This is a genomic window from Ruegeria sp. CH8 (assembly GCF_056536985.1).
In genome coordinates this window covers 1-110,406 of sequence record NZ_JBQFQR010000015.1, presented here as the reverse complement: position 1 = coordinate 110,406, position 110,406 = coordinate 1, and the positions used below count along the sequence as shown (strand labels likewise).

Sequence of the window (110,406 nt, the reverse complement as noted above, 5' to 3'; positions counted from 1 at the left end):
GTTCGAGGCCGCGAGCCAGCGCTACTTTGGTATCTCAGCGGCCGAGGTGTCTCCATCGCAAGCGGCGATGCTGGCGGGTTTGCTGGTTGCACCTACACGCTATGCTCCCACGAATAATCTGCAGCGCTCGCAGGACCGGGCGCAGTTGGTGGTGGGCTTGATGGAGGCTCAGGGCTATCTGACGGCGTCGCAGGCAAGTAATGCCCGCAGCAACCCGGCGCAGTTGTCCGAAGCGGCTGCAGCGCGGGCTGGCGGTTATTTTGCCGATTGGGTGATCACCGAGCTGCCCAGCTATTTTGGCACCGATACCACGGATGACGTGGTGATCCGCACCACGCTGGACCAGCGCCTGCAGAAATCGGCGGAAGAGGCGCTGAAGTACATCTTTCAGGAAAAGGTGCGCGAAGGCTCCAAGGCGCAGGCCGCGATTGTCGTGATGTCGGCTGACGGGGCGGTGCGGGCCATGGTCGGCGGGCGCAAGACACGTGTGTCGGGCGCGTTCAACCGCGCCACACAGGCGTTGCGGCAGACGGGATCGTCCTTCAAACCCTTCGTCTATGCCACAGCGCTGGAGCTTGGCCATTCACCGTTGGATACGGTGGTGGATGAGCCCTATTGCGTCAACATTCCCGGATCGGGCCAGTGGTGCCCCAAGAACTATACCCACAAGTTTTACGGGCGGGTGACGCTGGCGGATGCGCTGAAGAACTCGCTGAACATCCCTGCCGTGAAAGTGGCCGAATTTGTCGGGCTGGACAATGTACGCACGGTGGCCAGCGAGTTTGGTATCGAAAGTAACCTCGCCGAAGGCCCTGCATTGGCGCTGGGCGCATCGGAAAGTACGCTGATCGAGATGACCGGGGCTTATGCGGGTATCCTGAACGGTGGCTCGGCTGTGGAGCCTTATGGCCTGTCCGAACTGAAACTGCTGGGCGATGAAACTCCGGTGATCGTGACAAGCTCGGGCATTGGTGAGCGGGTGATCAACGACAAGGCCGCCAAGCAACTGACCTGGATGATGGAACGTGTGGTGTCCGAGGGCACGGGCGGGCGCGCCAAGCTGCCGGGATGGCAGGTGGCGGGCAAGACCGGCACCACTCAGGCGGCGCGGGATGCGTGGTTTATTGGTTTTACCGCGGATTACGTAACGGGTGTCTGGATGGGGTATGATGACAACACGCCGCTGTCTGGCGTCACCGGCGGTGGCTTGCCTGCGGAGATTTGGAAAGAAACAATGCTGCGTGTGACCGAGGGGATGACGCCCACGCCATTGCCGATGCTTGCCCCCGATCCGCCGGTTCAGACGGCGCAGCCGCGGCAACAGCGCCAAAGACAGCAGACCGGTCTGGACAAGGCGATCAACAACCTGCTGAACAATATCTTCGGAAATTAAGGCCACAAAAAAAGGCGGTGCACCGGGCACCGCCTTTTACTTTGGAATGTCAGACCTGATCAGAGGCTTTCGTCCAGAGCCGCCAGAATCGCGTCACCCATTTCGGTGGTCGAGACCGGCTGAACCCCTTCTTCGGCCAGCAGGTCGCCGGTGCGGACGCCATCTGCCAGAACCTTTTCAATCGCGGCTTCCAGACGGTCGGCCTCGGCGCCCTGATCAAAGCTGTAGCGCAGCGCCATGGCGAAGCTGAGGATACAGGCGATCGGGTTTGCCTTGCCCTGACCGGCGATATCCGGGGCAGAGCCGTGAACCGGTTCGTACATCGCCTTGGGGCGACCATTGGCCATCGGGGCACCCAGGCTGGCCGACGGCAACATGCCCAGCGAACCGGTCAGCATTGCGGCACAGTCCGACAGGATGTCGCCGAACAGGTTATCGGTGACGATAACGTCGAACTGCTTGGGTGCGCGCACCAGCTGCATCGCGCCGTTGTCGGCATACATGTGGGTCACTTCAACCTCGGGGTAATCCTGAGCGACACGGTCCACGACCTCGCGCCACAGGATACCGGCCTCCATCACGTTGGCCTTTTCCATCGAGCACAGTTTTTTGTTCCGGCGCATCGCCAGTTCAAAGGCCGAACGCGCCGCGCGTTCGATCTCGGACTCGGTGTAACGCTGGGTGTTGATGCCAACGCGTTCGTTGCCTTCTTCGAAAATGCCACGCGGTTCACCGAAATAAACGCCCGAAGTCAGTTCGCGCACGATCATGATGTCCAGACCGGCAACGATATCCTTTTTCAGCGACGAGAAATCGGCCAGCGCGTCAAAGCACTGGGCCGGGCGCAGGTTCGAATACAGGTCCATTTCCTTGCGCAGGCGCAGCAGGCCGCGCTCTGGCTTTACGCTGAAGTCCAGATCGTCGTATTTCGGGCCACCCACGGCGCCCAGCAGGACCGCGTCGACTTCTTGCGCCTTGGCCATGGTTTCATCCGACAGGGGCTTGCCATGCGCGTCATAGGCGGCACCGCCGACCAAGTCTTCGCTCACGTCAAAGTGAAGGCCACGCTTTTCGCCGAACCAATCGATTACGCGGCGCACTTCGGCCATAACTTCGGGGCCAATTCCGTCTCCGGGCAGGATGAGGAGCGAAGGGTTGGACATGAAGGGTCTCCTTGCGTTTCGTCGCAATCGCCCTAGCGTCTGAGCGGCATCGGGTCAATGAGACGAACCCGTCAAATCACGAGGAAAACACATGTTGATACCGGGAAATCCCGCTCCTGCGCTCAAAATCGAAACTGTGGGTGGCGGAAACTTTGATCTGGACGCCGACAAGGGTGAAAACGGGACGTTGGTGATTCAGTATCGCGGACTGCACTGCCCAATCTGCATCAAGCAGATGACCGAGGTCGAAGAAACGCTGGATGACTTTGCCGCGCTGGGCGTTGAAGTGATCATGATCACCACTGACACCGGCGAACGTGCAGCGGAAACTGCCCAGAAAGCTGGGGTATCGCGCCTGCGTGTCGGTCACAGCCTGCCATTGGCTTCCGCGCGAGAGGATTGGGGCCTGAACATCTCGACCAAGCGCGAAGGCAGCGCCGAACCGGACCTGTTCGCCGAACCCGGCCATTTTTACATCGTGCCTGACCGGACGCTTTATTATGCATGGCAACAGACAACGCCATTTGGCCGTCCGGCAATGTCAGATATCGCGGGGGGTCTGAAATTCACGCTGGGCAACAATTACCCTGCGCGTGGCACCTATACCGGGCTACTATAGAGCCTAAAGAGCAGCTTTCAGGCCTTCGGCCAACAAATCCCAGACCCGGCGGATGCGCGGGGTCTGACGCATCGCTTGAGGGGCCGCCAGCCAAACGGGAAGGGGCTCAATCTCGACATCCAAGTCCAACACTTCGACATCCGGGTCAGCCTCGGCTACCTGAATCTGTGAAAATCCGATGCCGCACCCTGCCCGGATCAACTGCCAATAGGCACTTTGAAGATCGCACCTTGTGGCAAAGCTGTCTTTGCTTGCAGGCCATCCCCGTTTCTGCATCCTGTTGATAATGTGTTCATTGGCGTCAAAGCCGACCAGATCGTGATCGAACAGGTCCTCGGGTCGCTGCGGACGACCGGCGCGATCAAGATAAGTCTGCGCGGCGCAGAAGCAAAGGTTCACATCCCCCAGATAGCGCGAGATGATATCCATCTGCGCGGGGCGGTACATGCGCACCGCGATATCAGCCTCGCGGTACAGCAGGTTCTCGGTGGCGTCCGTTGCGACCAGTTCAAGCTGGATTGCCGGTTCCAACGCGCGAATCTGCGCGAGTATCGGAGGCAGCAGATGATGTGACGCAAAGACCGAAGCCGTGATGCGTACCGAGCCTTCCAGTTGCTGAGACTGACCCGCCGCCGCCAGACTGAATGAGGTCATGGCCGAGTGCATCTGCTGCGCCATCGGCAAGAGTTGTGTGCCCACTTCGCTTAGTTTGAGGCCACGCGCGTGGCGGTCAAACAGGGAGACGCCCAGTTCATCCTCGAGCGCGTGAATCTGGCGGCCCAGCGTTGGCTGGCTGCGATCCAGCTGCCGGGCCGCAGCCGACAGTGACCCGGTTTCGGCTACTGCGAGAAAACTCTGAATCAGGGACCAATCGGCGTGGGTGAGAGATTTATCCATTCAGAAATGAATACACGTTCTGACTGCTCGGGCAATTCCCCAGGTGAACTGAATGGATCAGTTTGTTGGCTGGGCTGGTGAGGTTACATCGACCCAGACCAGCCGGTGTCTGCTGGCTTGCTCGGCTGTTGTGCGCAGAGGCGTATCCGGTGCGGGCCAGAACACACCCGATCCCGTGACTTGCAGGTCGGCTGAAGGCAACACGTAATCCACCCGCATTTCACCCACGGCTTTCCACTCCACGGTGGTCAGTGCGCCCGACACGTCAGTAGGACGGGGGTCTTGCAGGCGGGGATCCGATAACAGTTCCCGGATCGCTTCCCTGCGTCCCTCGCCGCGTTCGGGATCCAGATTGGCATCCCCGGCGATCACAAACGGGCCGTCTGGTCTGTGCCCTGTCTTACCGTCCAGAACAGAGGACCAGAAGCGGATTTCGTCGCGGTTACGCAGCCCATTGCGATCTTCGGGGCCGTCGAACACCGGCGGGGCGGCATGGAACGTCATCAGGTCCAGTACGCCGATGGGCGTGTCCACTGGTACGATCCAATGAGCCACGGCGGATAAACGCTGGATGCTCTGCGCCTCTTCCGAAGGGAAAGGGCCGTCGTCCGTGACTGGCAACTGCGCGCCGGGCAGGTCGCGCCACAGCAGGTCGGTGAAGTCCTGTACGCCATCAAGTTGAATCGGATATCGCGACAGTACCGCAAGCCCGCCCTGGCCGGTGAACCTGCCCCAGCCTTGGGCATCCGCTGGGCCATGCGTCCGTCCGTCCCCGTTCAGATCCAAAGAGGTTTCGAGCCCCGCATTGGGCTGCGCGGCAAAGTGATAGGGGTAATTCAAACCTTGGGCGCGCAGCTGATCTGTCAACGCGGTCAGGGCCTTAGCGGTCAGGTCCCAGTCGATACCCTGAAGGGTCACGATATCCGGGTGCGCGGCCACCAGCACGTCGACAACAGCCTGTACCTGCGCGTCGCCGCGTCTTATGTCGCGCAGCAGCAGGCCCGGCCCGTCGCGGCTGAGTTCAGTGTTATAAGAGGCGATACGTACCACCTGCGCCTGTGCCATTACCGGCACCAGCAGCAGCAGTAGGGCGCGGATCATGCAGCTTGCGTGGACTCGGTCGTAGAATAAGCGCGGCGCTTTTCAACGATCAGATTGGCGATACGCAGAGTAGCCATGCCGCGCATGATCATACTGGCAGGCAGGAAGGCCCAGGCGCTCATGGTCCAGATCAGAGTCTGAGGGTTGCTCAGCGAGATCGGGCTGGCATAGTCAGTTAAAATTTTGATCAGGGCTGGGATCAGAAAGGGCAGCAGCACCCCGATCGAGATGTTCAGCCGTCCGTCCCGTTGCAGACGGGTAACGACGTCTCCGCCCTTGGTGGGGTCGAACAGCGGTAGATTGGTCCAGACGTTGAACGCACCGTTGGCCGTCGGCCAGCCACGCAGCTTTACCGCATAGGCAAAGCTGGCGATGGTCACCAGCGCCGCGACATAAGCCACGCTGGCCGCAATTCGCACAAGTTCTACCAGTGATGGGCCGGCATCTGCGGGCAGCATCAACACAACCAACCGGACCGGGGAATATGGAAAGTCGACCACATTGGCGACACCAAGACCCAACGCGTAGAAAGTCGAGGTCAGACCGGTGGGCAGGTAAGCGTTTTTGCAGATCAGTGTCAAGAACGTGACCATCGTCATCAGCCCGACAAACCGCAGTCGGTTCACAGGCGGTGCGTCGCGAAACTCGATAAAGCTGGGAAAGGCTGAGTTGTATTCGGCAAAGGTCAAAAAGAATGCGAGAATGGCGAGAAAGACAACAATCTCGGTGCCATTCGTTGACGATACGGGCAAGTACAACGCGGGGGTCAGCACCATAAGTGCGACCAATATTCCCCGAATCGCCGCCCCTGTTGTGCGCGCAATCACTATCCGAACCCTTTCAAACTGGATTAGCCGATTCTTCGCCGACCTCAATTCCAACTTGTGCCTGCCGCGAGTGTTGCAGCAGATGCCATTATCACCAACGTTTTACTTGGTGGGTTGCCTGTTGCCACCAACATTGGCGATAAGCGGCATTTCGCTCAAGCCATGGCGCAGAAAACACGTCATTTCGGGCAAAATGATGGCGCAACTGGTGCGCGAATGCATCATTTTGGACGCAAATCCGGCGTGTGTATCAATATGACACCTACATGTTGTGTTTTTTTGAATTGCAACCCCAAAAATGCGAGCGGGGCCGCCTTGGCGACCCCGTAAAGTTGTGCCTTCACAGATTCGTCAACAGAATCACACCCACGGACGGGCCTGGCTGGCGTGATCCTCGAACTTGTCGATGTGATGGTCTTTTTCCATGGTCAGGCCGATATCGTCCAGACCGTTCAGCAGGCAGTGCTTGCGGTGCGGGTCGATGTCGAATTCGATCACGACGCCATCCGAAGTTGTGATCTGCTGATCTTCCAGATGCACGGTCATGCGGGCGTTTTCACCCTTATGCGCGTCATCCATAAGGACTGCGTGATGCTCTTCTGCAACCACGATCGGCAGGATGCCGTTCTTGAAGCAGTTGTTGAAGAAGATGTCGGCAAAGCTGGTTGAGATTACAACCTTGATGCCGAAATCCTTGATCGCCCATGGCGCGTGTTCGCGCGAAGAGCCGCAGCCGAAATTGTCGCCGGCCACCAAAATCTCGGTTTGGCGATAGGCGGGCTTGTTCAGGACGAACTCTTCGTTCTCCTGCCCGTCATCGTGATAGCGCATCTCATCAAACAGCACGACGCCAAGGCCGGACCGTTTGATGGTCTTCAGGTGCACTTTCGGGATGATCATATCGGTGTCGATATTGATCAGCGGCATTGGGGCGGCCACCCCGTGGACTTTTTCAAACTTTTCCATGTCTACACTCCTGCGGGGTAGGGCCGCGCCCGTGCCTCGCGTTTAAGCTTCTTTCGTTTCGTCTTTGGGTGCGTTCCTGACGAAGAACGCCATGAAGACCAGTCCGAACCCGTTGAACAGCATCTCAATGCCAAGGAAGATCCCCAGAATGCTGAGCAGTGCCTGAGGTTCGCTTCCTACATAGGTCCAGATGATCCCTGCGAGGATGATCGACAAGATGCCCGAGATCATCGTGGGCCAGAAAAACTGCGTTCCGCGCATCTGGAACGACAGAAAGACCCGCGCGATGCCGCCTGCCATGAACAGGATCAGCATCACCGTCGCAAGGGTCAGGGTTCCCTGCAGCGGGTGATCCAGAAAGGACCAACCCAGAAACAGCATCACCACACCCATGATGAGTGAAAGAATCTTGTTGCCGGTTCCTTCGACGGTGAAGCCGCCGACAACTTGCAATGCGCCCGCGATCAGCAGCAACACCCCGGTTACCACCGTCACCGCAATCGATGCTGCAATGGCATTGCCCAGCGCAAAGACGCCAAATGCTATCGACAGCAGCCCCAGCAGGAGCCATTTGATCCAGTCACTCATGTCTTCAATCCCTCAAATATCTAGATATGAGGGGACCTTACATCAATTCACGGACGTCTGTCAGCCGTCCTGTGATTGCCGCTGCGGCAGCCATTGCGGGGCTCAGCAGGTGGGTGCGTCCACCGCGGCCCTGACGGCCTTCGAAGTTGCGGTTCGAGGTCGCGGCACAGCGCTCGCCCGGCTGCAGCTGGTCGGGGTTCATCGCCAGACACATCGAGCATCCCGCCAGACGCCATTCGAAACCGGCCTCTTTGAAGATGTCCGCCAGACCTTCTTCTTCTGCCTGAGCGCGAACCAGTCCCGAACCGGGCACGACCATGGCGCGCATACCGTCCTTGATCTTTTTGCCCTTCAGGATTTCGGCGGCGGCGCGCAAGTCTTCGATACGGCCGTTGGTGCACGAGCCAATAAAGACGGTGTCGATTTCTACATCGCTCAGTTTCTGACCGGCTTCCAGGCCCATATATTCAATTGAACGACGGGCCGCTTCGACCTTGCCGCCTTCGAAATCCTCAGGCTGAGGCACTGTAGCGGTGATCGGCAGCACGTCTTCGGGGCTGGTGCCCCAGGTCACGACCGGCGCGATATCTTCGCCGCGCAGAGTGATGACCTTGTCGAAATGCGCGCCTTCATCGGTGAAGAGCGTTTTCCACCAGTCCATTGCCGCTTCCCACTGTGCGCCTTTCGGGGCGTGTGGGCGGCCTTTGACATATTCATAAGTGGTCTCGTCCGGCGCGATCAGACCCGCGCGGGCGCCGCCTTCGATCGCCATGTTGCAGACAGTCATACGGCCTTCCATCGACAGAGCGCGGATCGCTTCGCCGCAATACTCGATAACATAGCCGGTGCCGCCGGCGGTGCCGGTCTCACCGATAACGGCCAGAGTGATATCCTTGGCGGTCACGCCCGGCTGCAGTTTGCCGGTGATTTCCACCTTCATATTCTTGGATTTCTTCTGGATCAGGGTCTGAGTGGCCAGAACATGCTCAACCTCAGATGTACCAATGCCATGGGCCAAGGCACCAAACGCGCCGTGGGTGGCGGTGTGGCTGTCGCCGCAAACAACGGTCATGCCGGGCAGGGTCCAGCCTTGCTCGGGACCAACGATGTGTACGATGCCCTGACGGACGTCATGCACCGGGTAGTAATGAATGCCGAAATCCTTGGCGTTCTTGTCCAGCGCTTCGACCTGAATGCGCGATTCCGGGTTTTCGATCCCGTGCACACGGTCTGCTGTGGTCGGAACGTTATGGTCCGGTACAGCGATGGTCTTTTCCGGTGCGCGCACCTTGCGGCCCGCCATGCGCAGGCCTTCGAACGCCTGCGGGCTGGTCACTTCGTGAACCAAGTGGCGGTCGATATACAGCAGACAGGTGCCATCATCGGCTTCGTGGGCGACATGGGCATCCCAGATCTTGTCATAGAGTGTTTTGGGGGACATTGGTCCTCTCCCGTATGTAATGAGAAATAGCTGGCGAGGTGGCTTAGGCCGCGGATAGGCGGGCCAGAACCGTGCGGGCAGCCCCAAAGAACCGTTCACGCAAACGCGCGCGGTCTTCCAGATTTTGCTGTTGGGCCACATTGAGTCTCATGCGCACCAGATATATCGGGGTTTGCCGTCAATCAAGGTTCAATCCGGCACCGGGCTTGCATCATCAAGCAACGCTGTCCAAGCTGGGGTCATGAACCAGGACCTGATCCCCAGCTCGCTGTCGGACCTCTATGACAACATGGTCGCGGGCTTTTCCGTGCAATTTGAAAACCTTGTCGAACTGATCGTCACACCGGGCTGGCGCCAACATCAGCTGGTTATCATTCTGGGTCTGTGGGTGTTGGCCTATGTCCTGAAACTGACAACGCAAGGCCGGTGGGAGGCCTGGGCCCGTGCTCGCGAAGGGTGGCCGAAATGGCGGTTGCGGGTTCTGGTACAGCTGATGCAGCGCCTGACGCTGGTCTATTTCGTGGTAATGTCTTGGGCGCTGTATCTGTTGATGCAGCAGATCACATGGCCCTCGCGCAGTTACATTATCGGGGTTGTGGCGACTTTGGCGCTGGCGTGGCTGGCGATTGCGCTGGTGGCGCGGCTGGTGCGCAACCGGACCCTGCGGCGCATCTTCAAATGGGCCATGTGGGTCTATGCAACGCTTGTGGCGCTGAACCTGACCGATGACGTGGCCGAGTTTCTGGACGGCGTGGCGATTTCCATCGGTGATCTGCACATCTCGGCGCTGGGGATTCTCAAGGCGGTTCTGCTGATCGGTATCCTGCTGACACTGGCCCGCGTCGGCACCCGCGCCGCCGAGCGGGGGTTGATGCGCAATGACGACATCACCCCGTCGATGCAGGTGCTGCTGGCCAAGGGCATTCAGGTGCTGCTGTATGGCGCGGTCTTTCTGGCTGCCATCCGTACGCTTGGGTTCGATCTGACCGGGATTGCGCTGCTGTCGGGTGCGATTGGTGTGGGGATCGGCTTTGGTCTGCAAAAGGTAGTGTCGAACCTGATCTCAGGGATCATCATTCTGATGGACCGGTCGATCAAACCCGGTGACGTGATCTCTCTGGGCGATACGTTCGGTTGGATCAACGCGCTGGGCGCGCGTTATGTCTCGGTGGTTACAAGGGACGGGCGGGAATACCTGATCCCAAACGAGGATCTGATCACCAACCAGGTGGTGAATTGGTCGCATTCGGATAAATTCGTGCGGCTGGATCTGGAGTTCGGCACCAGTTACGATGATGATCCGCACAAGGTGCGGGCAACGGCGATCAAAGCGGTCAAAACCGTAACGCGAGTGCTAAGTGGTGGCGGCCATGAGCCGGTCTGTCACATCACCGGATTCGGCGATAGCAGTGTGGATTATGTCCTGCGCTTCTGGATCAGCGATCCGACCAAAGGGCTGACCAACATTCGGGGCAATGTTTACCTTGCCCTGTGGGATGCCTTTAAGGCCGAAAACATCTCAATCCCCTTCCCTCAGCGCGAAGTTCGGCTGCTTCCCGACAGCGCAGACGCGCAACAGGTCGCCAAAGAGTGACCGCTCGTACGCCCGGCCCGGCGGCCTTTCATTGAAATGTTGCATTCCCCTTGTTACCTTAATAATACCCCGGCGCCGGGGTTTTGGCGGCGCGCAGCAAAGGAGGACTATGTCCTGTCTCTACATACCCAGGCGGGTTTGCCCGCCGATGACGGAGCCGGTGTAATGGCTCACTCTCAGTCAATCAGCGACAAGCTGCTTGAACGCATCCTTTCTTCACTTTCCGATGACAAGGCCGAAGACGTCGTGCAGATCAACCTGCAAGGTAAGTCTTCTGTTGCGGATCACATGGTGATTGCCTCGGGTCGGTCGACCCGTCAGGTCGCTGCCATGGCGGAAAAGCTGACGGATCGCATCAAGCAGGAATTCGGTTTCACCTCGAAGGTCGAAGGCAAGGATGCCGGCGACTGGGTGTTGATCGATACGGGCGACGTAATCGTCCATATCTTCCGCCCCGAAGTGCGTGAATTCTACCAGCTGGAAAAGATGTGGCTGCCTCAGGGCGGCAGCGCCTCGGCCAACTGAGGCGCCATCCCGACCTGTATTGAGAGGTCGGAGGCGAGAGAGATATGCGTATCAGCATAGTTGCGGTCGGGCGATTGCGTGCCGGACCGGAGAAGACCCTGCTTGACGATTACCTGACCCGATTTGACCGGACCGGCCGTAGCTTGGGCCTTGGTCCTGCGCGGGTGATCGAGGTCGAAGACAAGAAAAACGCTGGCATGGGGGCCGAGGGTGCGCTGCTGCGCAAGGCGGTGCCCAAGGGTGCGGTGATCTGCACGCTGGATGAGCGTGGGCGGGTGATGTCTTCGCCGGACTTTGCCAAGAAACTGGGCAGCTGGCGTGATGCCGGGCGGCAGGACTTGGCACTGATCATTGGCGGAGCCGATGGAATAGACCCTAATCTGCGGGCCGAGGCCGATTTTTCCATCTCATTCGGATCGATGGTCTGGCCCCATATGCTGGTCCGTGTGATGCTGGCCGAGCAACTTTACCGGGCCGCAACCATCCTGTCGGGCGGCCCCTATCACCGGGTTTGACATGGCGCAGCTTCTGATCGTTTACCATTCCCGCACCGGCGGGGCTCGGCAGATGGCCGAAGCGGCGGCTGAGGCCGCGCGAGATGAGGCCGCGACTATCCTGAAACCCGCCGATCAGGCCGGACCTGACGATCTGCTGGTCGCCGATGGTTATATCTTCTGCGCGCCCGAGAACCTGGCCGCGATTTCGGGTCTAATGAAAGAGTTTTTTGACCGTTGCTACTATCCGGTGCTGGGCAGGATCGAGGGACGCCCCTATGCCCAGATGGTCTGTGCCGGGTCTGATGGGGAAAACGCGGCCCGCCAGATGGCCCGGATCGCCACAGGCTGGCGGTTGAAAGAGGTGCAGCCGCCGCTGATCCTCTGCACCCACGCGCAGACGCCCGAGGCTATTCTGGCTGAAAAGACCATCCCCGACGATCAGCTTGATCAATGCCGAGAAATCGGTGCCGCTTTGGCTGTGGGGCTAAGCCTTGGTGTGTTCTGAGCTTCAGTTCAGATCAACAACCGTGGTGCCTTCGTTCCAGCCATCCACATTGCACCTCGCTTGAACCTGCACTTGCGTGGCGCCCTCGGGGATCGCCACACCACTGAGTGAGCGGGTAAAGGGCTGCTCGGTCTCATGCGGATGGTGCAAGACGCGCATCCCCAGCTCATTGCCGTCCATGTCCAAAACACGCCACCCGTCGGCGTAGTGGTCCCAACCGGTGTCCGGATGTCGGATCGTCACGTCGAATCGCCATGAATCGCCACCCTGACGGGCTGAGACATTCTCGATCACGGCAGGATCGGCAAAGGCGGGTGCGGCCAATACGGCGCTTAGAATCAGGTATCGCATAAGGCGACCATACGGGGGGATGCGCGGCGGCGTCATCACGACTCTGTGTTGGGCGGCAGGGTTAACAGCACCGACCGGGAATGGGATGCGAATTCGCGCCGGTAGAGAACGCCCAGTGTGATGAGGGTCCCGAGTATCAGGGCCAGCGGCCCTAATATCCACGCCAACGAAGCCAGCGCGAAATAGGTGGCGCGCAGGCCGCGATTGAAACTGCGCGCGGCGGTGACGCAAATCTCGGCCGCTTGCGCCGCGCGGGGATAGGCTTGTGGGTCCTCGGGGTCGTTCGGGACCGCGGCCATCAGCACCGCGCAATAGCCAAACAACCGATGCGCCCAGACGTATTTCAGGAATGCGTTGGCCAGAAACAGGATCACCACCAGAATCTTGATCTCCCACACCAGCGCCGGAGCGCTGCCGATAGCCAGGTCGCTGGCGACGCCCGCCAACCGTTCGGTGTTTCCCAACAGCGCCAGCCCGCCCCCGATGGCGATCATAGTGGTTGAGGCAAAGAACGTGCTGCCCTGCCGCATCGCTGCCACGACTTGCGCGTCGAACATCCGGGGCTGCCGCGTGACCATCTCGTGCATCCAGCCGCGCCGGAAGTCGTCCATCATCATGGCGACCGATTGTCTGTTCGGCGCCGGATGCTCAATCCGCCAGCCGATCCACTGCCACGCGCCCAGCAACAGCAGCACGGCGGCATAATCCAGTGTTGAAAACAAAAGGGCGCGGTCGATCCATGTCATGTCGGCGACAGTAGGGCCAGAGATAGGAACTTGCCAGATGGGTAAATTGGTAATATTATTTTACCAAACGGAGGATCAGCGATGGAAATGCCCCGGCCAAACCCCGAAATCATGGCGCGCAAGCAGTCTGTTCTGTCGCGCCTGTTGCAGGTGTTGCCTGCGGATGCAGTGATCTATGATCCGGCTGAGACCCGCGCCTATGAATGTGACGCGCTGACCGCCTATCGCTGCCCGCCGATGCTGGCGGTGCTGCCGTCGAATACGCAAGAGGTTTCGGACGTGCTGCGCATCTGCCATGAGGAAGGCGTGCCGGTGGTGCCGCGCGGCTCGGGCACATCGCTGGCGGGCGGGGCGCTGCCCACGGCGGATTGCGTCATTCTGGGTGTTGCCCGGATGAACGAGGTTCTGGAATCCGATTACGATAACCGCTTCATCCGCGTTCAGACCGGCCGTACCAACCTGAGCGTGACCGGTGCGGTCGAGGAAGAGGACTTTTTCTACGCGCCCGATCCGTCCTCGCAACTGGCCTGCGCGATAGCGGGGAATATCGCGATGAACTCAGGCGGGGCGCATTGCCTGAAATACGGCGTGACCACCAACAATCTGCTGGGCGTCAAGATGGTCCTGATGGATGGCAGTGTGGTCGAGATCGGCGGCGCGCATCTGGATGCGGGCGGCTTGGATTTGCTGGGGGTCATTTGTGGCTCAGAAGGGCAGTTGGGCGTGGTGACTGAGGCCACGCTGCGTATTCTACGCAAACCTGAAGGCGCTCGGCCGGTTCTGATGGGCTTCGATGACAATGAGGTCGCGGGGCAATGCGTGTCCGACATCATCAAATCAGGCATCCTGCCGGTTGCGATCGAGTTCATGGACACGCTCTGCATCAGGGCTTGCGAGAACTTCGCCCATGCAGGCTATCCCGATTGCCACGCGCTGCTGATTGTCGAGGTTGAAGGCTCCGAGGCCGAGATCGACGATCAACTGTCGAAAATCATCGAGATCGCCAAGCGTCACAATCCGGTGGAACTGCGCGAAAGCCAGTCGCCAGAGGAAAGCGCCAAGATTTGGCTGGGGCGCAAATCGGCTTTTGGCGCGATGGGGCAAATGAACGATTACATGTGTCTGGACGGCACGATCCCGGTGTCCTCTCTGCCAGAAGTCCTGCGCCGGATTGGTGAGTTGAGCGAAGAATACGGCCTGCCAGTGGGCAACGTGTTCCATGCCGGAGACGGCAATATGCACCCGTTGATCCTGTTTGATGCCAACAAACCCGGTGATCTGGAGAAGTGTGAGGCGTTCGGCGCCGATATCCTGAAACTTTGCGTCGATGTGGGCGGTTGCCTGACTGGTGAGCATGGCGTGGGTATCGAAAAGCGCGATCTCATGTCCCATCAATATGCGCCTGCGGACCTTGAGGCACAGATGGCCGTGAAGGATGTGTTCGATCCCAAATGGCTGCTGAATCCTGCAAAGGTGTTTCCTTTGGATGCGTCCGAATCCCGTCGGGATGTACCGGTTGCTGCGGAATAACAGGCTCTAACAAAGAAGATTTGCGATGAAACCTGAGACAGAGGCCGAACTGGCCGAGATTGTGGCCGGGCTGACAGAACCAGTGCGTATTGTCGGCGGCGGCACGCGTGGAGTGGGCGGGCCGGAGGCCACGCTTGAGACCTCGGGGCTGAGCGGGATTACCCTCTATGAGCCCGGCGCGTTGACCCTGGTGGCGCAGGCAGGCACGCCCGTGGCCGAAATTGAGGCCGCTTTGGAGGCCGAAGGGCAGCAACTGGCGTTTGAACCGATGGATCATCGCGGGCTGCTGGGTACCAGCGGGACGCCTTCCATTGGCGGGGTTGTGGCCGCCAATATCTCGGGTCCGCGCCGTATTCAGGCCGGGGCCTGTCGCGACTTCCTGCTGGGTGTGCGCTATGTCGATGGTATGGGTCAGGTCATTAAGAATGGCGGTCGGGTGATGAAAAACGTGACCGGCTATGATCTGGTCAAGCTGATGGCCGGGTCATGGGGCGCGCTTGGGGTTCTGACCGAGGTATCGCTGAAGGTGTTGCCCAAGCCCGAAGCCGTTGCGACCCTTGCTGTTCAGGTCGCGGATGCCGAGGAAGCGGTTCAGGCCTTGTCCACCGCGCTGAAATCTCCGTTCGAGGTCAGCGGGGCCGCGTTTGACCCGCAGGTCGGGCGGGCGTTGTTGCGGGTTGAGGGGTTTTCGGATTCGGTCGCTTACCGGGCAGAACAGCTGAAAACCACGCTATCGGGATTTGGTGAGATTACCGAGGTCTCGGAACCCACTGAGTTGTGGCGGGGTCTGCGTGATGTCAGGCCATTTCACGGGCAGGAAGGTGATGTCTGGCGGATTTCGGTCAAGCCCACCGATGCGCCGGATATCGTGACCCGGCTTGAGACGGATCAGACCCTGTTGGATTGGGGTGGAGGTCTGATCTGGGCGCGCGTTCCCGAAGGCACCGATCTGCGCGCTCGGCTGGGCGGGTTCAACGGACATGCGACGCTGGTGCGCGGGGATGCGGAAACTGCTGATGCCTTGGGTCGGTTTCAGCCTGAATCCGGGGGAGTACAGGCTCTAACGCAGGGGTTACGGCAGCGTTTCGATCCGCGCGGTGTCTTTAATCCGGGGTTGATGGGGTAAGTCGATGCAGACGACATTCACGGAAAAGCAGCTGCAAGATCCGGCAATACAACGTTCTAATGAAATCCTGCGCAGTTGTGTGCATTGCGGGTTCTGTACCGCCACCTGCCCGACCTATCAGGTGCTGGGGGATGAGCTCGACAGCCCGCGCGGGCGCATCTATTTGATCAAGGACATGCTGGAAAACGAACGTGTGCCGGATGAGAAAACCGTCAAGCATATCGACCGCTGCCTGTCCTGTCTGGCCTGTATGACAACCTGCCCCTCGGGCGTGCACTACATGCATCTGGTCGACCACGCGCGGGAATATATCGAGGCCAACTACAAACGCCCCTTCACCGATCGCGCCTTGCGCTGGGTACTGGCGCAGATTCTGCCTTATCCAATGCGGTTCCGTTGGGCGCTGATCGGGGCAAAGCTGGGCCGCCCGTTCCGGTTCCTGATGCCTGATGCAAGGCTGCGGGCGATGCTGGACATGGCACCGAAACATATCCCTCCGGTCAGTCGCAATGACGACCCGCAGAGTTTTGCGCCCAAGGAGCCACGTACCAAGCGCGTGGCGCTGATGACAGGCTGTGCGCAAAAGGCGCTGAACACCGATATCAACGACGCGACGATCCGCCTGCTCACCCGGTTGGGGTGCGAAGTTGTAGTGGCTGAGGGCGCCGGGTGTTGTGGCGCGCTGACCCATCACATGGGTAAGGTGCAGGACAGTCACAAAGCGGCTGAGGCCAATATCAGAGCCTGGGTGGCAGAGATGAATGGCGAGAGCCTGGACGCCATCGTCATCAACACCTCGGGCTGCGGCACCACCGTGAAGGACTATGGCCATATGTTCCGGAACGATCCGCTGGCCGAAGATGCGGCAAGGGTGTCGGGCATTGCCATGGATATCAGCGAGTTGCTGATGCAGCTCAGCCTGCCTGAAGCCGCGAAAAAGGACATGGTCGTCGCCTATCACGCAGCCTGTTCTCTACAGCACGGGCAAAAAATCAAAACCTATCCGAAGGACTTGCTGAAAAGGGCAGGTTTCACCGTGTTAGATCCTGTAGACAGCCATCTGTGCTGCGGCAGCGCGGGGACATACAACCTGATGCAGCCTGAAATCTCAGGCCAGTTGAAGCAGCGCAAGGTCAGAACACTTGAGGCCAAGAAACCCGATGTGATCGCTGCGGGCAATATCGGATGCATGATGCAGATCGGGTCTGGCACAGATATTCCCGTTCTGCACACTGTTGAGCTGTTGGATTGGGCGACCGGCGGCCCCGAACCGAGGGCCCTGCAAACCGGCCGCACGCCAGAGGTTCCGATCCTCAGGTAAGCGCGGATGATGCAGCGGTGCATCAGGTTTCGCGGGAAAGCGTAGCCGACGCAACCGCCCTATTTTCGCCCCACCAGGGCCGTAGGAAGGTAAGCTGACAGCAACGTCGGAGAACCGTTTGCGAAATTGGATCAAGGCAATCGCGCTGGCACTGATGCCGATGGCCGCCGTGGCGCAGGACAGTGGGCTGAAAAGCCTGGACACCACCGATGCCGGGCGGGCGTGGATGGCTGTGGGACGTCTGAACATCAACGGCATGGGCTTCTGCACAGGCACTTTGATTTCGCCAACATTGGTTCTGACCGCAGCCCATTGCCTGTTTGATAAGGCGACAGGTAAACGGATCGATCTTTCCGAGGTCGAGTTTCTTGCGGCCTGGCGTTTGGGGCGTGCTTCGGCCTATAGAGCCGCCCGGCAAGCAGTGATTCATCCAGACTATCTGTACAACAGAAATACTCCGACGGCGCGGATAGGTAGTGACATCGCCCTGATCGAACTGTGGCAGCCCATTCGCAACACTACCGTAATTCCCTTTGAAACCGGTGATCGCCCGCGCAGGGGGGCCGAAGTGGGCGTGGTTTCCTATGCACAGGACCGGTCCGAGGCACCGGCGCTGCAAGAGGTCTGTTCGGTCATGACCCGTCAGTCCGATGTTCTGGTTATGTCTTGCGACGTCGAGTACGGCTCATCTGGTGCGCCAGTCTTCTCCTTTGATGGAGACCGCCCACGTATCGTGTCCGTGGTGGCCGCCAAGGCTGAATTTAACGGTCAACGCGTCGCTGTGGGTACAACGGTAGAGGGATCTCTGAACCTGTTGCACGCGGAATTGCTTGCCGGTCGCGGATTCCGCGCCGCTACGCCCACAGGCACAACCCAAAGGAATATTGGTGCGAGATTCATTAAGCCATGAACAAAGTTTTAGTGTGTGCCCTTTTGTGTTTATCGGTTTTTGCAACCCAATCTCACGCGCAAGCCAAGAAACGCAAACTGACGGACCGCGAGGATCTGTACGGCTGGGAAGCCATCGGCCGTCTGGACACAGGTAAGCAAGGATTCTGCACAGCAACCTTAATTGCGCAGGATTTGGTTCTGACCGCTGCCCATTGTGCGATCGATAATAAAACGGGCAGGCCTTATGAGCCTGAAGACGTGACGTTCCGGGCCGGGCTGAGCAACGGTAAATCGCTGGCAGATCGCAGGGTCGCTCAGATCGCGATTCACCCCGAATACCTCAAACACCCCGAGCTTTCGGCCGCTGGGGTCCGAGCGGATGTCGCCCTGATGCGGCTTGAACAGCCCATTCCCTATTCCGTGGCCAATCCCTTTGCCCTGCACAGCGGGCGCGTGGCCGGGAACGAGGTCAGCATCGCCTCATACGGGCGTGGCCGGTCCGAAGCGATAACCCGGGAACGGTCCTGTCGCATTCTGGATCGGCGGCAGGGGCTGATCACCTTTAACTGTGACATTACCTTTGGTTCGTCTGGCTCTGCCTTGCTGGCCCGGAATGGTCCGCGTTGGCAGATATTGTCGGTTGTTTCTGCCGTTGGAACCAATGGGCGGCAGAAGGTTGGATTCGGCATGGAACTTGCTGGAATCGTTGCCGATCTCAAGGCTGATCTGCGTCGTGATGCGCCAAAACCCAAGGCTTCGATCCGACGGCTACAGGTGGGGTCGGGCAAGTCCAGTTCAGGTGCGAAATTCATCTCCTCTGGCGGGTCTTGAACTCGGTCAAAACGCTCCCCATGTGATTTGTACCGGGTCGCCGCAAACGGGGCCCGGTATACTGAACCGCCCGTCCGAACGGAGGGCAAAACACAGATCGCTCAGACATGAGGATATGACACATGCGTACTTTTGATTTTGCACCGCTGCACCGCGCCACCATTGGTTTCGACCAGATCGCCGACATGATGGACCGCGTTTTGACCAACGACGTGGCTCAGCCCAGCTACCCGCCATATAACATCGAAAAAACCGATGCCGACACCTATCGCATCTCGGTCGCTGTCGCCGGTTTTGCCGAGGATGACCTGTCGGTTGAAGTGAAGGAAAACGCGCTGATCGTCGCCGGTAAGAAAGCCGCCGAAGACAAGGATCGCAGCTACCTGCACCGTGGCATCGCCACCCGCGCGTTCGAGCGCCGCTTTGCGCTGGCCGACCACGTGCGCGTTACCGGAGCCAGCCATGAAAATGGCATGCTGAACATCGACCTGAAGCGCGAAGTGCCTGAGGCCCTGAAACCGCGCCGGATCGAAATTTCTTCGGCCAAGGCCATTGAAAAGGACGTGGTCGACGCCAAAGCTGTGAACTAAGGCCGTTGACCTTTCGGCGATGGTCCCGCCTCTCGGGATTATCGCAGATTGCACGCCCCGCGCACCTCCAGGCGCGGGGCGTTGTTTATTAGTATGTGAGTGTTCGCTTTGAACAACACAGCCGAAGTTTCAGATGCAAAAAAGACGTTCACGTTGTCTTACGGCTCAGGCGCGCGACCTACTCGAATTACTCCTTCATCGACGTCTCGAACGAAGTACTGCACCAAATTTCCGCTTGGACCAAACAGCAATGCCTTGTCCCCAAAAAGGCCGGAACCGCCAAATCTGGCTGTGACAGTTCTAGTTTCAGGTCCGGGAATATCCTTTGCTTCGGTGCGCAGCCCACCTGCTTTGCAGCTGACATATGTGATCAGCGCCCGACCGGACGAGTCGACGGGGATATCCATCTTTGTCGGTGTTGCAAACGATCTGTCAAATTCGGGTCCGCGTACCGTGCATTTTGCGGCAATTTCTACGCCGTTGACCTCCGCACTGAATGCAAGCGCGCGAGTGTTGACCGCAGCTGGTGGTGACGCGGCATCTACAGGTTTTGCCTCAGGAGAAGTTGGAACCGATGTGGTATTGCACGCGGCCAGTGCAAGGCAGCCAACAACAAAAAGAGAACGCATTATTTTATCCCGTTTCCAATGCTTTAGGGATGATCAAAATTGATGTGGTCCCGGAGTTCAAGGTCGATTTTCACTTGAATTGGAAACCGCTCCAAAACCAAAATGACCCCGCGCTATTTCAGCGCGGGGTCAACCTTGCGAAGGGGGTGAAACTTAGTTCCCAGCCGTCACCGACCCGATGGACCAGAACATGGTCTCGCCCGAGGCATCGTCGACGCCGTCATTGTCGGTCATCACAAACGCCTCGCCCGAGGGCAGGATGGCCAGACCTTCGATCTTGTCCAGAACGTAACCGCCGGTCGAGGTCAGGTCGGGCAGCAGGTCGCGGACCTCTTGCTTGCTGACCACGGGCAGCGGGCCGCCCAGCGGCGCCGGGGTCATCTCGGACAGCGGGATGCGATAGACCTTCTTGGTCACGGCCCGGTGGTCATGCTGGTTGTCGCGCTCGATGACATAGACATGATCCCCGAAGGCCACGATTTCCGACAGTCCAACCCAGCCGGTGTCCGGATTCGCCTTGGGATAGTGCACGGCACCCCATTCCTTGGTGTCCAGATTGTAGGCGACCAGTTTCACATGGTTCTTGGGGTCGTCCTTCCATTCGCGCTGAACGGCCATCCACAGGGTGTTGCCGACCTTGGTGATGCCCTCAAAGCCAAAACGCTTTTCGACGGCCGTCAGTTCCGGCGGCAGGCCGATTTCACCCTTGCGGTCTTTGATCAGGCCATCGGCCGAGACATGGTAGATCGCGTGCGGGATAACGCGGTCGGTGCGGCCTTCGGAGGCGACGTAGAAGCCACCCTCGCCGTCTAGCGTTATGCCCTCAAGGTCCAGCTTCTGCGCCGGGTTGCCGTCTTGGCGGTGGACGCGGATCACGTCCACGATGCGGGCGGGGGTTTGGCGGGGGTCGATCTTGAAGATCGAGGGCTGGAAGCCGTAGAAACTGTCATTGACCGCGTAGATCATGCCGTCTTCGTCAGCGACCAGACCGGACAGAGCACCCCAACCAATCAGCTCATCCGCGCCTTCCGACGTCAGATGCGGGTAGGCGGCGGGGGCGTCCTGATGTTCGAAGATGGATACATGCGCACGCGGGCCGCCATCTTCGATCAGGTCTTTTTCGTTGGCCGACACCAGCAGGTTGCGCTCGGGGATCGCCACATAGCCTTCCGGCCCAACGCCTGAGGGCAACAGTTGCTTCAGCACCGGGTTGGCCGGATCGGTGGCGTCATAGACACCCACGACCGAAGCGCGCTCAGCCCCCACAAAGATCATGGGTGTGCCGCCAAAGGTGGCTGCGGTCACGCTTTCCGGCTCGACCCCTTTGCTGTCCGAGCGTTTGTCGGGGTAGTGGCCTATCTGGATGATCGCCTTCTCGAAATCGGTGCCGTTCTCGTAAACAACGGTGCCGTCCTTGTAGAAGATCGTCCAACCACGTGAGCCGCCTTCATAGTCGCCTTCGTTGGCGGTGGCGAAGTGGTTGTCATCGATCCATTTCACCGCGTCGGGCTCGCGCAGGCGGCTCGGCTGGCTTTCGGTGAAGATCAGCGCACCGCGCTCATCCGTAGCGTCGATGCCTTCCAGATCAACTGCACCTGCCGAGAAATGGCTGATCACAGTGCCGTCCTTGTCGACAACCGCGATGTGGTTGTTTTCTTGCAAGGTGATGACGGTTTCGCCCAGACCGTTGATGTCTACGAACTCGGGTTCGGGGTCGGTTGGTGCGACTTCGGCCAGACCGGTCAGCGAGGCCATGGTCATGCCCGCGCAATCCAGCGCGCCATCTTTCAGCGGCACCAGAGCCAACGACCCTGCGGGCAGTTGCGGGATGATGCCGTCATTCAGGTCTTCATCACGCTCGTTCTCGATCGCCACAGCGACAAAGCTGCCATCGGGTGCAATGGCAACGCTGTCGGGCTGGCCGCCCAGATCACAGGCACCGGTTTCTGCCTTACCCGCGATATCGACCGAGATCAGCTTGCCCGAGGGTGCGGTGTAGCTTTCGGACGTGTTAACGCCTACGAAAGCCGTCGTACCAACGATCCCAACCGAGGTCGGCTCGCCACCCACCTCCATCGCGCCCAAAGGCGACGGGTTCGCAGGATCAGTTATGTCGACCATACCGATCACACCCAGCGGGCTGTCGGTGTAAACCAGCGTCATACCATCCGCGGTGGCCGCGATGATCTCGGGCGAGGTTTCGCGGGTGGTATCAGCCCCATCGGCCATGTTTTTGACGACCGGGAAGGACGCAATTCGGTTGAAATTCATCTCTGCCACAGCCTGACCGGCGGTCAGGGCAAGGGCAGATGTCAGGCAAACAAAGCGCAATGACATCGGTAGGTATCCCCCTTTACTTGGATGTCAGAGGGATGACCGCCGTTCATTGCGCTTTTGTGACGGTTAGGATTCAGTTTGGTGACAAGCCCATTAAAGATGACCACCGCACAAAGGCGATGGCCAGGCCGGATCAGACCGACATGCAGATGTATTTCATCTCCAGATAGTCTTCCATGCCGTGATGGCTGCCTTCGCGACCCAAGCCGGATTGTTTGACTCCGCCGAACGGCCCAAGCTCGGTCGAGATGATGCCTGTGTTCACACCGACGATTCCATATTCCAGCGCCTCGGCCACTTTGTACACGCGGCTCAGGTCCTTGGCGTAGAAATACGAGGCCAGACCAAAGATCGTGTCGTTCGCCATGGCAATCACGTCATCTTCGTCCTCGAATTTGAACAGCGGAGCCAGCGGGCCAAAGGTTTCGTCCTGCGCCACCATCATGTCCTGAGTCACACCGGTCACGATGGTCGGCTGAAAGAAAGTCCCGCCCAGATCATGCGGAAGACCGCCAGTTAGAACCGAACCACCCTTGTCGGTGACATCCTTGATATGCTCTTCGACCTTGGCGACCGCATCGGCGTTAATCAGCGGACCGGTGGTCGTGCCGTCGGTAAGGCCATCACCGACTTTCAACGCTTCGACAGCAGCTTTAAGTTTGGCGGCGAATGCGTCGTACACTCCGGCCTGAACGTAGATGCGGTTGGCGCAGACGCAGGTCTGGCCGTTGTTGCGGAACTTGCACAGCATCGCGCCTTCGACGGCCGCATCCAGATCGGCGTCGTCGAACACGATGAAGGGCGCGTTGCCACCCAGTTCCATCGAGCATTTCATCACCTGATCAGCGGCCTGGCGCAGCAGGATGCGCCCCACCTCGGTCGAGCCGGTAAAGGTCAGTTTGCGAACGCCGGGGTTTTCGCAGAACTCCTTGCCCACTTCGCTGGCCCGCGATGAGGGAACGACGTTGAAGACGCCTGCCGGGATTCCCGCCTTCTCGGCCAGTGCTGCCAGAACCAGAGCAGAGAGCGGCGTTTCAGCAGCGGGGCGTGCAACAAAAGAACAACCGGCGGCCAGAGCGGGCCCGGCCTTGCGGGTGATCATGGCATTTGGGAAGTTCCACGGCGTGATTGAGGCCGCCACACCGATGGGCTGTTTCAGGACGGTAATCCGCTTGTCGCGTTGGTGACCGGGAATGGTCTCGCCATAGACCCGCTTGGCCTCTTCACCAAAGAACTCGATGAAGGACGCGCCATAGCCAATCTCGCCAATTGCCTCTGCTAGTGGCTTGCCTTGCTCTGCGGTCAGGATCTTGCCCAGATCCTCGGCGTTTTCCATCATCAGGTCGAACCAGCGCCGCAGGATTGCCGCGCGTTCCTTACCAGTCAGCTTGGCCCATTCTTTTTGCGCGGCCTCTGCCTGTGCAATGGCCCCCGCCACCTGCGCGCGGCTCAGGTCGGCGACCTCGGCCACAACATCGCCCCGGGCCGGGTTAGTCACGGCAAAGGTGCCGTTGTCACCGTCCACCCACTGGCCGCCGATATAGGCTTTGGTCACCAGCAGATCGGGGTTTTTCAGAATCGATTTCAGGTCGGTTGTTGCATCCAGCATGGGTCAGCCTCCGGCAGGAATTTGGTTCACGCGCACCCAATCAGGTGAGGTTTGTAATGTCTATGTCCACTGTGCCTCGCGGATCAATCCAGATTTGATCAAAAGTACCCTGTGCACCTTTTCAAAAGTTCCACGTCTGGTTGAATGAACGCGCTTTCTTTTTCGTGATGAGTTTGCGAAAGTCTGCGTGATTTTTAGACCCAAGGGGATGTAAATGAGCGTAACATTCCCTATCTTATTGGGTAATTGAACAAAAAGGGGATAGTGCAGATGTCGAACCATCAATTTGACGCCTTGATCGAAGAAACACAGGCAAAAGTACAGGCAAGCCAGTCGCAGATCGAAAACCTGACCTCGCAGATTGAGGCCGCGCGCACCAAGATCGGCACCGCCGAGGCAGATATCGACATCGAAAACGCCACGCTTGAGGACGTGCACGCCCATACCGAGGTGATGAATGCCAACATCGCCGAGCTGATCATGGGGCTGGACGACGTCACCAATGCGTTTTCCAAGGATTTCGACGAGATGCGCTCGAAAACCGGGTGGGAGTCGTTTGTTGGCATCTTCTCACGCGGGAAATCGGAATCGATGCGGCAGGAGCGGATGCGCACTGCCAATATCGACGACAAGCTGCAGGACCTGATCGCCAAATCCGACGTGATTGTGAAACTGTTGCAAGGCCAGCTGTCCGTTCTGGAAGAACAGCGCGTAAAGGTCGAGGACAACCTGACCGGCACTTTGGACGACCGCGAGGCCACCGTGGCTGAACTGGAATCGTTGCGTGCCGAGATTCAAGGCATGGACCCGACGATCATCACTTTGGAAAACAAGATCAGCGTCGAACAGGACGCCGCCGCGCGGACCCAGCTGGAAACTGAACTGGCCGAGCTGAACAAGCAATACAATGCCAAGGTTCAGGAAGAACAGGTCAAGCTGGCCAAGTCACAGACGCTGGAGCGTTACATCGAAAAGGGCAAAACCTGGGTCGACTCATTGCAGAACCAGGCGGCGACGCAGATGGTGCTGATCAACAAGCTGCAGACAGACACGCAACAGCGCGTGGTGCTGTATGACGCCCTGACCAAGTCGCTGAAAACCGCGCAGCAACAGGACGTGGCCCACCGCATCAACGAGATCGGCGTACAGACCGACCAAGAGGCGCAGACGGCAATGGCCGCCATCGGCACCGCGACCAACCAGAAAATGGCCGACATGCTTGAAGCGCATGAGGACCACATGGTCTTTGCCCGCGATGTGCTGGAGAAAAAGGCCAAGGCGGATGAACGCTTTGCCCGCCGGTTTGCCTCGATTGTCGAGAAGCACGATAAGAATTTGTATGGGGGTTGAACCAGACGGCGGACTGCAACGTGGCAAAAGACGTAGTTTTTCTGCTCCTAAAGATGCTGACGATATGCGCGTGCCTAGCGGCAGCGATGCTTGTTGTATTTTTCGTATCCCAAAGGTTTTTGGGTGAGTTCGAATTCTTGTTCCTCTTGGTGAACCTAGTTGTAGGGCTCGGTAGTTTTTGCGCCCTTCTTTATTCGATGGGGATGCTAAAAGAAAAAATGCAGAGGATAGAAAAGAAACATCGCCTGTGGCTCTTCGATGGGTTCGGAAACCGCAAATGACCGACCCCACCCAAGACCATGTCGGCCTGACCGACACCTTCGCCTCGCGCCGCTATTTCCGCAAATTTGAGGTGATCACCGTCCACCTCCTGCGCGTGGCCGCGACGATGGAGGCGGAGGGCGCGATCAGCAAGCAAGAGGTGCGGATCGTGTCGCGCTACCTCTCGGGGCTGCTCTACACCTTCCGCGCGCTCAGCATGAAATACCTGCTGGTCGGGCGCGATACGGGGCGGTTCTTTGGCAGCCTCGCGATGGACAAGCGCGACAGCGGGTTTCCGGTGGCGGCTGAGCTGCTGACCATGGCGAATGACGCGCAGCAGGCGCAGGTGCATCTGGCGAATATGCCCTCGGAAGACGATCTGAAAACCGACATGGTGCGGACGATCATTGGCGATCAGGAAATCCCGACCAAACTTCAATTCGCGCTGTCCCAAAGGCTATATTACGAGGAATTGCTGAAAGGTCAGCTGTTCTGGGCTCGCAACGATCCCGAATGCCACTGGACCGGGAATGAGGGCGAGCGTCGCAAGTTCCTGATCCATTGGGCGGTCTATGACAGCCAGATCAACCTGCCCGTCATCTACTTGATGCAGTTGGAGGACAGCGGCAAGACGGCCCTGCCCAAAGACCAGCGCCGCTGGCCCGAGGTGCAGGCGCATCTGATGGCGCAGTCCTTGGGCGGATTGAAACTGGTGACCATCGCCAAAGGCTTCGATCAGGATTTTGACGACCTGCACCCCAAACACCTGCGCCGCATACATGTGGGTCCGATGTATTCCTCGGCCTATACCGAGCAATCCGGCCCCTTGCGGCAAGTGTTGGAGGATGCGCAGGCCCCTGAGGGGCAGGATTGGGCACTTGCCTGGACCACGGAAGAACTGGAAAGCGAAGAGGTGATCGAAGAACGCGCCGGGTGGTTCTCGACTGTCGAGCGCGAGGTCTTTGCGTTGGACCCGTTCGGTGGGCAGGGGGCCGAAACCGGCGCCACCCGCACGCAACGGTCGATCATCCTGCCGCAGCGCCCGTTTCAGGTGCTGGCCGAACGCAACCCGCCGGGCTTTGCGGATGTACGCAAGTTCGTCGTCAGCAAGTCCGGGCAGGTGTTGAGGTATTGAGGTTTTCGCCTTCCCTAACGGCCCCTTTCAGGGCCTGTCGGGCCATGAGACGAGAGTATTTTTGAAAAGACGAAGCAAGGGCGGTTGTTCAGATGAGTTTGACGTCAGATCAGATGGAATTGCGCGAGGCGGATATTCGCAAACATTATCCGGCAGCGACTGCTTTGCTGAATGGGTTCGAACACGCGCCGCGGATTGCCAAACCCGTTGAGGCCGCTGTTGAACGATCTCCGGGCGTGTCGACAGGACGCCGGTTTCGGTCGACCACACCGGGGCTGGTGACACGACGCACCGTGCGCGCGGATGGCGTGCATTTGGTCGATCGGATTGAGGCGTCGGATGATGGGGATGCGTTGGTTTCTCCGCCGCAAGCCACGACGCAGCAAGCCATACGCCGCGCCATTGCCATCGCTTTGTCCGTAGCGGAAGCTTATGCGGAGCAAACCCCTTTGGCCGATCTGAAACGTGCGAATTTGGCCGGAGACCTACCCGCCGCGCGTAAAACCGAGTTTTCGGAATTGCTGACGGCCGAGGCTCTGATCACCTCTCACACGTTCGGTAACGCGTTGGCCTATCTGATGTCCTCGCATCTGGGCGAAACCACGGTCGACATCGGCGAGATCGAAGAGGTTCTGACCGACAACGGCCAACTCGCCCTGCACGGCGCGCTGTGGGAGCTGGACCAAACGCTCGCCAAACACGCCCCCGATGACGCCCACCTGATCGCCGCCACCAGCGCCTATGCCGAGCAACTGATGGAAAAAGCAGCCCTGCGCGCCCAATCCGCGGGCCATCTGGCCCCGTTCCAGAACGCCGCCTGGCATATCGAGGCCGATGACCTGACCATCAGGGGTTTTGAGCCGGCCTCCAAGGCCAAATCCACCACCCTGACTATGACGTTCAAGAAGCCGAACGAAGTGGTGGGCAATCATATCGCCAAGTATCAGGCGATGAAGCTGGCCAAGATGCTGATGGCCTATGACTTCGACCGTCGTCTGAACCCGTTCGCCGAGCTTGGCGGGTTCATCTTTACCTTCATGGGCGACGGCAAGCCGGGCACCGGCAAGACCACTCTGATCCAGATGATGGCCGGGCTGATCAACGACTATTGCCAGAACGCGGGCTATCCGTTCCGCTATCAGAACCTCAGCACCGACAATATCGACAGCTATCAGGGTAAATCCGGCCAGAACGCCAAGGCCTTTATCAGCACGATCATCGACCCTTCGGTTATCGGCTTTGGCACCATCGACGATATCGATCAGCTTGCGGGCAAGCGCGGCGACCGGCAATCGTCAGCCGGTCAGCTGGAAATCACCGCCGTGTTGATGGAGAGCTTTGCCGGCGCCAACACCGTCGTGCGCGGCAACTGCACCTTTGGCATGTTCTCGAACTACCCCGAGAATGTGGACGACGCCCTGCGTCAGCGGGCGGGAGCGCGGTTCCTGGTGGACGGCCCGCAAACGCGGGAGGATTACATCGACATTCTGCACCTGCTGATGGGCCGCAACCACGACATCCCCTTGGGCGAACACGAGGCTTATGCCGCGCAGGAAATCAAAAAGGCGGTCGCCGCCAGTTTCGAAAGCCATTCCCGCCCGCATGAAGACGCTCTGCTGCAGGTCTATGACCGCGTTTCAGGCGATATCGGCCAGATGGATACCATCGCCAAGCTGGGCACCTACCTCAAGGCGATTCAACAGGCGGATGAGCGGTTCACCGGCCGCGCGATCAAGAACATCACCGACGCGGTCAAGGTCCGTGCGATGGATTTCGAACTGCCCGACGAGTGGATGGAGAACCCCGACCTGTTCCTGTTCCGCGACTACGACACCAAGAAGGCCATGATCGAGGACCTGCGCCAGCCGATCACGGTGGAAATGGTGATGCAAGAGATCAACCGCTACGCCGACAGCGAGTTCCGCTATGCCGACAAGAGCGACGAGGTTGCCATCGAAAACGCGGTGCGTGAGATGGGACGGATGGAAGAGGCTAAGCGGCGGTATCTGGAGGGGCAGGGGTGACGTTTCTGGAGTCGATATCCTCACTGAATACTTGGATTACCGAACACAAGGAACTAGTCACAGTGATTGGAATACCGTTGCTAACCTGGTTGGTAACTACGATCACGGCCAAATCAGCAGAACGTCGCTCTGCTGCCGAAAGGCGAGCGGCGACCCAAGAAGCTGCGAAAGATCGAGCCGAAGAACGAAATTTACGGCGAGCATTGAAAATCTCCGAGTACAGGAGGGCTTGGATTGAAAGCCTACGAAAAGAGTTTGTTGAAGTCTTATTAGTGGCAAACGCCAGTAGAAATAGAAAAGCCGAACTGGTGGTCGAATTTGATAAAAGATTTCAAATGATTACTTTGATGGTGAACCTGAATGACGAGGACCTAGAACCAATTTTTCAAGAAATGTATAATTTGATTGGAGCTATAAAAAGCGATCAAAATTATAATCCGACCGACCTTTCTACGATGATGCAGTTATTCCTGAAAAAAGAATGGGAAAAACTAAAATCTGAAATTGAGGAGGCGACAGTAAAATGATCCGCCTCATCGAAAAAGGACTGATGTTCGGCAATCTCGTCCACATCTCCAGCCCGGCTCTGGTCGAGCGGTATAACCGCGCGCTGCAGCATCTGGCGGGCAAAACCACGGCGCTGACGGATTTCCATGTCGATATCTCGGGCTTTTCGCCGGAAGTGGGGATTGAGTTGGAGGATGAACTCTACCTCAACCCCAACGGGGTCAACCGGCAGTTCATCCTGCTGACGACCGAACAGAAACGCGCGCCTCTGCTGAACGTCAAATTCTCGACCTCGCGTGATATCCTGCGCGAATTCATCGAGATGAATGAGGCGCAGCTTTTTGCCCTGACCGCCACCGATGCGGTGGCCGGAGAGCTGGTGAACTCGGTCTTCAAGCTCACCACACCGCGCGACCTGCTGAACCTGCGCAAGATCGAGATCGAGGCCGACACGGTCGGTGGCACCCTGCGCAAGGCCGAGCAACTGGCGGGCATGGTCGAACGGTTCAAGACCGAAGAGGACGCCTGGTTCGATGATGTACTGATCGCAAAAATGATCGAAACCGCCAAGGAAACCGGCGACGTCACCCGCAACCCCGTCCACCTGCGCCACACCGCGTTTGAACAGCGCAACTTCTGGACGGCGCATTTCGGCGGACTCTACCTGTTTCCCGATCTGGATTATCCGGCGGCGATTTGCATGGGCGAACTGCCTGATGACATGCCGATCAAGCATGTTTTCGATCCTTCGCAAAAGCACCGGATTGCGGCCTTCCTGAACGACAATAATCTGGTCGAGACAATCATTGAGGCGCGTGGGGTGAACTCCACCGCTGTTCTGCAGCAAAAGATGGATTTTCTGACCGTTCACGCCGCCGCCGACGCAGGGGTTGACCTGACCGGGCTGGACCGTAGCGACATGCGGCGTCTGGCGCGAAACCACGCCGACCGTCTGCCCGAGGCGTTTCACGGCCTAGCCCAATTGTTGCGCTGGGCCAGCGATGGTGGGCCTTGGCCGCGCATCACCTCGGATCATCCGGCCTATTTTTATACGCTGCGGGCGGCTGATACACCCAACCGCGATCTGGTCAATATGCTGCTGGCGGAACTGGCCCCGCTGGACCCACGTCAGATGTTCATCTGCCATAAGGAATTGTTCTACAGCACCTATTCCACTTGGCCCGAGACCAAAAAAGCCTATGTTGCCGACTTCCTCGCGCGCGAGTATCAGGTGGACAAGGCCGGTGCCCGCGCCGCGCTGTTTGGCCATGAACCGGACATGAGCGGTAATGATCGGGTCAGCGATGACATCATCGCACGCGTTGGCCCGTGGGGCGCCGTTGGGAGAGGATAAATGTTTGTCGCGCTAAGGTTTTTGATTCCACTGCTGATTTTCCTGACGATCCTCTATGTCGGCGTATCGCTCTATTCCCGCTGGGTGCGACGCGGTAAACTGATCGCACATTGGGAGAAAAAGGGACTGACCGGCGATCGAGATGCCTTTGTTCGGCGCGGGTTGGAAAAATATGACGGATCATTTCGCCGCAAGCTGATCCTCGGGATTTACGTGGTGCCGCTGGGGCTGATCGCGATCCTGATTTACGTTTCGAATTTCATGTGAGGGTTTCGCCAATGCGTTACATCAAATGGGCCATCATCATCCTGTTCTGGGGGACGATTGCAGCGGTGCTGAACTATACACTGCCTCAGCATGACGTAGTGCGGATCTCGGACACGTATGAAAAACGGATCGATCCGGGTGAGAACAGCATCTTCTGGTCTGTGCAGGACGTTGGCAGTGATGCGACCACTCCGAACCGGGACGTGTTCTTCATCCAGACGCGCAAGAAGAACGGCAAGGTCATGGTCTACCGGAACGAAGACACTGGCTGGGGCTGGCCGCCCTATTTCAAGCTGAATTCCTCGAACCTGCAGGCTGAGGCCGCGGACCTTAAATCGACCACCGAAAGCCCGCGATGGGTCGTCGTGCGCCACTATGGCTGGCGTAGCGAATTCCTGTCGATCTTTCCAAACGCTGTGAAAATCTGGCAGGTCGACGATCCGGACATCCGGATCATACCGTGGTTCAACATTATCTTCCTGACCGTCTTCTTTGCACTGATCTGGGCCATATGGGTACGCTGGCGCCGGTTCCGCGAGGCCCGCGTCGATCCGATGCTCGAGAATGTGGAAGACGGGCTTTACGCCGCTGGCGATGCAATCGAAGAAAAAAGCAGCCGGTTCAAGCAATGGCTGAACAGTTGGAAATCCAAGTGACGGCGGGGATCACCTGATCCCGCCATCACCCCGGCAACCATGTAACTATCGCACGACGAATTCCGCGTGCAGTGCCCCGGCCGCTTTGATCGTTTTCAGAATGTCGATCATATCGCGGGGCGACACGCCAAGCGCGTTTAGACCCGCCACAACCTCGGAAAGAGTGGCCGCTTCGGGAATTTCCGCCAGTCCGGTACCTTCCTCCTCCTCGATGCCAGCAAAGGTGCGGGGGACGACAACAGTCTCGCCGCGGGCAAACGGGTTGGGTTGGACCGCGATTGGCGATTCCTCGACCGTCAGGGTCAGGTTGCCTTGGGATACCGCAACGCGCGAAATTCGCACCTCTTGCCCCATGACGATGGTGCCCGAGCGTTGATCGACGACCACGCGGGCCTTGGTTTCCGGCTCGACCAGAATATTCTCGATCCGGCCCAGCGCGTGCGCCGTCGAAGTTGCCCGCGTCGCGGCGATGTTAAGCTCAACCGTCCCGGAATCTCGCATGATTGCCACTGCCCGATTGAATTCGGAGTTGATCGCAACCTCAATGCGGTTGGCGGTGGTGAAATCGGGCTCGCGCAGGGCCAACCGCATTTGCGTCAGTGTCGAGAGGTCGAAGTCGATTTCACGCTCCACCCGCGCACCCGATGGGATCACGCCCGAGGTCGGAACCCCCTGCACGACCGAAGCAGCCTCGCCCTCGGTCACGGCGCCACCGGCCAGAACCGTGCCCTGCGCCACCGCATAAATCTGCCCGTCTGCCGCATTCAGCGGTGTCATGATCAGGGTGCCGCCCAGAAGGCTTTTTGAATCACCGATCGCCGATACCGTGACGTCGATCTGTCCGCCGACCCGGGCAAAAGGCGGCAGGCTGGCGGTCACCAACACGGCCGCCACGTTCTTGGGGCGAAAATCCTCTCCGTTCACGTTGACGCCCAGCCGTTCGAGGATGTTGGACATGATCTCTTCGGTGAAGGGCGAATTGCGCAGCCCGTCACCAGTGCCGTTCAGACCGACAACCAGGCCATGACCCACCAGATCATTGCCCCGCACCCCGTCGAAATCCACAAGGTCCTTCAGGCGGATCGCACCGGCTGAGGAGATCCCGGGCAGCATCATCAATAGGAAAGCAAGAAGTTTCATCTCAGGAAATTCACCAGCGACGGGTTCGCGTTGCGAACGGTGACGGAATACAGGCTTTCCAACTGAAACTGCACGGTTTGCAATTGCGCGGCGGTTTCATATGGGTCCGCTGCAATCAGTTTATTCCGGCTGTATTCCAGGCTGGTCTGCGACGCACTGTTGCGCGTGGCGGCCTGTTCGATCCGCGCCTCGGCCGACCCCACCTGCGCGCGCAGGTTGACGATATCATTCTGGGTATTGGCCAGATCGACGCCCAGTTGCGTGAACAACGCCGTGCGCTGATTACGCGGCAGGTTGAGCCTGTCATCCGACACCAGCGCCGCGACGGCAATATCCCGCAGCGCATCCTTGATCGCAGGGTCCGTCGCCGTGATCGGAATACGAACACTTTCATTCTCGGAAATTTGCATAGCGGCCAAGGTGGTGTCTGATCCTTGATAGATCACTGCGTCAAACCCCGCCGGGTCGTTGAACCAATCCTCTGCCGCCTGTCGGATATCCGACACTGTGGCGTGCCCGGTCAGTTCAACCTCCAGAGCAGTCAGCAGCGTGTCAGTTGAGGGCAAGGGAGAGACATCCGTGGCGACGCCGGAAAACAGGCTACGCCCACCCGCCCGAGTGTTCAGCGCAGACATGATCGTGTCTAACTCGTTGCGCGCCTGCACGGACGCGTTTTCGTGGCTGACCGCCTGGTTCGATGTGCCAAAAGACAGCAGGGACGCGGTGAATTCGCTGACTGAGCCATCAATCGTCGTCAGGCTCAGCTGCATGGCGTCCGTGAACAACCCGGCCTCGGCCGTGGATACCCGATAGGCGTCCAGCCGCGACAGGCTGCGGTCCAGATCCAGCAGGTGCGAGTAATCGCCATCCAGTCGCCCGGATACATCCTGAACCTTGCCAGTGGACATCTCATAGGACAGGGTTTCGATCTGGGTTTTCAGCTCGGCCGAGCGGGTCTTCAATGTCATGCCCCGCGCCAGATCACCAATAGACGTCAAATTCATCATCACAACCTCAACAGCGTATTCATCAATTCATCCACCACCGAAATGACCCGGGCATTGGCGGCATAGGCCTGCTCGATCTGCATCAGGCGCTGAAGTTCCTGATCCGTGTCGACGCCGTCTTCGGCCTCGATCCGGGCCATTTCCAGCTGGGCGCTGTTGGCGAAGGTCAGGCGCTGGCTGGCCGCGTGGGCGTTGGCGCCAGCTTTGGACGAAAGCGCCTCGGTCATATCCGAGGCGCGCATGGCACCGGTGCCAAAGGGTGACCCCGCAACCGGACGCGCATCGCTGAGAATGGCACCAAAGGCCTGCAGCTGTGTTGCATCACCCGGATCGCCGGGGACTGCTGCGCCCAGTCCGTCACGCAGCCGCCAGCTGTCGCCGCCATTGTCGGGATCGACAATCGTGTTCAGACTAATGCGCGAGGCCAGCCCCGCCGGAGCCGTCACATCGAACCGGTTACCGGCGTCGGTGAACAGGCCCGTATCGGCGGGCAGCGCGGAGGGGTCCAGACCGGGGGTTTCGAACCGTTCGATCAGGTCCCGGGCGACCGAGTCCAGATTGGCCTGTGCTTCAACCGCCAGCTCATCGCGGATCTGGAACTGCGCCATCAACGCACCGCCGCGAATCTGAGCGGTGCCTCCACCGGTGCGCACCGGATTGCCGTTCATCTCCAACCCCGACAGCAGGCCGTTGCCGACCGTCATATGGGGTTTGGTGTCTCCGGTGGTTGTAAAGGAAAACTGCGTCGCTGTGCCTTCCAGCAGGATCAGGCCGCCGTAGGAATACAGCGACACCTGATCGTTCGCCCGTGGCACCGCGTTGACCGGCACCAATTCGTTGACCTGATCGATCAGCACCTGCCGTTGATCCAGCAAGGCCCCGATGTCACCGCCCGAATGCTTGACCGACGGAATTCTGGCGTTCAGCTTCTCGATATCCTTGAGGGTCTGGTTCAGTCTGTCCACCTGCTTGCCAATGGTTCGATCCGCGTCCGAGCGCAGCTGCCGCACGCCTTCGGAGGCGGAATTGATCCGGTTGGCCAGATCGCGCCCAGTGCGGGCGACCTGATCCAGACGCTCGGACGAGTCGGGCAGGCTGGCTGCCGTAATCAGGTTGCTGTCGAAATCGGCCAACCGGGTGGCCGGTGATGACAGATGGTCAGCCGCACCGATGAAACTTTCGACCCCGGCGTGAAAGCTGGACACGGCGGTTTGATACGCCAGATCTGCATCGGTGGCGCGGCGATTGGCGGTCAGGACCGGATCCTGGTTGCGCACCACGCCGACGGTTCGCACACCATGGCCCGAGATCGTATTTGTCTTCAGCTCCAGCGACCGGCGGGCAAAGCCGGGGGTCAGCGCGTTGGCAATATTGTCCGACACAACCGACGTGCCCCGACCCGCGGCCGTCAAACCGCTTACTGCGTTGTTGAATGCCGTCGTCATATTCATCGGACAGCCCCCCTTTCCGGGTTAAAACCCAAATCAGCGTTTGATGTTGGTGGTTTCCTGCAGCATCTCGTCGACGGTCTGGATCACCGTGGCGCTCGAGGAATAGGCGCGTTGGGTTTGAATCAGCGAGGTCAGCTCGGTCGCGATGTCGGTGGTCGATTCCTCGCGCGCGAAGGAGACAAGGTCTCCGGTCGGCCCTTCGCCTGCATTCCACAGGAAGAAGGTGCCGCTTGCGCGGGACGGCGCATAGGTTTGGCTGTCCAGCGCGGTCAACCCGTTGGGATTGGGCACATCCGCCAGAGGGATTTGGAACATGCGGCGGCTGATACCGGTATCATAAAACGCATAAACATAGCCGTTTTCATCGACCTGAACGCTGGTCATAGTACCCACGGCCGAGCCGTCGCGCGTGATCGAAACCGGCGCGAAGGTGTCGGACAGCTGCGTGATGCCGTCCGCGTCGCCGATCTGGCCGATATTGACCTCCATCGGGCCACCGGCGACGTTTACCACAAGGCTGCCGGTGGTCGGATCGTAGGCCCCGCCGGATACGGTTGTGACATTTGCCAGCGTGCCGCCAGCGGTCCGGCTGTCGGTGAAGGTCAGGGTATATTCCCCGATCACCGCCCCGCCCGAGGCCGAATCGCGCAGGATCATGGTCCATTCATTGCTGCTGCCGACGGCAGGCACGGTTGGTACCAGCTCGATGTCGACGCTTTCGGATTTGCCCAGGTTGTCGAAATACTCAACAGACAGGGGTTGAGTGTCACCCGGCACGCCGACATCGGTCGCCGTGGCCGGCAGGTTCATGCGCAGGTTCATTGCCGTGGTCGGCGCGCCGGACAGTTGATTGACGCTCAGCTGAATGGGTTCCAGCGCTGCTGGGGTGTCCCGCGGCACTGCCGGAATCGACCCGTCAGGATTTGCACGCCAGCCCAACAGGACAAGGCCGGATTCGGTGACCAGATACCCTTCCTCATTGGTGCGGAACGATCCGGTCGTGGTCAGCTGCATCTCATTCGATCCGCCCGCGATTTGCGAGCTTGGGCGCACCGGCAACATGCCCCGACCCCGCACGGCCAGATCGGTCGAGTTGTTGGTGGTCACCAGCGATCCGCGCTGATCGATCAGACGCTGACTGGTGGTTCTGACCCCACCCGCCGAATAACTGCCGCCCTGGCCCGACGTGACCATCGAATGAAAATCCGTCTCGACCCGCTTGTAGCCGAAGGTCGAGGAGTTCGCGATGTTGTCCGAAATGGTGGCCAGCCGGTTGGCGTTGGCCTTCAATGAGGCCACACCGGCATTCAGCGAGGAGGAAATCGTCATTGGCACGCCCTTCTGTTGCGTCAATCTTTGATGCAACAGCTAACGCACTGCCCCTTAACAGCGCGCTAACAGGTAAAATGCGGTCTATCCTTTGATCGTCAGGTCTCGCGCAGGAAAATGATCTCGATCCTGTTGTTACGCACGGCCATCGGGTTTTCATCTGACAATTCCCGGTCGGCGTGACCGGTCACGCGATCCAGTCGCGACGTCGCAAACCCCTTATCTTCAAGCAGTTGCCGCACCACCTGTGCGCGTGAGGTCGAGATATCCCAGGATGGATCTCGCGCCAGAACCACCGGCGAGGCGCGAACGTGGCCTTCGACCGCAACGTCATTGGTCACCAGATCCGAAGAACGTGTCACGAGCAGTGCCAGCGCTCGCATCATCGGGGTCGGTTCATCTGTGCCCGATTCGAACAGCGGCTGATCCTCGGTATCGAACAACTCGACCACCAGACCCTTGTCGGTGACGCGCGTGACGATGTGTTTCAGCACCTTGTCCGAAACCATGCTTTCCCCGGTATGCCCCAATAGTTCTGCCTCGAGCGTCGAGAAATCGTCGGACACTTCCTTGTCGCCATCCGGGTTCACCCCGATCGACCCGCGCGCTTGCCGGGCGACTGTGGGATGCCGTTTGGCCGCCCCCGAGCCATCCATCACCATGGTCTTTTCGGAAAACATGTTGTTGCCGCCAAAGGCTCCGTCACCGCCACCCGAGACCGGATTCACCGGAATCGTCGGCGAGAAGTAATCCGCCAGCCCTTTGCGTTGTTTCTCGGTCGTTGCGTTCAGCAGCCACATCAACATGAAGAACGCCATCATGGCCGTGACAAAGTCGGCATATGCGACCTTCCACGCGCCACCGTGGTGGCCATCGCCACCTGACACACGTTTCTTCTTGATGATGATTGGCGCCGCATTGGATTGCGCACCCATCTCCACCACCTTTTTTATCACCCGACTACAGAGGTAGCCGGGCAGGTCTTAAGGTGGGCTTAACACTTAAAACTGTCCGGACTTCTCTAGCGCGGCACGGTGGCGTTGGCCCGCCGCAGGATCAGTTGCAAGTGGTTGAAGCTGTTCTTGATGCCGTCTGGCTCAGCCTTGCCAAAGAAAACGTCCAGTTCCTCGTGCACGCGCACGGCCTGATCAAGCTAGCGGGTCCGCGCCCTCGGTATAAAGCCCCGCTTTGATCATCACCTCTGACTGCTCATAACAGCCGACCAGTTTGCGGATATCCGAGATCATCTGGTTTTCTCCCGGCGTCACCGCGCCCGGCAGGCTGCGCGAGACCGAGCGGCTGAGGTCGATGGCCGGGAACCGCCCGCGCTCGGCAATGTCGCGGCTGAGTACGATGTGCCCGTCCAACACGCCGCGCAAGATATCGGCGACGGGTTCGTCCATATCCGACCCGGCGACCAGAACGCTGAACACGGCGGTTATGTCGCCCTGATCTGCGGTGCCCGGACCGGCGCGTTCGCAGAGCCCGGCAATCAGCGGCGTGACCGACGGGGGAAAGCCGCGCAGCGACGGCGCTTCTCCCATCGCAACGGCGATCTCGCGATGCGCCTCGGCAAAGCGGGTCACCGAATCGGCTAGAAACAGCACGTTCAGCCCTTGGTCGCGCAGATACTCCGCCACCGACATCGCCGACCACGCGCAGCGTCTGCGTGCCAATGCCGACTGGTCGGACGTCGCCGCCACAACGACCGCGCGTTTCATCCCCTCGGCGCCCAGAGCTTGTTCGACAAATTCGTTCACTTCGCGCCCGCGTTCGCCCACCAGAGCGACCACGACCGCATCCGCCTGCATCGATTTCGCCAGCGTCGCCAGAAGGGTGGATTTGCCCACACCCGACCCAGCGAACAGACCGATCCGCTGACCCTGCACCACCGGCAGCATGGTGTTGAGCATGGCCAGCCCTGTCTCCATCCGCGCGCCCAGCGGTTTGCGGTTCACGGCCGGGGGCGGTGCCCGCATGATGTCCTGTTCCTGCGTGCCCGACAGCAAAGGCTTCCCGTCCAGCGGTTTGCCGAACGGATCAACCACCCGCCCGAGCCAGTGCATGCCCGGCGCAAAGGCAGGTGTCTGATCCAGAATCACCCGGTCGCCCAGGCAGACCCCATCCGGCGCGGCGATCGGCATCATGTGAATCACGTCCGATTCGACATGCAGCACTTCGCCCGGCAGATCCGGCCCGCTGCGCCGCCGCAGGGTCAGGTGATCGCCGATCCGCGCCTGCCCCTCAAGCCCTTGTATTTCAATGACCCCACGCGCCACGCCGGACACGCGGCCCATATGGCGCAAGGCGGACAGGCGGTCGAATTCGCATTTCAGAAGCATCGGATCGAGATCGGACATCGTGGGTTCTCCAACGGGTTTCTGAAAACGCTTTCTAAAGGAATCGGGGTTAAGCCTTGATTGAAATTGATCGAGGGAGAAGCCCCGATGTTCTATGACCTGAACGTCTTTAAGACAGCACACGCAATGGCTACCCATGCCGGGCAACGGCAGGCCGTCATCGCGCGCAACATGGCCAATGCGGATACGCCGGGTTACCAGCCCCGCGATATCGAGGCCTTTCAAAAAGCATTCGAAAACTCGGCCCGTGAGGTCGCCATGACCGCCACGCGGGCCGGTCACCTGAATGGTGCCTCTGGTCCGCAGCCCTGGACCGAATATGAGGTAGCGCCCTCGGGCGACCCCAACGGCAACGGCGTGTCCGTTGAGGAAGAGATGTTCAAAGCGGTCGAGGTCAAGCGTCAGCATGACCGGGCGCTGACCATCTACAAATCCTCGATGAACATCCTGCGCAGCAGCATTGGCCGGTCGTAAGGAGCGCCGCACATGAGTGATTTTTCCCATTCCCTCGCCGCCTCGACCAGCGCCCTGCGCGCAATCATCGCGCCTGCGGCACGTGTCCGAGAATATTTCGAACGCCGACACGCCGGGCTATCGTCGCAAGACCGTGCCGTTTGAGACGGTGCAGAAAGACGGGCGCGAATTGGTGGAGGCCGGGCGCGTCAAGCTGGACCGCCGTGGCGGGACACGTATCTATGACCCCGGCCACCCGATGGCGGATGAAACCGGTCACTATCGTGGCTCGAATGTCGATCTGATGATCGAGATCGCCGACGCCCGTGAAGCGCAGCGCAGCTACGAAGCCAATCTCAAGATGTTCGACCAGACACGCCAGATGTCGTCGAGCCTGATGGAACTCCTCAGAAGATAAAAGGACACCAGAATGGATATCCGATCCCTGACCGCAGCCCAGAACTATGCCGTTGCGCGCCCGGCCACGCAGGCCGATCCAAATCACGCCGGACCGGCGCAAGGGCTGCGCAACACGTTTCAGGACTTTGCCGCGACGCTAAAACAGAGCGAGCAAGTTTCTCAGGCCGCCATGACCGGACAGGCTGACCCACACGCGCTGGTTCAGGCGTTGGCGCAGACCGAATTGGCGGTGGAAACGGCCGTGGTCGTGCGCGACAAGGTGGTCGAGGCCTATCAGGAAATCCTGCGGATGCCGGTCTGACGAAATGCTCAGCGAAGGTCTCTTCTATGACATCGTGCGTCAGGCGCTGTGGGTCGCGGTGATCACCTCGGTCCCGATCCTGGCGGTGGCGCTGGTGTCCGGCCTGATCGTCGGCCTGTTCCAGGCGCTGACCTCGGTGCAGGAGATGACGCTGACCTTCGTGCCCAAGCTGATCGCCATCGTCATCGTGTTCTGGATTTCGATGGGCTTCATGACCCAGACGCTGGTGACGTTCTTCACCACAACCCTCATCCCACTGATTGCAGGAGGCCACTGATGGATACCGCCTATGTCACCTTGTCCCGCCAGTCCGGACTGATGAATGAAATGCGGCTGGTGGCGAACAATATCGCCAATGCCAACACCACCGGATACCGTGCGCAGGGTTTGGTGTTTTCCGAATTCGTCCGTGACATGCTGGGCAACCCCTCGCTGTCGATGGCGCGGGCCGAGACGCGCAATACCTCCCTGCAGCAGGGCCTTCTGACTGAAACCGGAGGCCAGTTTGATTTCGCCATAGAAGGCGACGGATTTTTCATGGTTGAAACCGCGTCCGGCAATCGTTTGACAAGGGCAGGGGCCTTTTCCCCAAGTGCAAAGGGCGATCTGGTCACGATGGACGGTCATCGGGTGATGGATGTGAACGGCGCGCCTGTTTTCATCCCTCCGGATGCGGCCTCGATCGATGTGGGCAGCGACGGTACGCTTAGTATCGAAGGGCAGTTTCTGGGGCAGATCGGCGTTTACCGCGTGGCCGATCCCAGCACGCTGGTACGAGAAGGCAGCACACAATTCCGCGCAGAAGGTGAGATTGAACCGGCGGAAAACCCGGTTGTTGTGCATCGGTTTCTCGAAGGGTCCAACGTCAACGCCGTTCATCAGGTGACGCGGCTGGTTGAAATCCAGCGCGCCTATGAACTGGGGCAGAGCTTTCTGGAAACCGAAGACGAACGCGCGCGCGAAGCACTGAAGGCGTTGATGCGCTGATTAGTGAGAAGGAGATATCAACATGCGGGCTTTGAAAATCGCAGCAACGGGCATGACCGCGCAGCAGATGCGGGTCGAGACGATCTCGAACAACCTGGCGAACACGAACACCACCGGCTACAACGCACGCCGGGCCGAGTTCGCGGATTTGCATTATCAGCAGATGGCGCGGGCCGGCACGGTGAACGCCAATGATGGCACGGTTCTGCCCACCGGCATTCAGCTGGGTCTGGGCGTGCGTCCGGCGGCTGTCACTGTGCAGCTGGCTCAGGGCGGGTTGTCGGCCACCGGCAATGATCTGGACGTCGCCATCGAAGGCCGCGGCTATCTTGAGGTGACGCTAACCAACGGTCAGTCCGGCTTTACCCGCGATGGCAGCTTGAAACGCTCGGCCGAAGGGCTGATCGTCACGTCCGACGGGTACGCGGTCGCACCCGAGATCACCATTCCCGACGATGCGCATTCGATCTCGATCAACGCTTCGGGCGAGGTCTATGCCTATTTCGACGATGCGCCCGAGGGGCAGTTGTTGGGGGAAGTTACGCTGGCCAGTTTCTCGAATGCCAAAGGGCTCGAGGCGATCGGCAGCAACCTGTTCAAGGAAACCGAGGCGTCCGGCGCACCGGTGGTTGGCACCCCGGGTGAGGACGGGCTGGGTACCTTGCGGCAGGGCTATCTTGAGGACAGCTCGGTCGACGCAATCCGCGAGGTGACCGAATTGATCGAGGCACAGCGTGGATATGAAATGAACGCCCGGGTCATTTCTGCCGTCGATCAGATGATGGGCGCAACGACGCAGGTGCGGTGATGCGGGCCCTGATCCTGATTGTGGGGCTGCTGATGCCGGTTTTTGTGCACGCCGACATTGTCGTGCCGACCCGCACCATCCGCGCCAAGGAGATCATTTCGGCGACCGATCTTGAAATCAAGGCGCAACAAGTGCCCGGGGCGATGACCGACCCCGAATTTCTGATCGGCCAAGAGGCACGTGTCGCCCTCTATCCCGGGCGTCCGATCCGCGCCGGAGATATCGGCGCGCCGGCGCTGGTGGATCGCAACGATCTGGTTGTGCTGATCTTTGACCGCAAACCGCTGTCGATCACCGCGGAAGGCCGCGCGCTGGGGCGCGGCGCCGCCGGGGAGCGCATCCGGGTGATGAACTTGTCCTCCCGCACGACCGTGACCGGTCTTATCCGGCCCGACGGCCAAATCGAGGTGAAATGATGTCAGGACTTTCGAAATCTCTGTTGTTTACAGTGCTTGCCCTGTCGGCCTGCGGTCGGGTGGATCATTTGGGTAAGCCACCCAGTTTCACACCGAATGAGGACTCACCTGAACATGTTGCAATGTTGTGGCCGGGCTTGCCGCTGTACACGCAACCGCAGCGTAACGTTGACCAGTCTTCGTTGTGGAGCGGTGGTCAGCAATCGCTGCTGGGTGATCAGCGGGCGATCAAGAAAGGTGACATCCTGACGGTCGTAATTGAACTGGACGAGAAAGCCGAGTTTTCGAATGACACGGAACGGTCGCGCTCTGCTTCGGACAGTCTGGGTATTGATGGTCTTTTCGGCCTGCCACAACGTGCGGCCAAGCATCTGCCGGAGGGTGCGTCGCTTGCTGATGCGGTCGAGATCGAGTCCACTTCGGAAAGCACCGGCGAAGGATCAGTGAAGCGCAAAGAGAAGCTGACCCTGCGTGTCGCCGCCACCGTGATCGATGTGCTGCCGAACGGTGTTCTGTCGATCTCGGGCTCACAGGAACTACGCGTGAATTTCGAGCTGCGCGAGCTGTTGGTTGCGGGCTATGTGCGGCCGCAGGATATCTCGCGCCAGAATGAGATCACCTATGACAAAATCGCCTCGGCCCGCGTGTCTTATGGCGGTCGCGGACAGATCACCGACGTGCAGCAACCGCGATACGGTCAGCAAATTCTTGATGCCGTGCTGCCGTATTAAGGAGCAGATATGATGAAGAAATTGTTGCCCGTCATCTTTCTCCTGGTCGGTCTAGGGGCCGGTGTCGGGGCAGGCGTCATGCTGGCACCGTCAGGGTCGAAAGAGGCCGCCAAACAGGTAGAGGCGGATAAGCCCAAGGAGAAATCCGCAAAAGCCCAGGACGACAAGACAGGAAAAAAGAACAAGCCAAGCGACTATGAATACCTCAAGCTGACCAAGCAATTCGTGGTGCCGGTCGTTGATTCAGAACGCATCGAAGCGCTAGTCACCATGTCGCTGAGCCTTGAGATCACCGCCGGCATGACCGAGGCCTTTTACGCGGTCGAGCCAAAGCTGCGCGACGGGTTCCTTCAGGTCATGTTCGACCACGCCAACACCGGGGGTTTTGATGGCGCCTTCACCGAATCCGATAATCTGAAAGTGTTGCGCAAAGCCCTACTTGAGACAGCACGTCGTGATCTGGGGGATGACGTCTCGCAGGTTCTGATCATGAGTGTCAGCCGTCAGGATGTCTGAACCGGGCGGCGTAGCCGAAGCCGGTTAAACGGACAGCTTCTTGTTCAACGCTTGTTTGCGTGCCGATTTCTGTGCCACCGACAGGTTCGCAACAGCCTGCTGGCGGCCAAACGCCGTGCGCAACGCCTCCATCGCCGTCAGCTTTTGCGCCCGTAGCCGAGCGAGTTCCATGTTCAGTTCGCGGCGTGTGGCCGATTCCCATCCATTCCACAAAACGTCCGTGCCGGTGACGCGATACCCCTCGGCCGAGGCACTGTCCTGACGGGTTTGCTGAACCTGAGCATCCAGTCGCGCCAGTTGTTGCTGGACCCGCGCCTCGGCTTCTATCAGCGGGCGCAGGGCGTTGTATTCCTTTTGGAACGCGGCCTCGGTGACTTTTTCGAGGTCTGAAAACCCGTCCTGTCTCATCTGATCTGTCCCTTTGCCCGATTGCGCATCGCCTCGGCAAACCGGATCGCGGCGGCCACGGGACGATAGTGTTCTTCGGCGATTTCCTGACCGATCTCGACGGCCGCGTGAAGCGCTCGCGCGGTGGGCGGATCGGAGTGAATAGGCACACCGGATTCGGCGGCGTGTGCGCGGATCGCCGCGGCGACCTCGTCTACGCCCTTAGCCACACAAACCGGAGCCGAGCCCGCCGTCCGAGCCCATTTCAGTGCCACCGCATAGTGGGTCGGGTTGACGATCACCACATCCGCCGATGGCACATCCGACATCATTTGGCTTGTCGCGATATCCTGCGCCCGCTGGCGGCGTTGCTGTTTTACATGCGGATCGCCCTCGGCGTCTTTGGTTTCGTCTTGGATTTCCTTTCGCGACATCCGGTTCTTGCGCATGTGTTCGGCAAATTGCCACAGGTAATCCACCACCCCGATCACCAGGGCCACGGTAATGGCGATGAACAGGAAGCGAAACAGCAGGTTCATCATTAGCATCACCGAGGACCGCGCAGGGGCGGCGCTGGCAGATAGGATCTCGCTCAGGTTCGAGCGCAGGAACAGCGCCAGACAGGTGCCGTAGATCACCAGTTTCACGAAGCTCTTGGCAAATTCGAACAGGCCGCCGCGACCGAATTTGTTTTTTGCGTTGGAAAGGAGCGAGATACGGGACAGTTTCGGTTTCAGCTTGCTGGGCGCAAAGATCAGCGCGCGCTGGGCGATCAGGCTGAGCAGAACAGCACAGGCGGGCAGGGCAAACAGGATCGAGACGGACAGCAAGGCGGTTTTTAGCATCCCGCCAACCGGGCTTGCCGCTGGGCCGTCGGTCACTAATGGGGCAAGTGTTTCAGCCTGATCAATCAGGACGACAAATAGGGACCCCATATGCTGCACGCCAAACTGACCGGCTGCAAACAACGCGACGAGAAACCCGGTATAGGCAGCCACAACGGAAAGATCGTTGGATTTGGCAACCTCACCTTTTTCCCGCGCCTTCTGCAGTTTCTGCGGCGTCGGCTCATAAGACTTGTCACTGTCGTCATCCGATCCGCTCATCGTGTGCCCTCAAGCGGGTTTACCATGAAGGCGAACAGGTCGTCGGACCACACTGCCAGGATCAGAGGGGTGCCTGCAAACAGTAGGAACAGCCCTGCAAAGGTGATGGCGGGGGCACCGACAAAGGCCACCATCAGCTGTGGCATCGCACGATTGATGACCCCCAGTGCGAGGTTGTAGATCAGCGAGGCGATGACAAAGGGCATGGCCAGCGCAAAAGCCATACCAAAGCTTTGCGCGATTTGCTGCACGCCCCATTGCGACAGGTCTGGCGCCATTGGCGCGGAACCCATCGGAAACAGGGTATAGCTGTGGATCAGAAACTGCGCGACGCGGATATGCAGGCCCAGCAGTACCGCCAGGGCAAGTCCCGCCAAAGTCAGCAGATACCCCATTGCAGGGACCGGATCGGCTGCCGCTCCGCCCAGGATCTGAGACAATGAGGTCGCCTGCGCTGCAATCGATCCAGCCGTTTGCAGGGCGAGTACGAACAGGCGCAGGCCCAGCCCCAGTACTACTCCGATCAGGGTCTCAACCACGATCATCCGCGCCAGCGGAAACAGGTCGGGCGCAACGACCCCGGCCTGCACCGCAGGCGCCACAATCAGTGTAAACGCTACCGCGATGCCAAGTTTGACGCGGGTCGGGATGCTGCGTTCCCCGAAGGCCGGCAACAATGAGACCATGGCTGAGACGCGAAGAAAGACGGCAAACAGGTGCCACAGACCCTCGCCCAACTGGGGCAGAAGTTCTGGCGGCAGCGCGATCACGCGGGCACTGTTCCAACCAGCGCGGGGCGCGCCTCAAGCCCGATTTCCTCGAAGGACAGAACCGGGTTGGCGATGCCGCGCGCGTGCATGATGGTGCGCAGTAGCCTGCGTCGTCGGGTTGAGGTGACAACGGCCGGGAACACCCCGTGATCGGCGGATTGTGCCACACTGCCAACCACCCCATCGGCCAGCTTGTTGAACAGGTTCGGCGGCAGCGCCACGTCCAACCCGGCATTTGGCGCGTCGATCTGGTAAGTGGCGAAGGTGTCCTCCCATTCCGGGGCCAGCTGGATCAGGGGGATCGAGCCATCCTCGCGTTTCATCTCGGCCACCAGTTGGAAACCCAGCCGTTGCCGAACCAACTCGCAGATGCCCTCGGGCTGGGTGATGGTCAGGCGCGCCTCGGCCACGCTTTCCAGAATAAGCGCCATGTTGCGGATCGAGACACGTTCCTCCAGCAACAGCCGCAGCACTGCGTGCAGCGTGTCGATCGGCACCTTGTCGGGGATCAACTCATCCAGCAGCTTGCGGTTGGCCTCGGCTCGGATCGGATCGCTGAGCCGGGTCATTTCCGAAAGCAGGCGGCGCAGGGATTTCAGCGTCAGCAGGCGCGAGAAGTTCTGTTTGATGATCTCCAGCAGATGCGTGGCCAGAATCTCGGGCGGTGAGACAATGGTGGCCCCGCTCATCGCCGCGGCCTCCTGATCCTTGGGCAGAATCCAGCGGGCCGGGGCGCCATAGACGGGCTCGGTCACGTCATTGCCTTCGGGCAGCATATCGCGGTCATCCTGCACCAGCGCCAGCACAAGATCGGGGTTCAGAACACCGCGCGCCTGTTCCACCCCTTGCACCTTGACCACATAGGTGCCCATGGGCAGATCAGCGCGGTCGGTCAGGCGGATATCGGGCAGGATCAGCCCAAAGCCTGAGGCGACATAGGTCCGCATATTGGCAATATATTGGCAATTCGCGCGTCCAGACCGGTGCCGGGGTTCAGGACCATGCTGACCAGATCAGGGGCGAACTCCAGATGCACGTCGTCCAGATCCAGAATGTCGCCGATGGCCTGCGAGACCGGCGTTTCATCCTGCGGTGCCGGACCCATCGCGGCCTCTTCTTCGGCCTTTTGTTTGCGGTGCACGTTGAAGGCGGCATAGCCCAGCACGCCCGCACCCAGAATGAAGGGCAGGAAGGGCAGGCCGGGGACCAGCGCAAACAGCACCATCAGGATCGCAACCGTTCCCAGCGCTGCCGGGTGCTTGCCCAGTTGTGAGAAAATCGCGTTGTCGGTGGCGCCTTGTGTGCCGCCGCGTGCCAGCAGCAGGGCCGAGGCGATGGAGATGATCACCGCCGGGATTTGCGACACCAAACCATCGCCGACGGTCAGGATGGCATAGGTCTCGAACGCCGCAGAAATCGGCATCCCATGCACGATCACACCCATGATCAGACCCATCACAAGGTTCAGCAGGGTGATCAGCAGACCGGCAACCGCGTCGCCTTTGACGAATTTCGATGCGCCATCGAGTGAGCCGAAGAAAGTGGTCTCCTGCTGTTCGCGCTCGCGCCGTTCCTTGGCTTGCTTATGGTCGATGGCCCCGGCGGACATGTCGCTGTCGATGGCCAGCTGCTTGCCCGGCATCCCGTCCAGCGCAAAACGCGCGCCGACCTCGGCCATCCGCGCGGCGCCCTTGGTGATGACCATGAAATTCACGATCAGCAGCACGCCGAACACCACCAGACCCAAGAAAATACTGCCGCCCATGACGAAATCGGCAAAGCCCTCGATCACATCGCCGGCGGCGTTGGGGCCGGTATGCCCCTCTCCAATGATCAGTTTGGTCGAGGACACGTTCAGCGACAGCCGCAACATCAGCGAGGCCAGCAGGATCGTCGGGAAGGACGAGAAATCCAGCGGCCGTTCGATGAGCAGCGTCAGCGTGAAGATCAGAACCGCCATCGCGAACGAGGCCGCCAGCCCCACATCCAGCACCCAGGCGGGCATCGGCAGGATCATCATCACGATGACCGTCATAAGCGCCAGCGCCAGCAGCACGGTCGGAGAGAACAGGGAACGGGCGTCGATCTTTGGCACGCAGGCCTCCTAGTTGAAAGAAATAAACGCGATCGCAGTGCCGGAGGGCGGAACCAGTGACCCCAAAACGCTGCCGGATCGCGGCAGGTTGACCGGGATCAGTGGGGTTGCGGCGGTGGTGAACAGGTCGCGCGACGCCTCTTCGGGAGCGGCGGGCAGTGTCTGGTCCAACTGTGCCAGCACGGTCTGAAACCGGCTGGAATAAGCCTTGGCCAAGGATGGCGTGCGGGAATGATACGCCCCGACGGCAGCAGGCCACGAGCCGAGCTCGGCATAGAGGTCGTTCAGGAACCGCGCGGCATAGGTTGCGTTCTCATCCGGGTCGAACATGGCGTCGATCGAGCGGAACGCCTTGCCGTGCCAGCGGTAGTTGATCTGGAAACAGCCGATATCAAAACTGCGCTTGCCTACTTTGAAAATGTTGAAAACGTAGGATTTCGCCTCGATTTCCGAGGTGAACCAATACCCCTGCCCCTCGACATTGATGGTCCAGGGCCAGGGTTCCAGCCGTCCGTCCCGCAGGCGTCCGGTTTCCACCCGCGCAATTGCGCGCATCACGTCCAGCGGGACGCCTTCGGACAGTGCGGCCCGGCGCGCGGCCGCATCGCAGACCCCCGCCACGCGGACATCAGGCATGGCAAAGCCCTGTTGCGCCGCACATAGCGCAAGGAAACTCAGGCCAAGGATCAAACTATGGGGCATTCTGCCGGTCCGGGATTCTGATCAGTCCCGGCCAAGCTAGTCCCGCTTGGGTTTACAGACGGTTATCAGCCACCTAGTTTCGGTCGATCCGGCGACCGAAGACAACGCTGGTATTGGTGCGCAGCACGCCGGGGATCTTGGCCAGATCGTCGACCAGAATGTCCAGATCCTCGATTCTTGGGGCTTCGGCCGACAGCAGCAGGTCGAACTCGCCATTGATCGACAGGCAGAGCTTGACCTCGGGGTAGGCTTCGAGCCGTTTGATGATACGCGTGGTTTCCTTTTGCTGCACTTCCAACAGCACCACGACCTGCACGCGCGGGGCATCCTCGGAACTGTTCAGGATCACCGAGTATCCGGCGATCACCCCATTTTCTTCCATTCGGCGAATGCGTTCGTGCACGGTGGTTCGGGCCACGCCCAATTTCGCGGCGATCTTCGAGGTCGTCTCGCGGGCGTTGTACTGCAGGGCGGCGATGATGCGGCGGTCTAGCTGGTCCATGATCACCAAGGTGTAATGCACAGAGGGTGGGGGGCTCAAGACGTGTCAGAGCGTTCTTTTGAAACAGCTTTCCGACGTGGGCGCGGCCAGATCAGGGCCGCCGTCACAAGGCCGGGCGATGCGACCACAGACATGACCGCAAGCGTAGTTGCGGCGCTGGTCGTCGTCATCATCCAGCCCGCAAACGGGTACAGCACCAGCCAGCACGCATGAGATAGGGTGAACTGGGCGGCAAACACCGCCGGTCTGTCCTCGGAGCGGGCCGAGCGGGTCAGCAGGCGGCCCGAAGGGGTCAGCGTTGCGGAATAGCCGAACCCGATGCAGGCCCACAGTATTGTCAGCCCGATAAGGGAGACTTGCGTGACGGCAAATGAAGCGGTCGCGACCCCCATCGCCAGAGTGCCGATCGCGGCTCCGGTCAACATGACGCTGCGATCATTGTAGGTGTCCAACAACTTGGGCAGGGTGAACGCGGCCAGCATCGAGCCACCGCCAAACCCGGTCAGAGCGATGGCCACCGCGCTTTCGGACAGGCCAAGATCGGCACGGACGATGACCACGGTGTTGACGATGACCATCGCGCTGAGCGCCGCTGCGGTCCAACTGAGCGCCAGCAGACCGCGCAGGCGCGGCGTGTTCAGGTACAGACGGATGCCACGCGTGGTTCGGTCGTAGATGCCCCGGCGCTCCGTCGGTTTAGGCGAGGGCAGGGCAACCGACACAACAAGCAGGGCAGAGGCGATGAACCCCAGCCCGGTGCCCAAAAACAGGCTGTCAAAGCTGACGATCAACAGCAGCGCGGCGGCCAGCATCGGGCTCAGCAGGCTTTCCAGATCATAGGCCAGCCGCGACAGGGACAGGGCCTTGGTATAGTCCTGCTCGTCCGTCAACACATCCGGAATGGTGGCCTGAAACGCCGGGGTGAACCCGGCCGAGGCCGATTGCAGCACGAAGATCAGCACATAGACCTGCCAGATCTCGGTGACAAATGGCAGACAGATCGCAACCAGCGCCCGCACCAAATCCAGCGCCACCAGCATTCGGCGGCGGTCCAGCCGCTCGGCGATGGCCGCAGCAAGTGGGGCGATGATCACATAGGCGACCATCTTGATCGTCAGGGCCGTGCCCAGAACCATGCCCGCCGCATCTCCGGCCAGATCATAGGCCAGCAGCCCCAGCGCCACGGTCGCCAGCCCGGTGCCCGTCAGGGCAACCAGCTGTGCCGCCAGCAGATGGCGATACGTTTGATTTCGCAGGACACTCAGCATCGGCAGGTAGGACCTTTTGACCATTCGGACCCGCTCCGGAGCCCCATGTGACCCGAAGCGTTGCGCCCAAAACCATTTTCCCGTCAAGGCCTTCGGGGTCAAGAAATCTGCGCAACTTGGCCGCATTCCATTGATAGCGTTGAGTTTGCGGACCAAACCTCCTATCTCGGGGGCAATACCGGACAAAGGAAGACCCCCGTGGCGAACCATCTCTATAAAAACGACCTGCCGGACGGGTTGGATCTGGGCCCTGTTGTGGCCATTGACTGCGAAACCATGGGTCTGAACCCGCATCGTGACCGCCTGTGCGTGATCCAGATGTCGGGCGGTGACGGCAACAGCCATATCGTGCAGGTTGAGAAGGGCCAGACGCAGGCGCCGAACCTGTGTGCGATGCTGGAAAACCCCGGCGTGCTGAAGCTGTTCCACTTTGGCCGGTTTGACATTGCCGCGATGTACCACACCTTTGGGGCACTGGCCGCACCGGTCTATTGCACCAAGATCGCCAGCCGTCTGGTGCGTACCTATACCGACCGTCACGGCCTCAAGAACCTGTGTCAGGAGCTGATCGGCGTCGATATCTCGAAGCAGCAGCAGATGAGCGACTGGGGTGCCGAGACTCTGACCGATGCGCAGCTGGACTATGCCGCTTCTGACGTGCTGTACCTGCACCGCCTGCGCGAGGCGCTGGACGGGCGTCTGGCCCGCGAAGGGCGTACTGAGATGGCACAGGCGTGTTTTGACTTCTTGCCGATGCGTGCGAAACTCGATCTCGCCGGTTGGCCCGAAACAGATATCTTTGCACACTCATGACCGATACCGAAGCATTCCTGAGAACCGCCCGACAGGTTGTTGCTGACGAAGCCCGTGCGTTGGACGTTCTGGCCGACAGTCTGGACGAACATTTTGCCGAGGCCGTGCAACTGATCCTGCAGGCGCCGGGCCGGATCATCATCAGCGGTATCGGCAAGTCGGGCCATATCGGCCACAAGATCGCCGCCACACTGGCCAGCACCGGTACGCCGGCCTATTTCGTGCACCCGGCCGAGGCAAGCCATGGCGATCTGGGAATGGTGTCAAAAGGTGATGTGGTTCTGGCGATTTCGAATTCGGGCGAGGCGCCGGAACTGGTGAACCTGCTGGCCTTTACCCGCCGTTTCAGCATCCCGCTGATCGGACTTTCCAGCAAGCCGGAAAGCACACTGATGAAGCAGGCCGATGTGCATCTGCTGATCCCGTCGATGGGTGAGGCCTGTGGCTTTGGCATGGTGCCGTCTATCTCGACCACGCTGACACTGGCGATGGGCGACGCGCTGGCAATCGCGCTGATGAAGTACCGCGACTTCAAACCCGAGGATTTCCGCGCCTTCCACCCCGGCGGCAAGCTGGGCGCGCAGTTGTCCACCGTGCGTGACCTGATGCACGCCGATCTGCCCGTGGTGCCCGAGGGAACCCCGATGAGCGAGGCGCTTCTTGTCATGAGCCAGAAGAGCTTTGGCGTTGTCGGCGTGACCGATGAGGCGGGTCGACTGATAGGCATCGTGACCGATGGTGACTTGCGCCGGAACATGGATGGCTTGCTGAACAAAACCACCGAAGAGGTCATGACCCGCAACCCGCTGACCATCGCACCCAACGCAATGGCGGAAGAGGCGGTGGCAATCATGAACGACCGCAAGATCACATCGCTGTTCGTGGTTGACCCCGAAACGCAGGGCCCGGCGCAGGGGTTGCTGCACATCCACGACTGCCTGCGCGTCGGCCTGGGCTAGGCGGAGGGTTACGCGGTGGACGGACATTCCCGCAGGGTTCAGTTCTTCAAGGTGGTACTGCCACTGGTAGCCATCCTGATGCTGTCGACAGTTTTCCTTTTGTCGCGCAGTATCGAGACCAATGTGAGCGTTCCCTTTACCCAGCAGGACATTGACGAACGTCTGGCCGATCAGGTGGTGACGCAGCCGAACTACCGCGGCACCACCCGCAAGGGCGAAGAGGTTCAGATCGAGGCGAACCGTGCTATGCAGGGAAGGGAAGGTTCAATTCCTACTGCCGCCGAATTTCGTGGTCGCATGAACCTTTCGGATGGCAAGGTCATCACGTTGGATTCGAATTCGGGCATGATCCGCCCCGATAAGAATACGGCCACTTTTGTCGGCGATGTGGTCATCACCTCGACTGACGGTACGGAAATCACGACCGATTTGCTAAACACTGCGCTGGACGAAATCCGGGGCAATGCACCGGGCCAAGTCAACGGCACTGGGATTATCGGCAATTTTACCGCTGGCAGTATGACCTTTGGTACGGAAAAAACTGACGGTCCGGTCCATATTCTTTTTACAGACGGTGTGAAGCTGATATATGAGCCTGAAAAAGCAGAAAGATAACCTGTGTTCGATTTTCGATTTGTCACAATTTGCCTTTGTATGACCCTCGGTGCCATTTCCGCTGCGGCGCAGGAGACTCAGGTTGCCTTTGGCGCCACCCAGGCCGACCCCAGCCTGCCGGTTGAGGTGACCTCGGAAAAGCTGAACGTCAATCAAGAGGACGGATCGGCCGAATTTCTGGGCAACGTAATCGTCATTCAGGGCGAGATGCGTCTGACCGCCGAAAGGGTACTCGTTATCTATAACGAAGAACGCTCAGGCATCGAACGGATGGAAGCGACCGAGGATGTGGTTCTGGTAAGTCCGCCCGATGCAGCCGAGGGCGATTGGGCCGAGTATACTATCGATTCCGGAGTAATCGTGATGAAGGGCAATGTGCTTTTGAACCAGGGGCCCAGTACCATCAGCGGCGATCAGATGAATGCCGACCTGACCGCAGGTACTGCGACGATGACCGGCAATGTCAAAACCATTCTGCAGCAGGGCGACAACTGATGATGCGCCCGGAACTGACCGTGGCCGAAGGGCAATCCGGCCTCAGAATCGAAAAGCTGCGGAAATCCTACCGCAAGAAGACCGTGATCCGCGATGTGTCGATGACGCTGGATCGGTCCGAGGTTGTGGCGCTGTTGGGTCCGAACGGATCGGGCAAGACAACCACTTTCTATTCCGTCGCCGGTCTGGTCTTCCCCGAGGCGGGCACGGTCACGATCGACGGGCAGACGGTGACAACCTTGCCCATGTACCGGCGCGCGCGTCTTGGTATCGGTTATCTGCCGCAGGAGATGTCGATCTTTCGTGGCATGAGCGTCGAGGACAATATTGCCGCCGTTCTGGACATTACGGTGCGCCATGCCCACCGCCGCAAGGAACGTTTGGAAGAGCTCTTGTCGGATTTCTCGATCGAACATCTGCGCCGGGCACCGGCGCTGGCGCTGTCGGGTGGTGAGCGCCGCCGCGTCGAGATTGCCCGCTGTCTTGCGGCTGACCCGAAATATCTGCTTTTGGATGAACCCTTTGCGGGTGTTGACCCGATAAGCGTCGGCGATATCCGCCATCTGGTTGCGGATCTGAAAAAGCGCGGCATCGGTGTTCTGATCACTGACCATAACGTGCGGGAAACGCTGGAAATTGTGGACCGCGCCTATATCCTGCATGACGGGCAGGTACTGATGTCCGGCACCCCGGACGAAGTGGTCGAAAACGAGAACGTCCGCCGGGTCTATTTGGGTGAAAACTTCCGGATTTCATGAGCTTGCGCAGAAATGCGCCGAATGCATGCCGGAAATCACGTATATACACGTCTGTTTTGATTGACTCTTCCGCCGTCTCTTGCCTCAATTGGGTTATGGCATTTCTTCGGTTCCCGTCTGGATCACGAGGCCCCTTCGTCGAAGGGGGAACCGTGCGGCTACCGCGGGAAATGTCTCTACCCCCCACCCGATAATAACAAGTGCGTCACGTTACGTGACGTCAGAATGGGTGTGAATTGTGAAGGAGATCACATGCGTTACCAAATCAGCGGAAAACAGATCGACATCGGCGAAGCACTTCAGACCCATGTGCAGACCGAACTTGGCGAGGTTGTTGGGAAATATGCCCAGCGTCCGACCGACGCCAATGTCGTCTTTTCCCGTTCTGCGCATGAATATGTATGCGAAACCACCGTACATCTTTCCACTGGCCTGACGGCACAGGCCAAGGCCCACGCAACCGAAATTTACGCGGCATTTGAGGCCTGCTGCGACAAGATGGAAACCCAATTGCGTCGCTACAAGCGCCGTCTCAAGGATCACCACAAGGATCGTTCTGAGCCGGTTGAACTCTTTGGTGCTTCCTCATATATCCTCGCTTCTGACGAGTCTGAGTCGGCGAGCGAACCCGAATCCTTGCAGCCGATGATTGTGGCTGAGATGGAAACCAAAATCCCATCGCTGAGTGTTGGTGAAGCCGTTATGCAGATGGAACTGGTCGGTGCTCCGGTGCTGGTGTTCCGCAATGAAAACAAGGACGGATTGAACGTCGTGTACCGCCGGGATGACGGCAACATCGGCTGGATCGATCCGTAACAGGCAAGAATGACAAAGGCACGCCCCTGCAACCTGCGGGGGCTTTGCCGTGGAGCGTGATCATGGAGCTTTCGAGCATACTGAAACCAGAAGCGGTGCGTGTATTGTCGGCCGCATCCAGCAAGAAGCGGCTTTTTCAGGAAATTGCCGATGTGGCGGACGCGACTCTGGGTCTTGAGGCCCAGATCGTTGTCGATGGCCTGCTGGAACGGGAAAGCCTGGGTCCCACTGGTGTAGGTCATGGCGTGGCTTTGCCGCACGCCCGCATGGCTGAGCTTGAGGCTGTTGCCGGTGTTTTTGTGATGCTGGAAAAGCCGATTGATTTCGGGTCGGTCGACCGCCAGCCAGTGGATATCTCCTTTGCGCTATTTGCGCCGGAAGAGGCCGGGGTCGACCACTTGAAAGCTCTTGCGTTGGTGTCGCGGACCCTGCGTGATACTGCAGTCTGCTCGAAATTGCGGGCCAATCCGGACCCGGTCAAACTCTACGCCATTCTAACGGAAGCGCAGTCAATGCAAGCCGCCTAAGCCATTCTCGATACGAAAAAGCCCCCGGTTTCCCGGGGGCTTTTTCGTTTTCGGATAGGGCTGCGGTTACCCGCCCGCACCCATTTCCAGCGTCCACCAGATCTTGCCGCCGCCTTCCTGATGCCAGGAAAAGCCCATTTGTGTGGCCTTGGGGTCCATGATCACCGAGCGCGGGCCAGGTTCCTGCATCCAGGCGGCCAGAGTTTCAGTCTCGGTTTCATAGGTCTCTGAGATCGCCTCGCCCAGAAATGTGCCGTAATACCCCACGCGCTGAGCCCGATCGATTGGTGAAGAACCGTCCGATCCAAAATGCCACGGGCGGTTCTGGCGCGCCATGTCCTTCGCATGCGTCGCCGCTGCTGCGTTGAGTTGCGAATTCAGCTGCACCGCTTGCAAACCCTGGGCCTGGCGCAGGGCGTTGACCGAATCAAGCATACGGAACTGCAGTTTTTCGGGATTACCCCGGATTTTATAGACTGTCGGCAGTGGCCGCCCGTCCGATCCATATGTCGGCGTGCTGCCGGGGGTACATGCGGCCAGCCCGATAAAGCAGGCAAAAAGCAAAGAAATGATACGCGTCATGATCGACCTGATGATTGGTTTAACCTAGGGCATAGCGCGACAGACCGCCTTGGGCAAACGCGCATTACTCCAGTTCCGCGTGATTCTGCCGGTTTGATTTGCGACTGAAGCATTCTGGCCATAAAATGGGCTGGAATTTCAGACTGGCCCTAACAAAGGACCGCCGCCATGGTCAAAAAACTCTTTAATGCGCCCACCCGCCGTGGATTTCTGGCCGGAGCGTCGGCTCTGCTGGCCTCGCCTGCGGTCGCCCAATATATCCCCGGTGACCCGCTGCGTCCCGCGCCCGAACCGGAACCAGAGGTGCGTCGCAATATCTCAGGTTTCCGCGCGCTGGACTGGCAGCCCTATTTTTCCAACACGAACAACGGCGCCATTCTGGTCGATACCGTCTCACGTGCGCTGCACTACTGGTCCGATGATCAGCGGGTGTACAAACTTTACCCCTCGTCTGTGCCATTGACCGAGGAATTGACCCGGCGCGGCCGGACCAGCGTGATCCGCAAGGTCGAAGGGCCAAGCTGGTCGCCAACGCCGTCAATGAAGAAGCGCAATCCGGAATGGCCGGACTATATCCCTCCGGGGCCGGATAACCCTTTGGGAACACACGCTTTGTATCTGAGCTGGAAGTACTACCGAATCCACGGAACCCACGATACGCGCAAAATCGGTCGCCGGTCGTCGAATGGCTGCATTGGTCTGTTCAATGAAGACATCGCAGAGTTGTTCTCTATGACGAAGGTCGGCACGCAAGTGTTGCTTATTTGACGACATTTTCGCGCACGAACCCGCTTGCGGCGCAAGTTGCAATTGCATTCCAGTCGGATAGCTGATTAGAAAAAACATACGAGGTAAGTCTTGGGTGTGCGGTTTCGCTATTTGGAACCGTGCAAATTCTGGAGGTTAATATGAAGAAACTCGTTCTCGCCGCTGCACTGACTGCTGCTGCATCGACCGCCTACGCTGGCAACCTGGAAGAGCCGGTTGTTGAAGCACCGGTTGTTGTCGAGGAAACTCAAGGTTCGTCGCAGGGCATCATCCTGCCGCTGATCCTGCTGGTCGTAGTTGCCGCAGCTGTTGCAGCAAGCTAATTTGACGAGCACCATCTAGAGAAAAGGCGGTGGAGCATTCCACCGCCTTTTTTCATGTCTGGTTGATCGGCATGATTGAAAGGGTGGTCAGTCCAGCCAGCCCTTCAGGTTGTCTTCGACTACCTTGCCAAGCGCCGCGATGTGCGAATCATCGTCGTTGAGGCAAGGGATATAGGTGAAACTTTCGCCGCCTGCTTCTTCGAAGCTTTCCTTGATCTCTTCGTTGATCTCTTCCAGCGTCTCGATGCAGTCAGCGGAAAATGCCGGTGCAATCACGGCGATGTTCTTTTTGCCCTGTTTGGCCAACTCGGCCACGTGATCGACCGTATAGGGTTTCAGCCATTCCTCAGGGCCGAATCGGGACTGGAAGGTTGAAACAAGCTGGTCGTCCGCCCAGCCCAACCGTTCCTTCAGCAACCGCGAGGTTTTTGCGCATTGGCAGTGATAGGGATCACCCTGCTGCAAATAGCGTTCCGGCATTCCGTGGTATGAGACGACCAAGATGTCCGGCTGTGTCTCCATCGCCGCATAGGCGTTTTCCACCGATCCGGCCAAGGCGTCGATATAAGCGGGCTCATCAAAATAGGCGGGCACGGTGCGGGTGGCGGGCTGCCAGGCTTCCTCCATCAGAGCGCGGAAGAACTGGTCGTTGGCGGTGGCGGTCGTGGCACCGGCGTATTGCGGGTAAAGCGGGAAGAACAGGATGCGGTCGCAGCCCGCCGCCACCATCTCGCGCACCTTGGATTTGGTCGAGGGGTTGCCGTACCGCATACAGAAATCGACCAGAACACGATCGCCATAGCGCGTCTGCATTGCATCGCGCAGCTTGGCGGTCTGGTCCTTGGTGATCGTCATCAGCGGGCTTTCGCCCTTGTCGTGGTTCCAGATCGACTTGTAGGCCTCGCCCGAGCTGAAGGGGCGTTTGGTTAGGATGATGCCCTGCAGGATCGGTTGCCACTTCCATTTGGGATAGTCGATGACGCGCTGATCCGACAGAAACTCGTTCAGATAGCGGCGCATCGGCCAATAGGTGTAGTCGTCCGGCGTGCCCAGATTGGCCAGCAGAATGCCGACGCGGCCCATCTTGACCTTGGGATGGTCGGCGGGGGCGTGAGATGGGCGAGTGGCGTCAAACATGTCGAGCTTCCTGAGATTTCTCTGTGCCAAGCTGAGATAAACGGAATTCACCGGTCGTCAATCGGGCAGTTTGCCTTCTTTTGCACCCAGTGCATCCGCAAGCCGCGCTTGGGCCGATCCGGGGCGCAGGGGTTTCTGCTGGCTGTCGTCGGGCGACCAGCCGGTCAGGCAGATCAGCTCGAACGTGGCGGCCAGACGGCCCTGAGGCGTGGTGAAGTGGTCGGCATAGATCTGCTGCGCCCGGGCAAAGACCTGCCGACTTGTGGGGTGTTTCACGCGGCCCGACAGGCTGTTGGTCTCTCCCATCGCCCGAAGATCGCGCATCAGATGGGTCAGGTCGCGGTATTCTGCCGTCAGACGCGCGGTGTCGGCCACTGGCAGCGCAAGACCTGCTCGTTGCAGCAAACCGCCCAGATCGCGCAGCTCGGCCATCGGCGCGATGCGAGGGCTGAGGCCGCCGGTGACTTCGATCTCGGCCTGCCCCAGCGCGGCGCGCAACTCGTGCAGGGTCTCTCCGCCCAGACAGACCACCAGCAGCAGCCCGTCGGGGCGCAGGGCACGGTGGCACTGGATCAGTTGCCCAACCGGGTCGTTGGCCCAGTGCAGGGCCATGGCGTGAATCAACAGATCATGCGCGACGGGTGTCAGGTCCAGCACATCGTCATCTCCAACGATCCGTGCCCCGGGCAGCACATCCTGCCAAAACTGTGCAAACGGCGTCACCACTGCGGGTGCCGTAAAGGTTTTGTTAACCATAGAGAGCCGATCCTGCACCTCGGCCACGGCCGCATGGTGCAGGAACAGCGCGTCATCCTGCGCGCGGGCGCGGTGCCGGGTCAGGGCCGCGCGGTCAAACAGAGAGGGTGCGTTGGACTCAGGCAACTTCATAGGGCGCAATTATCGCATGTGGCAGCGGATTCAAACCGCTGTTCAGCTGATCTATCCGCCGCGCTGTTTGGGATGCGGTGAATTGACCGAAGCGGATTTCGGTTTGTGTGGCCAATGCTGGCGCGACACGCCCTTTATCGGCGGGGTGGTGTGCGAAAGCTGCGGCGTGCCGCTGCCGGGCGAGGCGGACGGCCATCGGATCGAATGTGACGACTGCATGAAAACCCCCCGCCCGTGGCAGGACGGGCGTGCGGCGCTTTTGTATGACGGCAAAGCGCGGTCCTTGATTCTGGCGCTGAAACATGGGGACAGGCCGGAACTGGCGAAACCAGCGGCCCGCTGGATGGCGCAAGCCGGGCAGGCTCTGTTTCACGACGACATGCTGATCGCGCCGGTGCCCCTGCACTGGTCGCGGCTATTGAAGCGGCGCTACAACCAGTCGGCCCTGCTGGCGCAGCATTTGGGGCGTGAGACAGGGTTGGACGTGTGTCCGGATTTGTTGGTGCGACGGGTGCGAACCTCGGTTCTGGAAGGCAAAACTGCGGCGCAACGGGCGGAAACGCTGTCAGGTTCCATTGTAGCGCATCCCAAACGGGGCCATCGGATGCAAGGGCGCGACGTGTTGCTGGTGGATGATGTGATGACCTCGGGTGCGACGCTGGCGGCTTGTGCGCGTGTCTGCCTTGCCGCGGGAGCAAATCATATTTTCGTGTTGGTACTGGCGCGCGTTGCCAAGGATGCCTAATTCGCTCAGGATTGCGCGAAACCCGAAGGGACGGAATATGAAGCCGGTAGAACTCTACACCTCTCCGCTATGCGGTTATTGCCACGCGGCCAAGCGGTTGCTGAAACAGAAAGGCGTCGAATTCAAAGAAATCGACGTACTGTTGCACCCCAAACGCAAGCCCGAGATGATCCAACGCGCGGGTGGCAAGCGCACCGTGCCGCAGATTTTCATCGGTACCGACCACGTCGGCGGCTGCGACGACCTCTATGAGCTGGAGCGTCAGGGCAAACTGGATCGCCTGCTGGCGGCCTGATGAAAACCGCGCTGCTGCAACTCACCTCGTCAGATGATCCGGCCGAGAATCTAGCCACCGTACGAGCCATGATGGCCGAGGCGGCAGGGCAGGGCGCGCGGTTCATCCTGACGCCCGAGGTGACGAATTGCGTATCCACCAGCACGACACGGCAGCGCGAGGTATTGCAGAACGAAGAAGACGACCAGACGTTGGCGGGCCTGCGGGAACAGGCCGCCGCGTTGGGCGTGTGGCTGCTGATCGGCTCATTGGCGATCAAGACCCATGATGCTGACGGACGTTTCGCCAACCGTTCCTTCATGATCGGCCCGCAGGCGCAGATCGTGGCGCGATACGACAAGATTCATATGTTTGACGTGCAGGTTTCCGAGTCCGAGACCTTTCGCGAATCCAAGAACTACCGCCCCGGCGAACGCGCGGTGCTGGCGCAGACCGAGTTTGGCGCGGTCGGCATGACCATCTGTTATGACATCCGGTTCCCGCATCTCTATGCGGCTTTGGCACATGCAGGCGGGCGTATCCTGACCGTTCCAGCGGCGTTTTCCCCGGTGACTGGCGCGGCCCATTGGCAATCGCTGCTGCGCGCCCGGGCGATTGAAAACGGCTGCTGGGTGCTGGCCCCCGCACAGACCGGCACGCACCCGAAAACCCGCGGCAAGACGCGCTATACCTATGGACACAGCATGGTTGTGGCCCCGTGGGGAGAGGTCATCATCGACGCAGGCACCGATCCGGGCATTCACATTTTCGATTTGGATGATAGTTCTGTGACAGAGGCGCGCCGCCGTGTGCCCTCATTGACTCATGTGCGGCCCTTCGACGGGCCCTGATCCAGAACCGAGACATGACGGACGAAAAAAATGCCCTTGCGGTCACGCTGTTCAGCGAGATCCTGACCGCCGACCAGTTGCTGCGGAACCGGCTCAGCCGGGTGCTGCCCAAGGGCATGGAAATCTCGCATTTCTCGGTGCTGAACCATCTGGTGTTTGTGGGCGACGAGCGCACGCCTGCGCAACTGGCCAGCACCTTTCACGTGACCCGAGGCGCGATGACCAACACCTTGGCCAAGCTGGAATGGGCCGGATACATCCACATCCGCCCCGACTGGGACGATGCCCGCCGCAAGATGGTTGCGATCAGCCCCGCCGGTCGCCGTGCGCGGGATCAGGCGATTTCGTCCATTGCCCCGTTGATCAACCGTGTGGTTGGAGAGTTGGGGCTGGAGCGTGTCCGCAGCACGCTGCCCGTGCTCCGGGATTTGAGGTTGCAGCTTGAGGGGGAGTAGGGTTGCGCCTAAGGGCTAACGATAATGGGTAAAGTGGCGTGGGGATGCGATGTCGTCATCGGTACATCGTATTACTGCGATTTTACCGGTGACTTGTAATTGAGCGATGAAACCACTGAAGAAGCCGTTAAGTCGGCCTATCGAAACCAGCTTGGGATGTCAGTGGAGGCTGATAAGTTTCCTAAAAAGACGATTGCCAGAAATGGCCGACCTCAAAAACTCAGGCATTTTGCCAATGCAGGATTCTTTCTCCTCTCTCCCGAAGTCATCGAAGTGCTGAAAACGCTCGATATTGGCGAAGGCGCAGTTTATCCGACGTCGTTTTTCAAGAAAGATCAAAAGACCCCACTGAACTTGCACCACAGCTATCTGAACATCGGAAACGTTAAGGATACGTTTTTGGCCGAGCAATCTCCGAGAACAGAGAAATCAGGTGCACCCAGATCCTGGCCAGAAGAAGACAGGCGGAGAGTCAGACGCGGCCTAGCAGAATGGGCTGATGATGATGTTACGTTAGGATCGGCGTGTCTTGAAGGTCCAGATATATGGGTAGAGAAGTGCTTCAACGACGCTTTCTTCATAAGTGACAGGTTCGCTCAGGCCCTTCTGCGAGAAAATATTGCGGAAGACTTCAACCTCAAGCGCTGCCGCGTCTTATAGAATGGGTGCTTGCACCCATCGTACATATCTTAATCGTCGATATGATGGGTGTGAACACCCATCCTACCCCGGCTTCACACTCGCCGTCACATAATTTACGCTCAGGTCCCGGTCCGAGATCGACCAGCTCCACAGGATCGGGTTGAACACGAACCCCTTGCGGTCCACCGGCTCTAGCCCGGCCTGACGCAGTAGGTCGAACAACTCATCCGGCGTGATGAACTTGTTCCATTCATGCGTGCCGCGCGGCAGCCAGCGCATGACGACCTCGGCTCCGAAAATGGCCATCGCGTAAGATTTCGGGTTGCGGTTGATGGTCGAGCAAATCAGCAGGCCGCCCGGTTTCAGCAAATGCTGGGACGCGGTCAAAAATCCCGCCGGGTCGGCGACGTGTTCGACCACCTCCATGTTCAGTACCACGTCGAACTGTTCGCCAGCAGCGGCCATGTCCTCGGCGGTGGTGTGGCGATAGTCAATCTCAAGCCCCGATTGCTCTGCATGGATGCGCGCGACGGGCAGGTTGCCTTCGGCGGCATCGGCGCCAACGACCGTGGCCCCAAGGCGCGCCATGGGTTCGCTCAGCAGACCTCCACCGCAGCCGATATCCAGCAGGCGCAGCCCTTCGAACGGGCGCGCAGCCTTCAGATCACGGTCGAATTCGCCCGCAATCTGTTGTGTGATATAGTCCAGACGGCACGGATTCAGCATGTGCAGAGGCTTGAATTTCCCATGAGGGTCCCACCACTCGGCCGCCATCGCTTCGAATTTTGCGATCTCGGATGGGTCCACCGTGTTCGGATGCGCTTGCATTCCTGTCTCCGTATGCTCTTTTACGTTTAAGGACTATATAGGGCCATAATGGACAAGTACCCGGACCAAAAGCGCGCAGTTCAATATCTGTACCCGCCGATCGATCCTTTTGATCAGCGCATGGTGGATATGGGCGAAGGCCATCGCATTTATATGGAGCAATGCGGCAATCCCAACGGCAAGCCGGTGGTCGTGCTGCATGGCGGCCCGGGCGGCGGCTGCAGCCCGGCGATGCGGCGCTATTTCGATCCGTCTGTCTATCGGGTGATTCTGTTCGATCAGCGCGGCTGTGGGCGGTCTCGGCCCCATGCGTCGGTGACCGACAACACGACGTGGCATCTGGTCGCGGATATCGAGCGGCTGCGGACCTTGCTGGATATCGAAGACTGGACGGTGTTTGGCGGCAGCTGGGGCGCGACCCTGGCCCTGATCTACGCGCAAACCCATCCGGACCGTGTGAACCGATTGGTGCTGCGCGGAGTGTTTTTGGCCACTCAGTCTGAGCTGGATTGGTTCTACGGTGGTGGCGCGGGCAAATTCTGGCCCGAGCAATGGGCCAAATTCACGGCTTTGCTGACCGAGGCTGAGCTCTCTGACCCGATTGGTGCCTACAACAAGCGTCTATTCTCGGGGGATCGGGCTACGGAAATTTTGTACGCGCGGGCGTGGTCATCATGGGAAAACGCGCTGGCATCGATTCACACCAATGGCGCGACAGGGGAAAGCCCAGGTGAATATGCACGCGCTTTTGCGCGGCTAGAGAATCACTATTTCATCAATAACGCTTTCCTTGAGAAAGACGGGCAGATTCTGGATCAGATCGAGAAGATCGCCCATATCCCCGGCCATATCGTGCAGGGGCGCTATGACATGATCTGCCCGCCGCAGGCCGCGTGGAACTTGGCCGAGCGCTGGCCTAACGCCGAGTTGAAAATGGTGCGCAACGCAGGTCACGCTCTCTCTGAGCCCGGTATCAGTGCCGAACTGGTCCGGATTATGGATCGCGTGGCCGAGGAGGTGGCATGACCCGGATTGACCGCCGTGCTCTGTTTGCCTCGGGTGCTGCTGCTGCGTTGCTGGCGGCCACCGGGGCCTCGTTGGCGGATACGCCTAAGGCCGGTGGTACGCTGCGCTTGGCGGTGCCCCGCGACGACAGTCTGGAGCAGGTGGCCCGTGGGGCCGTGTTCGACACCCTGACCGAGATCGCGCCCGACGGTACCTTGCGCGGTGAGTTGGCAACTGCTTGGCAGACCGATTCCGACGCGCGCGTTTGGCGCTTTGACCTGCGCAGCGACGTGGTTTTCCACAATGGCGCGGCGCTGGATGTGGCAGACGTGGTCTCGGTGCTGCGAGAGGTTGGGCGAGCCGAGGCACTGACACCCGACTCGGTAAGGTTGGAACTGGCCAAAGCCAACCCGGGCCTGCCTTTCCTGCTGGCTGACAGCCGCTTTGTCATCGCGCGTGAGGGTCAGGGTGTAACGCCTCTGCACGCGGCCAATGGTACGGGTTGCTATCGTGTCGAACGGGCCGAGGATGATCGCCATTTTCTGGGCCGCAAGGTTGCCGGGCATTACAAGGACGGCACCGCAGGGTGGGCTGACACGTTCGAAATTATTGTTATTCCGGACGCCCGTGTTCGGGATGAGGCCTTGCGGGACGGCTATGTGGATGTGGCGGCCCTGCCCGAAGGCGAGGATCTGAAAGGTCAGCGCGGCCTGCGGTATCATCCCAGCGAATCGGATATGGCGCTGGCCGTGGCCCCGCATGTGGGTATGCCGCGCCAGATCGGGGCACAGCGGGCACTGGACGACGGGCGCATTGCCGAACGGTGGTGGCGGGCGTAAATCCGTTCACGAATCCCGCCGGGGGTTGCAGTTTCGACAAACCCTGCGTATATGCAGTTTCAACAGCGGCGTGTCGGGCTTCGGTCCGGGGCTCCACCGGAAATTTCGACGGGCCGCGCGCCCGTTTTTTTGTGCCCGGATGAAGGGTAGAGAACCAGATGACAAACGACCTTATTGCCAAAGCTGCCATTGACCGGCGACTGGCCGAGATCATCACCCCTGTGATCGAGGATCTGGGGTATGAGTTGGTCCGCATTCGCCTGATGAGCGGCAAGCAGACCACGCTGCAGATCATGGCCGACAAGCCCGATGGCGGTATCGAAGTGGATGACTGCGCCGAGATTTCCAACGCGGTCAGCGCCACGCTGGATGTTGAGGACCCGATTTTGGACGCCTATACGCTGGAGGTTTCCAGCCCCGGCATCGACCGCCCTCTGACCCGTCTCAAGGATTTTGAGACCTTCGAGGGTTATGAGGCCAAGATCGAAACCGCTGAGTTGATCGACGGTCGCCGCCGATTCAAGGGTGAGCTGGCCGGGATCGAAGGGGATGAAGTTCTGATCAACATCCCCGAAGGGGCTGAGACGATCACCATCGGTCTACGATTCGACTGGCTGAGCGACGCCAAGCTGGTTCTAACCGATGATCTGATCAAAGAAATGCTGCGCCAGCGCAAAGACGCCGGTGCCCTGAACGAAAACGCTTTCGACGAGATTGAGACCGAAGGGTCCGAAGAGGAGACGAACTGATGGCAATCACCTCAGCCAACCAGCTGGAGCTGCTGCAGACCGCCGAGGCCGTGGCCCGCGAAAAGATGATCGACCCCGGTCTGGTTGTTGAAGCGATGGAAGAATCGCTCGCCCGTGCCGCCAAGAGCCGTTACGGCGCCGAGATGGACATCCGGGTTTCAATCGACCGTAAGACCGGCAAAGCGACCTTTACCCGCGTGCGCACCGTCGTCGAGGATGAGGAGCTGGAGAACTACCAGGCCGAAATGACCATCGAGCAGGCGCGCCAGTACATGGAATCACCCGAAGTTGGTGACGTCTTCGTTGAAGAAGTGCCGCCTGTAGAAATGGGCCGTATCGCTGCTCAGTCCGCCAAGCAGGTCATTCTGCAGAAGGTTCGCGAAGCCGAGCGGGATCGTCAGTACGAAGAATTCAAGGATCGCGCAGGCACCATCATCAACGGTGCGGTCAAACGCGAAGAATTCGGCAACGTCATCGTCGATCTGGGTGGTGCCGAAGCTGTTCTGCGCCGCAACGACAAGATTGGCCGCGAAAGCTATCGCCCGAATGACCGTGTGCGCGCCTACATCAAGGAAGTGCGCCGCGAGGTTCGTGGCCACCAGATCTTCCTGTCGCGCACCGCGCCGGAATTCATGGCTGAACTGTTCAAGATGGAAGTGCCGGAAATCTATGATGGCATCATCGAGGTTAAAGCTGTGGCTCGTGACCCCGGTTCGCGCGCCAAGATCGCTGTGATTTCCTACGACGGTTCGATCGACCCTGTCGGCGCCTGCGTTGGTATGCGCGGCAGCCGCGTGCAGGCCGTTGTGAACGAACTGCAGGGTGAAAAGATCGACATCATCCCGTGGAACGAAGATCAGCCGACCTTCCTGGTGAACGCACTGCAGCCAGCCGAGGTTTCCAAGGTGGTTCTGGATGAAGAAGCCGGCAAGATCGAAGTTGTGGTTCCTGAGGAACAACTGAGCCTTGCCATCGGCCGCCGTGGTCAGAACGTGCGTTTGGCCAGCCAGCTGACCGGTCTGGACATCGACATCATGACCGAAGCCGAAGAATCGGCGCGCCGTCAGAAGGAATTCGAAGCCCGCACCAAACTGTTCATGGACAGCCTGGATCTGGACGAATTCTTCGCTCAGTTGCTGGTTTCGGAAGGCTTCACCAACCTCGAAGAGGTTGCCTATGTTGAGCTTGACGAACTGCTGGTGATCGACGGTGTCGACGAAGGCACCGCGCAGGAACTGCAGACCCGTGCTCGTGAATTCCTGGAGGCACAAGCCAAAGCGGCACTGGACAGTGCTCGCGCACTGGGCGCCGAAGACAGCCTTATTGAATTCGAAGGCCTGACACCCCAGATGGTAGAAGCTCTGGCAAAGGACGACGTGAAAACGTTGGAAGACTTTGCCACCTGCGCCGACTGGGAGCTGGCGGGCGGCTGGACCACGGTCGACGGGGAACGTATCAAGGATGACGGTGTGCTTGAGCCTTTCGGGGTAACGCTGGAAGAGGCGCAGGATCTGGTCATGACTGCCCGCATTATGCTGGGCTGGGTCGATCCGGCCGAGTTGGAGCAAGTCGAAGAAGACAGCGAAGTTGCTGAAGAGGAGGCCGAGGCCTGATCTCAGGGCCTCGGGTGGCGCACATGGGTCGCGGTGGCGTCCATAAGGATCGGTCCGAGGGACCTGAGCGCAAGTGCATCGCCACGGGCGAGGTTCAGCCTAAATTTGGCTTGATCCGCTTTGTGACGGGGCCGGACGGTCAGGTCTATCCGGATGTCGCGGCGAAACTGCCGGGGCGCGGGGTCTATGTGGCGGCGGATCGCGCTGCGCTGGACAAAGCCGTGGGCAAAAAGCTGTTCGCCCGTGGGTTCAAGGCACAGGTGAGCGTGCCGGAGGACCTGACAGATGAGGTCGAAAAGCAGGTTGCGCGCCGTGTGATCGAGTTGCTCAGCCTGGCGCGCAAGTCCGGTGACGCGGTCGCCGGGTACGAAAAGGTCAAGACGTGGCTGGACCGGGAAGAGGCCCAGGTTCTGATTCAGGCCATCGATGGATCGGGGCGCGGCAAGTCGAAACTGAGCACGCCGCACTTCGGTAAATACATCGGATGGCTCACGGCGGACGAGTTAGGGCAGGCATTTGGTCGCCAAACGGTGATTCATGCGGCCTTGGCCTCTGGCGGACTCGCCAAACGTGTTGTAGAGGAAGCGCAGCGCCTGCGTGGCTTGCGCGAAACGGATGACGGCGGCAGGGGCCGCGCGGAAGGGTAAGAAGCTTTATGAGCGATAATGACGGCAAAAAGACATTGGGTCTTCGTGGCGGGGCACGCCCCGGAAATGTGAAACAGAGTTTCAGCCACGGACGCACCAAGAATGTCGTGGTGGAAACCAAACGCAAACGCGTGGTGGTTCCCAAGCCGGGCGCCGGCAAGCCGGGTGGCGGAGCAACGCCCTCGGGTGATCCGTCGCGCCGCCCTGCCGGGATTTCCGACGCGGAAATGGCCCGCCGGATGAAGGCATTGCAGGCCGCCAAAGCGCGCGAGGCCGAAGAGGCCGCCGCCCGCGAGGCCGCCGAAAAGGCGCGTGAAGAAGAACGCGCCCGTCGCCGTGCCGAGCAGGAAGCCAAGGAACGCGAACAGCGTGAGGCTGAAGAACGTGCAAAGGCCAAGGCTGAAGAGGAAGAGCGCAAGCGCAAAGAGGCGGAAGAAGCCGCCAAACGCGCTGCCGCCGCCCCGGCCCCCGAAGAACCCAAAGCCGCCCGTGCTCCGGCCAGCAAGCCGGCGCCTGCTGCGACTCCGCGCAAGCAGGATCGCGAACGCGAACAGCGCGGTCGTGGTAAAGGTCGTGATGACAACCGCCGCTCGGGCAAGCTGACACTGGGTCAGGCGACCGGTGGCGAAGGCAACCGCCAACGCTCGATGGCGTCGATGAAGCGCAAGCAAGAACGTGCGCGACAAAAAGCCATGGGCGGCCCGGTCGAGCGGGAAAAGGTGATCCGCGACGTACAGCTGCCCGAGGCGATCATGGTCTCGGAGCTGGCCAACCGTATGGCCGAGCGTGTGGCTGATGTCGTCAAATCGCTGATGCAGATGGGCATGATGGTCACGCAGAACCAGACCATCGACGCAGACACCGCTGAACTGATCATCGAAGAGTTTGGCCACAAGGTCACTCGCGTATCCGATTCGGACGTCGAGGACGTCATCAAAGAGGTCGAAGACAGCGAAGACGATCTGCAGCCGCGTCCGCCAGTCATCACCATCATGGGTCACGTTGACCACGGTAAAACCTCGCTGCTGGATGCGATCCGCGACGCGCGCGTCGTGGCTGGTGAGGCCGGTGGCATCACCCAGCATATCGGCGCCTATCAGGTGAAAACCGATGGCGGCACCACGCTGACCTTCCTGGATACTCCGGGTCACGCGGCGTTTACGTCGATGCGTTCGCGCGGGGCTCAGGTCACGGATATCGTGGTTCTGGTTGTTGCTGCTGACGACGCGGTGATGCCGCAGACCATTGAGGCGATCAACCACGCGAAAGCGGCCGGAGTGCCGATGATTGTGGCGATCAACAAGGTCGACAAGCCGGATGCAAACCCGGACAAGGTGCGTACCGATCTGCTGCAGCATGAAGTCATCGTTGAGAAAATGTCGGGTGAGGTTCAGGACGTCGAAGTGTCCGCCATCACCGGTCAGGGTCTTGACGAACTGCTGGAAGCCATCGCGCTTCAAGCCGAGATTCTGGAGCTGAAAGCCAACCCCGATCGCGCCGCCCAGGGTGCCGTGATCGAGGCGCAGCTGGACGTAGGCCGTGGCCCCGTTGCCACCGTTCTGGTTCAGAACGGTACGCTGCATCAGGGCGACATCTTCGTTGTGGGTGAGCAATACGGTAAAGTCCGTGCGCTGATCAACGACAAGGGTGAACGCGTCAAGGAAGCTGGCCCCTCGGTTCCGGTCGAAGTTCTGGGTCTCAACGGTACGCCCGAGGCCGGTGACGTTCTGAACGTGACCGAGACCGAAGCACAGGCCCGTGAGATCGCGGAATATCGCGAGCAGGCCGCCAAGGACAAACGCGCTGCTGCCGGTGCCGCAACGACCCTTGAGCAGCTGATGCAGAAGGCCAAGGAAGACGAAAACGTCACCGAGCTGCCGATTCTGATGAAAGCGGATGTGCAGGGTTCCGCCGAAGCCATCGTTCAGGCGATGGAGAAAATCGGCAACGACGAAGTGCGCGTACGCGTTCTGCACTCGGGTGTTGGCGCAATCACCGAAACGGATGTTGGTCTGGCCGAAGCGTCAGGCGCACCGATCTTCGGGTTCAACGTGCGTGCCAACGCCTCGGCGCGGAACACTGCGAACCAGAAGGGTGTCGAGATTCGGTACTATTCGGTGATCTATGACCTCGTGGATGACGTGAAAGCGGCCGCGTCCGGCCTGCTGAGCGCCGAGATCCGCGAAAAGTTCATCGGTTACGCCGAGATCCGCGAAGTCTTCAAGGTTACGGGCGTCGGCAAGGTTGCTGGCTGTCTGGTCACCGAAGGCGTTGCCCGCCGGTCCGCAGGCGTCCGTCTGCTGCGCGACAACGTGGTGATCCACGAAGGCACGCTGAAGACGCTCAAGCGCTTCAAGGACGAAGTGGCCGAGGTTCAGTCGGGTCAGGAATGCGGTATGGCATTCGAAAACTACGACGACATCCGCGCTGGCGACGTGATCGAGATCTTCGAGCGCGAAGAGGTCACCCGCACGCTGGATTGATCTGGTTCGGGATAGAAGCAGAAAAAAGCGGCTCCTCGGAGCCGTTTTTTTGTGGGATGCCCGCATAACCTGTCAGTCCGAATCCTTTGAACAATCAGGTTATTGACCGATGGGCCGCTTCGTCTGCGAAGGGCGCGAATAGCCGGGAAATGTGCTAAGCTTGCAAACGGTACCGGAAAGGACAGCGGATGGCGGAAGCAGATAATTTCGCGGCGCTTGAAAAGCGCGAGTGGTCGGACGCGCATATCGCGCGATCCTACGCTCAGACCTTCGCCCGGGCCGCCAACATGGTGGTTCCCCATCTCATCGCGGCAGTTGCACCCGGATCGGGCACCAAGGCGCTCGACTTGTGCTGTGGACATGGCAATGTGACCGCTGGACTGGTCCGAGCCGGGGCAAACGTAACCGGTGTCGATTTCTCGCCAGCTATGCTCGAAATGGCGCGGGATGCGGTGCCCGAAGCGCGATTTGTCGAGGGCGACGCGATGGGCCTGGATTTCGATGACGAAGAATTTGACACCGTTACCATCGGATTCGGGATTCCGCATGTCCCCGATCCGCCGGTGGTGTTTAAAGAGGCCCGTCGCGTGTTGCGCCCCGGGGGAAAACTGGCTTTCTCAGTCTGGTGTGGACCCGAGGTAGATACGGCGCTTGGCTACGTTTTCGACGCGATTGCGGAACATGGCCACCCTGACATTACCCTGCCTCCCGGACCTGGGGCGAACGACTACGCAGACTCTGCGTTGTCCTTTCCGGTCCTGTCTACCGCCGGGTTTGAGGATTTCTCAATTGTAACGGTCGCTTCGATGTGGCGTGTGGACGACCCTGGTGCGCCCTTTGACTTTTTTCGCGAAGGCACTGCGCGCGGAGGTGCCTTGTTGCGCCCGCAACCGGAAGAAAACGCCTCTGCAATCCGCAAGTCTGTCATTGAGCGGGTGCTGGAAAAGCATGGAGCCGGGCCAGTCTGGGATGTGCCGATCCCTTCCGTCGTGACGAAGGCCGTGGCCGCCTGGCCGCTCAGAGAACCCTGAAGCACGGGTGCGGGTCATTCGTGTGGTCAGGATTTACTGCGACCCCGGCAGAAACGTCCCCGGATGCATAATGATATCGAAGTGTTGCATTCCCTTTTTCAGATCGAAACTTACCGAATGCCCGCCCTTGCGTAGCAATTCGGCATAGTCGCGGCTCTGGCGGATGAACTCGGGTGTGTCCCGTTCGGCCACCGTTACGTGATAGCGCGGGCCGGGTCGGGGCACGTGGCGTATGGGTGAGAGGTCGTTCACCTCAACCGGGGTCAGTTGCAACGGATCGTTGACCGGGGTGAGGCTGATCGGTTCCAGATCGTAGACCCCGCTGATCAGGATCACGTCGCGCACCCGCATCCCTGCACGGGCCAGCGCATCGGCGGAACCTGCCATGACCATACTAACCAATTGTGCCCCGGCACTGTGGCCGGACAGAGTTACTCGGGATTGATCGAACCCCAGATTGAACGCGTTCTCTGCCAGCCAGAGCAGGGCGTTTCGGCATTCCTCGATCATGTCCCCGATGCGCGCATCCGGGGCGAGCGTGTAGTTCAAAGTAGCGAAGGATTGCTCGGCTGCGACCAGCGCAGGGGCCATCATCGCCGATTCACGCTGGCTGAGAGCCTGCCAATAGCCGCCGTGGATAAACACATGCAGCGGCGCGCCTGCGCCTTTTGCGGGAAAGAAATCCAACACCTGCGCCGGGCTGTCGCCATAGGCTAGGTTCTCTTTCACCTTCATCTGCGCCCGATGCTGTGCGCTGAGCGCGGCGTAGCTGTCCACATAAGGGGTCAGGTCACCGCCGATCATCGACCGGGGCGAATATTCCTGATCCAGTTCGTCCTGAGTGAAACCCCGGTACAGCATCGCTTACTCCTGCTCGGTATACATCAGTTCGGTGCGTACATCGTAGAGATCATGGAAAAAGCGCAAATCCAAGGCCTTGCGCAGAAAGGACACGCCGCTGGACCCGCCGGTGCCGGGCTGGTTGCCGATCACCCGCTCGACCGCCGTTACGTGATCAAACCGCCAGCGCTGGAACAGGGATTCCACATCCATCAGCTTTTCCGCCAGTGCATAGAGGTCCCAATACCGATCCGTGTCACGGAACACCTGCACCCAGATTTTCACCACGCGCGGGTCGCCGGAATAGGGCTGTGCAAAATCCCGCTCCAGCAGGTCCTGCGGTACGTCAAGCCCTTGGCGGGACAGCATAAACAGTACTTCGTCATATAAAGACGGCTTGGTTAACGCCTTGTTCAGCATCTCCATGACCTCGGGGTCATGTTCATGCACCTTCAGTGTCGCGGCATCCTTGTTGCCCAGAATGAACTCGATCTGTCGGTAGCCATAGCTTTGGAAACCAGACGAACTGCCTAACGCCTCGCGAAAGGTCATGTAATCGGCGGGTGTCATGGTTAGCAACGTTTCCCAGGCCGAGATCAACTGGCGCTGGATCGCCTTGACCCGGTCGAGGTTTTTCATCGCCGGGCCAAACGCGTCCTGTTGCAGGAAGCGGCGTGTCTCGACCAGTTGGTGATGCATCAGTTTCAGCCATAGCTCGCTGACCTGATGGATGATGATAAACAGCATCTCATCAGGTTGGGCGGGGTCCTGAAAGGTCTTTTGCAGGTTCAGCAGGGTCTTGAGCTGCAGGAAATCTCCATAGCTCTTGCGATGGGTCTGCGCGAAATCAGTGACCAGAGAGTCCTCAATCCCGCGTTCCAGATACCTGTCCTTGTCGCCCATGTGCTCCTCCAAACGCGCGGGTTCTTCCCTGTTTAGGGTCAAAACCCGCGCGGTGCCAGAGCGTTAGGTCCAGTCCAGCACCACCTTGCCGGACCGGCCCGATTTCATCGCGGCAAAGCCCTCGGCGAAATCGTCGACCTTCATCTGGTGCGTGATGACCCGGCTTACGTCCAAACCGTTCTGCAACATGGCGATCATCTTGTACCAGGTCTCGAACATCTCGCGCCCATAGACGCCCTTGATGGTGATGGCCTTGAACACGATGCGGGACCAATCGACTGGGGATTTTCCTGGCGGAATTCCCAGCAGGGCGATTTTTCCACCCATCACCAGCGCCTCGACCATCTGGTCCAGCGCGATTTGTGAGCCGGACATTTCCAGACCCACGTCAAAGCCTTCTTTCATGCCCAATTCGGTGATGACGTCCTGAAGATCCTCCTTGGAGACATCGACGGTGCGTACCGTAGGCACCACATGTTCGGCCAGTTTCAGGCGATCCGGATTGATATCGGTGATCACTACGTGCCGAGCACCTGCATGACGCGCGACGGCCGAGGCCATGATTCCGATGGGGCCTGCGCCGGTGATCAGAACATCCTCACCCAGCAGATCGAAACTCAGCGCGGTGTGCACGGCGTTGCCCAGAGGGTCGAGGATGGCGCCGATCTCATCTGGCACATCATCTGGAAGAGGCACCACGTTGAACGCGGGCAATTTCAGGTATTGCGCAAAGGCCCCCTGTTCGTTCACGCCGATGCCCCGCGTGCCGGGGTCCAGATGGAACTTACCCGCACGACTCTGACGGCTGTCGGTGGTGATCAGGTGGCCCTCGCCCGAGCAGCGCTGACCGATCTCAAGCCCTGTTACATTGCGCCCGATCTCGACGATCTCGCCGGCGAATTCGTGGCCGGTTATCATCGGAATGGGCACGGTGGCGGCGGCCCACTCGTCCCAGTTCCAGATATGGATATCGGTGCCGCAGATGCCGGTCTTGTTGATGCGGATCAGCACTTCCTCGGGGCCGATTTCCGGAACCGGAGCCTGCACCATCCACAAACCTTCCTCGGGTTTGGACTTCTCCAAAGCTTTCATCGTGTTGGATCGCATCAGATCACTCCCAATTCCTTGCCAACCTTGCCAAAGGCCGCCAGCGCACGGTCCAGTTCGTCCTTAGTCAGAGCCGCATTCATCTGGGTTCTGATCCGCGCCTGACCGCGCGGAACGACGGGGAAGAAGAAGCCCGAGACATAGACGCCTTCGTCAAACAATTTGGCGGCCATGTCCTGTGCCAAGGTTGCCTCACCCAGCATCACCGGGATGATCGGATGTTCGCCGGGCAACAGGTCAAAACCCAGCTTCTCCAACCCTGCGCGCCAGTATTTGGCATTACCGAACAGTTGGGCCCGCAGCATGTCACCCTCTTCGACTAGTCGGATGGCTTCCAGCCCGGCGGCAACGATGGAGGGGGGCAGCGAGTTTGAGAACAGATAAGGCCGCGCCCGCTGCCGCAGCAGGTCGATCACCGGTTGCGGTCCGGCGATGTAGCCGCCGATTGCCCCGCCAAGTGCCTTGCCCAAGGTGCCTGTCAGGATGTCTACATCGACGCCGAAGTGATCCGGCGTTCCCGCACCGTTCGGCCCCATGAAGCCTGTGGCGTGGCAGTCATCCACCATGACGATGGCGTCATACTTGTCGGCCAGTTCGCGAATCTTCGGCAGGTTGGCCAGATAGCCGTCCATTGAAAACACGCCGTCTGTCGCGATCATGATATGCCGCGCGCCATCCTCGCGCGCCTGTTTCAGCCAGGCTTCGAGGTCGTCCATGTCATTGTTCATGTAACGATAGCGCTTTGCCTTGCACAGCCGCACCCCGTCGATGATCGAAGCGTGGTTCAGACTGTCCGAAATGATGGCGTCTTCAGGCCCCAACAAAGGCTCAAACAGACCGCCATTGGCGTCGAAACAGGCGGCGAACAGGATCGCATCGTCCTTGTTCAGGAACTGCGCCAGCTTTTGCTCCAACTCGCGGTGTATATCCTGCGTGCCGCAGATGAACCGGACTGAGGCCATGCCGAACCCTTTGGGCTCCATAGCACCCTTGGCGGCGCCGATCAGTGCCGGGTGATCGGCCAGACCCAGATAGTTGTTGGCGCACAGGTTGATCACCTGCTTGTCGCCCACAGTAATCTCACCGCCCTGAGGCGAGGTGATCATTCGTTCGCTTTTGTACAGGCCTTCAGCTCGAATCTGGTCGAGCGTTTCGGTGATGTGGTTCAAGAAATCTTGCGACATCGAATCCTCCTTGCGCAGGACATTATCTATCATAGCGGAATTGATTCCGGAATACGGGAATTCTGTATTGCGGAATAAAATCCGAAATATTGGAAATACAAGAGTTCACCTAGCTGGATGCATCTAACTAATTTGCTTCGTTGATCTTTTTTTGAAACTCTTTGCTGGAATTGGTCAGAGGATAGGGTTCTTCAGGGGCGTCGACCCCAAGGAATGCGCATAGTGGGTCCCAACCACTCCCGGTTTCATAGATCAGCAACCGGTCCGCCGGGATTGTCTGGCCGACCGCATCAACATGTGCCTTGAACACGCGTGTTGCGTGCTCGCGATCATTCAGTTGGCCCTCAAAGATATCCTGCACAATGAACTTACTGCACATTTCGGCAATGACATTTAGGTGCGGTTGATCGTGTTTGCCCCGCATCGTTGTCATGAACGGGCCAATTGTGGCCTGCACACTGTCAAACCATGCGTCAGGGTCACGGACGCTCAGAATGACTTTGGCGGCGGGGTAATGCGTGGCGAGCTGTCGCCAGTAAGCGGCGCCGGGCCAATCGACCTGCGCGCGATAGCCCTGAAACATGGCATCCCAATCCGAAGGTTCTCCGCGTGCCGCAGCCTCCCACGCGGGCAGTTGCGTGGGATTGTCGCGCACTTCGAACATGTGATGACAGGGTCCAAAGCCCAGTTGTTCCAAAGCGATTTTCAGAGAATTCGTTCTTGTGCGGCCAAATCCGGCCCCAATAACTTCAAGCCCCATCCGGATGCCCCCAATGGTTGATAAAGCTACAAGCTATCACAGGTTCGGCGTTTTCCCCAATCTTAGGGTCGAAACGGTCAGGCGTTCTTAACGATCAGGAACACGCGCGCGGAGCTTTTGGCTGTGATCGAATGGGTCACGTCAGCGGCATAGCGTGCGGTGTCACCCGCCTGCAGATCGTTGACCGCAGTGCCGGAAGTCACGCGGACCGAGCCGTCCAGAACGGTCAGTTGTTCGCGTGCACCGCGTGCATGGGGTTGGCTGGTCAATGCGCCGCCTGCTTCGAATTCGATATCGTAGACCTCGTGACCACCGGCCTCTTCTGGCGGTGACAGAATGCGGATACGGCAGTTCTGGCCCATATTGTCGATACTGGGTACTTCGGCCTTGCGCAGCACTTCGATCTGGTTGGCGGTGTTGGCGTCTTCCAACAATCCCGCGAAGTCCACCTGCAACGCCCTGGTCAGGTTCCACAGGGTTGAAATGGTCGGGCTGCTTTCCCCGCGTTCGATCTGGCTGACCATGGAGCGGGACACGCCGCTGAGGTTGGCCACGGCTTCTAGCGACAGCCCCTTGGCCCGGCGCGCCTCTTTCAGGCGGGCGGGCAGGCGTGTCAGGATATCGTCAGTGTTGTCCGTCATGACGGAATTTCATGCGTCTTGCGGGGGTGGATGTCAATTCCAACCGTGACGGGACGTCTCATGGGACAGGTCTATGCCGCAGATGCATAATGGCCCCGAATCCCGGAGGAGACAGACATGACCGATATCGTATTGCTGGACGGTGCCCGCACCGCAATTGGAACCTTTGGCGGCGCGTTGGCGTCGACCGCGCCCATCGACCTGGCGACTGTTGCTACCGAAGCCGCGCTGGAGCGCTCGGGTGTTGAAGGCGCTCAGATCGGGCATGTGGTGTTTGGGCATGTAATCAATACCGAGCCACGCGACATGTACTTGTCCCGTGTTGCGGCGATGCAGGCGGGTATTCCGAATGGAACGCCCGCGATGAATGTGAACCGGTTGTGCGGATCAGGCGCGCAGGCGATTGTTTCGGCGGTACAGTCCCTGATGCTGGGCGATGCCGAGTTTGCCGTAGCCGGCGGAGCCGAGAGCATGTCGCGCAGCCCCTACATCGTGCCGCAGGCGCGGTGGGGCGCAAAGATGGGCGACGTCACTTCGCTGGATATGATGCTTGGGGCGCTGAACTGTCCCTTCGGCACCGGCCATATGGGTGTGACGGCTGAGAATGTCGCTGACGAGCACCAGATCAGCCGCGAGCAGATGGACGACTTTGCAGTGACCAGCCAGACCCGCGCTGCAGCGGCGATCGATGCAGGGTTTTTCGACAGCCAGATCGCGCCAGTTCAGGTCAAGGTCAAGCGGGATATGGTGGACTTCAAGGTGGATGAACACCCCAAGGCCACAACGGTTGAGGCGCTGGCCGGGTTGCGGCCAGTGTTCAAAAAGGATGGTCGTGTGACCGCGGGTAACGCCTCGGGCATCAATGACGGTGCTGCGGCCATGGTTCTGGCCACGGCAGAGGCGGCTGAAAAGGCCGGGTTGAAGCCTAAGGCGCGCATTCTGGGCTATGCCCATGCGGGTGTCCGCCCCGAGGTGATGGGGATCGGGCCCGTCCCAGCCGTGCGGAACCTGATGGACAAGACCGGCCTGTCGGTGGACGATTTCGACGTGATCGAAAGCAATGAGGCCTTTGCGGCGCAGGCTCTGGCGGTCAATCAGGAGCTCGGGTTGAATGCGGGGAAAGTGAACCCGAATGGTGGGGCGATTGCCCTGGGCCATCCGGTGGGGGCGACCGGGGCGATCATCACGCTGAAGGCGCTGTACGAACTGGAGCGCACGGGTGGGACCAAAGGGCTGATCACCATGTGCATCGGAGGCGGGCAGGGGATTGCCATCGCCATCGAGAGGCTCTGAGTCGGGGCCGGGCAGGGGGGCTGTCTGCCCCCCCATCGCGCGGGGCGCGATTCCCCCCGAGGATATTTTGGACAGATGAAGCGGGCGGGATGGCTTTAGCTGAGCGCGTTGAGCAGCAGAACCAGCGCAGCGCCAACAGCAGCGCCGATACCGGCTGGCAGGGCCGCGGACCACAGAGGTGATGTTTGCGGCTCGTCCTTCTGGGTCTGGGCAATCAGGGCGTTTTCGACCAACCCCGGCAGGCGCGGGCCAAACCGGGCCAGAACCCAAGCCGTTTTGCCGAAATCGCGCAGGGCCGCGCGGGGGCCGATTGATTGTTTGATGTAATCCTCGACCACGGGACGGGCGACTTCCCAGATGTTCGTGTGTGGATCGAGCGAGCGCGCGACGCCCTCGACTACCACCATCGTCCGTTGCAGCAGGATCAACTCGGTCCGGGTTTCCATGCCGAAGCGTTCGGTGACTTCGAACAGGTAGTTCAGCAGGCGGCCCATCGAGATATTCGAGGCGTCCATGCCAAAGATCGGCTCACCCACCGCGCGCAGGGCGCGGGCGAATTCATCGACATCCCTGTCGGCGGGCACGTAGCCGGCTTCGAAATGCACCTCGGCCACGCGTTTGTAGTCGCGGCGGATGAAGCCGAAGAGGATCTCGGCATAGACCCGGCGGGTGTATTCGTCGATATGGCCCATGATGCCGTAGTCATAGGCGATGATATCGCCATTGGCCGCGACCTTCAGGTTGCCTTGATGCATGTCGGCGTGGAAATAACCGTCGCGCAGGGCGTGCAATAGGAACAGGCGCAGGACGCGTTCGGCCAGATCGCGGCGGTTGTGCCCCGCCGCATCGAGCGCTTCGTTTTCGCCCAGCGGAATACCGTCGGCCCAGCTGAGAGTCATCACCCGACGGGCAGAGAGAGACCAGACCACAGGCGGCAACCAGAACCCGGCATCGTCCTTGGTGTTGGCGGCGTATTCCGACGCGGCAGCGCTTTCCAGACGCAGGTCCAGTTCTCCGCGCACGACGCCGTCGAAGTGCTCGATCACCTCCATCGGGCGCAAGCGGCGCGCGCCGGGGGCGAACAATTGGACAATGCGGGCGGCGAAGTAGAACGCGTCTACGTCTTTGCGGAAGGCGCGTTCGATGCCGGGGCGCAAGACCTTGACGGCAACGTCTTCGCCGGTGCTGGTCAGCTTGGCCTTGTGGACCTGAGCGATCGAAGCAGCTGCGATGGGTTCGCTGAATTCCGAGAACACCTCATCCACTGACTGACCGAGCTCTTTTGCCACTTCGGCCATGGCCTCGGCGCGGGAAAAGGGTGGCAGCTTGTCCTGCAGGACACGCAACTGGGCGGCCAGCTCGTTGCCTACCACGTCAGGGCGGGTCGAGAGCACCTGACCGAACTTGATATAAGCCGGGCCCAGCGCAGTTAGTGCACGGGTGGCGGGTGGCATGTCTGGGTCGCCCTTGTAGCCCAGCCATTGGAACGGTTTGCCCAGAGCGTGCGCAATAAAACGCAAAGGACGTGGGGCCTCAAAAGCGTCCAGCACCACATTCATGGCGCCAGTGCGTTCAAGCGTTGCGCCTGTGCGGATCAGGCGGATGATGTTGTGAGGGCCGCGCATAGATCAGATCTTCCAGCCGGAATGCAGCGCGGCGATACCCATGCTGAGGTTGCGGTACTTGGCATTTTCGAACCCGGCGGTGCGGACCATATTCAGGAAAGTCTCTTGGTCGGGGAACTTGCGGATCGATTCCACCAGATATTGATAGCTGTCGTAATCATTGGCGATCAGCTTACCCATGCGAGGGATGACGTTGAAACTGTAGAGATCATAGAGCTTCTGTAGCCCGTCATTCGGCAACTGGCTGAATTCCAGCACCATCAAACGGCCACCGGGTTTTAGCACGCGGAACGCTTCGTTCAACGCCTCTTGCGGGCGGGTCACGTTCCGGATGCCGAATGAGATGGTGTAGACGTCAAAGGTGTTGTCCTCGAATGGCAGCGCCATCGCATCGCCCACCACCCAGTTCAGGCTGTCGGACATCTGATCGGCCTCGGCGCGCTGACGGCCTTCGACCAGCATCGGCTCGGTCAGGTCCAGCACGGTGGCGTGGCCATAGCCCGCGCGTTTCAGGAAGCGGAACGAGATATCGCCCGTACCGCCCGCCACGTCCAGCAGACGCTGACCGGGGCGCGGGGCCAGCCAGTCCATCATCGCGTCTTTCCAGACCCGGTGAATGCCCATCGACATGACATCGTTCATCACGTCGTATTTCGAGGCGACCGAGTTGAACACGCCCTGCACGCGCCCGGCCTTGTCGGCCTCGCGCACGGTTTCGAACCCGAAATGTGTGGTCTTGTCGTTGTTGTCGGACATTGCAAGGGCGCCTTTGCCTGTGTTGCTCATCCTTATAGGGCTCAGCGCCGGGAAGACAATCGCGCCCCGCCTAGACGGACAGATTGGCGCAGTTTGGTGCGCTCCAAAGTCACAAATGCGCCCCATTGACGATTCATGTTCGCGGCGGATCGTGCACGACAGCCCGCGTGATAGGATATTGCTGACAAAATGATTGAGGTTACTCCGCTTCTTGTCTTCCAGACATCGGTGTTTGTCATACTGGTTGTCTTGTTTTTTCGGGCGATCCTCTTTGGACGCCGGTATTTCGCTAAATGGCGCGGTCCTAGTGAATGGAACGACATACGCGATCAGAGCAAGGACCTGCCAATATGGGATCGCGGCTTCGAAAGAACGGCCATGCGCGGCAGCCAAAGTTCACCCGAACACACACTGAATAAAACCACCTATCGGACGACCTTTGGGCTGCGTTATAAAACTCTGTTTGTGCTCGTGGCGGTTTATCTGGCTCTCGCCTACAAACTCGATGTTTACGCGATGGGAGCGCTTGAGGTGGAATTCGGCAGTTATCCCGTCACCCTTTTCAAGGTCGCGCTGATAGCAGTGCTTGCCTTCAATGTGTTGCACCATTTCGTCTATCGGGTGACCATCGATGGAAAGGAACTGACCGTGACCGGGGCGTTGTTTCAACGCCATTCCTTTGATCTGGGCAAGCTTGTGGCGGTCGAACACAGCAACGGTCCGATGTATCGTTTGCGTTTTTCAGATGGGAAGACGGCGCGCATTCTGAGATATGTAACCGGACATGATGAAATGGTGGGTGCGCTGGAAGGCGCATTGGCGGCAAATCAGGAGAGCACATGCCGGAACTTCCCGAAGTCGAAACGGTCCGCCGTGGGCTGACACCCGCCATGGAGGGCGTGGTGATCGAACGGGCCGACGTGAACCGCCCCGATCTACGCTGGCCCTTCCCTGACCGCATGGCCGAACGGCTGACCGGGCAGCGGGTTGACCGGCTGCGGCGGCGCTCGAAATACATTCTGGCCGATCTCAACAGTGGAGAGACCTTGCTGATTCACCTGGGCATGTCCGGGCGAATGACGGTGTCGGGTGATCCGCTGGGTCAGTTTGTGCACGAACACCCGATGCCGGAAAAACATGATCATGTTGTGTTCCACATGGCCAATGGTGCGAGGGTGACCTTCAACGACCCGCGTCGGTTCGGCGCGATGGACCTGCTGCCGACCGCTACTGCCGAGGCGCATAAACTGTTGTCGGTTCTGGGGCCGGAACCTCTGGGAAATGATTTCCACGAACAGCACTTGATCGAGGCATTCAAGGGCAAGAACACACCTGTCAAATCGGCGCTTCTGGATCAGGGAATCGTTGCCGGATTGGGCAATATTTATGTTTGCGAGGCGCTTTATCGCTCAGGCGTGTCGCCACGTCGCAAAGCTGGACAGATTTCTGCGGGGCGCGTTGCGGCGCTGGTGCCGATCATCCGGCAGGTGCTGCTGGACGCCATCGAGGCGGGCGGCTCATCGCTGCGCGATTTCCGCCAAGCCGATGGAGAACTTGGATATTTTCAGCACAGCTTTGACGTTTATGGCCGCGAGGGCGAACCCTGCCGCACTGAGGGCTGCGATGGCATCGTCATAAGAATCACCCAATCCGGTCGCTCATCCTTCTATTGCGCGCAATGCCAAAGATAGCTTGATCCAGCGCCCTCGCGTGATAAGGAATCGTATCTGAACGGAACAACCGGAAGCTTACACCTCATGGCTTTTGAGACGATCATCGTCGAAATCGAAGACCACGTCGCACTTATCAAGCTCGACAGGCCCGATGCACTGAACGCACTGAACTCGCAGCTCACGCAAGAGCTTAGCTCGGCGCTTGAAGATGCGGATCAGAACGACAAGGTGCGTTGCATCGTCATCACCGGCTCGGACAAGGCCTTTGCGGCTGGTGCGGATATCAAAGAGATGTCCGAGATGAGCTTTGTCGACGTCTACGAGGCGAACCTGTTCGGCGACTTCAATGACCGCATCTGTGCGATCCGCAAACCGATCATTGCCGCCGTGTCTGGCTATGCGCTGGGCGGCGGGTGCGAACTGGCGATGATGTGCGATTTTATCATTGCCGCTGACACTGCCAAGTTTGGTCAACCCGAGATCAATCTGGGCGTCATTGCCGGGCTGGGGGGTACACAGCGCCTGACCCGCTTTGTCGGCAAGTCTAAGGCGATGGATATGAACCTGACCGGCCGTTTCATGGACGCCGAAGAAGCCGAGCGTGCCGGGCTGGTCAGCCGCGTCGTTCCGTCCAAGAAGTTGATGGAAGAGGCCATTGGTGCGGCTCACAAGATCGCCGAGAAATCCCAGCTGAGTGCGATGGCCGCCAAAGAGGCCGTCAACCGCAGCTACGAAGTGACGCTGAGCGAAGGCCTGCTGTTCGAACGCCGCGTCTTTCATTCCATGTTTGCGACTGAAGATCAGAAAGAAGGCATGGCCGCGTTTCAGGAAAAACGCGCTGCCCAGTTCCGCGACAAGTAAGCCGGGCGCAACGGATCGGAACAGGCGGGCCTGGCCCGCCTTTTTCATGCCTGCCATGCACCGCGAAAGAATCCGCTTGGCAAAGCCGGCAATCTTGGATAACTAGCGCCGCTATACATGCGCGTGCGGCCCGCTTGGCCCGACTCACACCCGTGATTCTGATCCGGTGCGGATAATCCGTGACGCGCAACCGAATATAACCGTACCGAACGAAGGTCAGAAACACATGGCAAATTCGCCCCAGGCTAAAAAACGCGCGCGTCAGAATGACAAGCGTTTCGCAATCAACAAAGCACGCCGCTCGCGCATCCGCACCTACCTGCGCAAAGTCGAAGAAGCGATCGCATCCGGCGACAAGGACGCAGCGACCGCAGCCCTGCGCGCTGCTCAGCCCGAACTGATGCGCGGCGTCACGAAAGGCGTCTTCCACAAGAACACCGCCTCGCGCAAGATGTCGCGCCTGTCGGCACGGGTCAAAGCACTGGGCTAAACCTAAAGGTTGACGTAAGGTCAACAAAACAATGCTAAATTGTTTACAAAAGCGTCACAATTCGTGGCGCTTTTTTCGTGCTGTTGCCGGAAAGCCGCGTCTTCACGAAGCCGAGAGATTCTTTCTGCCGAAGACCCGAGTCAACATCAGAGTTTCGTTGCCGTACGCCATGGCCTCTTGTTACCACTAAGTCAGCGATTCACTCGCTTGGGGGGACAGGCTGTTTCACTGATTATACTGACGGGCATCAGGATGGTCGTGAAACAAATGTCGGCAAACGGATACTGCCTGTTTGCTGGTCTGCTATAGGTTTTTGGGTCACCAAAGATCTGAGCCCTGTCTAAAACATGTTTGCGATGCGCAACCCGGCCTACGGGGCGCCCGGTTTATGGGTGTCCATTGGCTAGGCCGTGCTGACTATTACGACATCCTCGCCAAATCCATGTGGTTTGGCGTGTGGGTACCCTTTTGCAAGTGTACGCCAATAACCGGGTAACCGGAACTGGGTAATAAGGCCGACAGGCCAATAAAGAATGGGATGCGTGAGGCGCTTGATGACACAAGAAAAATGGGGACAACTGCGTAACAAATTGCTCAAGGCGGTCGGTAAGAACAACTATACCACCTGGATCGAACCTCTTGAATTCCAAGAGCTGCAGGATGGTGTGGCGGTGTTCTCGGTTCCGACGAATTTTATGGGCAACTATGTGAGCCAGAATTTTGCGGACCTCATCTTATATGAGATGAACACCGCCGGGGAATCGGTTCAACGATTGGCATTTCGAGTTGCCGCCAATTCGCCGGTGCGCCCGACCAATGAAACTGCGCCCGTAGTCGTGCAGGATTCGCCTCAGCCCCAATCTCTGTCGCAGCAGGCTGAGTCGGCAAATGATGCGCTGGAATCGCTACAGGCCGCGCCTTTGGACACCCGTTTTACCTTTGACAGCTTCGTTGTCGGCAAGCCCAACGAACTGGCCCATGCTGCGGCGCGCCGTGTGTCCGAAGGCGGCCCCGTCACCTTCAACCCGCTGGTTCTTTATGGGGGCGTAGGTCTGGGTAAAACGCACCTCATGCACGCCATCGCATGGGAGCTTAAAACCAAGCGTCCCGAACTGAATGTTCTGTACCTGTCGGCGGAACAGTTCATGTACCGCTTTGTTCAGGCTCTGCGCGAGCGTCGGATGATGGACTTCAAACACCTGTTCCGTTCGGTCGATGTGCTGATGGTCGATGACGTGCAGTTCATCGCGGGCAAGGATTCGACACAGGAAGAGTTCTTTCACACCTTCAACGCGCTGGTGGATCAAAACAAGCAGATCATCATCTCGGCGGACCGCGCCCCGGGTGAGATCAAGGATCTGGAAGACCGCGTGAAGTCACGTCTGCAGTGCGGTTTGGTCGTTGACCTGCACCCGACCGATTACGAATTGCGGCTGGGTATCCTGCAGAACAAGGTGCAGCAATACAGCAATACATATCCCGACCTGACCATCGCCGATGGCGTGCTGGAGTTTCTGGCCCATCGTATCTCGACCAACGTTCGTGTGCTGGAAGGTGCCCTGACCCGTTTGTTCGCCTTTGCCTCGCTGGTGGGTCGTGAGATCGACATGGAACTGACGCAGGATTGTCTGGCCGACGTGCTGCGCGCGTCCGAGCGCAAGATCACCGTCGAAGAGATCCAGCGCAAAGTGTCGGATTACTACAACATCCGCCTGTCCGACATCATCGGCCCCAAGCGCCTGCGGTCCTATGCCCGTCCGCGTCAGGTGGCGATGTATCTGTGCAAGCAACTGACCAGTCGCTCGCTGCCTGAAATCGGCCGCCGCTTTGGCGGGCGTGACCACACCACGGTCATGCATGGCGTCAAACGCATCGAAGAGCTGAAAACCACCGACGGCCAGATTGCTGAAGACGTGGAAATGCTGCGCCGCGCGCTGGAAGCCTGAGACTTACCTCAAGTCCCTCAGGGAAGGCCTCGGACCTCTGCGCCCGGGGCTTTTTTGTGCGCAATAATCCACGGTCGCCTGTGAACTGTGCCCGCGCGGCCACGCGGCCCTTGACGCATTGGGCGTTCCGACCCAGAAAACCATAAAAAATCCTTGTGCCTCAGGGTGGAACCGCTAACGTGCCAGTCCCGCCCATGTCGGTACGCAAGTCAGAGGAACTGAGGGTATGAAGATCAGCATCGAACGCGGCACCCTTCTCAAGGCCGTTTCCCAGGCCCAATCTGTTGTAGAACGTCGCAACACCATTCCCATACTTGCCAACGTGCTGATCGAGGCCGAAGGCAACGAAGCCATGTTCCGCGCCACCGATCTGGATATCGAAGTGGTCGACAAGGCCCCGGCGCAGGTGGAAAAGGCCGGTGCCACAACCGTGGCTGCGACAACCCTGCACGAGATTGTGCGCAAATTGCCGGACGGCGCATTGGTGACCCTGACCGCCGACAGCGCTGCGGGCCGTCTGACGGTTGAAGCGGGCCGGTCGAACTTTTCGCTGGCGACGCTGCCGAAAGAGGATTTCCCGGTGATGGCGTCCTCGGAGTATCAGTCGAATTTCACCGCATCCGCGGCTCTGCTGCGGCGGTTGTTCGACAAGTCGAAATTTGCCATCTCGACCGAAGAGACCCGGTACTACCTGAACGGTGTCTACATGCACGTGGCCGACGGTTCCGAAGGCGGCAAGGTGCTGCGCTGCGTGGCCACCGATGGCCACCGCCTGGCCCGCATTGATGCCGATCTGCCAGACGGCGCGGCGGACATGCCTGGCGTGATCGTACCGCGCAAAACCGTGGGTGAGCTGCGCAAGCTGCTGGACGATGATGAAATGGACATCGCTGTTTCGGTGAGCGAAACCAAAATCCGTTTCGCAACACCCGATATTACGCTGACGTCAAAAGTGATCGATGGCACTTTCCCCGACTACACTCGTGTGATTCCGCAGGGCAACACCCGTCAGCTGGAAGTGGACGCTGCCGAATTCGCGCAGGCTGTTGATCGGGTGGCGACGGTTTCGTCCGAGCGCTCGCGCGCGGTGAAGCTGCAACTGGATGCGGACAAGCTGGTTCTGTCGGTTAATGCGCCTGACAGCGGTGCCGCCGAGGAAGAGCTGGCCGTGGCTTATGGCGATGAGCGGCTGGAGATTGGCTTTAACGCAAAGTACCTTCTGGAGATTGCCTCACAGGTGGATCGCGAGAATGCGGTGTTCCTGTTCAACTCGGCCGGTGACCCGACATTGATGCGCGAAGGCAATGATCAAAGCGCGGTCTACGTTGTCATGCCGATGCGCGTCTGATCGACCCTGCGGGGTGATCCTTAACGGAAGGGAGGGGTCATGACTTTGGCCCTGACCGAACTTACGGTATCGCATTTCCGGTCCCACAAACTGGCGCGGCTGTCTCTGGATGGGCGGCCAGTGGCTATCCATGGGCCGAACGGAGCCGGTAAGACCAATATCCTTGAAGCTGTGTCGTTGTTCTCGCCCGGTCGCGGGATGCGTCGGGCCAGTGCGGCCGAGATGACTCGCCGCCCTGAGGCGCTGGGCTGGAAGCTGTCCGGTCTGCTGAACGCGCAGGGGCAGAACTACGAGATTGAAACATGGTCCGAAGGCGGTGCTGCACGTCAGGTTCGGATTGATGGCAAGGCAGCCAGCCAGATCGATCTGGGCAAGCTGGCGCGGGTGGTTTGGTTGATCCCGTCGATGGACCGGCTGTGGATCGAAGGGGCCGAAGGGCGCCGGCGATTTCTGGACCGCATCGCGCTGAGTTTCGATCCTGCGCATGCCGAGGCGTCCCTGACTTATGAAAAATCCATGCGCGAACGGAACCGCCTGCTGAAAGAGCAGGTGCGCGATGCACATTGGTATGCGGCGCTTGAGGGGCAGATGGCCGAGACCGGTCACCGCATTCATGCAGCACGGCTTTCAGCATTGGATCACCTGCGCGCGGCGCAAGAGCAGGCAGAAACCGCCTTCCCGTCGGCTGATCTGGAGCTGATACAGACCGAAGGAGCGATGCCCGAGACGGCCGATGATCTGCGTGAGGCGTTGAATGAGAGCCGATTCCGCGATCTGGCGGCGGGGCGGACGTTGGTCGGGCCGCATCGGACGGATCTCTACGGCGTATTCGCCGCCAAAGGGGTTCCGGCCAAGGACTGCTCGACCGGAGAGCAGAAGGCGTTGTTGGTATCGTTAATCCTGTCCAATGCGCGGGCACTGGCGGGGATGGTGGGATCGCCCCCGATTGTGTTGCTGGATGAGGTGGCCGCGCATCTGGATGCCGGGCGGCGCGCGGCGCTTTATGATGAGATTTGCGCGCTGGGCGCTCAGGCCTGGATGACGGGCACCGGGCCAGAACTGTTTTCCGAATTGGGAGCGCGAGCCCAAACGCTGGTTGTTACCGAAGGCGATGAGGGCTCGGTCGTGACCGCTTAGGCCGGTTCGCCGACTTTGCGTTCCCACAGGAAGCCGCGCATAACTTCGTCGACCGGGGTTTTGGCCATGTGGTTGACGTAGTTCGACATGGTTTTCTGCGCCAGACCCAGCACCACATCCAGAACCGCGCGATGCGAGTAGCCAGCGTCAAAGAAGGCCTGCAGCTGTTCCTCGGTCGGATTGCCGCGGGATTCCATTACTTGCAGAGTGAAGGTGCGCAGCGCCTCAAGCTTGGGCGAAGGCAGCGGAGTTTCGTTGCGCAGGGCCTCGGTGATCTCGTCCGACACCTTCATCATCTTGGCGATGCCGGTATGGGCAGGGACGCAATAGTGGCACTCGTTTTCCACGTTGATGGTCTGCCAGACGACGGTTTTCTCGTCATTGTCGAAGTCGGTCTGCAGGAACAAGCCGTGCAGAACCTGATAGCCTTCCAGATGCTGCGGGCTTTCCGCCATCACCTTATGCAGGCCGGGCAGGCGGCCAAAGGCGGCTTGCGATTTCTCCAGCAGCGGTTTGGACCCTTCGGGTGCGGTTTCGAGGTCATGAGACGGGAAATTGGCCATGTCGGAACTCCTGTTTCTGGCACGATGAGTCGTATTTAGGGTTTCTTGAGTGATCGCTCAAGTATATATTTGAGCGAACGTTCAAGAACTGGTGAAAAATGCCCCGCAAACCTTCCTATGACCGCGACACGCTGATCGCGCAGGCCCGAGACATTTTCTGGCGTCACGGCTGGGCGGGGACGTCACTGAAGGATTTGGAGCGTGAGTTGAAACTGAAGCCGGGTAGTTTCTACGCGGCGTTCGGGTCGAAAGATGCGCTTTATACCTTGGCGCTGGAACGGTATGCGCAGGACGGGGTTGCCAACATGATGGCACTGGCTAAGGAGTTGGGCCCGCTTGGCGCGCTCAAGGCGCAGCCGCGTCGTGTGGTCGAAGCGTCGGGACTGCCGACCAGAGCCTGCATGTTGGCTAAAACTTATGCTGAACTGCAGGCCAAGGATCACGATCTAGCCGGTCAGGCCCGTACTCATATGGTTGAAATGAAAACCTGTTTCGCAGAGCTGTTTCGTCGCGCGCAAGAGGTCGGAGAAATCGCCCCCGACCACGACCCGGACCGCCTTGCCGCGCGGTACCAATCCGACCTTCTGGGGCTACGGTTGTCGGCTGAACGCGACGATGTGAACGCGGTGGAAATTGCCGAAGATATCGCGACGGACCTCGATCGGCTTTGACCGGTAAATAAACCGGATCAGAACCACAAAATGTTGGGGGACCGCGTGACAATCCCCACCAGAAAACGTATAAGTTACCAAAATAATATAGGTACTAACGGCATGTCCGAAGACGCACAGGCACCACAGGAATACGGCGCTGATTCCATCAAAGTTCTCAAAGGCTTGGAGGCCGTTCGCAAACGTCCCGGTATGTATATCGGTGACACGGACGATGGCTCGGGTCTGCACCATATGGTGTACGAGGTTGTTGACAACGGAATTGACGAGGCTCTGGCCGGTCATGCCGACCATGTGACCGTGAAAATTCACGCCGATTCCAGTGTTTCTGTCAGCGATAACGGGCGCGGAATTCCGGTAGATATTCACCCGGAAGAGGGTGTCTCGGCCGCAGAGGTCATCATGACCCAGCTGCACGCGGGCGGTAAGTTTGACAGCAACTCTTACAAGGTGTCTGGCGGTCTGCACGGTGTGGGTGTTTCCGTGGTGAACGCGCTGTCGGATTGGCTGGAACTGCGCGTCTGGCGTAACGGCAAAGAACACGTTGCGCGCTTTGAGGGCGGTGAGACAGCGGAACACCTGAAGGTGGTCCAGGAATGCGGCGACCGTACCGGGACCGAAGTACGCTTTCTGGCCTCGACCGATACGTTCTCGAACTTGGAATACTCGTTTGAGACGCTGGAAAAACGCCTGCGCGAGCTGGCTTTCCTGAATTCGGGCGTACGGATCATCCTGATCGACGAACGCCCTGCGGAACGGCTTGAGACTGAGCTGTTCTATGAAGGCGGCGTGAAAGAATTCGTCAAATACCTCGACCGCTCCAAGACCCCGGCGATGCCGGAGCCGATCTATATCAAGGGCGAGCGCGACGATATCGGCGTTGAAATCGCCATGTGGTGGAATGACAGCTACCACGAGACGGTTTTGCCCTTCACCAACAACATCCCTCAGCGGGATGGCGGGACCCATGTGGCCGGTTTCCGGGGGGCTCTGACCCGGACGATCAACAACTATGCGCAGTCCAGCGGGATCGCGAAGAAGGAAAAGGTCAGCTTCACCGGCGATGACGCGCGCGAAGGTCTGACCTGTGTGCTGTCGGTCAAAGTGCCTGATCCTAAGTTCTCGTCCCAGACCAAGGACAAGCTGGTCTCGTCCGAAGTCCGCCCGGCGGTGGAAGGTCTGATGAACGAAAAGCTGGCCGAATGGTTCGAGGAAAACCCGAACGAGGCCAAGGGGATCGTTGGCAAGATCATCGAGGCCGCGCTGGCCCGTGAGGCCGCCCGCAAGGCCCGTGAACTGACCCGCCGTAAGACGGCGATGGATGTGAATTATCTGGCCGGTAAGCTGAAAGACTGTTCCGAGAAGGACCCGTCCAAGACCGAAGTTTTCCTCGTCGAGGGTGACTCGGCGGGTGGTTCGGCGCAAACCGGTCGGGACCGGCTGACGCAAGCCGTTCTGCCGCTGCGCGGTAAGATTCTGAACGTGGAACGGGCGCGGTTCGACCGGATGTTGTCGTCTCAGGAAATCGGCAATCTGGTGATGGCGCTGGGTACCGGCATTGGTCGCGATGAGTTCAACATCGAAAAGCTGCGCTACCATAAGATCGTCATTATGACCGATGCGGACGTGGACGGCGCGCATATCCGGACGCTGCTTCTGACCTTCTTCTATCGGCAGATGCCGGAGCTGATCGAGGGCGGTTATCTCTATATCGCCCAACCACCGCTTTATAAGGTTTCGCGTGGTAAATCAGAGGTTTACCTGAAGGACCAGGCGGCGCTGGATGACTATCTGATCAATCAGGGCGTCGAAGGGGCTGTGCTGAAACTCGGCTCGGGCGAAGAGATCATCGGTCAGGACCTGACCCGAGTGGTGGACGAAGCGCGCCAGCTGAAACGCGTTCTGGATGCCTTCCCGACCCATTACCCGCGGCACATTCTGGAACAGGCCGCTGTCGCGGGGGCTTTCGTGCCCGGTGCGGTCGATGCTGACCTGCAAGGCGTGGCCGACAAGGTCGCCGCCCGTCTGGACCTGATCGCATTGGAATACGAACGCGGCTGGCAGGGCCGGATCACACAAGACCATGGTATCCGTCTGGCCCGCATCCTGCGCGGCGTTGAAGAGGTGCGCACGCTGGACGGCCCGATGTTGCGCTCCGGCGAGGCCCGCAAAACCGGCAGCTTCACCCAAAGCCTGCAAGAGGTCTACAACACTCCGGCTACGCTGGTCCGCCGTGACCGCATGCAGGCGATCCACGGCCCGCTGGACCTGCTGCGCGCCATTCTGGAAGAGGGTGAAAAGGGTCTGTCCCTGCAACGCTACAAAGGCCTAGGCGAGATGAACCCGGATCAATTGTGGGAAACCACCCTAGACCCGGATGCCCGTACACTGCTGCAGGTCCGCGTGGATGATATGGTCGAAGCTGACGATCTGTTCACCAAACTTATGGGAGACGTGGTGGAACCCCGTCGCGAGTTCATCCAACAAAACGCGCTTAGTGTAGAGAATCTTGATTTTTGAGTTTGTGTAGGTGCGCCCTTAGCTTTGCATTTCGCCCAAAGATTTGCATTTTTGGCCCAAACCTCTGGGCGCATTAATCTTCAACTTTCTTAGTTCGAGGTTCTATATCTTCGGGTCTCATTCTTTGCTTGTTTAGCGCCATCGCCGTATTGCCGGGGAAGGTTTTCGGATGGCCGCTTCCAGCCCAAACCGGACATTCGCAACAAGACTTTGCAATTTCCGAGATCAGGACAAAGCGGTCGATGACGAGAAGCCTAGAGTTTTTAAATTCCAGTATCGAAAATCGAAGGGCGCACGGCATCCTCTTACCTTCGAACAATAAAGTTTTGGCGATGAACAACGTACACTGCTCAAATTGAATTCAAAAAACGCTCTATTTCCACTAGGGCTTTAGGCCAGGCAGGATCATACTCTGGCATCGTATTGTTTGCTGTCTCAAGGCCAATAAAGCGCGCCTTCTGGATGCCGGAGGCGAAAATCCTACCTTGTTCAACACTGTGCATCCTGTCTCGATTAGCGTGCATAACCAGAGCCGGACAGGTGATCCGCAGAAGTAGATCGGTTACGTCGACCCCTGCGACCAGTGGTCCAATCTTGAGCCAATCCTGATGGTCCATTGCCACTTTCATAAATTCTGCATAAGTGCGCTGGTCATGCGGACTTGCGGTTGGAGCAAATGATTGCGCCATCAAGTCTCTTGCAGAAGGGTATTCATCGTTCCAGCCTTCAAGACTCATATCCATCATTGCTTGCCCAAGCGCGGCAATTCCGGGCTGTGAACGCACCGCGAGTCCTTGTGCAAATCCACCGAGTAGAACCAACCCCGAAACACGGTCAGGATTATTTGCGGCAAAAGCCGCGGCAATGGTTGCCCCAAAAGAAATGCCAAACAGTGGAACTTTTTCGATCCCGGCTGCGTCCAGTACGGCCTCAACATCTTCGACGATCCGATTCAAAGACACATCCTGCACGCCCCTCTGGGACAAGCCATTGTTTCTACCATCAAACCGATAAAGGCAGTGATTTTCAGAAAGCAGCGGCAACCACCCGGCGATGGTGTTCATCGTCCAATCGTATTCCAGATGCCTAAGCCAGTTTGGTGTGACCAGTAACTTTCTACCACTTCCAGTGGATGTCCAGGCAAGCGTTGTACCGTCTTTTGATTTTGCAAAGCGGACGTCTTGAGAGCTAGCCAGCAGCTTGTTCTTTGCGCGTCTTTTGTCACCATCTAAATCAATAGAGTAGGCTTCAACTGGATTTGGAATTCCCTTCAACCGTATCGAGCTTTCTGGTCGCAAAGCAACCGCCAGCGAAGTTCCCGCAACTTCAGCAGCTGTCTTGCTGACGAGACAACTTCCAATATGCGCGCTGGACTGAAGGCGCGACGCAACATTCACGGCCTCTCCGAACAAGTCTGTGCCATTTGGCATTACGTCGCCAACGTGGAGACCTCCTCGAAGTGTTACGTCTTCATCTCTCATCTGATTGAAAATCTGGCTGGCAGCATTAATTGCGTCTGTGGCTGCAACAAACTCAACCAAAGCACCATCTCCCATCAGCTTGAATATTCGTCCTTTGTTTTCATGGACCAACGGTCTGATCACATCGTCCAAAATGCGTTGTAGAGTGTTCAGCGTGGTCTCAGCATCCTCTGACATGCGCTTGGTATAATCGACGACATCGAGGCTTAGGATCGCAGCAATTTTCCGCTTCATCAGTCGATGTGATCCTTTTAGCTAAACCAATTCCTCTGAACCAAAATTAACAGACGAATTGATTTTTGTGACCAAAACTTGTGCCTGGGTATTTTGCTAAGCCTGCAAGTTCCCAAAGTTGCGTTGAAACACACAGCCGAGCAAAATGTCTTATTGTCTGGCGAAACCTAGAATTAAGGTGAATGATTAACGCATTTCGCGTTGTTAACTAAGGTTCACTTCGAAATATCAATTCTAAAAGTGTCAGTCCGTAGCTCTTCTCATCTGTGACCGATGGCAGCCCGAAGCGGAACTTCGACTCTGAGCTTTGCAAAATCTAAAAAGCGGACGGCAGCTACCATTGGTGCGAAAGGCTTGAAGGTATCGAGCGCTTCGCCACGGCGACAATTTAAGAAAAAAGTCACTGCGAGAAACAAGGTGGCTGAAACTGCTCTCTGACAGGAAACAGGCGTCCCCGCACACTTTCGCGCAATTCGAGCTTAGCCCAAGGTGTTGCCGGTGATGAAGGTGTACGAGCTTTCTACCAGATCGATGACGACATCCAACTCTTCTGGTGTGGTCGGTGTATATATCATGACAAAGCCGCTCCACCCAGGACGTTGCTTGGCCCAAGGGTGAGCTACGGCCCAGCCAGCCTCAATTGCCCGTCGCGCCGTTGCCGGATGCAGCGACGCGTGCAAGCTGCCATCAGGATGCATATGCGCAAACTCAAACCCACCCACGATAGAGTTCGGTTGAGACAGCAGCATGTCGGGATCAAGCTGAAAACCAATCGCGCCAGGAAGCGATATGCGTGTCGGGCCAAGTGTGACCCCTGGGAGTTGCGCAACACGCTCCAGCAATAGCTTGGCCAAGTCGGTATCAATTTCGACACCAATCTGAGTATGCGGTACGCCGCTTGTCGTTTCAGGACGGGGTGAGGTGCGCTCCGGCAAGGAACGCTCTTGTGCGGATGCCAAGGGGCACGTCAATGCCACCGCCGTTGCAGCAACCGCCAATGCTCTCAGGATTTCATTCATCGTGTTGACCATCCGCCAAAATCAAGGAATGAGCGTTCAGCTCAGTATCGGCGCCCTTGCACACATCATTCAGCCTTTAACGCTTCGATATTGATCAAGAGCTCTATCTCGTCGCTCACCGCTGGCGCAAATGCCCCAAGTCCGAATTCAGACCGCACGATGGTCGCCGTGGCTGCCAGGCCCAGGGTCGGCGTGCCCTCTTTTGGGCCAAACGGGTATGGAGCTGACTTGTTAAGCGTTGTTTCCAAAACAACAGGTTTGGTGATGCCATTCATGGTCAGGTCGCCAGAAATATTCGCGGTATTGTCTCCGGTCACTTCAATGCTGGTCGAGGCGAATGTGACCACGTCACTGTCACTCGCGCTAAAAAAGTCATCGGACATGAAGTGTTGCAGACGGGCGTCCCAGCCCGTGATCATGGATTTTACAGGCATAGACACTAAGACAGATGATGATGACGGATCATCTTCGTTGAACTCTATCTCACCGCTAAAACCTGAGAACATTCCAAATGTTTCTGAAAAACCGATGTGGTCGTAGCTGAACAATACCTGGCTATGTCCAGGATCCAGCTCGTAGGTGCCACTCTCGGACAATGCGTTTGTCGCGCCCATCGATAAGAGTACCGCCAGCGGGGTTGCTGCCACTTTGAACATTGATACGCTCCCATTTTGACAAGACGTGTTCGCGGAATCGAGTATTGAGCTTTAGTTTTTAGCTGGCCATACTTATAGAACATAATGTTCTACAGCGCAACAAGACGTTCTATAGGAGGGGCGATTGAAAGAAGATCCTAGGCTGATCGCCACACGGCAGGCCGCGCTTGATGCTGCGCAAAAGATACTGATGGATGAAGGCGTGCTGCACGTAACTCATGGCGCAGTTTCAAAGGCAACAGGCATTTCGCGCAGTACACTTTACAGGCACTGGCCAGATGCGCGTAGTCTGCGTGATGCAGCATTCCGGCGCATCGCAACACCGCCGAACATACCGCCCAAAACCGATGGCCCGCTACGATCTGACCTGCGCTGGTTACTCGGTGTATTGATGGGGGCCTTGAATGACACACCATGGGGCCAAATCGCGCCTCAGGTGGTCGCCGCTGCGTCCACAGATGAAGAAGCACGGCTGGTGATCACGGAATTCATGAAAGACAGGTTCGCAAGTGTTGAAGCAGTATTTGCAGCCGCAATAGACCGCGGTGAGATTGCCGCGGATGTTCCGGTTGAACAGCTTATAGAACTAGCAGTCGCGGCACCTTATTTCCGCAAGCTCATACGTCACGAGGCCTTGGACGAAGAATGGTTAGATCGACATGTCGATCTGCTTTACAATATCGCGAAAACCAATTCCGGGCAGTGACCATCGCCTTTCTTCCCAATCAAAGCGACCAGCAACGGACGCGAGATTACACCAGAGCATCAAATCATGATCAATAGCATATCCAGCCAGTTCCTAATAGCGGCTGCTCCAAATGGTCTTAGCAAACGTTTGCTATGATCGTCCGCCGAGGTTTGCAAAGTCTGCTTTCTGCGCATTGCAGACCTTCGCGCACGGCATAACACCCAACATTTAGCGAGTACATCATCCCAGGACCTTTAGATCTTTTGGTGTGAGCCGACTTTTCTCCGGCAATGTCCCAAATTTAATTCCTTCGATTTCGAGTTTGTCGCGTATCGCCACAAGTTCATTCAGTTTGTACTCAGATTGCTCAGGAACAACGTATAGTACTTGAGGAACCTTTCTCAAAAGAAGTGCTGCTCTTGCCAGTTGGTCAATCAAGTAGCCAGGATCAATTCTATTCCTTGGGCCTTTGATCTCAATCGCTGCAAAAGGCTCGGAGCCTTCGTATACGATTAAGTCTGTGGCAAGAGGCTCGAACGTTCTGCCTTCTCGAACAGTCAAATTTTCCACATTGAAGATGTCATTAGTGTTCTGTTTGAAAAGCATTTTTGCGCTTACTTCGAAGTCTCGGGCTCTTCGCTGGCCGCCAAAACCACCTCTGGCAATCACGACCGCGGGCTTCTCCGCCAATCGAGCTTCATCAAGAATAGATTTTGTATCCGCTTGAGACAACTCCCCTGAAAGGACGGCATCAGCTATCTCTTTGGATTTCTTGGGGTCATACCGATCTATCCTTGAAAGCAAAATAACTTGCATCATGGCCAGCCAGTCGGGCTTTGATTCAAAAAGATCGGGTCGGTTTTGTTCTAACCATTTCGCAGCGGACATCGGATTGCGAAGGCTTGCAGGCTTTGTGCCTCTGATCGCGGCAACGCTTTGGAGTGCATCGTCCGGAAACGCGAACCCAAAGGCTTGGCTGTCTTGGACAACGCGATTCAGCCACGCTCCGAGGGCAATCCAGTTTTCGGTTTTGGCCAAATCTTGAAATTCGTCTTCAGTCATCATCAGTCGCAATCATTTTATTCGCATTGAGCCCATTGCCAATGCGAATGGATGCATGTATAGGGCTCACATGAGGATAGATCGACACGCACCCCCGACGGCCCGACGCGTTCACAAGCGCGGAATGAAAAAACGCGCTGGCAAAATGTCTGGTGTCAAGTTCCCAGGCGTCATTCAGCTCGAAAGCCAAATGGAAGCAGCACTGGTTCGTTGCATGCAGGTCGACCCTCGTGTGATCTCGCTTAAGCCACAGCCTTGCACAATCGACATGGGAACCGGAAGAGCATTCGCAAACAAAGAAGCGGCGCTAGAGGCTAATGAAGGGCGTCAGTACAGGCCTCAGCTCTATACACCAGATCTGGAAATCGAACTTGTAGACGGGCGTGTGTTATATTTGGACGCCAAACACAGTGCTCACATAAATAGGAAGCCAGAGTACCTAGACTATCCTTCACTTCTTGCTGAAGTCGGAATTCCCTTGGTCATAGTTACTGAGGCGTTGTTACAAGGGCCGATTGATCGAAATGCTTGGCTGCTATTGCAAGGACAAGCCGAAGAGACCGCCCCTCAACTTGCAAGCAAAATAGCAAGTCTCAAACAGCAACGTGTGACGTTCAAAGAACTAAGAGAGAATATTGGTATCCCCCAAGCGAAGATTCTTCGCCTTATTCTTGATGGTTACCTGGTGTTCGATTTTTCACGTGAAGCTCTTGGGCCATCCACGAACCTCAATACTGCGAACCGCGACCGAAGACATCTGGAGGTAATCGAATTTTGAAGCAGATTGTCAAAAAGCGGCACCAGAGAATCATTCAATATAGGGGAGAAACCTATGCTGTCGATGGAGCGATAGCTGGGCGGGATGCATATCAGATATCGAACTCCCAAGGTGATCCTTTTGAGATATCTGGACAAGAATATCGGGACCATGGGGCGCAAATGGAAGGTAAGACGACGCGAGGACACTTGGTAAAGCTGAGTGATCTGGCTTCGCTGCTGTCTAAGGCCGCCTAGTGCTTGCCTGCACCATCCGAAAAGAACACCACTGAAATGCGCTGTCCAATTGCGGGTTCGTGGTCGCGTGAAACCTGCTCAGCTTCCTCGATGAAACCGGCCGAGGCGGTGTGGTCTATTTGGCTTCACTCGCGGCACAAAAATGAAAGCGACGGCAGTCTGATACGGACGCTCAGAGCTATTTGGATTGCGGATTTTGCCCCTGATCCAGAGACTGATTGGGATTTAACATAAGTCGCGATTATGCAGCGTTTTCGCTCTCGTCAGCCAACCTCCGCTGCCTTCGGACATCAGTCAGTCGTGAAATCTAGATCAGTGGCAGTTTTTAGTCCAAAGTTCAAAATGCTTTTTCGCACTTGAAGGTCAGCGATGCGCAGAAACCAGACTTTGCTAACTTTGGCGGACGAGCCAATACGGACAATCAACACCTTTCTCGGATGTTGCGGTTGCGGCCTGCTTATCCGCAACAGCAGTCACCTAGCTGAATTGGCGGACACGGGACAGTTGCATAGGAACAAAAAACACAGCAATGACCTTCCAACGGTTTCAAGACTGCCCTGCATGATTTGCATTCATAAAACCACTGGCACGAGTCAGTTGGCATTTTCTCGGTTTCAACGTGCCCACACCGAGGGCAGGTCAAAGTGCTATCCAGTACCACAGTTTGTTTTGTCATTGTCTCACATCTGCATGATTAGATAGTCGTTGATTTGAGCCTCATTGGACACGATGACCCATGAAAGCGCGGTGATCGCCGTGCTTCCGACAAGCCACCATTTCAAATTTGCTAACGTCCCGATTCGATGCGCTACTAACCACGAAACCGCGACCAGGGCTGTTGAGATGGCGAGAACATAGTAGCTTGCTGCCGCTATTTTGCCGAATATCGCCAACCAACTGCCCCCCAAGCCAAGCAACATCATGGCTATTGGAAGAACACAGCATGTCGCGACCCCCAGAGCAGAAACCGATCCCAGGTAGCTGAGGGTCACATTTTTCTTCATCTTTCGCTCCCGAGGTGCTCGATTTGATTGTGTTGAGGCACCGGCATTCAGAACGTATAACTCCTGTAGCAACTACAGGATCAACAGGGGACACTTCACATGATTGCGATAGGTGAGGCTTCCCGGCAATCCGGGGTCGGAATAGAAACTATCCGCTATTACGAACGCGAAGGTATCGTACCAAAACCCGCACGAGCTCTGAACAATCGTCGCCTCTATTCAGTAGACGATGTGGGTAGACTTCGGTTTTTGAAGAAATGCCGCGACCTGGAGTTTCCTCTATCTGAGGCAAAGGCGCTTTTGGAGCTGTCAGAAGGAAATACCGAAGACTGCCGGTCAGTGAAAGAACTGGCCGTGGCACACATTGCCAGCGTTCGAAGCAAGATCGATGAGCTCAGACGTCTGGAGCGCGCCTTGCGTGAGCTTACGGCCAATTGTGATAGCGGAAACGTTCAATGCCCGATGCTGCAAAGACTGAGAACGATGGATGATATCTGACTCTGGCCGCCGGGCGGCAGCTCAGGATCTGAAATTTAGCCAGATCACGTCAGACCAAGGTCTGTGGTGCGGTAACAGTTTGTAGTTCATAGTCGATTTTACGATGAGAGTGAAAGTAACTGACCTGACGATTGGTAATTGGTCGTTGTCGCGAGTCTTTCTTGCGGCCAGCATTTTCGTGATGGGTACTGCTACCACAATCGTCGGGGTCTGGGTTTCAAATCGAATCCAGAACGCAGTCGTGCAAAACTCCGCCAACTCTGCGGCGCTATATATGGAAAGCGTAGTATCCCCGCTCAGCCAGGAATTGGCACATGGCGACCATCTTTCTGAGCAGGCGAGCCTGGCGCTGGATGAGATTTTCATGACCCAGCCAATGCGAGACCGCATTGTCTCCTACAAATTCTGGAAGCAAGGCGGTGTGATTGCGCATGCCTCGGATACCGACATCATAGGAAACCGTTTCAACCCAACGGATGACTTAAGGCGGGCATGGAGAGGTGATATCTCTGGCTCTTTCGAAGAGCTTGATCACGCCGAGAGCGCCGCCGAGGCGGAATTGGGGATACCACTGCTTGAAGTTTACAGCCCCATCCGCGAACTCTGGTCCGGCGAAATCATCGCAGTTGCGGAGTTCTACGAAAGAGCTGATCAGTTGCAGTTAGACTTAGCCAAGGCCAGGCGAACAAGTTGGTTGGTCGTCGGTTCCGCATTCCTGGTAAGTACTATCGTTTTGTATTCCATCGTCGCAATTGGCGACAAAACTATTCGACGACAAGGGTCTCTTCTTAATCAACGCCTGACAGAAAGTGAGAGGATGGCCGAGCAGAATGCCCTGCTGCGGTCGCGTGTGGTTGAGGCGTCAGAACGATATGCCACGCAAACAGATCGGTTCCTCAAGAACCTTGGAGCTGAGCTACATGATGGCCCTGCGCAATACCTGTCACTCGCCGCTCTCAGACTGGAGGCGGCGTTTTCCGAAGGGCCCGAAAGGCCTAAAGAGGCAGAAGAAATTCAGCAGTCTTTGCAAAAATCTCTGACTGAAATTCGTGCAATATCGCGAGGGCTGTCCGCCCCGGACATCGACAGCCTGTCGCTCGTTGATGTTGTGAAGAGAGCCGTAGAGGACCACGCCGAACACAGCCCGTTGCGACCGGATATTTCATTCCAAGGTAGCCAGGCCACAGAGTTGTCATTGTCCGACAAGCTGTGCGTTTTTCGGTTTCTCCAGGAAACGCTTTCCAATGCCGCGAGATATGCTCCAGCTTCCAAGTGCACTGTTATCTCTGAGGCGCAGAGCGACTGCATAGTTGTGAAGGTCACAGACGACGGACCTGGATTTGACAAGTCAGAAGAAACCGCGTTGCGAGACGATGGTGGCCAGGGGTTAATGGGCTTGCGAGATCGCGTCGAGAGTATTGGTGGCCGGTTCGAAGTCGCATCGAGACCGGGCGAAGGCACCACCATTGCTATGACACTATTTCCCAGAAAGTTAGGCACATCATGACTACATCTGTCGTAATAGCTGATGATCACCCGATATTCAGGGATGGTTTGCAACGAACGTTGGATGAAGCTGATGGTTTTGAAGTTTTGGCCGCTGGGGCCAACGCTGACGAGGCAGTATCGCTGGTCGGCACGCATCAGCCGGACATAGCTATTCTTGACCTTTCTATGCCCGGTGGCGGGGTAAGCGCGACACGTAAAATTGCGGCAATGGAAAATCCACCCAGCATTGCAATCTTGACGGTCTCAGAAAACAGCAGCGATGTCGCGGACGCTTTGGAGGCGGGCGCGATTGGGTACATTGTGAAGGGAGTAACCGCGAGCGAACTAACCGCTTCCTTGCGCAGCATCGCCGCAGGTGAAGGGTTCGTTTCTCCAGGCTTGGCCTCGCGGGTATTGCTTCAAATCAACGCTGACGCCGGCATGTCTGTTAGCAGCATTCTCGATGACCTTACGCATCGTGAGGAAGAAATTCTGAGACGTGTGGCCAAAGGACTGAGTAATCGTGAAATCGCTGATGAGTTAGACCTTCAGGAAAAGACCGTGAAGCACTACATGACGGCAATCCTGTCCAAGCTTCATGCGCGAAATCGGGTAGAGGCCGCGCTTATTGCACATGATGTTTGGAACAAGGGAGATTAACAGCGGTCTCTTTAACGACGATGGCGGCCCCTCTCTATGAGAAGCCACCAACGGATTATCGACTGGTGTTGCTGTTCAGTTGGCAACCGACTGTAACCTCCGGCGATCAGAGGCCGTTGCGTTTCTTTCAACAACAGTCCGGTTGTACGGATCTTTCAACTCGTAGCGCCCAAACTCGATCTCCTCTTTCCAACCATTGGCATAGTCCACTTCGATATTATTGCCCTGGCGTTCGACTTTCGTGGGTCGACTTCCAGTAGTGCCGCCTTGCCCAGAAGAGCGCACGTTGTCGATTGAGATACCATTCGCCAAAGACCGAAGCCTTGAGACGTCAGCGCCGGTCGCGGGGCGTTCCTCAACAGTTCGGTTCTGAGTATTCTTTCTCTCATACCGCCCGTTTTCGATCTCCTCCTTGGTTCCGTCGGCGTACCGCACTTCAATACCGTTAGCGTTTGTTTCGACCTTCGTTATCCCAGCCGAACCCGACGGTTTGCCCCCTGTTTGAGACCGATCCTTCTTTCCGCTGCCTCTATTGGAGCGTTTGGAGTCATCATCATCGTCATCGTCATCGTCATCATCGTCGTCGCGACCGCCTTTGCCTGATCCCGAATTGTCGTCACGATCATCATCTCTGTCGTCGTCGCGATCATCGTCTCTATCGTCATCACGATCATCGTCCCGGTCACCACCACGGCCGCTATTACCCGACCCCGAGTTGTCGTCGCGGTCATCATCTCTGTCGTCGTCACGATCATCATCCCGATCATCGTCGCGACCATCCCCGTCTTTCCCCTTACCGCTCTTGGCAAAGGCATATGACGGTTCAAAATGTAGGCGACCATCGGCATCAAACGCCGGCACATAAGGCGTCGCCGCAATCAACGAAGCCAACGCCGCTGTACTAAGAAGTTGACCCAGCTTTCTTTGAATTTTCATTTTCGCCTCCAATTCTGATCATCACGCTTCGTGACATTGAAGACAGGTTACTTCTGGTTCGGCTTTCCCACATCGGGCTTAGGTCTGACGAATTTCAAGCCGAACGTCTTAGTCTGATCAGTCAATCCAAGAGAGTTTTGCTGAGCCATCTGACCAGTTCAGTGGGAATTAACCCCGTCACCCTTCAACTCGTCATCAGGTTCGAGGTGAATGACAAAGACCGAACCCGGATACAAACGATCCAATTCTTCCTCGATGTCATTGCATATATCGTGCGCTGCACTGACTGGCATGGTGCCGTCCACAACAAGGTGAAACTCCACGAAGATGACATTTGCGGATCTGCGCCCTTTGAGGTCGTGGTATTCTAAGGCTGCGCCAAGATTTGCTTCGATTGCGTTGGAAACAGTCTGCAAGTCATGGTCCGAAAGTGTCACATCCATCAGGCCATCGACGGACGCCCGAATAACTTTCCAACCCTCCCACAAGATGTTCAGTGCAACAAGAATTGCCAGGATCGGATCAAGGATCAGCCAGCCTGTGACAAGTGCAAGTATCAGGCCAGCGATGACACCAACTGAGGTCATGACATCTGTGAAAATGTGCCGGGAGCTTGCCTCCAATGCAGGCGAACCCTCGCGCCTGCCGATTTTGAGCAATAGGTAGGCCCATGCGCCATTCACGCCAGTTGCAATGACATTGACGACGATTCCAAGAAGTGGCGCATCCTCAAGATGCGGGTTCGGGAGCGCCAGTAGGGCTTCTCTGATGATCAAGAACGCCGCCAGCACAATCAGTACGCCCTCGACGACAGCGGAAAGGTACTCAGCTTTTTTGTGACCAAAGGGGTGGTTTTCATCAGGGGGTTTATTGGCAACCCGAACTGCGAAGTATGCCAGCAGTGCCGCAACGACATTCACGGTAGATTCCATCGCGTCCGACAACAACGCCACCGAGCCTGTCAGCCACCAAGCCAACAGTTTTAGGGCCAGTACCGCAATGGATATAGGAATGGACCAAAGAGCGATTTTTTGTGTCATTTGGCCGCGACCCTCAGTCAATCATGAACAGAAACTCGTGTGATTGGTGAGCTCCGATGTTCAAAACGTAAAACAGGTGTTTGGTGAAAAGGGAATAGGTCTCACAGCTTCCTACTGGCGACCGGCAACAGCATCTGGTCCCCGCAGCATGGCGCCGAACGACTGTTACTCTTATGGAAGCCCCGTCGACGAAACAGGAACAGCTTTGAGATAGGCGGCAATCGCCAAACGGTCCTCATCCGTGAGGCGCGATGTGTTCTCAATGACGTCCACCATCTCACCACCTGCGCTGTCATAGTCCGGCGTGAAGCCGGATTTCAGGTATTCGGCGATGTCAGCCTCGGACCAATCAAGCTGGTCTGAGGTGAGGCCCGGGATGCGACCTTTCCCGTTTGGATTTGGTGCACCTGTCAGCCAAAGGTCTCGTTTCAGACCACCTAAGCCATTTCGCGGCGTATGGCATTCGGCGCAGTGACCCAACGCCTCCACTAGATACCGGCCTTGCCTTTGTTGGTTGGTCAGATCACCTTCGACTACCCAGCCTGGCGACATGAACAAAAGCTTCCATCCCCCCAGTCCGCGTCGAATGTTGAAGGGAAAGTGAACCTCATGCGGAACGCTTGCAGTTGTGGCTGGTGGCAGAGTGCCGAGGAACGCGTGAAGCGAAACGATGTCATCCGCTGACATGTTGGCGTAAGATGTGTAGGGAAACGCTGGAAAATAGTGCTGCCCTTCGGCTCCGGTCCCATGGATCAAGGCATTGGCCAGATCCAGGGCAGACCAGGACCCAATACCGACTTCTGGGTGACTGGAAATGTTGGGGGCGATGAACGTGCCAAACTCCGTCTCAAACCGGCGACCACCGGAGAGCATGAGCTTTTCTTCACCAACCGCATCCGGCGCTGAATGACAGGATGCGCATCCTGCGGCGTGGAAAACGATTTCACCTCTGGCGAGATATGGGTTCAGATTGTCGAGTTGTGACTGATCCATTCTTTGTGGTCGGGTCAGCACCAAACCGGCCAACCCAACCACAAGTGCAACGAAAGCGGTGAAAAGGAAAATCCGCTTCACAGCTATCTACCAATTAGTCTTTCGGTGCTCTGTACGCTTTGTGACATGTAGAACAGCTTCCACCCAGATCGCCCATTGCAGCTTTCAGGGCATCAACATCTTGACCAGCCGCAGCCTGCATCGCAACAGCTGCGTCTGCCATGGCCTGCCCTTTCGCGCCCACGTCAGGGAAGTTTTCCCAGATTGCCGGCAGGGCTCGGGTCGACGGATCGGACACATTGTCAGATCCCTGGGGCCACATCGCGGATTGGTCGATCTGCGTTAGCACAACAAGGTTGGTTGCAGCCCGTGTTGCGGCCTCGGCATCATAATCTACCTCTCCCTTGGCCATGCCGCCAAGTGTTCCAAGATTGAAGGCGTAGAGCTGCATGATTGAGGTCCGAGCTTTCACAGCCGGGTTTTCGCCTTCGTGGGCGATGGCAGTGCCAATTGCTGCCACTGATAAAATACCGGCCGCAATGATCGAAATTTTCTGCATCATGGTGTGTCTCCTTGTTCAATACTCCGAATGCTATCTTGAACGAATTTACTTGTAATTGTTTGTTATTGGTCGTCACCTGTTAATTTATGAACAACGAAAATTGGGATGATATTCGGTACGCACTAGCCGTTAGCAAATACGGTTCGGTGAACGCGGCGGCGGCGGCCCTGGGCGTTACGCATGCCACAGTCTTGCGCAGAGTGGCCGCTTTCGAAGAGCGCAATGGCTGCCGGATTTTTCAAAAAAACCCGTCAGGATATTCCGTTCTGCCCGAAGCTAGTGCGATCTTTTCTGCAATGGAAAGCGTCGAAGACGCTGTGCTGTCGGTGGAGCGAGCGGTTGTCGGGGCAAACCGGTCTCCTATGGGTCACGTGCGAATTACGTCTACCGATAGTCTTTGTCAGATTGTTCTCCCTAGAATACTCAACGAAATCTCACGCCTTTACCCAGGTTTGAACCTGACTCTGCTAAGCCAGAACAGCCACCATGATCTTTCCCGACTGACAGCAGACATTGCTGTGCGCCCTTCGATAAAGCTCGGGGAAGGGCTGATCGGGGAGCGTGCAGGAACGCTGTCCTTCGGTGTCTTTGACGATGGTAGCCCCAATCGCAGGTGGATGAGGCTAGACGGGGCGTTGAGTCGTTCACTTCCTGCCAAATGGCTGGCGCAGAATGTAAGCGCCGACGAAATGACCAATGGAGCAGACAGTTTTCTGGTGCTACAGCAGATGGCGGCCTCGGGAGCTGGTAAAACTTTTCTGCCGTCATTTTTTGGCGACGTGGATACCCGCCTTAAAAGGTCGCAGGTCTTATGTCCTAAGATTGAGGTTCCCCTGTGGGTTGCGACGTTAGAGGAAATTGCGCAAACCCCAAGGTTTGCCGTTGTTCAGAAGGCGTTAGTTGAACGCATATCAGAAGCGCTAGCTAAGTGATTTGATGCAAAACAGATTTTCGATATATTGCAATTTTGACTTTCCAAATTTGCAAAGACCAGTCGGAAATGCCCGCTTTTGGCTGCAAACAGTCCATTGGATTGGGCTTGGGAAAAGGTTTTGCGAACCAAATTAGGAACGCCCTAGTGAACTTTCGAGATTTCTGTTGTTTTCGTCATTCCTACGCAAAGAGAATTCAATGCCGACGGTTTGCCTAAACGGTGCACAGATCCACTACGATGATACGGGTGGCAAAGGAGAGACGGTCGTCTTTTCTCATGGCCTTTTGTTCAGTGGCGCGATGTTTGAAGCGCAGGTTTCTCAACTACGAGATCGCTATCGGTGCATTACTTTCGATCATCGAGGGCAAGGCAGGAGTGGCGTTAAGGATGCAGGTTATGACATTGACACACTCACTTCGGACGCAGCTGAACTGATCAAGCATCTGGATGCAAAGCCTTGCCATTTTGTTGGACTAAGCATGGGCGGATTTGTCGGGATGAGATTGGCCGCGCGGGAGCCGAGCCTGGTCAAAACACTGACCCTGCTTGAAACAAGCGCCGATCCTGAAGATTCCCAAAACGCTCCGCGCTACAGAATGCTGAACTTTGTGGCACGATGGATTGGACTATGGGCTGTCATTGGACAGGCGATGCCAATTGTGTTTGGCCGCACGTTTCTCGAGGACACTGAACGCACTGAGGAAAAAACCAGATGGTCCAAGGCTATTACGGGAAATGATCGGATCGGCATTACACGTGCAGTCAAAGGCGTGATCGAACGGGCGGGCTGCATTGACCTCCTCGCCAACATTAAAGTTCCCGTCGGGATTGGTGTCGGGGACGAAGATGTGGCGACGGTTCCCGAAAGGTCCGAGCGCATCCATCGAGAAATCAAGAGTTCTGAACTGGTGGTGTTTCGCAGAGCGGGCCACTCGTCTTCCATTGAAACGCCCGGCCAGGTGACGGAATTAATCGAACGCACAATCCGAAGAGCGAACCGCCAAAAAAACTAAAGCTGATGAGCAATTGGCTGCCAAGATCGGCACGCGAGCTACCGCAAGCGATATTGGGTTGGCTATGCATAGCAAAGGCGGGTCGGAGTTTTACGCCTCAAGCCCAGATGAAAACCTGATTTCCAAGTCGTGCAGTCGTCTATTGGTACATCAGGCGAGTCTCGCTTCCGAAGTTTACGTCTTCGCCCGCACCTTTAGCCGTGGAGACCTGCATGGTTTCATCCACCAAGGCATCGAATCCTAGAAGCGCAAGATCGCTGGTTTGTGTTGGACCGACTTTGCAGGGGTTCGCTGACGCATAGTGACTGTGCGTTCTCGCTAGTGGCGAGCAGTTGCCCGACCTCCCATCTTTTGCCTGAAAGGAGACAACCGATGCTCGATACATATACCATTCGCCAAGACGACATGCCTCAAGAAATGCGGTTTCTCTTGGACCAATACCCCCGCGACAGTTGGGAAGCCCATCCAGGTTTCAAAGAAAAAACCAAGCATTGGCTCGGCGCGCACGAGATGTTTCGCCGTGTTGCAGAACGTATTCGCTTGGATACAGAAGGGGTTTTGAGCAACGAGATGGGGTTGGACGACTACGTGGGGCGGCTATCCTACTATGGCGGCAACCTGGTTGGGAACCTGCATGGCCATCACGGCTGGGAAGATCGCAGCTATTTCCCTGAACTATCTGCTGCGGACTCTCGTTTTGATGCGGGGCTTGAGTTGCTGGAACAGGATCACTTCGATCTGGATAAGGTGCTGAGTGACTTCACCCGCACGGCGAACCGTGTGATCAAGCTATCCGCACTTGATGAGGCGCAAGCTTACGACGAAGCCGGACAGCTTCATGCGACGAGCGATACGATTGAAGCGTTCCTTAAGCGGCATCTCAGCGATGAAGAAGAATTGGCCGTGCCAATCATCTTGCATCACCGGCTCAGAGGATGATGCTGAAGCCATGCATGACACATCTACCGAAGAAGACCAGACTGACATCAACAAGCGCCGCGCACGGGGTGAATTCGTGCGCGGCGTTAGCGGCTTTCGCCACGCCATTGGCGATCCAGTGTTTCCGGCAGAACCTGATCGCTATCACCTGTTCGTAGCACTGAATTGCCCGTGGTGTCACAGAGTGACGCTGGCGCGAAATGTGTTGGGCCTTCAAAACAGCATCACGATGGACGTTGCATTTCCAAACCGCACCGGTGACGACGATCCGGAGGCGCCAAACCTATGGGAGTTTGCACCTGATCGGATTGCATCTCTCACAGGTGAGACTTTGCCAGAATGCACGAGCGAGACCGGCACCGGCAAAGGATTTCGCCTTGCCAAAGAGATCTATCGTGCCGAAGGCTCTGAAGAGCAATCCCTTCCAATCCTGTATGACAAGATACAAGGGCGCATTGTTAACAACGAAAGCGCTGAAATTGTCCGAATGCTGGACGCTGCAGCGGATTCACTTGGCAGCACAATCCCGGCAGCTGAACGCCTTAGGCTTTACCCAGACGAAGTGCCGCGTCACGAAATTCACGACCTGAACGAACGGATTTATACTGCGATTAACAATGGTGCCTACAAGGCCGGGTTTTCGTCTGATCAAAGGATCTATGAAACAGCCTTTGACGCCTATTTTGAGACACTCGAATATTTGGAGGAGCATCTCTCAGATGGTAGGCCCTATTTGACAGGCAAACACTTTTCAGAAGTAGATCTTCGCCTGTTTCCAACTCTCTATCGCCACGATCCCGTCTACTATGTGAGAATGAAGCTTAATGGTGCGAGAATTCTAGATTACCCATACTTGTGGCGGTGGCTGTGCCGTGTATACGCGTTGCCCGGAATTGCCGAGGCAGGTTCTCTTGTACACTGCCGCCAGGGTTATTTCGGACGCAGTTGGAATAGCGTTGTGCCCAATGGGCCTTTCAAGCCAATGTCGTACCCAGAGGCCTATCGCCACCCTGACCTCGCAACACTGTAGGCCTCGTCAAGGTGTATTGCCTTCGCAGCATATGCTTTTTTCGCCCAAGATGACGAAAGTGAGCTTCCAGGCCAAGTCGCTCGGACACTTCGCAATACCGCTAGTTCGTTTGGTTGAGCATCTCAGCCCGAAGCGGAACTGGAAACTTTCAGCGTCAACTTGGTGGGAGTGTGTTTAGGTAAGCATCTCGAAGTTTAGCACTTCGACGCCCAACAATTGAATTGGCTATATCCGAGCAATGCAAAGTCCAGACCCCGAAACCAGTGTATCTCTGGTGAGCTCCAAGAAACTTGAGGCCAAGATCCTCACACAATTGCCTGCCAAGACTGTTCACTGAGATTGCCCCAATCTCACGAATAAAGATCTCTCTTTCGAGAAGCTCTTCCAGCTCTGAAACAAAACCTGAGAGGAGCAAGCGAGTTGCATTCTCATGTCCACGCGCAACATAAATCGCTGGGCAATATGCGAAGTAGTCCCCTGGTAGCAAAGGACGTTTCAGATGATCCGGTGTAAGCTCCGCTTCATCGAACAGCAGTTCAAAGAAACGTTTTTCGGGATCAGACTTTGGAAATATCAAGCCAACGTGTCCAACGATTTTCGACCCAAGCATTACATAGGGTCCAGACAAAAGGCCCGATTTTTGTATGTCACGCCATACCGTATCAGCGGCTGAAAACCCACTGGGTAAGCGATCTCCATGGTCCACCTCCATGCATGCCACAGATTGTGTTACCGCAGATGAGGAGCCACCGAATTCGTTAAGCACTTCCTGATTGTTTAACAAACGATAGGCAGACCCTGAATGTTGTGGTCGCCCGGCCTCCCAATCCGCTCGGCAAGCAACCACATCCTCTAAGCTCCAACCGAGCTTTTCTTGCAGTTGGTACTCAAGATCACCACGAATATACGACAGCGACCGCTCATATTTGCTAATGGCGTCAACACTTACGTTGAGTATCATCGCCAGTTCCTCTTGCGTCATACGGCCATGGCGACCGCTGCCAATTCGATGGGAACGTAGTTTCTGAGCAAAAAGAGACGTCCAATTTTTCATTTTGGTATTGGTAACTGCTGGGTTCAACAGCACCAGCATGCCAAAAGTCTTCGCTTTGCCCAAGCTTCTTACGGGTTTCTTACAGGTTTCTACGGTTGTGGTCCGTGGGTTTCGGCCACGGGCTCGGGCAGCGTGAGCATCGTCGACCTTTGTTATGGAGAAAGACTATGCCCTACTGGACGATACCCTTTGCGTCACTTTTTGAAATGCTATGCTTTGCGGGACCGCGTGGTCGAAAAGGTCGTGGACGACGAGCAAAAGAGGCAAGAAAATAGAACTAATAGGCAGTCGATCATGATATCGGGGCTCAGCAAAAACGTTCAGCTTGCAATGCCCTTATGACCCGCATTGCTCGCAATACTTGAATTGCAAAGTTGGATATTAAAGGTCCGCTTTGGGCTGCCACCTGTCATTAATGTGAAAAGTAACGAAAGGCGACAACGAGCCCAATGCGGGCTTTGCCAACCTATCAAATCAGCATCATCCCCGACCATTTCAGTTCGAGTTTCAATCCCTAGCGGGCAAGGCAACCTCGCCTTCCCAGTCAGAAATACGGTGCG

At 58.1% G+C, this 110,406-nt stretch carries 117 protein-coding genes and 3 pseudogenes (1 of these 120 only partly in view); 69 read left to right on the top strand and 51 right to left on the bottom strand.

What is annotated here, in order from left to right:
- Nucleotides 1-1,393, top strand: the 3' portion of a protein-coding gene (locus tag ACR0ER_RS17390) for a transglycosylase domain-containing protein (protein WP_480770016.1). It extends 797 nt beyond the left edge of the window; 1,393 of the gene's 2,190 nt are visible here — the last part of the coding sequence; the start codon falls outside the window, past its left edge; its stop codon occupies nt 1,391-1,393.
- Between the two features lie 59 nt (nt 1,394-1,452).
- Here ACR0ER_RS17390 and leuB read toward each other — a convergent pair whose 3' ends face one another.
- Nucleotides 1,453-2,556 (bottom strand): 3-isopropylmalate dehydrogenase, encoded by a 1,104-nt coding sequence (leuB, locus tag ACR0ER_RS17385; protein ID WP_170334575.1) that lies wholly within the window; start codon nt 2,554-2,556, stop codon nt 1,453-1,455.
- Between the two features lie 91 nt (nt 2,557-2,647).
- On the opposite strand from leuB, the gene ACR0ER_RS17380 reads away from it, so the two are divergent.
- A complete protein-coding gene (locus ACR0ER_RS17380; RefSeq protein WP_480770015.1) occupies nt 2,648-3,175 on the top strand; it encodes a redoxin domain-containing protein in 528 nt (175 codons plus the stop codon).
- 3 nt (nt 3,176-3,178) lie between these two features.
- Here the strand turns inward: ACR0ER_RS17380 and ACR0ER_RS17375 are convergent, their stop codons facing one another.
- From ACR0ER_RS17375 to ACR0ER_RS17365, 3 genes are read right to left on the bottom strand one after another with little or no spacing between them, the layout of a single operon-like run.
- Nucleotides 3,179-4,072 (bottom strand): LysR family transcriptional regulator, encoded by an 894-nt coding sequence (locus ACR0ER_RS17375; RefSeq protein WP_480770014.1) that lies wholly within the window; start codon nt 4,070-4,072, stop codon nt 3,179-3,181.
- Between the two features lie 57 nt (nt 4,073-4,129).
- Entirely contained in the window at nt 4,130-5,173 is a 1,044-nt protein-coding gene (locus ACR0ER_RS17370) for an endonuclease/exonuclease/phosphatase family protein (protein WP_480770013.1), read from the bottom strand.
- A complete protein-coding gene (locus ACR0ER_RS17365; RefSeq protein ID WP_480770045.1) occupies nt 5,170-5,949 on the bottom strand; it encodes a hypothetical protein in 780 nt (259 codons plus the stop codon). Before ACR0ER_RS17365 ends, ACR0ER_RS17370 begins: the two co-directional genes overlap by 4 nt.
- Between ACR0ER_RS17365 and ACR0ER_RS17360 the strand changes: the two genes are divergently transcribed.
- Nucleotides 5,876-6,259, top strand: coding sequence for a hypothetical protein (locus ACR0ER_RS17360; RefSeq protein ID WP_480770048.1), 384 nt, complete (start codon nt 5,876-5,878; stop codon nt 6,257-6,259). The two genes, ACR0ER_RS17365 and ACR0ER_RS17360, sit on opposite strands and share 74 nt — an antisense overlap.
- 101 nt (nt 6,260-6,360) lie before the next feature.
- Here the strand turns inward: ACR0ER_RS17360 and leuD are convergent, their stop codons facing one another.
- Genes leuD through ACR0ER_RS17340 form a run of 4 tightly spaced genes read right to left on the bottom strand, consistent with a single transcriptional unit; the run spans nt 6,361 to nt 9,134 of the window.
- Entirely contained in the window at nt 6,361-6,966 is a 606-nt protein-coding gene (gene leuD, locus ACR0ER_RS17355; RefSeq protein ID WP_170334585.1) for a 3-isopropylmalate dehydratase small subunit, read from the bottom strand.
- 42 nt (nt 6,967-7,008) lie between these two features.
- Nucleotides 7,009-7,554: an HdeD family acid-resistance protein gene (locus tag ACR0ER_RS17350; RefSeq protein ID WP_480770012.1), complete on the bottom strand. Its 546-nt coding sequence runs from the start codon at nt 7,552-7,554 to the stop codon at nt 7,009-7,011.
- Nucleotides 7,555-7,591: 37 nt separating this feature from the next.
- Nucleotides 7,592-8,995, bottom strand: coding sequence for a 3-isopropylmalate dehydratase large subunit (leuC, locus tag ACR0ER_RS17345; RefSeq protein WP_480770011.1), 1,404 nt, complete (start codon nt 8,993-8,995; stop codon nt 7,592-7,594).
- A gap of 43 nt (nt 8,996-9,038) precedes the next feature.
- Entirely contained in the window at nt 9,039-9,134 is a 96-nt protein-coding gene (locus ACR0ER_RS17340; RefSeq protein ID WP_254438069.1) for an isopropylmalate isomerase, read from the bottom strand.
- A 102-nt stretch (nt 9,135-9,236) separates the two neighbouring features.
- Here ACR0ER_RS17340 and ACR0ER_RS17335 point away from each other — a divergent pair, with 102 nt between their 5' ends.
- The 4 genes from ACR0ER_RS17335 (at nt 9,237) to ACR0ER_RS17320 (ending at nt 12,116) form a co-directional block, all read left to right on the top strand.
- On the top strand, nt 9,237-10,589 hold the full coding sequence (locus ACR0ER_RS17335; RefSeq protein WP_170334593.1) for a mechanosensitive ion channel family protein: 1,353 nt from the start codon (nt 9,237-9,239) through the stop codon (nt 10,587-10,589).
- Between the two features lie 165 nt (nt 10,590-10,754).
- Nucleotides 10,755-11,114, top strand: coding sequence for a ribosome silencing factor (gene rsfS, locus ACR0ER_RS17330; RefSeq protein WP_170327847.1), 360 nt, complete (start codon nt 10,755-10,757; stop codon nt 11,112-11,114).
- Between the two features lie 44 nt (nt 11,115-11,158).
- On the top strand, nt 11,159-11,629 hold the full coding sequence (gene rlmH, locus ACR0ER_RS17325; RefSeq protein WP_480770010.1) for a 23S rRNA (pseudouridine(1915)-N(3))-methyltransferase RlmH: 471 nt from the start codon (nt 11,159-11,161) through the stop codon (nt 11,627-11,629).
- Between the two features lies 1 nt (nt 11,630).
- Nucleotides 11,631-12,116, top strand: a complete 486-nt coding sequence (locus ACR0ER_RS17320) for a flavodoxin family protein (protein ID WP_480770009.1) — start codon at nt 11,631-11,633, stop codon at nt 12,114-12,116.
- 3 nt (nt 12,117-12,119) lie between these two features.
- Here ACR0ER_RS17320 and ACR0ER_RS17315 read toward each other — a convergent pair whose 3' ends face one another.
- Complete coding sequence (locus tag ACR0ER_RS17315) at nt 12,120-12,467, bottom strand: hypothetical protein (RefSeq protein WP_480770008.1); 348 nt, start codon at nt 12,465-12,467, stop codon at nt 12,120-12,122.
- Between the two features lie 35 nt (nt 12,468-12,502).
- Complete coding sequence (locus tag ACR0ER_RS17310; RefSeq protein WP_480770007.1) at nt 12,503-13,213, bottom strand: DUF599 domain-containing protein; 711 nt, start codon at nt 13,211-13,213, stop codon at nt 12,503-12,505.
- 81 nt (nt 13,214-13,294) lie between these two features.
- Here ACR0ER_RS17310 and ACR0ER_RS17305 point away from each other — a divergent pair, with 81 nt between their 5' ends.
- The 6 genes from ACR0ER_RS17305 (at nt 13,295) to ACR0ER_RS17280 (ending at nt 19,502) form a co-directional block, all read left to right on the top strand.
- Nucleotides 13,295-14,743, top strand: a complete 1,449-nt coding sequence (locus ACR0ER_RS17305) for an FAD-linked oxidase C-terminal domain-containing protein (RefSeq protein WP_480770006.1) — start codon at nt 13,295-13,297, stop codon at nt 14,741-14,743.
- Between the two features lie 25 nt (nt 14,744-14,768).
- Nucleotides 14,769-15,869: an FAD-binding protein gene (locus ACR0ER_RS17300; protein ID WP_480770005.1), complete on the top strand. Its 1,101-nt coding sequence runs from the start codon at nt 14,769-14,771 to the stop codon at nt 15,867-15,869.
- 4 nt (nt 15,870-15,873) lie between these two features.
- On the top strand, nt 15,874-17,190 hold the full coding sequence (gene glcF, locus ACR0ER_RS17295) for a glycolate oxidase subunit GlcF (RefSeq protein ID WP_480770004.1): 1,317 nt from the start codon (nt 15,874-15,876) through the stop codon (nt 17,188-17,190).
- A gap of 118 nt (nt 17,191-17,308) precedes the next feature.
- Nucleotides 17,309-18,100, top strand: a complete 792-nt coding sequence (locus tag ACR0ER_RS17290; protein WP_254438062.1) for a trypsin-like serine peptidase — start codon at nt 17,309-17,311, stop codon at nt 18,098-18,100.
- Nucleotides 18,097-18,912 (top strand): trypsin-like serine peptidase, encoded by an 816-nt coding sequence (locus ACR0ER_RS17285; RefSeq protein ID WP_480770003.1) that lies wholly within the window; start codon nt 18,097-18,099, stop codon nt 18,910-18,912. The genes ACR0ER_RS17290 and ACR0ER_RS17285 overlap by 4 nt, the downstream gene beginning before the upstream one ends.
- Before the next feature lie 122 nt (nt 18,913-19,034).
- Nucleotides 19,035-19,502, top strand: a complete 468-nt coding sequence (locus ACR0ER_RS17280) for an Hsp20 family protein (protein ID WP_480770002.1) — start codon at nt 19,035-19,037, stop codon at nt 19,500-19,502.
- Between the two features lie 158 nt (nt 19,503-19,660).
- Here the strand turns inward: ACR0ER_RS17280 and ACR0ER_RS17275 are convergent, their stop codons facing one another.
- From ACR0ER_RS17275 to ACR0ER_RS17265, 3 genes are all read right to left on the bottom strand, one after another.
- Nucleotides 19,661-20,131 carry a hypothetical protein gene (locus ACR0ER_RS17275; RefSeq protein ID WP_480770001.1) on the bottom strand — a complete coding sequence of 157 codons (471 nt, stop codon included), beginning with the start codon at nt 20,129-20,131 and terminating at the stop codon, nt 19,661-19,663.
- A gap of 153 nt (nt 20,132-20,284) precedes the next feature.
- A complete protein-coding gene (locus ACR0ER_RS17270; RefSeq protein WP_480770000.1) occupies nt 20,285-22,468 on the bottom strand; it encodes an esterase-like activity of phytase family protein in 2,184 nt (727 codons plus the stop codon).
- Nucleotides 22,469-22,601: 133 nt separating this feature from the next.
- Complete coding sequence (locus ACR0ER_RS17265) at nt 22,602-24,077, bottom strand: NAD-dependent succinate-semialdehyde dehydrogenase (protein ID WP_480769999.1); 1,476 nt, start codon at nt 24,075-24,077, stop codon at nt 22,602-22,604.
- Nucleotides 24,078-24,347: 270 nt separating this feature from the next.
- Between ACR0ER_RS17265 and ACR0ER_RS17260 the strand changes: the two genes are divergently transcribed.
- The 7 genes from ACR0ER_RS17260 (at nt 24,348) to ACR0ER_RS17230 (ending at nt 31,631) form a co-directional block, all read left to right on the top strand.
- Complete coding sequence (locus tag ACR0ER_RS17260) at nt 24,348-25,427, top strand: hypothetical protein (RefSeq protein ID WP_480769998.1); 1,080 nt, start codon at nt 24,348-24,350, stop codon at nt 25,425-25,427.
- A gap of 277 nt (nt 25,428-25,704) precedes the next feature.
- Nucleotides 25,705-26,823 (top strand): hypothetical protein, encoded by a 1,119-nt coding sequence (locus ACR0ER_RS17255; protein WP_480769997.1) that lies wholly within the window; start codon nt 25,705-25,707, stop codon nt 26,821-26,823.
- A gap of 92 nt (nt 26,824-26,915) precedes the next feature.
- Nucleotides 26,916-28,847, top strand: a complete 1,932-nt coding sequence (locus ACR0ER_RS17250; RefSeq protein ID WP_480769996.1) for an AAA family ATPase — start codon at nt 26,916-26,918, stop codon at nt 28,845-28,847.
- Complete coding sequence (locus ACR0ER_RS17245; RefSeq protein ID WP_480769995.1) at nt 28,844-29,374, top strand: hypothetical protein; 531 nt, start codon at nt 28,844-28,846, stop codon at nt 29,372-29,374. Before ACR0ER_RS17250 ends, ACR0ER_RS17245 begins: the two co-directional genes overlap by 4 nt.
- Nucleotides 29,371-30,708 (top strand): DUF6638 family protein, encoded by a 1,338-nt coding sequence (locus tag ACR0ER_RS17240; protein WP_480769994.1) that lies wholly within the window; start codon nt 29,371-29,373, stop codon nt 30,706-30,708. Before ACR0ER_RS17245 ends, ACR0ER_RS17240 begins: the two co-directional genes overlap by 4 nt.
- Nucleotides 30,709-30,975, top strand: coding sequence for a hypothetical protein (locus ACR0ER_RS17235; protein ID WP_170334624.1), 267 nt, complete (start codon nt 30,709-30,711; stop codon nt 30,973-30,975).
- An 11-nt stretch (nt 30,976-30,986) separates the two neighbouring features.
- Entirely contained in the window at nt 30,987-31,631 is a 645-nt protein-coding gene (locus tag ACR0ER_RS17230) for a DUF1523 family protein (RefSeq protein WP_480769993.1), read from the top strand.
- 45 nt (nt 31,632-31,676) lie between these two features.
- On the opposite strand, the gene ACR0ER_RS17225 is transcribed toward ACR0ER_RS17230, so the two are convergent.
- The 6 genes and pseudogenes from ACR0ER_RS17225 to ACR0ER_RS17200 form a co-directional block, all read right to left on the bottom strand.
- Complete coding sequence (locus tag ACR0ER_RS17225; RefSeq protein WP_480769992.1) at nt 31,677-32,771, bottom strand: flagellar basal body P-ring protein FlgI; 1,095 nt, start codon at nt 32,769-32,771, stop codon at nt 31,677-31,679.
- Entirely contained in the window at nt 32,768-33,775 is a 1,008-nt protein-coding gene (locus tag ACR0ER_RS17220) for a flagellin (RefSeq protein WP_480769991.1), read from the bottom strand. Before ACR0ER_RS17220 ends, ACR0ER_RS17225 begins: the two co-directional genes overlap by 4 nt.
- 2 nt (nt 33,776-33,777) lie before the next feature.
- Entirely contained in the window at nt 33,778-35,229 is a 1,452-nt protein-coding gene (flgK, locus tag ACR0ER_RS17215) for a flagellar hook-associated protein FlgK (protein ID WP_480769990.1), read from the bottom strand.
- Nucleotides 35,230-35,262: 33 nt separating this feature from the next.
- Nucleotides 35,263-36,558, bottom strand: coding sequence for a flagellar hook protein FlgE (locus tag ACR0ER_RS17210; RefSeq protein ID WP_480769989.1), 1,296 nt, complete (start codon nt 36,556-36,558; stop codon nt 35,263-35,265).
- Nucleotides 36,559-36,656: 98 nt separating this feature from the next.
- Entirely contained in the window at nt 36,657-37,493 is an 837-nt protein-coding gene (locus tag ACR0ER_RS17205; protein ID WP_480769988.1) for a flagellar motor protein MotB, read from the bottom strand.
- A gap of 86 nt (nt 37,494-37,579) precedes the next feature.
- Nucleotides 37,580-38,900: pseudogene (locus ACR0ER_RS17200) on the bottom strand (FliI/YscN family ATPase).
- Between the two features lie 105 nt (nt 38,901-39,005).
- Between ACR0ER_RS17200 and ACR0ER_RS17195 the strand changes: the two are divergent.
- The 9 genes and pseudogenes from ACR0ER_RS17195 to ACR0ER_RS17155 all read left to right on the top strand — a co-directional run bounded on the left by ACR0ER_RS17195 (nt 39,006) and on the right by ACR0ER_RS17155 (nt 43,550).
- Nucleotides 39,006-39,392 (top strand): FlgB family protein, encoded by a 387-nt coding sequence (locus tag ACR0ER_RS17195; RefSeq protein ID WP_480769987.1) that lies wholly within the window; start codon nt 39,006-39,008, stop codon nt 39,390-39,392.
- Between the two features lie 12 nt (nt 39,393-39,404).
- Nucleotides 39,405-39,789 (top strand): annotated as a pseudogene (flgC, locus tag ACR0ER_RS17190) (flagellar basal body rod protein FlgC).
- 12 nt (nt 39,790-39,801) lie between these two features.
- On the top strand, nt 39,802-40,092 hold the full coding sequence (gene fliE / locus ACR0ER_RS17185; RefSeq protein WP_170334638.1) for a flagellar hook-basal body complex protein FliE: 291 nt from the start codon (nt 39,802-39,804) through the stop codon (nt 40,090-40,092).
- 4 nt (nt 40,093-40,096) lie between these two features.
- Nucleotides 40,097-40,369 (top strand): flagellar biosynthetic protein FliQ, encoded by a 273-nt coding sequence (locus tag ACR0ER_RS17180; protein WP_480769986.1) that lies wholly within the window; start codon nt 40,097-40,099, stop codon nt 40,367-40,369.
- Nucleotides 40,369-41,079, top strand: coding sequence for a flagellar hook-basal body complex protein (locus tag ACR0ER_RS17175; protein WP_480769985.1), 711 nt, complete (start codon nt 40,369-40,371; stop codon nt 41,077-41,079). The genes ACR0ER_RS17180 and ACR0ER_RS17175 overlap by 1 nt, the downstream gene beginning before the upstream one ends.
- Nucleotides 41,080-41,101: 22 nt before the next feature.
- Complete coding sequence (flgG, locus tag ACR0ER_RS17170; protein ID WP_480769984.1) at nt 41,102-41,887, top strand: flagellar basal-body rod protein FlgG; 786 nt, start codon at nt 41,102-41,104, stop codon at nt 41,885-41,887.
- A complete protein-coding gene (gene flgA / locus ACR0ER_RS17165) occupies nt 41,887-42,303 on the top strand; it encodes a flagellar basal body P-ring formation chaperone FlgA (protein ID WP_480769983.1) in 417 nt (138 codons plus the stop codon). Before flgG ends, flgA begins: the two co-directional genes overlap by 1 nt.
- On the top strand, nt 42,303-43,034 hold the full coding sequence (flgH, locus tag ACR0ER_RS17160; protein WP_480769982.1) for a flagellar basal body L-ring protein FlgH: 732 nt from the start codon (nt 42,303-42,305) through the stop codon (nt 43,032-43,034). The genes flgA and flgH overlap by 1 nt, the downstream gene beginning before the upstream one ends.
- 12 nt (nt 43,035-43,046) lie before the next feature.
- A complete protein-coding gene (locus ACR0ER_RS17155; RefSeq protein ID WP_480769981.1) occupies nt 43,047-43,550 on the top strand; it encodes a flagellar basal body-associated protein FliL in 504 nt (167 codons plus the stop codon).
- 24 nt (nt 43,551-43,574) lie between these two features.
- Here the strand turns inward: ACR0ER_RS17155 and ACR0ER_RS17150 are convergent, their stop codons facing one another.
- The 7 genes and pseudogenes from ACR0ER_RS17150 to ACR0ER_RS17120 form a co-directional block, all read right to left on the bottom strand.
- Nucleotides 43,575-43,958 carry a hypothetical protein gene (locus ACR0ER_RS17150; protein ID WP_480769980.1) on the bottom strand — a complete coding sequence of 128 codons (384 nt, stop codon included), beginning with the start codon at nt 43,956-43,958 and terminating at the stop codon, nt 43,575-43,577.
- Nucleotides 43,955-45,043: a flagellar type III secretion system protein FlhB gene (flhB, locus tag ACR0ER_RS17145; protein ID WP_480769979.1), complete on the bottom strand. Its 1,089-nt coding sequence runs from the start codon at nt 45,041-45,043 to the stop codon at nt 43,955-43,957. The genes ACR0ER_RS17150 and flhB overlap by 4 nt, the downstream gene beginning before the upstream one ends.
- Entirely contained in the window at nt 45,040-45,813 is a 774-nt protein-coding gene (locus tag ACR0ER_RS17140) for a flagellar biosynthetic protein FliR (protein ID WP_480769978.1), read from the bottom strand. The genes flhB and ACR0ER_RS17140 overlap by 4 nt, the downstream gene beginning before the upstream one ends.
- Nucleotides 45,810-47,848, bottom strand: a pseudogene (gene flhA, locus ACR0ER_RS17135) (flagellar biosynthesis protein FlhA). Before flhA ends, ACR0ER_RS17140 begins: the two are co-directional and overlap by 4 nt.
- A gap of 69 nt (nt 47,849-47,917) precedes the next feature.
- Nucleotides 47,918-48,610: a lytic transglycosylase domain-containing protein gene (locus ACR0ER_RS17130; RefSeq protein WP_480769977.1), complete on the bottom strand. Its 693-nt coding sequence runs from the start codon at nt 48,608-48,610 to the stop codon at nt 47,918-47,920.
- A gap of 73 nt (nt 48,611-48,683) precedes the next feature.
- Entirely contained in the window at nt 48,684-49,151 is a 468-nt protein-coding gene (locus ACR0ER_RS17125; RefSeq protein ID WP_480769976.1) for an Lrp/AsnC family transcriptional regulator, read from the bottom strand.
- Nucleotides 49,148-50,380 (bottom strand): MFS transporter, encoded by a 1,233-nt coding sequence (locus ACR0ER_RS17120; RefSeq protein ID WP_480770044.1) that lies wholly within the window; start codon nt 50,378-50,380, stop codon nt 49,148-49,150. Before ACR0ER_RS17120 ends, ACR0ER_RS17125 begins: the two co-directional genes overlap by 4 nt.
- A 198-nt stretch (nt 50,381-50,578) precedes the next feature.
- Here ACR0ER_RS17120 and ACR0ER_RS17115 point away from each other — a divergent pair, with 198 nt between their 5' ends.
- The 7 genes from ACR0ER_RS17115 to ACR0ER_RS17085 all read left to right on the top strand — a co-directional run bounded on the left by ACR0ER_RS17115 (nt 50,579) and on the right by ACR0ER_RS17085 (nt 55,363).
- Nucleotides 50,579-51,193: a ribonuclease D gene (locus ACR0ER_RS17115; protein ID WP_480769975.1), complete on the top strand. Its 615-nt coding sequence runs from the start codon at nt 50,579-50,581 to the stop codon at nt 51,191-51,193.
- Nucleotides 51,190-52,152, top strand: coding sequence for a KpsF/GutQ family sugar-phosphate isomerase (locus ACR0ER_RS17110; RefSeq protein ID WP_480769974.1), 963 nt, complete (start codon nt 51,190-51,192; stop codon nt 52,150-52,152). The genes ACR0ER_RS17115 and ACR0ER_RS17110 overlap by 4 nt, the downstream gene beginning before the upstream one ends.
- 15 nt (nt 52,153-52,167) lie before the next feature.
- A complete protein-coding gene (gene lptC / locus ACR0ER_RS17105) occupies nt 52,168-52,767 on the top strand; it encodes an LPS export ABC transporter periplasmic protein LptC (protein WP_170334658.1) in 600 nt (199 codons plus the stop codon).
- Nucleotides 52,768-52,806: 39 nt separating this feature from the next.
- Nucleotides 52,807-53,262 (top strand): LptA/OstA family protein, encoded by a 456-nt coding sequence (locus tag ACR0ER_RS17100; protein ID WP_480769973.1) that lies wholly within the window; start codon nt 52,807-52,809, stop codon nt 53,260-53,262.
- Nucleotides 53,262-54,020 (top strand): LPS export ABC transporter ATP-binding protein, encoded by a 759-nt coding sequence (gene lptB, locus ACR0ER_RS17095; RefSeq protein WP_170334662.1) that lies wholly within the window; start codon nt 53,262-53,264, stop codon nt 54,018-54,020. Before ACR0ER_RS17100 ends, lptB begins: the two co-directional genes overlap by 1 nt.
- 252 nt (nt 54,021-54,272) lie before the next feature.
- Nucleotides 54,273-54,836, top strand: a complete 564-nt coding sequence (hpf, locus tag ACR0ER_RS17090; RefSeq protein ID WP_170334664.1) for a ribosome hibernation-promoting factor, HPF/YfiA family — start codon at nt 54,273-54,275, stop codon at nt 54,834-54,836.
- 62 nt (nt 54,837-54,898) lie between these two features.
- Nucleotides 54,899-55,363 (top strand): PTS sugar transporter subunit IIA, encoded by a 465-nt coding sequence (locus tag ACR0ER_RS17085; RefSeq protein ID WP_480769972.1) that lies wholly within the window; start codon nt 54,899-54,901, stop codon nt 55,361-55,363.
- Nucleotides 55,364-55,429: 66 nt separating this feature from the next.
- Here the strand turns inward: ACR0ER_RS17085 and dalA are convergent, their stop codons facing one another.
- Nucleotides 55,430-55,945 carry a divisome-associated lipoprotein DalA gene (dalA, locus tag ACR0ER_RS17080; protein WP_480769971.1) on the bottom strand — a complete coding sequence of 172 codons (516 nt, stop codon included), beginning with the start codon at nt 55,943-55,945 and terminating at the stop codon, nt 55,430-55,432.
- 168 nt (nt 55,946-56,113) lie between these two features.
- Here dalA and ACR0ER_RS17075 point away from each other — a divergent pair, with 168 nt between their 5' ends.
- Together ACR0ER_RS17075 and ACR0ER_RS17070 are read left to right on the top strand one after the other, a co-directional pair.
- The gene (locus ACR0ER_RS17075) at nt 56,114-56,713 is read left to right on the top strand and encodes a L,D-transpeptidase (protein WP_480769970.1); all 600 of its coding nucleotides are present in this window, start codon (nt 56,114-56,116) and stop codon (nt 56,711-56,713) included.
- A 140-nt stretch (nt 56,714-56,853) separates the two neighbouring features.
- A complete protein-coding gene (locus ACR0ER_RS17070; protein WP_010442520.1) occupies nt 56,854-57,036 on the top strand; it encodes a hypothetical protein in 183 nt (60 codons plus the stop codon).
- Between the two features lie 87 nt (nt 57,037-57,123).
- Here ACR0ER_RS17070 and hemH read toward each other — a convergent pair whose 3' ends face one another.
- A complete protein-coding gene (gene hemH / locus ACR0ER_RS17065) occupies nt 57,124-58,173 on the bottom strand; it encodes a ferrochelatase (RefSeq protein ID WP_480769969.1) in 1,050 nt (349 codons plus the stop codon).
- Nucleotides 58,174-58,230: 57 nt separating this feature from the next.
- Entirely contained in the window at nt 58,231-59,061 is an 831-nt protein-coding gene (locus ACR0ER_RS17060) for a methyltransferase domain-containing protein (RefSeq protein WP_480769968.1), read from the bottom strand.
- Between the two features lie 16 nt (nt 59,062-59,077).
- On the opposite strand from ACR0ER_RS17060, the gene ACR0ER_RS17055 reads away from it, so the two are divergent.
- The 5 genes from ACR0ER_RS17055 to ACR0ER_RS17035 all read left to right on the top strand — a co-directional run bounded on the left by ACR0ER_RS17055 (nt 59,078) and on the right by ACR0ER_RS17035 (nt 62,046).
- Entirely contained in the window at nt 59,078-59,806 is a 729-nt protein-coding gene (locus ACR0ER_RS17055) for a double zinc ribbon domain-containing protein (protein WP_480769967.1), read from the top strand.
- A gap of 37 nt (nt 59,807-59,843) precedes the next feature.
- Nucleotides 59,844-60,101 (top strand): glutaredoxin 3, encoded by a 258-nt coding sequence (gene grxC, locus ACR0ER_RS17050; RefSeq protein ID WP_170334677.1) that lies wholly within the window; start codon nt 59,844-59,846, stop codon nt 60,099-60,101.
- A complete protein-coding gene (locus tag ACR0ER_RS17045; protein ID WP_480769966.1) occupies nt 60,101-60,931 on the top strand; it encodes a carbon-nitrogen hydrolase family protein in 831 nt (276 codons plus the stop codon). The genes grxC and ACR0ER_RS17045 overlap by 1 nt, the downstream gene beginning before the upstream one ends.
- Before the next feature lie 14 nt (nt 60,932-60,945).
- Complete coding sequence (locus tag ACR0ER_RS17040; protein WP_170334681.1) at nt 60,946-61,386, top strand: MarR family winged helix-turn-helix transcriptional regulator; 441 nt, start codon at nt 60,946-60,948, stop codon at nt 61,384-61,386.
- 99 nt (nt 61,387-61,485) lie between these two features.
- Nucleotides 61,486-62,046, top strand: coding sequence for a hypothetical protein (locus ACR0ER_RS17035; RefSeq protein WP_480769965.1), 561 nt, complete (start codon nt 61,486-61,488; stop codon nt 62,044-62,046).
- A 63-nt stretch (nt 62,047-62,109) separates the two neighbouring features.
- On the opposite strand, the gene ubiG is transcribed toward ACR0ER_RS17035, so the two are convergent.
- Nucleotides 62,110-62,856, bottom strand: a complete 747-nt coding sequence (ubiG, locus tag ACR0ER_RS17030) for a bifunctional 2-polyprenyl-6-hydroxyphenol methylase/3-demethylubiquinol 3-O-methyltransferase UbiG (RefSeq protein WP_480769964.1) — start codon at nt 62,854-62,856, stop codon at nt 62,110-62,112.
- A gap of 48 nt (nt 62,857-62,904) precedes the next feature.
- Here ubiG and pip point away from each other — a divergent pair, with 48 nt between their 5' ends.
- The 7 genes from pip to ACR0ER_RS16995 all read left to right on the top strand — a co-directional run bounded on the left by pip (nt 62,905) and on the right by ACR0ER_RS16995 (nt 71,223).
- A complete protein-coding gene (gene pip, locus ACR0ER_RS17025) occupies nt 62,905-63,882 on the top strand; it encodes a prolyl aminopeptidase (protein WP_480769963.1) in 978 nt (325 codons plus the stop codon).
- The gene (locus ACR0ER_RS17020) at nt 63,879-64,700 is read left to right on the top strand and encodes an ABC transporter substrate-binding protein (RefSeq protein ID WP_480769962.1); all 822 of its coding nucleotides are present in this window, start codon (nt 63,879-63,881) and stop codon (nt 64,698-64,700) included. Before pip ends, ACR0ER_RS17020 begins: the two co-directional genes overlap by 4 nt.
- A 158-nt stretch (nt 64,701-64,858) precedes the next feature.
- Nucleotides 64,859-65,449, top strand: a complete 591-nt coding sequence (gene rimP / locus ACR0ER_RS17015; protein WP_480769961.1) for a ribosome maturation factor RimP — start codon at nt 64,859-64,861, stop codon at nt 65,447-65,449.
- Nucleotides 65,449-67,062 (top strand): transcription termination factor NusA, encoded by a 1,614-nt coding sequence (nusA, locus tag ACR0ER_RS17010; protein ID WP_480769960.1) that lies wholly within the window; start codon nt 65,449-65,451, stop codon nt 67,060-67,062. Before rimP ends, nusA begins: the two co-directional genes overlap by 1 nt.
- A 23-nt stretch (nt 67,063-67,085) precedes the next feature.
- Nucleotides 67,086-67,709: an RNA-binding protein gene (locus ACR0ER_RS17005; protein ID WP_480769959.1), complete on the top strand. Its 624-nt coding sequence runs from the start codon at nt 67,086-67,088 to the stop codon at nt 67,707-67,709.
- Between the two features lie 8 nt (nt 67,710-67,717).
- Nucleotides 67,718-70,192 (top strand): translation initiation factor IF-2, encoded by a 2,475-nt coding sequence (gene infB, locus ACR0ER_RS17000; protein ID WP_170334696.1) that lies wholly within the window; start codon nt 67,718-67,720, stop codon nt 70,190-70,192.
- Nucleotides 70,193-70,380: 188 nt separating this feature from the next.
- Nucleotides 70,381-71,223, top strand: a complete 843-nt coding sequence (locus tag ACR0ER_RS16995) for a class I SAM-dependent methyltransferase (RefSeq protein ID WP_480769958.1) — start codon at nt 70,381-70,383, stop codon at nt 71,221-71,223.
- A gap of 33 nt (nt 71,224-71,256) precedes the next feature.
- Here the strand turns inward: ACR0ER_RS16995 and ACR0ER_RS16990 are convergent, their stop codons facing one another.
- The 6 genes from ACR0ER_RS16990 to ACR0ER_RS16965 form a co-directional block, all read right to left on the bottom strand.
- Nucleotides 71,257-72,084, bottom strand: coding sequence for an alpha/beta hydrolase (locus tag ACR0ER_RS16990; protein WP_480769957.1), 828 nt, complete (start codon nt 72,082-72,084; stop codon nt 71,257-71,259).
- Nucleotides 72,085-72,087: 3 nt separating this feature from the next.
- Entirely contained in the window at nt 72,088-72,966 is an 879-nt protein-coding gene (locus tag ACR0ER_RS16985; RefSeq protein ID WP_480769956.1) for a tryptophan 2,3-dioxygenase, read from the bottom strand.
- 63 nt (nt 72,967-73,029) lie between these two features.
- Nucleotides 73,030-74,058: an L-threonine 3-dehydrogenase gene (gene tdh, locus ACR0ER_RS16980; protein WP_480770043.1), complete on the bottom strand. Its 1,029-nt coding sequence runs from the start codon at nt 74,056-74,058 to the stop codon at nt 73,030-73,032.
- 14 nt (nt 74,059-74,072) lie between these two features.
- Nucleotides 74,073-75,257, bottom strand: coding sequence for a glycine C-acetyltransferase (locus tag ACR0ER_RS16975; protein WP_480769955.1), 1,185 nt, complete (start codon nt 75,255-75,257; stop codon nt 74,073-74,075).
- Between the two features lie 127 nt (nt 75,258-75,384).
- On the bottom strand, nt 75,385-76,017 hold the full coding sequence (locus ACR0ER_RS16970) for a sulfotransferase family protein (RefSeq protein ID WP_480769954.1): 633 nt from the start codon (nt 76,015-76,017) through the stop codon (nt 75,385-75,387).
- Nucleotides 76,018-76,094: 77 nt separating this feature from the next.
- Nucleotides 76,095-76,658: a helix-turn-helix domain-containing protein gene (locus ACR0ER_RS16965; RefSeq protein ID WP_480769953.1), complete on the bottom strand. Its 564-nt coding sequence runs from the start codon at nt 76,656-76,658 to the stop codon at nt 76,095-76,097.
- A gap of 117 nt (nt 76,659-76,775) precedes the next feature.
- Between ACR0ER_RS16965 and ACR0ER_RS16960 the strand changes: the two genes are divergently transcribed.
- Nucleotides 76,776-77,951 carry an acetyl-CoA C-acyltransferase family protein gene (locus ACR0ER_RS16960; protein WP_480769952.1) on the top strand — a complete coding sequence of 392 codons (1,176 nt, stop codon included), beginning with the start codon at nt 76,776-76,778 and terminating at the stop codon, nt 77,949-77,951.
- Nucleotides 77,952-78,046: 95 nt separating this feature from the next.
- On the opposite strand, the gene ubiB is transcribed toward ACR0ER_RS16960, so the two are convergent.
- Both ubiB and ubiE read right to left on the bottom strand, forming a co-directional pair.
- Complete coding sequence (gene ubiB, locus ACR0ER_RS16955; RefSeq protein ID WP_480769951.1) at nt 78,047-79,576, bottom strand: 2-polyprenylphenol 6-hydroxylase; 1,530 nt, start codon at nt 79,574-79,576, stop codon at nt 78,047-78,049.
- Between the two features lie 3 nt (nt 79,577-79,579).
- Nucleotides 79,580-80,332, bottom strand: a complete 753-nt coding sequence (gene ubiE / locus ACR0ER_RS16950) for a bifunctional demethylmenaquinone methyltransferase/2-methoxy-6-polyprenyl-1,4-benzoquinol methylase UbiE (protein ID WP_480769950.1) — start codon at nt 80,330-80,332, stop codon at nt 79,580-79,582.
- Between the two features lie 189 nt (nt 80,333-80,521).
- Here ubiE and ACR0ER_RS16945 point away from each other — a divergent pair, with 189 nt between their 5' ends.
- The 7 genes from ACR0ER_RS16945 (at nt 80,522) to recF (ending at nt 87,787) form a co-directional block, all read left to right on the top strand.
- Complete coding sequence (locus ACR0ER_RS16945; RefSeq protein WP_480769949.1) at nt 80,522-81,214, top strand: hypothetical protein; 693 nt, start codon at nt 80,522-80,524, stop codon at nt 81,212-81,214.
- A complete protein-coding gene (mutM, locus tag ACR0ER_RS16940; protein ID WP_480769948.1) occupies nt 81,172-82,023 on the top strand; it encodes a bifunctional DNA-formamidopyrimidine glycosylase/DNA-(apurinic or apyrimidinic site) lyase in 852 nt (283 codons plus the stop codon). The genes ACR0ER_RS16945 and mutM overlap by 43 nt, the downstream gene beginning before the upstream one ends.
- Before the next feature lie 66 nt (nt 82,024-82,089).
- On the top strand, nt 82,090-82,866 hold the full coding sequence (locus tag ACR0ER_RS16935; RefSeq protein ID WP_480769947.1) for an enoyl-CoA hydratase: 777 nt from the start codon (nt 82,090-82,092) through the stop codon (nt 82,864-82,866).
- A gap of 226 nt (nt 82,867-83,092) precedes the next feature.
- A complete protein-coding gene (gene rpsT / locus ACR0ER_RS16930) occupies nt 83,093-83,356 on the top strand; it encodes a 30S ribosomal protein S20 (protein WP_058282200.1) in 264 nt (87 codons plus the stop codon).
- A gap of 554 nt (nt 83,357-83,910) precedes the next feature.
- Nucleotides 83,911-85,302 (top strand): chromosomal replication initiator protein DnaA, encoded by a 1,392-nt coding sequence (gene dnaA / locus ACR0ER_RS16925; protein WP_480769946.1) that lies wholly within the window; start codon nt 83,911-83,913, stop codon nt 85,300-85,302.
- 226 nt (nt 85,303-85,528) lie between these two features.
- A complete protein-coding gene (gene dnaN, locus ACR0ER_RS16920; protein WP_170334727.1) occupies nt 85,529-86,650 on the top strand; it encodes a DNA polymerase III subunit beta in 1,122 nt (373 codons plus the stop codon).
- A 39-nt stretch (nt 86,651-86,689) separates the two neighbouring features.
- The gene (gene recF / locus ACR0ER_RS16915; RefSeq protein ID WP_480769945.1) at nt 86,690-87,787 is read left to right on the top strand and encodes a DNA replication/repair protein RecF; all 1,098 of its coding nucleotides are present in this window, start codon (nt 86,690-86,692) and stop codon (nt 87,785-87,787) included.
- Here the strand turns inward: recF and ACR0ER_RS16910 are convergent.
- Nucleotides 87,784-88,350 carry a carboxymuconolactone decarboxylase family protein gene (locus ACR0ER_RS16910; protein ID WP_480769944.1) on the bottom strand — a complete coding sequence of 189 codons (567 nt, stop codon included), beginning with the start codon at nt 88,348-88,350 and terminating at the stop codon, nt 87,784-87,786. The two genes, recF and ACR0ER_RS16910, sit on opposite strands and share 4 nt — an antisense overlap.
- Before the next feature lie 98 nt (nt 88,351-88,448).
- Between ACR0ER_RS16910 and ACR0ER_RS16905 the strand changes: the two genes are divergently transcribed.
- Complete coding sequence (locus ACR0ER_RS16905) at nt 88,449-89,021, top strand: TetR/AcrR family transcriptional regulator (protein ID WP_480769943.1); 573 nt, start codon at nt 88,449-88,451, stop codon at nt 89,019-89,021.
- A 102-nt stretch (nt 89,022-89,123) separates the two neighbouring features.
- On the top strand, nt 89,124-91,541 hold the full coding sequence (gene gyrB / locus ACR0ER_RS16900; RefSeq protein WP_475207771.1) for a DNA topoisomerase (ATP-hydrolyzing) subunit B: 2,418 nt from the start codon (nt 89,124-89,126) through the stop codon (nt 91,539-91,541).
- 350 nt (nt 91,542-91,891) lie between these two features.
- Here gyrB and ACR0ER_RS16895 read toward each other — a convergent pair whose 3' ends face one another.
- The 3 genes from ACR0ER_RS16895 to ACR0ER_RS16885 all read right to left on the bottom strand — a co-directional run bounded on the left by ACR0ER_RS16895 (nt 91,892) and on the right by ACR0ER_RS16885 (nt 94,931).
- Nucleotides 91,892-93,256, bottom strand: a complete 1,365-nt coding sequence (locus ACR0ER_RS16895; RefSeq protein WP_170806685.1) for an alpha/beta fold hydrolase — start codon at nt 93,254-93,256, stop codon at nt 91,892-91,894.
- A gap of 479 nt (nt 93,257-93,735) precedes the next feature.
- Nucleotides 93,736-94,275, bottom strand: coding sequence for a luciferase domain-containing protein (locus tag ACR0ER_RS16890; protein ID WP_254451568.1), 540 nt, complete (start codon nt 94,273-94,275; stop codon nt 93,736-93,738).
- A 65-nt stretch (nt 94,276-94,340) separates the two neighbouring features.
- Nucleotides 94,341-94,931 (bottom strand): YceI family protein, encoded by a 591-nt coding sequence (locus tag ACR0ER_RS16885; protein WP_170806683.1) that lies wholly within the window; start codon nt 94,929-94,931, stop codon nt 94,341-94,343.
- Between the two features lie 124 nt (nt 94,932-95,055).
- Between ACR0ER_RS16885 and ACR0ER_RS16880 the strand changes: the two genes are divergently transcribed.
- The gene (locus ACR0ER_RS16880) at nt 95,056-95,637 is read left to right on the top strand and encodes a TetR/AcrR family transcriptional regulator (protein ID WP_170517484.1); all 582 of its coding nucleotides are present in this window, start codon (nt 95,056-95,058) and stop codon (nt 95,635-95,637) included.
- A gap of 222 nt (nt 95,638-95,859) precedes the next feature.
- Here the strand turns inward: ACR0ER_RS16880 and ACR0ER_RS16875 are convergent, their stop codons facing one another.
- Entirely contained in the window at nt 95,860-96,684 is an 825-nt protein-coding gene (locus ACR0ER_RS16875; RefSeq protein ID WP_170567559.1) for a hypothetical protein, read from the bottom strand.
- A gap of 121 nt (nt 96,685-96,805) precedes the next feature.
- Between ACR0ER_RS16875 and ACR0ER_RS16870 the strand changes: the two genes are divergently transcribed.
- Nucleotides 96,806-97,459, top strand: a complete 654-nt coding sequence (locus ACR0ER_RS16870; protein WP_170567561.1) for a hypothetical protein — start codon at nt 96,806-96,808, stop codon at nt 97,457-97,459.
- A gap of 693 nt (nt 97,460-98,152) precedes the next feature.
- On the opposite strand, the gene ACR0ER_RS16865 is transcribed toward ACR0ER_RS16870, so the two are convergent.
- Together ACR0ER_RS16865 and ACR0ER_RS16860 are read right to left on the bottom strand one after the other, a co-directional pair.
- Complete coding sequence (locus ACR0ER_RS16865; protein ID WP_480769942.1) at nt 98,153-98,371, bottom strand: GDCCVxC domain-containing (seleno)protein; 219 nt, start codon at nt 98,369-98,371, stop codon at nt 98,153-98,155.
- A gap of 4 nt (nt 98,372-98,375) precedes the next feature.
- Entirely contained in the window at nt 98,376-98,699 is a 324-nt protein-coding gene (locus ACR0ER_RS16860) for a hypothetical protein (protein ID WP_480769941.1), read from the bottom strand.
- Between the two features lie 99 nt (nt 98,700-98,798).
- On the opposite strand from ACR0ER_RS16860, the gene ACR0ER_RS16855 reads away from it, so the two are divergent.
- The 3 genes from ACR0ER_RS16855 (at nt 98,799) to ACR0ER_RS16845 (ending at nt 101,345) form a co-directional block, all read left to right on the top strand.
- Entirely contained in the window at nt 98,799-99,197 is a 399-nt protein-coding gene (locus ACR0ER_RS16855; protein WP_480769940.1) for a MerR family transcriptional regulator, read from the top strand.
- Between the two features lie 103 nt (nt 99,198-99,300).
- Nucleotides 99,301-100,704, top strand: a complete 1,404-nt coding sequence (locus ACR0ER_RS16850) for a sensor histidine kinase (RefSeq protein ID WP_480769939.1) — start codon at nt 99,301-99,303, stop codon at nt 100,702-100,704.
- Nucleotides 100,701-101,345: a response regulator gene (locus ACR0ER_RS16845; RefSeq protein WP_480769938.1), complete on the top strand. Its 645-nt coding sequence runs from the start codon at nt 100,701-100,703 to the stop codon at nt 101,343-101,345. Before ACR0ER_RS16850 ends, ACR0ER_RS16845 begins: the two co-directional genes overlap by 4 nt.
- Nucleotides 101,346-101,420: 75 nt before the next feature.
- Here ACR0ER_RS16845 and ACR0ER_RS16840 read toward each other — a convergent pair whose 3' ends face one another.
- The 4 genes from ACR0ER_RS16840 to ACR0ER_RS16825 all read right to left on the bottom strand — a co-directional run bounded on the left by ACR0ER_RS16840 (nt 101,421) and on the right by ACR0ER_RS16825 (nt 104,876).
- On the bottom strand, nt 101,421-102,281 hold the full coding sequence (locus tag ACR0ER_RS16840; RefSeq protein WP_480769937.1) for a hypothetical protein: 861 nt from the start codon (nt 102,279-102,281) through the stop codon (nt 101,421-101,423).
- A 158-nt stretch (nt 102,282-102,439) separates the two neighbouring features.
- Nucleotides 102,440-103,321 carry a cation diffusion facilitator family transporter gene (locus ACR0ER_RS16835; RefSeq protein ID WP_480769936.1) on the bottom strand — a complete coding sequence of 294 codons (882 nt, stop codon included), beginning with the start codon at nt 103,319-103,321 and terminating at the stop codon, nt 102,440-102,442.
- 171 nt (nt 103,322-103,492) lie between these two features.
- Complete coding sequence (locus ACR0ER_RS16830; RefSeq protein WP_480769935.1) at nt 103,493-104,395, bottom strand: c-type cytochrome; 903 nt, start codon at nt 104,393-104,395, stop codon at nt 103,493-103,495.
- Nucleotides 104,396-104,408: 13 nt separating this feature from the next.
- Complete coding sequence (locus tag ACR0ER_RS16825) at nt 104,409-104,876, bottom strand: c-type cytochrome (protein WP_480769934.1); 468 nt, start codon at nt 104,874-104,876, stop codon at nt 104,409-104,411.
- 86 nt (nt 104,877-104,962) lie between these two features.
- Here ACR0ER_RS16825 and ACR0ER_RS16820 point away from each other — a divergent pair, with 86 nt between their 5' ends.
- The 4 genes from ACR0ER_RS16820 (at nt 104,963) to ACR0ER_RS16805 (ending at nt 108,792) form a co-directional block, all read left to right on the top strand.
- Nucleotides 104,963-105,808, top strand: a complete 846-nt coding sequence (locus ACR0ER_RS16820) for a LysR family transcriptional regulator (RefSeq protein WP_480769933.1) — start codon at nt 104,963-104,965, stop codon at nt 105,806-105,808.
- A 199-nt stretch (nt 105,809-106,007) separates the two neighbouring features.
- Complete coding sequence (locus tag ACR0ER_RS16815) at nt 106,008-106,823, top strand: alpha/beta fold hydrolase (protein ID WP_480769932.1); 816 nt, start codon at nt 106,008-106,010, stop codon at nt 106,821-106,823.
- A gap of 372 nt (nt 106,824-107,195) precedes the next feature.
- The gene (locus ACR0ER_RS16810) at nt 107,196-107,762 is read left to right on the top strand and encodes a hemerythrin domain-containing protein (RefSeq protein WP_480769931.1); all 567 of its coding nucleotides are present in this window, start codon (nt 107,196-107,198) and stop codon (nt 107,760-107,762) included.
- Nucleotides 107,763-107,772: 10 nt separating this feature from the next.
- A complete protein-coding gene (locus ACR0ER_RS16805) occupies nt 107,773-108,792 on the top strand; it encodes a glutathione S-transferase C-terminal domain-containing protein (protein ID WP_480769930.1) in 1,020 nt (339 codons plus the stop codon).
- A gap of 154 nt (nt 108,793-108,946) precedes the next feature.
- Here ACR0ER_RS16805 and ACR0ER_RS16800 read toward each other — a convergent pair whose 3' ends face one another.
- Nucleotides 108,947-109,885: a helix-turn-helix domain-containing protein gene (locus ACR0ER_RS16800; protein WP_480769929.1), complete on the bottom strand. Its 939-nt coding sequence runs from the start codon at nt 109,883-109,885 to the stop codon at nt 108,947-108,949.
- 281 nt (nt 109,886-110,166) lie between these two features.
- Nucleotides 110,167-110,406 (bottom strand): hypothetical protein (locus tag ACR0ER_RS16795; protein ID WP_480769928.1); only part of this gene is annotated, 240 nt, incomplete at its 5' end.

What these genes read in the sequence shown, in the direction of transcription:
- leuB (WP_170334575.1), bottom strand. Translation starts at nt 2,556, where the DNA reads ATGTCCAACCCTTCGCTCCTCATCCTGCCCGGAGACGGAATTGGCCCC.
- ACR0ER_RS17380 (WP_480770015.1), top strand. Translation starts at nt 2,648, where the DNA reads ATGTTGATACCGGGAAATCCCGCTCCTGCGCTCAAAATCGAAACTGTG.
- ACR0ER_RS17375 (WP_480770014.1), bottom strand. Translation starts at nt 4,072, where the DNA reads ATGGATAAATCTCTCACCCACGCCGATTGGTCCCTGATTCAGAGTTTT.
- ACR0ER_RS17370 (WP_480770013.1), bottom strand. Translation starts at nt 5,173, where the DNA reads ATGATCCGCGCCCTACTGCTGCTGCTGGTGCCGGTAATGGCACAGGCG.
- ACR0ER_RS17360 (WP_480770048.1), top strand. Translation starts at nt 5,876, where the DNA reads ATGGCGAGAAAGACAACAATCTCGGTGCCATTCGTTGACGATACGGGC.
- ACR0ER_RS17365 (WP_480770045.1), bottom strand. Translation starts at nt 5,949, where the DNA reads ATGGTGCTGACCCCCGCGTTGTACTTGCCCGTATCGTCAACGAATGGC.
- leuD (WP_170334585.1), bottom strand. Translation starts at nt 6,966, where the DNA reads ATGGAAAAGTTTGAAAAAGTCCACGGGGTGGCCGCCCCAATGCCGCTG.
- ACR0ER_RS17350 (WP_480770012.1), bottom strand. Translation starts at nt 7,554, where the DNA reads ATGAGTGACTGGATCAAATGGCTCCTGCTGGGGCTGCTGTCGATAGCA.
- leuC (WP_480770011.1), bottom strand. Translation starts at nt 8,995, where the DNA reads ATGTCCCCCAAAACACTCTATGACAAGATCTGGGATGCCCATGTCGCC.
- ACR0ER_RS17335 (WP_170334593.1), top strand. Translation starts at nt 9,237, where the DNA reads ATGAACCAGGACCTGATCCCCAGCTCGCTGTCGGACCTCTATGACAAC.
- rsfS (WP_170327847.1), top strand. Translation starts at nt 10,755, where the DNA reads ATGGCTCACTCTCAGTCAATCAGCGACAAGCTGCTTGAACGCATCCTT.
- rlmH (WP_480770010.1), top strand. Translation starts at nt 11,159, where the DNA reads ATGCGTATCAGCATAGTTGCGGTCGGGCGATTGCGTGCCGGACCGGAG.
- ACR0ER_RS17320 (WP_480770009.1), top strand. Translation starts at nt 11,631, where the DNA reads ATGGCGCAGCTTCTGATCGTTTACCATTCCCGCACCGGCGGGGCTCGG.
- ACR0ER_RS17315 (WP_480770008.1), bottom strand. Translation starts at nt 12,467, where the DNA reads ATGCGATACCTGATTCTAAGCGCCGTATTGGCCGCACCCGCCTTTGCC.
- ACR0ER_RS17310 (WP_480770007.1), bottom strand. Translation starts at nt 13,213, where the DNA reads ATGACATGGATCGACCGCGCCCTTTTGTTTTCAACACTGGATTATGCC.
- ACR0ER_RS17305 (WP_480770006.1), top strand. Translation starts at nt 13,295, where the DNA reads ATGGAAATGCCCCGGCCAAACCCCGAAATCATGGCGCGCAAGCAGTCT.
- ACR0ER_RS17300 (WP_480770005.1), top strand. Translation starts at nt 14,769, where the DNA reads ATGAAACCTGAGACAGAGGCCGAACTGGCCGAGATTGTGGCCGGGCTG.
- glcF (WP_480770004.1), top strand. Translation starts at nt 15,874, where the DNA reads ATGCAGACGACATTCACGGAAAAGCAGCTGCAAGATCCGGCAATACAA.
- ACR0ER_RS17285 (WP_480770003.1), top strand. Translation starts at nt 18,097, where the DNA reads ATGAACAAAGTTTTAGTGTGTGCCCTTTTGTGTTTATCGGTTTTTGCA.
- ACR0ER_RS17280 (WP_480770002.1), top strand. Translation starts at nt 19,035, where the DNA reads ATGCGTACTTTTGATTTTGCACCGCTGCACCGCGCCACCATTGGTTTC.
- ACR0ER_RS17275 (WP_480770001.1), bottom strand. Translation starts at nt 20,131, where the DNA reads ATGCGTTCTCTTTTTGTTGTTGGCTGCCTTGCACTGGCCGCGTGCAAT.
- ACR0ER_RS17270 (WP_480770000.1), bottom strand. Translation starts at nt 22,468, where the DNA reads ATGTCATTGCGCTTTGTTTGCCTGACATCTGCCCTTGCCCTGACCGCC.
- ACR0ER_RS17265 (WP_480769999.1), bottom strand. Translation starts at nt 24,077, where the DNA reads ATGCTGGATGCAACAACCGACCTGAAATCGATTCTGAAAAACCCCGAT.
- ACR0ER_RS17260 (WP_480769998.1), top strand. Translation starts at nt 24,348, where the DNA reads ATGTCGAACCATCAATTTGACGCCTTGATCGAAGAAACACAGGCAAAA.
- ACR0ER_RS17255 (WP_480769997.1), top strand. Translation starts at nt 25,705, where the DNA reads ATGACCGACCCCACCCAAGACCATGTCGGCCTGACCGACACCTTCGCC.
- ACR0ER_RS17250 (WP_480769996.1), top strand. Translation starts at nt 26,916, where the DNA reads ATGAGTTTGACGTCAGATCAGATGGAATTGCGCGAGGCGGATATTCGC.
- ACR0ER_RS17240 (WP_480769994.1), top strand. Translation starts at nt 29,371, where the DNA reads ATGATCCGCCTCATCGAAAAAGGACTGATGTTCGGCAATCTCGTCCAC.
- ACR0ER_RS17235 (WP_170334624.1), top strand. Translation starts at nt 30,709, where the DNA reads ATGTTTGTCGCGCTAAGGTTTTTGATTCCACTGCTGATTTTCCTGACG.
- ACR0ER_RS17230 (WP_480769993.1), top strand. Translation starts at nt 30,987, where the DNA reads ATGCGTTACATCAAATGGGCCATCATCATCCTGTTCTGGGGGACGATT.
- ACR0ER_RS17225 (WP_480769992.1), bottom strand. Translation starts at nt 32,771, where the DNA reads ATGAAACTTCTTGCTTTCCTATTGATGATGCTGCCCGGGATCTCCTCA.
- ACR0ER_RS17220 (WP_480769991.1), bottom strand. Translation starts at nt 33,775, where the DNA reads ATGAATTTGACGTCTATTGGTGATCTGGCGCGGGGCATGACATTGAAG.
- flgK (WP_480769990.1), bottom strand. Translation starts at nt 35,229, where the DNA reads ATGAATATGACGACGGCATTCAACAACGCAGTAAGCGGTTTGACGGCC.
- ACR0ER_RS17210 (WP_480769989.1), bottom strand. Translation starts at nt 36,558, where the DNA reads ATGACGATTTCCTCCTCGCTGAATGCCGGTGTGGCCTCATTGAAGGCC.
- ACR0ER_RS17205 (WP_480769988.1), bottom strand. Translation starts at nt 37,493, where the DNA reads ATGGGTGCGCAATCCAATGCGGCGCCAATCATCATCAAGAAGAAACGT.
- ACR0ER_RS17195 (WP_480769987.1), top strand. Translation starts at nt 39,006, where the DNA reads ATGTTCTATGACCTGAACGTCTTTAAGACAGCACACGCAATGGCTACC.
- fliE (WP_170334638.1), top strand. Translation starts at nt 39,802, where the DNA reads ATGGATATCCGATCCCTGACCGCAGCCCAGAACTATGCCGTTGCGCGC.
- ACR0ER_RS17180 (WP_480769986.1), top strand. Translation starts at nt 40,097, where the DNA reads ATGCTCAGCGAAGGTCTCTTCTATGACATCGTGCGTCAGGCGCTGTGG.
- ACR0ER_RS17175 (WP_480769985.1), top strand. Translation starts at nt 40,369, where the DNA reads ATGGATACCGCCTATGTCACCTTGTCCCGCCAGTCCGGACTGATGAAT.
- flgG (WP_480769984.1), top strand. Translation starts at nt 41,102, where the DNA reads ATGCGGGCTTTGAAAATCGCAGCAACGGGCATGACCGCGCAGCAGATG.
- flgA (WP_480769983.1), top strand. Translation starts at nt 41,887, where the DNA reads ATGCGGGCCCTGATCCTGATTGTGGGGCTGCTGATGCCGGTTTTTGTG.
- flgH (WP_480769982.1), top strand. Translation starts at nt 42,303, where the DNA reads ATGTCAGGACTTTCGAAATCTCTGTTGTTTACAGTGCTTGCCCTGTCG.
- ACR0ER_RS17155 (WP_480769981.1), top strand. Translation starts at nt 43,047, where the DNA reads ATGAAGAAATTGTTGCCCGTCATCTTTCTCCTGGTCGGTCTAGGGGCC.
- ACR0ER_RS17150 (WP_480769980.1), bottom strand. Translation starts at nt 43,958, where the DNA reads ATGAGACAGGACGGGTTTTCAGACCTCGAAAAAGTCACCGAGGCCGCG.
- flhB (WP_480769979.1), bottom strand. Translation starts at nt 45,043, where the DNA reads ATGAGCGGATCGGATGACGACAGTGACAAGTCTTATGAGCCGACGCCG.
- ACR0ER_RS17130 (WP_480769977.1), bottom strand. Translation starts at nt 48,610, where the DNA reads ATGCCCCATAGTTTGATCCTTGGCCTGAGTTTCCTTGCGCTATGTGCG.
- ACR0ER_RS17120 (WP_480770044.1), bottom strand. Translation starts at nt 50,380, where the DNA reads ATGCTGAGTGTCCTGCGAAATCAAACGTATCGCCATCTGCTGGCGGCA.
- ACR0ER_RS17110 (WP_480769974.1), top strand. Translation starts at nt 51,190, where the DNA reads ATGACCGATACCGAAGCATTCCTGAGAACCGCCCGACAGGTTGTTGCT.
- ACR0ER_RS17100 (WP_480769973.1), top strand. Translation starts at nt 52,807, where the DNA reads ATGACCCTCGGTGCCATTTCCGCTGCGGCGCAGGAGACTCAGGTTGCC.
- lptB (WP_170334662.1), top strand. Translation starts at nt 53,262, where the DNA reads ATGATGCGCCCGGAACTGACCGTGGCCGAAGGGCAATCCGGCCTCAGA.
- hpf (WP_170334664.1), top strand. Translation starts at nt 54,273, where the DNA reads ATGCGTTACCAAATCAGCGGAAAACAGATCGACATCGGCGAAGCACTT.
- ACR0ER_RS17085 (WP_480769972.1), top strand. Translation starts at nt 54,899, where the DNA reads ATGGAGCTTTCGAGCATACTGAAACCAGAAGCGGTGCGTGTATTGTCG.
- dalA (WP_480769971.1), bottom strand. Translation starts at nt 55,945, where the DNA reads ATGACGCGTATCATTTCTTTGCTTTTTGCCTGCTTTATCGGGCTGGCC.
- ACR0ER_RS17075 (WP_480769970.1), top strand. Translation starts at nt 56,114, where the DNA reads ATGGTCAAAAAACTCTTTAATGCGCCCACCCGCCGTGGATTTCTGGCC.
- ACR0ER_RS17070 (WP_010442520.1), top strand. Translation starts at nt 56,854, where the DNA reads ATGAAGAAACTCGTTCTCGCCGCTGCACTGACTGCTGCTGCATCGACC.
- hemH (WP_480769969.1), bottom strand. Translation starts at nt 58,173, where the DNA reads ATGTTTGACGCCACTCGCCCATCTCACGCCCCCGCCGACCATCCCAAG.
- ACR0ER_RS17060 (WP_480769968.1), bottom strand. Translation starts at nt 59,061, where the DNA reads ATGAAGTTGCCTGAGTCCAACGCACCCTCTCTGTTTGACCGCGCGGCC.
- ACR0ER_RS17055 (WP_480769967.1), top strand. Translation starts at nt 59,078, where the DNA reads ATGTGGCAGCGGATTCAAACCGCTGTTCAGCTGATCTATCCGCCGCGC.
- grxC (WP_170334677.1), top strand. Translation starts at nt 59,844, where the DNA reads ATGAAGCCGGTAGAACTCTACACCTCTCCGCTATGCGGTTATTGCCAC.
- ACR0ER_RS17045 (WP_480769966.1), top strand. Translation starts at nt 60,101, where the DNA reads ATGAAAACCGCGCTGCTGCAACTCACCTCGTCAGATGATCCGGCCGAG.
- ACR0ER_RS17040 (WP_170334681.1), top strand. Translation starts at nt 60,946, where the DNA reads ATGACGGACGAAAAAAATGCCCTTGCGGTCACGCTGTTCAGCGAGATC.
- ubiG (WP_480769964.1), bottom strand. Translation starts at nt 62,856, where the DNA reads ATGCAAGCGCATCCGAACACGGTGGACCCATCCGAGATCGCAAAATTC.
- pip (WP_480769963.1), top strand. Translation starts at nt 62,905, where the DNA reads ATGGACAAGTACCCGGACCAAAAGCGCGCAGTTCAATATCTGTACCCG.
- ACR0ER_RS17020 (WP_480769962.1), top strand. Translation starts at nt 63,879, where the DNA reads ATGACCCGGATTGACCGCCGTGCTCTGTTTGCCTCGGGTGCTGCTGCT.
- rimP (WP_480769961.1), top strand. Translation starts at nt 64,859, where the DNA reads ATGACAAACGACCTTATTGCCAAAGCTGCCATTGACCGGCGACTGGCC.
- nusA (WP_480769960.1), top strand. Translation starts at nt 65,449, where the DNA reads ATGGCAATCACCTCAGCCAACCAGCTGGAGCTGCTGCAGACCGCCGAG.
- ACR0ER_RS17005 (WP_480769959.1), top strand. Translation starts at nt 67,086, where the DNA reads ATGGGTCGCGGTGGCGTCCATAAGGATCGGTCCGAGGGACCTGAGCGC.
- infB (WP_170334696.1), top strand. Translation starts at nt 67,718, where the DNA reads ATGAGCGATAATGACGGCAAAAAGACATTGGGTCTTCGTGGCGGGGCA.
- ACR0ER_RS16995 (WP_480769958.1), top strand. Translation starts at nt 70,381, where the DNA reads ATGGCGGAAGCAGATAATTTCGCGGCGCTTGAAAAGCGCGAGTGGTCG.
- ACR0ER_RS16990 (WP_480769957.1), bottom strand. Translation starts at nt 72,084, where the DNA reads ATGCTGTACCGGGGTTTCACTCAGGACGAACTGGATCAGGAATATTCG.
- ACR0ER_RS16985 (WP_480769956.1), bottom strand. Translation starts at nt 72,966, where the DNA reads ATGGGCGACAAGGACAGGTATCTGGAACGCGGGATTGAGGACTCTCTG.
- tdh (WP_480770043.1), bottom strand. Translation starts at nt 74,058, where the DNA reads ATGAAAGCTTTGGAGAAGTCCAAACCCGAGGAAGGTTTGTGGATGGTG.
- ACR0ER_RS16975 (WP_480769955.1), bottom strand. Translation starts at nt 75,257, where the DNA reads ATGTCGCAAGATTTCTTGAACCACATCACCGAAACGCTCGACCAGATT.
- ACR0ER_RS16970 (WP_480769954.1), bottom strand. Translation starts at nt 76,017, where the DNA reads ATGGGGCTTGAAGTTATTGGGGCCGGATTTGGCCGCACAAGAACGAAT.
- ACR0ER_RS16965 (WP_480769953.1), bottom strand. Translation starts at nt 76,658, where the DNA reads ATGACGGACAACACTGACGATATCCTGACACGCCTGCCCGCCCGCCTG.
- ACR0ER_RS16960 (WP_480769952.1), top strand. Translation starts at nt 76,776, where the DNA reads ATGACCGATATCGTATTGCTGGACGGTGCCCGCACCGCAATTGGAACC.
- ubiB (WP_480769951.1), bottom strand. Translation starts at nt 79,576, where the DNA reads ATGCGCGGCCCTCACAACATCATCCGCCTGATCCGCACAGGCGCAACG.
- ubiE (WP_480769950.1), bottom strand. Translation starts at nt 80,332, where the DNA reads ATGTCCGACAACAACGACAAGACCACACATTTCGGGTTCGAAACCGTG.
- ACR0ER_RS16945 (WP_480769949.1), top strand. Translation starts at nt 80,522, where the DNA reads ATGATTGAGGTTACTCCGCTTCTTGTCTTCCAGACATCGGTGTTTGTC.
- mutM (WP_480769948.1), top strand. Translation starts at nt 81,172, where the DNA reads ATGCCGGAACTTCCCGAAGTCGAAACGGTCCGCCGTGGGCTGACACCC.
- ACR0ER_RS16935 (WP_480769947.1), top strand. Translation starts at nt 82,090, where the DNA reads ATGGCTTTTGAGACGATCATCGTCGAAATCGAAGACCACGTCGCACTT.
- rpsT (WP_058282200.1), top strand. Translation starts at nt 83,093, where the DNA reads ATGGCAAATTCGCCCCAGGCTAAAAAACGCGCGCGTCAGAATGACAAG.
- dnaA (WP_480769946.1), top strand. Translation starts at nt 83,911, where the DNA reads ATGACACAAGAAAAATGGGGACAACTGCGTAACAAATTGCTCAAGGCG.
- dnaN (WP_170334727.1), top strand. Translation starts at nt 85,529, where the DNA reads ATGAAGATCAGCATCGAACGCGGCACCCTTCTCAAGGCCGTTTCCCAG.
- recF (WP_480769945.1), top strand. Translation starts at nt 86,690, where the DNA reads ATGACTTTGGCCCTGACCGAACTTACGGTATCGCATTTCCGGTCCCAC.
- ACR0ER_RS16910 (WP_480769944.1), bottom strand. Translation starts at nt 88,350, where the DNA reads ATGGCCAATTTCCCGTCTCATGACCTCGAAACCGCACCCGAAGGGTCC.
- ACR0ER_RS16905 (WP_480769943.1), top strand. Translation starts at nt 88,449, where the DNA reads ATGCCCCGCAAACCTTCCTATGACCGCGACACGCTGATCGCGCAGGCC.
- gyrB (WP_475207771.1), top strand. Translation starts at nt 89,124, where the DNA reads ATGTCCGAAGACGCACAGGCACCACAGGAATACGGCGCTGATTCCATC.
- ACR0ER_RS16895 (WP_170806685.1), bottom strand. Translation starts at nt 93,256, where the DNA reads ATGAAGCGGAAAATTGCTGCGATCCTAAGCCTCGATGTCGTCGATTAT.
- ACR0ER_RS16890 (WP_254451568.1), bottom strand. Translation starts at nt 94,275, where the DNA reads ATGAATGAAATCCTGAGAGCATTGGCGGTTGCTGCAACGGCGGTGGCA.
- ACR0ER_RS16885 (WP_170806683.1), bottom strand. Translation starts at nt 94,931, where the DNA reads ATGTTCAAAGTGGCAGCAACCCCGCTGGCGGTACTCTTATCGATGGGC.
- ACR0ER_RS16875 (WP_170567559.1), bottom strand. Translation starts at nt 96,684, where the DNA reads ATGATGACTGAAGACGAATTTCAAGATTTGGCCAAAACCGAAAACTGG.
- ACR0ER_RS16870 (WP_170567561.1), top strand. Translation starts at nt 96,806, where the DNA reads ATGAAAAAACGCGCTGGCAAAATGTCTGGTGTCAAGTTCCCAGGCGTC.
- ACR0ER_RS16865 (WP_480769942.1), bottom strand. Translation starts at nt 98,371, where the DNA reads ATGACAAAACAAACTGTGGTACTGGATAGCACTTTGACCTGCCCTCGG.
- ACR0ER_RS16860 (WP_480769941.1), bottom strand. Translation starts at nt 98,699, where the DNA reads ATGAAGAAAAATGTGACCCTCAGCTACCTGGGATCGGTTTCTGCTCTG.
- ACR0ER_RS16855 (WP_480769940.1), top strand. Translation starts at nt 98,799, where the DNA reads ATGATTGCGATAGGTGAGGCTTCCCGGCAATCCGGGGTCGGAATAGAA.
- ACR0ER_RS16850 (WP_480769939.1), top strand. Translation starts at nt 99,301, where the DNA reads ATGAGAGTGAAAGTAACTGACCTGACGATTGGTAATTGGTCGTTGTCG.
- ACR0ER_RS16845 (WP_480769938.1), top strand. Translation starts at nt 100,701, where the DNA reads ATGACTACATCTGTCGTAATAGCTGATGATCACCCGATATTCAGGGAT.
- ACR0ER_RS16840 (WP_480769937.1), bottom strand. Translation starts at nt 102,281, where the DNA reads ATGAAAATTCAAAGAAAGCTGGGTCAACTTCTTAGTACAGCGGCGTTG.
- ACR0ER_RS16835 (WP_480769936.1), bottom strand. Translation starts at nt 103,321, where the DNA reads ATGACACAAAAAATCGCTCTTTGGTCCATTCCTATATCCATTGCGGTA.
- ACR0ER_RS16825 (WP_480769934.1), bottom strand. Translation starts at nt 104,876, where the DNA reads ATGATGCAGAAAATTTCGATCATTGCGGCCGGTATTTTATCAGTGGCA.
- ACR0ER_RS16820 (WP_480769933.1), top strand. Translation starts at nt 104,963, where the DNA reads ATGAACAACGAAAATTGGGATGATATTCGGTACGCACTAGCCGTTAGC.
- ACR0ER_RS16815 (WP_480769932.1), top strand. Translation starts at nt 106,008, where the DNA reads ATGCCGACGGTTTGCCTAAACGGTGCACAGATCCACTACGATGATACG.
- ACR0ER_RS16810 (WP_480769931.1), top strand. Translation starts at nt 107,196, where the DNA reads ATGCTCGATACATATACCATTCGCCAAGACGACATGCCTCAAGAAATG.
- ACR0ER_RS16805 (WP_480769930.1), top strand. Translation starts at nt 107,773, where the DNA reads ATGCATGACACATCTACCGAAGAAGACCAGACTGACATCAACAAGCGC.
- ACR0ER_RS16800 (WP_480769929.1), bottom strand. Translation starts at nt 109,885, where the DNA reads ATGCTGGTGCTGTTGAACCCAGCAGTTACCAATACCAAAATGAAAAAT.